This is a genomic window from Anaeromassilibacillus sp. SJQ-1, from assembly GCF_046693725.1.
In the GTDB taxonomy this organism is placed as follows: domain Bacteria; phylum Bacillota; class Clostridia; order Oscillospirales; family Acutalibacteraceae; genus Anaeromassilibacillus.
Genome location: NZ_JBKEIV010000022.1, coordinates 57,672 through 173,014, shown reverse-complemented (window position 1 = coordinate 173,014; position 115,343 = coordinate 57,672). Strand labels below are relative to the sequence as shown.

Sequence of the window (115,343 nt, the reverse complement as noted above, 5' to 3'; positions counted from 1 at the left end):
TGATTCTTCTTGGCGCACCGGGCGCCGGTAAAGGAACCCAGGCAGAGGTCATCTGCCAGCATTTATCCATCCCCGCAATTTCTACGGGGAATATGATCCGCGAAGCGCTGAAGAGCGGCACGGAGATGGGCTTGAAGGCAAAGTCCTTCATGGACGCAGGCAAGCTTGTGCCCGATGAAGTTGTAATCGGCATCGTCAAAGAGCGTTTGGCCCAGGACGATTGCAAGAACGGCTTTGTGTTGGACGGTTTCCCGCGCACCATCCCCCAGGCCGAGGCTCTGGATAAGATGGGCATTGTGATCGACAAGGTCATTGATATTGAAGTTGCCGATGACAAGATTGTGGAGCGCATGTCCGGACGCCGCGTCTGTGAGACTTGCGGTGCTACCTACCACCTGCTGTACAATAAGCCGGAGGAGGAAGGTAAGTGCGGCAAATGCGGAGGCGCCCTCATTCAGCGTAAGGATGACCATCCGGATACAGTGAAAGAACGCCTGCATGTATACCACGAACAGACCGAACCCCTCAAGGATTATTACGAGAAACAGGGGAAGCTCCGTATCGTGGAAGGTCAGGAAGAAGTGGCGGATACCACCAAACTGACGCTGGCGGCATTAGAGGCGTAATCATGATTGTGCTTAAAACCAGCCGCGAGCTCGCGATTATGCGGGAGGCGTGCAGGATCTCTGCAAAAGCACTGAAACTGGCCGGCGAGGCGGTCGAGCCTGGGGTTTCTACCTGGGAGATCGACCGCATTGTCCGTCGGGTAATCGAGGAAGAGGGCGGAAAGCCCAACTTCCTTGGTTACGGCGGATTCCCGGGCAGCGCATGTGTCTCTGTAAACGACGTGGTGATCCACGGCATACCCCATAAGGAGATTATCCTCAAGGAAGGCGACATTGTCAGCATTGACACCGGCGCCTTTTATGACGGATTTAACGGCGACAACGCTTATACCTTCCCCTGTGGGGATGTGAGTGAAGAAGCCAAGCGCCTTATGGATGTCACACGCGAGAGCCTCTTTGAGGGTATCAAGGCCGCTCAGGCCGGAGCCCGCGTTGGGGATATTGGTAGCGCGGTCCAGCGGTATGTCGAGGCGCGCGGCTACTCGGTGGTACGGGATTTTGTCGGCCACGGAGTAGGTGCGAAGCTGCATGAAGACCCGAGTGTTCCCAATTACGGCACGCCAGGCAGAGGCGTGCGCCTGTTACCAGGCATGACCATCGCGATTGAACCAATGATCAACGCCGGTGTGAAGGAAGTAAAGACGCTGGAGGATGGTTGGACGACTGTCACGGCGGACGGCAAACTTTCTGCACACTTTGAGCACACCATCGCCATCACCCCGGATGGACCGGTGATTATGACTTTGCCGGAATAAAGGGGGAGACCATGGACTTTGTGAGAGGACTCGTTGTCCGTGCCCTCGCCGGGCGGGACAAAGGCGGCTTCTTTACGGTGCTAGAGGCGAGCGGCGATATGGCCGTGATTTGTAACGGCAAACGTCGAAGTCTGGAGCATCCAAAGAGAAAGAAGCAAAAACACCTTCTGATAACCAAGACCATCTTGGAAGAGGGTTCATTGCAAACCAACCGTGAAATTCGCCATGCCCTTCGTCCATTTGAAGGGAAGGGCTGTTTTCCGCAAGAGGAGGCTACAGTATGTCGAAACAGGACGTAATTGAAACCGAGGGTATTGTGACGGAAGCACTCCCAAACGCAATGTTTATGGTAGAGCTTCAAAACCACCACCAGGTGTTGGCCCACATTTCCGGTAAGCTCCGGATGAACTTCATTCGTATTTTGCCGGGCGATAAGGTGACGATCGAACTTTCTCCGTACGATCTGACCCGGGGCCGCATTACGTGGCGTTCGAAATAAAGGGATTTCGCAGAGCTGTAAGAACTGCGGGATTTCAACATGAGACTTCACTAAGGGAGGGCGCACAAATGAAAGTCAGACCTTCTGTCAAAAAGATTTGTGAGAAGTGCAAAATCATTAAGCGCAAGGGAAAAGTCATGGTGATCTGTGACAACCCGAAGCATAAGCAGCGCCAGGGTTGAAAGCTGCGCTTTCAGACACGGCCCGCCTAAGACGGCGGGGACCGCGGGGATGGGGCAATGATGCCCCAAAAACCCGTGTTCCGCTTGGGGGCTTGTCCCCATTAATTTGAAAGACTAATTTGGAGGTGCAACAGTATGGCGCGTATAGCAGGTATTGATCTGCCCAGAGACAAGCGCATCGAAATTGCTCTTACCTATATTTATGGCATTGGCCGCAAGACCGCCACGGATATTTGCAAGGCAACGGGTGTGAACCCCGACATCCGCGTAAGAGATCTGACGGAAGACGACGCATCGAAGTTGAGAGAATACATTGATCACAACTGCCGCGTGGAAGGCGACCTTCGCCGCGACGTTGCGTTCGACATCAAGAGACTGATTGAAATCGGTTGCTATCGCGGTCTCCGTCACCGCAAGGGTCTGCCCGTAAGAGGCCAGCGTTCTAAGACCAACGCACGTACGCGGAAGGGTCCGAGAAAGACCATGGCCAACAAGAAGAAATAAGTAGGGAGGGATTTAAAAGATGGCAGCACAGAAGGGCGCTAAGAGAGGTACCACTGTTCGCAGACGCCGTGAACGCAAAAATATTGACCGTGGAGCTGCTCATATCCAGTCCACCTTTAATAACACGATTGTGACCATCACCGATACCCAGGGTAACGCGATTTCTTGGGCAAGTTCCGGTGAGTTGGGCTTTAGAGGTTCTAGAAAGTCCACCCCCTTTGCCGCACAAACCGCAGCAGAAACCGCAGCAAAAGCAGCGATGGAGCACGGCATGAAGACGGTTGAGGTTTACGTTAAGGGTCCGGGTGCAGGACGTGAGGCTGCGATCCGCGCACTGCAGGGTGCAGGTCTCGAAGTCAGCATGATCAAAGATGTCACCCCGATTCCGCACAATGGATGCCGTCCTCCGAAGAGAAGACGTGTATAGTTTTGTAAAAGGAGGAAACGAGCTATGGCGAAAAATATGCAGCCGATTCTGAAAAGATGCAAGGCACTGGGAATCAGCCCCACCGTTATGGGTGTCAATAAAGAGACAAGACGCAATCCGAAGCCGGGCAGAAGAAAGCAGAGCGAATATGCTGTCCAGCTGAATGAGAAGCAGAAAGCAAAGTTCATTTATGGTGTACTTGAGAAGCAGTTCCGTCATTATTATGAGGAAGCAAGTAAAACCAGAGGTGTTACAGGTGAAACACTGCTTCAGCTCCTTGAAAGAAGACTTGACAATGTTGTTTACCGTCTTGGCTTTGCCAACACTAGAAGAGAAGCTAGACAGATGGTCAACCATGGACATATCACGGTAAATGGCAAGCGTGTGGATATTCCGTCCTATCAGGTTAGCCCGGGTGAAGTCATTTCTATTCGGGAAAAGAGCCGTGGTTCTGAGCATGTGAAGCAGATTCTGGAGAAGAATGCAGCTACGATGATCCCGAAGTGGCTGGAGCTGAACAGAGAGACTCTGCAGGGCAAGGTTGTTGCATTGTCTGAGAGAAGCGACATTGATTTCGATATCAATGAGACTTTGATCGTTGAGTTGTACTCCAAGTAATGCAGTTGCCTAACCACATAAAAACCAGGATGGCAGGCAGAATCATCCGCTTTATGTCAAGGAGGGTCGCTAATGATCGAGATTGAGAAGCCAAAAATTGAAACAGAAATCCTAAGCAATGACGGAACCTACGGTAAATTTGTAGTGGAACCGCTGGAACGCGGCTTTGGTACTGACGCTGGGCAACAGCCTGCGGCGGGTACTGCTTTCCTCCCTGCCGGGTGTTGCAGTTACATCGATGAAGATCGACGGTGTTCTGCATGAGTTTTCGACTGTCCCGGGCGTCAAGGAGGATGTCACCGAGATTGTTTTGAACATCAAAGGTTTGACCGCGAAACTCCATTGCGACGGCCCCAAAACAGTGGAGATCTGTGCAGAGGGCCCGTGTGAGGTTACGGCCGACTCTATCAAGTGCGACAGCGAGGTTGAGATCCTGAACCCGGATATGCATATTGCAACACTGGGGGAAGGCGCAAAGCTGTATATGGAACTGACCCTGGACAAAGGCCGCGGATATGTCCCCGCAGAGCGGAATAAGCAGAACATGCCTGCGGGCGTGATCGGCGAACTCCCGGTTGATTCTATCTACACTCCTGTTTATAAAGTGAATTACAACGTAGAACCCACTCGTGTGGGACAGCGCATTGATTTCGATAAGCTCACCTTGGAAGTGTGGACCAATGGGATTATCGGAGCACAAGAAGCAGTTTCTCTGGCCGCAAAAGTTCTGACCGAGCATTTGAATCTCTTTGTCAATTTGTCCGATAAGGGTAGCAGCACAGAGATCATGGTCGAGAAGGACGACAAGGGTAAGGAGAAGGTGCTGGAAATGACGATTGAAGAGCTGGACCTCTCCGTCCGCTCTTTCAATTGCCTCAAGCGCGCTGGAATCAATACAGTGGAGGACCTTATCAACAAATCGGAAGAAGATATGATGAAGGTCCGCAACTTGGGACGCAAGTCCTTGGAGGAGGTCGTTTGGAAGCTGGCCTCCCTCGGCTTTAATCTGCGCAAGGACGACGAATAAGACCTTGCGAACCAAAGGTAAAGGAGTGATATTCGATGCCCGGAACCAGAAAGCTCGGAAGAGCGACCAGCCACAGAACCGCAATGCTGCGTGCGATGGTCACATTCCTTCTTGAGAACGGCAAGATCGAAACCACAGTCACACGTGCTAAGGAGGTCCGCTCCCTGGCAGAAAAGATGATTACGATCGCAAAGACGAACGATCTGCACAGCAAGCGCCTTGTGATGGGATTTGTCACAAAGGAAGCTGTTACAAATAAGCTTTTCACAGAAATTGCGCCGAAGTATGCTGACCGCAATGGCGGGTATACGCGCATTACAAAGCTCGGACCACGCCGCGGCGATGCAGCCGAGATGGCGATCATTGAGCTTATCTAAATTCCATAAGAACAGGCCCCGCACAATTTTGTGCGGGGCTTTTTTGCGGTATCTACGATCATTTGTATGACACTGGTTTTGATCCGAAGTGAAAGAGACAATTAGAATGTACGCAGTAATTTGAAACAAAAAATTTGTCTATATGCGGAGGTAACCCGGCGTGGCAAAATGTGAAGAGACATCCAGATATTGTTAATCGAAATTACACAAGTGTAACCGCCTGTATGCTTGCCAATTTCGTAGCGGTAGAGTATAATAGTACTTACCAAAACCGCCAAATTTGGGCAGCAAAGTTTCGTTCCTATTGCGAAAATGCTGCAATATGATTCAAAAAAGGAGAGGAACGTATGAGAAGAGCAAAAAAGTTGCTGTCACTGGCTTTAGCGGCGGCTATGTTTGTTTCTACTTTTAGCAGCACAGCTTTTGCGTCCGATATGGACGACGCATATGAAGTCGACCGTGTGGATGGAAAATATGCCGTTGTACGGGTGGAGGATGACGGTGAATATTATGATTCAAAGTCCTCGATTACAATTCCGAGTAAAATAAAGAGCAGAACGATCACCCGTATAGGGGACGGCGATTCTTCCATTTTTGCAAGCGGCGGTTCGGAAAAGAATGTTTATTTGCCGGATACGGTTGACATTATCTCAGACGGCGCTTTTGAGGATTCTACCGTCAAACGTGTTTCGATGGAAGAAGGTCCTGTAGAGATCGGTGAGCGTGCTTTTGCCAATTGTGAGAACTTGACTTCTGTTACCTTTGCCGATAGTATCACAAAGATGGGAATTGAAGCGTTTAGTGGATGTACTTCCCTGAGAAGTGCAACTTTGCCGACAAGTCTAACGAAGATACCGGATAATGCTTTTCAGGATTGCACGGATTTGCGTTCTGTCACCATCGGGAGTTATGTGACGAGTATCGGTGACAGTGCTTTTGCTGGATGCGACAGTTTGGAGGAAGTTACCATTCCACCCAATGTCACTCGAATCGGTTATGATGCGTTTGACGACTTTACTCTGATTAAAGGCTATAATGGAACCGCGGCGCAGAAATATGCCGAGGAAAACGATATTGATTTTGAGAATCTTGGTTCCTCTTATGGTGCAGCTGTTCGTTTGAGCACAACCTCTCTGACCGTAGCAGTCAATGGGACCAATACGTTTACAGTGACCAACCCAACCAATGGAGGTTTTAGCGTATCCTCCAATTCCAGCGCAGTGAGTGTAACGCAGAGCGGTTCTACGGTTACGGTGAGAGGTGTTTCTTCTGGAACAGCTACGCTGACTGTATCTGCGACGGGATATGCTTCAGCAACGCTGACCGTGACGGTTTCGACCAATGCAATTGTAAATTCCGGCTCTGCTCTATCTTTGGATACCAGTTCCTATTCGTTCAATGTTGGGAATGTATATTATCCTTTGGCAAGAACCAACGCTGCGACGGTGCCGACTTGTACAAGCAGTAATCCAAATGTGGTTACGGTCAAGTACCAGGCAGACCGTTCCAATCGCGCAGACTTGCGTGGCAATTATTCCCATGCCTATCTGTATCAGATTCAAGGAAAATCCGCTGGCACGGCAACAATTACCATCACGAGCGGCAGTTACAGCGCTTCTTTCCCTGTGACAGTCGGGACTTCTCCGAATGGTTCTGCCTTTTGCAATCCGAGTGTTAACTTCGGTGTGTACAAGGGAAGAAGCTATGACGTTCAAATGACTGTGACGGGTTCCAATAATATGCCGAGCTTCACAGTGGGCAATGGAAATGTATTTAAGACCCAGTATGTAGGAAAGAGCGGAAACGTATATACATTCCGTGTATGGGCGGTTGGAAATCCTGGCGAAAAGACAGGTTTGTATACACAGATGCCCGGTGATTCGAAAGTGGTTCTGCACTGTGAGGGACAAATCGCTTACGGCTGATAAGTAGGCCATGGTAATAGAACGGCTTTTGTCGGGCCCAACACATTTGCAGATTTAGTTATTTTACAATGGACCAGTGTGAATGTATCACGCTGGTCCATTTTTTGTACAGAGAAAACCATTCGTTAGGGGAATGGTTCAAAAGAAGGTTAATGCCAGAGATGACAATCGAAACTCCTTTTGTTGTTTCTTACGGTTTGATAACTGCAAGGAACAACAAAGGAAGGGAACATCCAAAAATGAATGACAAGCAGAGTTAAGCACATACGACTTGGAAATGCAAATAGTATACAGAGCTATTGATAGGAATCGAAACAGATCGGGGCCGTAATTTATCAAAAAGAGAAAATTATGTTTCATATGACCTTTCCCCATCGAGAAATGTGTGATTCGGCTCCATGTGGTATTTGCGCCGAAATATCGGAGAAAGGTATTTTGGCAAGGAGAAGTAGTAAAGATCTTGCAAATGTTATGCGAGTAGAAGAAGATTAAAAATAATAAAAGAAGAGGTGTACTCGGATTATGTACCTATGCTTGTAGAGATTCCATCGAAAGGAAATGTGACCAGTTGTATAGGCTACCAGGATATGAAAAGTATGCGGAATGGAAGTATAAGTACCGGAAGTATAGTAGCGACAGAGATGCCATCCAATTTGTTGGCGATGGTCATTTTAATAGGTCCCTCCTACAAATAAACGAACCGAGATGTTTTAGTACCGCAGATATTATGTGGGTATAGCAGGAAAGAATGTGAAAAAGATAAAAGAATATATTCAAAGACAGTTAGAAGAAGATAAAGGTGGAGAACGTCTGAAGATGGGAAACTTCTAAGAAATCTGTTTAGGGGTAGCAAATAAAAGCTTATGCAGATGTCAGATCGTACCGACATGGCGTGACGCGTGGCTAGTAACATGCGGTTTCATCCGTTAATGAAAAACTACCAGCTCCGCCGGGGAATTTTTTATTAATTTTGCATTCCTGTATAATTAATTTATATCCTTGAGGTGATTTTTTTGAAAGGTCTTAAATAATAAGAGCTGTCGCTTTTTAAAGGTTGTACCGCGAAATGCATCGACTTTACAATGTTTCATCTCTATATAGGATGCAAATCGTATAGATTGTTAATAATACAATGCTTTTTAGAAACTTATATACAAATAGTATTATAATATATAAATATACAATTTATTATTTAAAATATGGCTTATTGGAAAATTTTTTAAGATGAAACGAAACGTGCATAATTGTGTATTCTTTTGATATTTCTTGCCTAGTGAGTTGTAAGAGGAAAAACTTTGGGCTATAATGAAGTTATCAAAATAAAAAAGAGGCTTCTACAGCGGAGGAATATCTGTGGTCCTCTTTGCAAATACATCGACTTTACAACAAGAACTGCGAAGTGATGCTTGTTCCATGGGAAGGAATTTTGCAGAGGGCTAGGGAAGCATACAGCCGCTTTCAGAACGCACTCCCAGATGAGGTGAAAAAATGATTCTGAAGAATGCAAAGATTATGGATGATACGTTTACATTGGTGGATGCCTGCCTATCTACAGATGGCGAAAAAATTGCGGAGATTGCCCCAGAACTCCATGGGGATGAAGAGATTGATCTTTCCGGATGTGTAATAGTCCCTGGTTTCGTAGACATTCACATTCATGCCTGTGTTGGTGCGGATACTTGTGATGCATCTACTGCGGGACTGGCAAAAATGGCCGCCCATTTAGTTACGAAGGGGGTGACCAGCTTCTGTCCTACAACGATGACGGTTTCCCATGAAGAAATTGAAGATGCTTTGGCTAGTGTAAAAGCTTGCATGGATGACCGTCCCTTTGGTGCGGCAATTATGGGAGTCAATATGGAAGGGCCGTATATTTCTATTAATAAAAAAGGCGCACAGAAGGGTGAATATGTCAAAAATCCAGATTGGGAGGAGTTCAAGAGGTTCTACGATGGGTGTGGAGGCATTATCAAACTGGTAGATATTGCGCCAGAGTGTGAGGGAGCCGATGAATTCATCAAAAAAGCGAGCAAACTTTGCACTGTTTCGATTGCCCATACGGATGCCGATTATGATCAAGCAAAGCATGCCTTTAATATCGGCATAACGCATGCCACCCATTTATACAATGCGATGAGTGGTATGACGCATCGTTCTCCGGGGTGTAGTTGGCGCTGTATTTGACGATGAGCGTGTGCGCGCAGAAATCATATGCGATGGGTTCCATATTAATCCAGCAGTGTTGCGGATTACATTCCGCCAGCTTGGGGAGGATCGTACGGTGATTATCAGTGATTCCATGCGTGCGGCGGGTGAACCGGACGGCATTTCCGAGCTAGGAGGGCAAACGGTCTATGTCAAAGATGGTCAGGCGCGCTTAAAGGATGGAACAATTGCTGGATCGACCACCAATATGCACCAGGAAGTGTGCAATTTGGTGCGATTCGGTGTACCGTTTAAACAGGTAATTAAGAGCGCAACCATTAATCCAGCCCGTGAAATCCACGAGGATGCCAATATTGGCAGCATTAAAGTGGGAAAACGTGCCGATCTAGTGGTATTGGACAATGATTTGAATATTAAAATGGTTATTGCACGCGGCAAAATTGCTGTGGACAACCGGTAAGGAATGGAAAGCTAAAAAGGGTGGGACGAATTTCGTCCCACCCTTTTGTTTAGGGAATTCCCCTGTATTTTACTGATGGCATAAGCGGTTTATCATATGATTTAGAACGATTATAAGTGTTCCCAATGGATATTCGAAAAGCGCTCTTTCCCGTTGATTGTAAGAATACTGGAATGGGAAAAAGCCGTTGCACATGGTATACATACAATCGCTATATTTTTAGAAGGAAAATAGAGTTGAAAAATAAAAGTTGGAAAATGATGTTGATGTTTTGAACGATCTAGGGCTGTGAATCAAAAGGGATGGAAGGTATGATTTTGATCGATCGGTAAGGAACAAAAAGAGAACATGACAACGGAAGAACAAAAAATTCCTAAAAATCGAATCGTTCGAATCCAGGAGTCTTGTAAAATGGAATATTCTCTGTATAAGCCCCCGTACCTCACCGGGATAGAGGGTCCGCCTCCTAACATTTGGCGGGTTCTCAACCGCCGGGGTCACAGAAACGAATAAAAATTGTATATGCGCCAATAGCTCAGCTGGACAGAGCACCGCCCTCCTAAGCGCTGTATCAAAAATTCACTTCTAGGATGTAATTATGAATAGTTTTGTTCCGAACTGAAATTGTGAAGATAGAAAAAGATCTCAATAGGGCTTACATATAAAGTATCAAGAGTTCTTGAACTGCAATCCCGTCGAAAAAGTTTTCTTTCATGTATTTGTCCCTTTTTTAAGCCTGGTAGATGGTGATCTTCGTAGAAGCTCTTTTCGTTCGCTTTGATGATGATAGAAAATAACCTCTAAAGGTTTATCCGTCAGAGATTTGACGATCTCATAGAGATTGCCGTCCAAGATCTAGCGCAGTTTATGGAGTGTACTCGTTATATTGGTTAGCCGCGTTTGCCTATCAGATATAGGCAAACGCATGTAATGATTATCTTGATCGTCTGCCTTGCTTGCCTATACCCCGGTATAGGCAAATGCGGCAACCCTGTCTTGATAATCTGCCTTACTTGCCTCTATAGGCAAATTCATCGAACTACCGTAATGGTTTGCTTTGTCCATAGTCAGTAGTTGGTACATGGTTCATTCTGAAGGAACTCCCATGTGTAAGAGTATATGTAGGTATTTTGAAGTACACGTGGTATTTTAGGGCTTATCAATAACATGCATACTTGTTTCCTCATAATAAATGTAATTTGCAGATCGATAGTATGTGGTACAAGGTCGTCCTATATGGGGGATGCAATCCCCATATAGAATACTTTCAGAACACTTTTCGTGAGGAGTATAACGGGTTCATCGTGAAAATAATTTTTGTTTATGAGAGCGATGGTCAATGTATAGAGGTCGATCGCCGTTTATCGTTGTTCTTTTATGAAGAATTTCTTTTTCCAGTAGAACGGGTCCGAGGATATGGATGTGCATGGATCGTTCCATTATGTTGGGGAAAACTTGGCCTGCTATAGAAGTTGGCAATCTTGTCGGTCATAGGGTCTTTCATAAGGAGAAAGCTTGCGGAATGCTCCATTTTATAGAGTGTAAGGACCTCCTTCTTCACTTACAAAAATCCGCCTGTTGTGATGAATTTCACAACAGGCGGACAGTATTTTTTCAGGTGTGAACGAAAAATTTCGTTTTAGATCACACGGACCTTAATGATATCCGGAAATTCTTCAATCTTTGCAGCATTTCCGTTGAGGTCGCCTGTGACATCCAAAAGGGTATAAGCGTAATCCTTACGGGATTTACTCTGCATATTCTCAATATTGATGCCGAACTCCGCAAGCTTACCGGCCAAAAGGCTGATCGTATTCGGGACATTGCGGTGAATGATACAAATACGGGAGAAAGCCGGATCACGCGGCATGGAAACATTTGGAAGGTTTACAGAGTGCAAGATGTTGCCGTTTTCGAGATAATCCTTGAGCTCGTCGGCTGCCATACGCGCACAATTGTCCTCGCTCTCCGGGGTGGATGCGCCCAGATGCGGAACAGCGACAACACCCTCTACACCCAACATCTCATCCGTCGGAAAATCCGTCACATAGGAAGCAACCTTTCCGTCTGCCAATGCTTTTAGGAGGTCAGCAGAATTTACCAGGTCACCGCGTGCAAAGTTTAGAATACGCACATGATCCTGCATCTTAGCAATACTTTCTGCGTTGATCATTTCTTTGGTGTCCGGCGTAAGCGGAACATGAACAGTGATATAATCGCAGTTTGCATAGATTTCATCCAATGTCTGCGCATGCTTGGTGGAGCGGGAAAGGCCCCACGCGGCATCAACACTCAAATACGGATCGTAGCCATAGACTTCCATGCCAAGGCTCTTAGCAGCGTTGGCCACCAGAATACCGATGGCGCCAAGGCCGATAACACCAAGGCGTTTTCCGCTGATTTCCGGTCCAACAAACTGGCTTTTTCCCTTTTCGACCAGTTTACCAACTTCTGCGCCCTTGCCCTTCAAGCTCTTTGCCCATTCAATACCGGAAACAATCTTACGAGAGGCGAGCAGCAACCCCGCGATAACCAGCTCCTTGACAGCGTTGGCATTGGCGCCCGGTGTATTAAAGACGCAGATTCCTGCTTCACTGCATTTGTCCAACGGAATATTGTTGACACCCGCGCCTGCGCGCGCAATTGCCAACAAGTTACTGGGCAGCTCCATCTCATGCATGGAAGCGGAACGAACCAGGATTGCCTCTGGATTTTCGACGTCTTCGCCGCAGGTATAGTTTGCACCAAAACGGTCCAGGCCCACGGAGGAAATTTTATTTAAGCATTTCACATTGTACATGTTTATCACCTGTATCTTTCAAAAATAAAGGATCTTTCTAAATGCCATACTATGTAAGCAACAGGGCTTATGCGTTGGCTTCTTCAAACTTCTTCATAAATTCTACGAGCTTTTCGACGCCTTCCATCGGCATAGCATTGTAAATCGAAGCGCGCATTCCACCGACCGAACGATGGCCCTTTAGATTGACGAAACCAGCTGCCTCGGCCTCTTTGACAAACTTTGCGTTCAGTTCGTCGCTGTCTGTAACGAACGGGACGTTCATCAAAGAGCGGTCTTTCGGAACGACGGTTCCACGGAACATCTTGGAGTTGTCCAGATAATGATACAGAATACCCGCCTTTTTCTCATTGTATTTTTTCATTTCCTCAAGGCCGCCCATGGTGTTCTTGATCCAATCGAGTACGAGCATGCTGATATAGATTGCATAGCATGGCGGTGTATTAAACATAGAACCATTGTCCGCATGGGTCTGATAGTTAAACATGGTGGGAGTGATGTCCATCGCATGGCCGATCAGGTCCTCGCGGATAATGACAACCGTCAAACCGGCCGGTCCCATGTTCTTTTGAGCGCCTGCATACAATACGCCGAACTTGTTCACATCGATCGGTTCACTCAAAATGCAGGAGGAAATATCCGCTACCAGCGGGACCTCTCCCGTCTCCGGCAACTTTGTAAATTTGGTACCGTAGATGGTGTTGTTCATGCAGATGTGGAAATAGTCCGCATCTTTGGTAAAGGTAGAAGGATCGAGCTTCGGTATATAGCAGAAGGTCTGATCCTTAGAAGAAGCCACAACATTCGCTTCACCGTAGCGGGCCGCTTCTTTATATGCCTTTGTAGCCCACTGGCCAGTAATCACAAAGTCGGCCTTGCCGCTTTTGGTCATCAAATTCATGGGAACCATTGCAAACTGGGAGGATGCACCACCCTGTAAGAACAAGACTTTGTAGTTGTCGGGAATATTCATGACTTCACGGAGCAGGCTTTCGGCAGAACCGATGATACCCTCATAGACCTTAGAACGATGGGACATTTCCATAACCGATTGGCCACTGCCCTGATAGTCCAACATTTCGTCCGCAGCGCGGCGAAGAACAGCTTCGGGCAGCATCGAGGGGCCCGCGGAAAAGTTATAAACGCGATTCATAATGGTGCAACCTCCTATAAATTACTGCTTCAGATGAGCAGACTATAATACTATTTATTATACCGATTTAGCGCACTGAAATCAATGGAGCGAAATTCATAAATTTATTGACGAATCAAAGAAAATTTCGTCTGATTTTTGGTGGGATAAAAGGGGCGAATCTGGTGACCTTTTGACAAAAAACTTGGTCAACCGAAAAAATTGATCGGATTGTACAAAATACAAATTTTATCAGAAAAATGTTGGTCAATATTGTTGCACTTTCCATTCTTTTCATGTACAATGAAGATAATTTTGGAATCCATAAGGACCCCAGACATGGGGCCATGCATAACCAAAAAGGAATAGGGGGTGATGAAACCGTATGGCACAGCAGACAATCGACATCGTACGGGAGACGGAACGAAAAGCAGAGCAGACCGAACGGGATGCAGCACAGCAGGCTGAGCAATTGTTACAGCAGGCCCGCAAAGATGCAGAACAGACGGTGGCACATATGGCTGCTGAGGCGGACAAGCAGGCCCGGAATTCCTTGCAGGCGGCGAGCAAGCAGGGAGAATCCCGTGTGGCGAAGGCTGCTCAAGAAGCCGAGCAAGAGATTGCGGCGCTGCGTGCGCATGCACAAAAAAGGAAAAAGAGGCAATCGCCTGTGTGATTGCCGAACTCGTCGGATAGTAGCGAGTAAAAACCAATTCCGAAAGGAGGAATTGCACTTATGGCGGTATTGCAGATGCAGCGCATCAGCATATACGCTCTCAGGAAAAACCGAAAGCCCATTCTGGAATGGATACAGCGGTGTGGCGCGGTGGAGATCAACGACGTGTTGGAGGAAGACAGCGTATTCCGGCGGATCGATATGACCGCACAAAAAACACAGTTTGAAAAGAACATTGCCGCTTCAAAACAGGCATTGGATGTACTCCACCAGTATATGCCCGAGAAAAAGTCTCTGTTTGCTTCGCTGGAAGGACGCAAGGAAATTCCGGCGGTACAGTACGATGCATTCCGAGAAAAAAGCGACAGTGTGCTCCATGTGGTTCATCGTCTGAATGAACTCTCAAAGGATATTGCAGACAGCCAAGGGACGATCCAAAAATTGCAGACGCAAATAGAAGCCCTGAATCCCTGGGTGAATCTCGATGTCTCCATGAGAATCCAGGGGACAAAATGTACGGCTTCTTTTGTTGGGACGCTTCCAACGGCGTATACAGAACCTGTGTTGGAGGAGAACTTGGCTTTATTGGTACCCAAGGTCCCTCTTCATGTGGATGTGATCAGTACCTCTCAGGAGCAGACTTGCATCTTTTTGCTTTGTAACCGGCGGGATGCTCCTGCGGTGGAAGAAGCTTTGCGTACCTTGGGCTTTGCCAAACCTGCTTCGCCTTCAAAAACGCCCCCCGCAGAACGTATGCAAACGTTACAAGGGCGAATTGAGGAGCAGCAAAAAACCATGCAAGAGGCGGAAGAAGAGATCAAAAGTTATGCCCCGCAACGGGATGATCTCAAATTCATGGTGGATTACCTGACCATGCGTCAAGAGAAATATGAGGTGATTGGCCGCCTCATGCAGTCGCGGCGAACCTTTGTGCTCACCGGATATATTCCCCAAAGGGATGCGGGGAAGCTCGCCCAGGAACTGGAGCAGCGGTTTGGCGCGGCGGTGGAACTCGAAAATCCCTCGGAGGACGAGGATGTACCTGTACTCCTGAAGAACAACAAGTTTACAGAGCCAGTGGAGGGGGTTTTGGAATCCTTTAGCCTTCCTGGCAAAGGCGAGGTGGACCCCACCTCGGTCATGGCAGTCTTTTATTATTTTCTATTTGGCATGATGCTCTCCGATGCTGCCTATGGGCTGCTGATGGTGATTGGTTGCGGACTTGTGTTGCTCAAATTCAAGAATATGGAGGATGGGCTTCGCAAGACGCTGCGGATGTTTTTTTTCTGTGGGATTTCCACTACGGTTTGGGGATTCCTGTTTGGAAGTTTCTTTGGAGATGCCTTGGCAGTCGTCTCCCGGACCTTCTTTGGAAACGAAGTGGCGCTCCAGCCACTTTGGTTTGAGCCTCTCAAAGAACCGATGCGCATGCTGATGTTTGCGCTCTTGGTCGGTGTGATCCACTTGTTCACGGGTTTGGCTATGCAGCTTTACCAACTTTGCCGGCAAAAGAAGTACAAGGATGCTCTGTACGACGTGATATTCTGGTATATGCTGGTAGGCGGCGCAGTTGTGTTTATGTTGTCCAATCAGATGTTTGTAGACATCGCGCAACTCAGCTTTATTTTACCCGCTCAAGTGGGGAACGTAGCTGCAATTGTCGCAGGGATCGGTGCAGTTGGTATTATTTTTACATCGGGACGCGAATCTCGCAATCCGATCAAACGGCTGCTCAAGGGCCTTTACGGCCTTTATAACGTCACTGGCTATTTAAGCGATGTCCTGTCGTATTCCCGCCTGCTTGCCTTGGGACTTGCAACCAGCGTCATTGCAACGGTGATTAATCAGATGGGCAGTATGGGCGGCGGTGGAGTCGGTGGAGCGATCATGTTTATCCTGGTGTTTCTCGTTGGCCATACCATCAATCTGGGGATCAATTTATTGGGCGCTTATGTGCATACCAATCGTCTCCAGTTTGTGGAGTTCTTTGGAAAATTTTATGAGGGCGGCGGGCGTAAATTTGCGCCATTCGGCGTCCATACCAAATACTACAAAATCAGGGAGGAAAAATAATTATGGAAAACATGGGTATTGTACTTGCTTTGCTTGGCGCAGTTCTAGCGGCATTGTTGGCAGGCGCTGGTTCCGCAGTAGGCGTTGGCCGTGCGGGCGAGGCTGCCGCAGGCGTTGTAACAGAGGACCCGTCTAAATTCGGTAAGGTTTTGATTTTACAGCTGCTTCCCGGCACACAGGGCATTTACGGCCTGTTGATCGCGTTTATCACGCTTTCCCAGATCGGTATTCTGGGCGGTAATTATGAAATGTCTCTGGCAAAGGGATTTCTGTATTTTCTGGCCTGCCTGCCGATGGCGATTGTTGGCTATTGGTCGGCTCTGAAACAGAGCCGTGCGTCGGTCGCCTGCATCGGTCTGGTTGCGAAGCGCCCCGATCAGCTCGGCAAGGCCATCATCTTCCCCGCCATGGTCGAAACCTACGCCATCCTTGCGCTTCTGGTTTCCATCCTGGCGATTACAGGCATCGGCGGTCTGCCGGTATGATCCGCCCCCGCCAAAATATGATATGGAAAAGGAGCGCTGCGCATGACTGGATTGGAACAAATCATTAAACAGATTGAAGACGACGCGGCGGCCTCCGCGGCCTCTATCCGCAGGGACGCGGAGGAGAAAGCGGCGCAAATTGCACAGGAGGCACGGTCGCGCGGTGAAGCGCGCGCGCAGGAAATTGCAGAACAGGCAAAGGAAAAGGTGAAAGACCTACAAAGCCGGGCAGAGTCCGCGGCAGCTCTGCAAAAACGGCAGAGCATCCTTGCGGCCAAGCAGCAGATTATTCGGGAGTTGATGGACAAAAGCTTGCGGGCGATGGATGCGCTTGCGCCTGCGGATTATTTTGCCAATATACAAAAATTAGTCCATAAGTACGCGCTAGCCCAGAACGGCGAGATCTTTTTCTCACAAAGGGATCTGGATCGCCTGCCCAAAGGGTTTGAACAAGAACTTGCGCAGGCCGTCCCGGCCGGAGGCAGCTTAAAAATATCCCGTGAGCCGCGGAACATGGAAGGCGGCTTTGTGCTGGTGTATGGCGGCGTGGAGCAAAACTGCTCTTTCGCGGCGCTATTCGACGCCGCAAGAGACAGCTTGCAGGATAAACTGCATGCGCTGCTCTTTGCGGGAGGATACTGATATGGCGGAAAAACAATACACCTATGCAGTCGCCCGCATCCGCACGAAAGAGCTCAGCCTTTTGAAAAGTGCTTTCCTGGAACAGTTGCTGGCAGCGAAAAGCTATGCAGAATGCATCCAGCTTTTGTCAGAAAAAGGTTGGGGAGACGGGACGGCAACGGACGCGGAACAAATCCTCAAAGGGGAACAGGAAAAAACCTGGGCCCTGATGGAGGAATTGGTGGACGATGTATCGGTCTTTGACGTGTTCCTCTATGCAAACGACTACCACAATCTAAAGGCCGCGATCAAAATGGTGTATCTGGATACAGAACGGCGCGAGGCATTTTTCTCACATGGGACTGTACAGCCGGAAACCATGCTGAAGGCGCTTCGCGAACAGGATTATTCCCTGTTACCAGAGGCAATGCGGGCCCCTGCAAAAGAGGCGTTTGATCTCTTGTTGCATACACGTGACGGCCAGCTTTGCGACGTCATAGTCGATCGCGCGGCCTTGGATGCAATCTATGCAGCTGGAAAAGCAGCGGATCACCCGATCATTCGGGAATATGCGGAGCTAACCGTAGCCGCTGCAGACATCAAAATTGCGGTTCGCGCACAAAAAACCGGAAAGTCCTTGGATTTTCTCAAGCGCGCGTTGGCCCCTTGCGATTCCCTCGATGTTGAGCAGCTTGCGAAAGCTTCCCTCGAGGGGCAAGATGCGGTCTACAGCTATCTGCAAAGGACGGCCTATGCGGATGCGGTGCCGGTGCTGCAAGAATCGCCTTCTGCGTTTGAGCGCTGGTGTGACAACCTGATTATACGGGATATTCGTCCACAACAGTACAACCCCTTTACCATTGGACCGCTGGCCGCGTATATCCTGGCGAGGGAGAACGAGGTAAAAACAGTGCGCATCATTCTTTCCGGAAAATGGAACCATCTGCGGGAAGAAGCGGTGCGCGATCGTATGCGGGAAATGTACCGCAATGTTTAGGGGGGAGTGCCATGTATAAAATTGCAGTGATGGGAGATCGGGACAGCATCTATGGCTTTGCGGCCTTGGGGCTGGACACCTATCCCGTGACCGACCCAATCGAAGCGGCCCGGAAGCTGCGGGGATTGGCGGAGCAGGAATACGCGGTGGTCTATATCACCGAGGCGCTGGCAGAGACCCTTGAGGCAGAGATTGACCGTTACCGGGAGCAGATGCTGCCCGCAATTATTTTGATTCCGGGAGCGTCTGGCAATACCGGAAAGGGTGTCGCTGCAGTGAAGAAGAGTGTGGAACAGGCGGTCGGCTCCGACATTATCTTTAATAATTAATTTTATGAATCGGATAGATTTCCGGAACTCTGGGAGGGCGCAGCAGTGCTTTCCCGCAGAAAGGAACGATCAGAACAATGAGCAAAGGAACCATAAAAAAGGTTGCCGGCCCGCTGGTCATCGCTGAAGGAATGCGAGACGCGAACATGTTTGACGTGGTGCGCGTCAGCGAACAACGCCTGATCGGCGAGATCATCGAGATTCACGGCGACCAGGCTTCCGTCCAGGTCTACGAGGAGACCTCCGGACTTGGCCCGGGCGAACCGGTGGAATCCACCGGCGCGCCTCTCTCCGTGGAGTTAGGTCCCGGCCTGATCGGAAGCATCTTCGATGGAATCCAGCGTCCGCTGGAGGAGATCATGAAGGTCTCAGGCAACAATCTGCAGCGCGGTGTGGAAATCCCCGCGCTGGATCATCAGAAAAAATGGCATTTTCAGCCGCTGAAAAAGGCGGGCGATTCCGTCACGGGCGGCGATATCATCGGTACAGTCCAGGAGACGCCGATTGTGGTCCACAAAATTCTGGTGCCCAACGGATTGATGGGGACATTGCGCTCGATCAAGGAGGGCGATTATAACATCGACGAGACCGTTGCGGTGGTGGATACGCCAAACGGTTCCAGCCAGAATCTGACCTTGCTGCAAAAATGGCCGGTGCGTGTCGGCAGGCCATACAAGCAGAAGTTGTCCCCGGATATGCCGCTTGTCACAGGGCAGCGTGTCATCGATACGCTGTTTCCCATTGCAAAAGGTGGTGTAGCAGCGGTTCCGGGACCGTTCGGCAGTGGAAAAACCGTCGTACAGCACCAGCTGGCCAAGTGGGCAGAAGCGGATATCGTTGTCTATATTGGTTGCGGCGAACGCGGCAACGAGATGACGGACGTTTTGAACGAATTCCCGGAATTGAAGGACCCAAAGACGGGTTTCTCCCTGATGGAGCGCACTGTCTTAATCGCCAATACCTCCGACATGCCAGTTGCGGCACGTGAAGCGTCCATCTATACGGGGATCACCATCGCGGAGTATTTCCGCGATATGGGCTATTCCGTCGCCCTGATGGCGGACTCGACCTCCCGTTGGGCGGAGGCGTTGCGCGAAATGTCCGGGCGACTGGAAGAGATGCCCGGCGAAGAGGGCTATCCCGCGTACTTGGGCAGCCGTCTGGCGCAGTTCTACGAGCGTGCGGGCCGTGTGGTAACCATTGGCAGCGAAGGGCGTGAAGGCGCGCTGTCTGTCATTGGCGCTGTTTCTCCCCGGGCGGCGATATTTCCGAACCGGTTTCGCAGGCAACCCTACGCATCGTCAAGGTATTTTGGAGCCTGGATTCGGATCTTGCCTACAAACGTCATTTCCCAGCGGTCAACTGGTTGACCAGTTATTCCCTGTATGTCGACACCATGGAGAAATGGTTTAATGAACACGTAAATGCAGATTGGATGAACCTGCGTGCGCGTTTGATGCGTCTCTTGCAGGAGGAAGCAGAATTGAACGAGATTGTTCAGCTGGTCGGTATGGATGCCCTTTCGGCGCCGGACCGCTTGAAACTCGAAGCATCCCGTTCCATTCGTGAGGATTTCTTGCATCAGGATGCTTTCCATGAAGTGGACACCTATACGCCGTTGCAAAAGCAATACACGATGATGCAACTGGTATTGGACTATTACGACAAAGCGGTGGAGGCCCTGGGCAAGGGGGCGTCCATCGATGATTTGGTAAAGCTGCCTGTGCGTGAACGCATCGGCCGTTTCAAGTATATCCAGGAACAGGATATGCGGGCCGAATATGAGGCAATTTTGAAAGCGCTTTCCAAACAGATTGAAGAGCTTTCGCAAAAGGAGGACTTCTAAATGCCAAAGGAATACCGAACCATACAGGAAGTTGCGGGTCCTCTGATGTTGGTGCGCGGCGTGGAAGGCGTGACCTATAACGAGCTGGGGGAGATCGAGCTGTTCAGCGGGGAGAAACGCCGCTGCAAAGTATTGGAGATCGACGGCGGCAACGCATTGGTTCAGCTTTTTGAGAGCTCCACCGGTATCAACCTGAGCAACAGCAAGGTGCGCTTTTTGGGGCGCAGCATGGAGTTGGGCGTCTCAGAGGATATGCTCAGCCGCGTGTTCGACGGTCTTGGCCGTCCGATCGACGGGGGGCCGGAGATCCTCCCGGACAAGCGTATGGACATCAATGGATTGCCGATGAACCCCGCGGCGCGCAATTATCCGCAGGAATTTATCCAAACGGGTATATCTGCAATTGATGGCCTGAACACGTTGGTGCGCGGTCAGAAACTGCCGATCTTTTCCGCCAGCGGCTTACCGCATGCAAATTTGGCGGCGCAGATTGCCCGCCAGGCAAAGGTGCGCGGCACGAATGAACCGTTTGCGGTCGTATTTGCCGCCATGGGTATCACATTCGAGGAATCCAACTTCTTTATTCAGAGTTTTAAAGAGACTGGCGCCATCGACCGTACGGTGATGTTCGTCAACTTAGCGAATGATCCAGCGGTCGAGCGAATTGCAACGCCTCGTATGGCATTGACCGCCGCCGAGTATCTTGCCTTTGAAAAGAACATGCACGTACTGGTCATCTTGACCGACATCACGAACTATGCCGATGCCCTGCGCGAGGTCTCCGCTGCACGCAAAGAGGTGCCCGGACGCCGTGGGTATCCAGGTTATATGTATACGGACCTTGCGTCCCTGTATGAGCGTGCTGGACGGCAAAAGGGCAAAAATGGAAGCATCACAATGATTCCGATTCTGACCATGCCTGAGGACGACAAGACCCACCCGATCCCCGACCTGACAGGCTATATTACAGAAGGGCAGATCATTTTAAGCCGTGAATTGTACCGCAAGGGCGTCACGCCGCCGATTGATGTACTGCCTTCCCTGTCCCGTTTGAAGGATAAGGGAATCGGAGAGGGAAAAACCCGCGCCGACCACGCCAATACGATGAACCAGCTCTTTGCAGCCTATGCGCGCGGTAAGGAAGCCAAGGAATTGATGACGGTTCTCGGCGAGGCAGCTCTGACGGATATGGATAAGCTGTATGCGCAATTTGCAGATGAATTTGAGCGGGAATATGTTTCCCAGGGATACAATGCAAACCGCGATATTGAAGAGACGTTAGAAATCGGTTGGAAACTGCTCTCCATTCTACCGCGCAGTGAATTGAAGCGTATCAAAGATGCCTTCCTGGATGAATATTACGATAAAGCAAAGGCGCAGCGCGAACGGGAAGCGTAATCCACTGCGTTGCCTCACGGAAAGGGGGAGACATCTTTGGCGGCAACCCATGTAAACCCAACGCGAATGGAATTGACGCGCCTGAAGAAAAAACTTGTGACTGCCACACGGGGGCACAAGCTTCTGAAGGATAAGCGCGACGAGCTGATGCGCCAATTTTTGGATTTGGTTCGGGAGAATAAGGCCCTGCGCGAAAAGGTAGAGGCTGGTATCGCGGCAGCCAATCAGAATTTTGTTCTGGCGCGAGCGGGTATGCAGGACCCAGTGCTCGATGTGGCGTTGATGACGCCGAAGCAGGAAGTCTTTTTGGAGTGTAGCGCGCGCAACGTGATGAGTGTGGACATTCCGGTTTTCACCTATAAGACCCGCACTTCGGATGCAAACGATATTTATTCCTACGGCTTTGCATTTACGTCCAGCGATTTGGATGCGGCGGTGAAGTCTTTGGCAGATGTCCTGCCGGACATGCTGCGTCTGGCTGAGATTGAGAAGTCGTGTCAGCTGATGGCGGCTGAGATCGAAAAGACGCGCAGGCGGGTCAACGCACTGGAACATGTGATGATTCCGCAGATGCAGGCGAATATCAAATACATCACCATGAAGCTCGATGAAAACGAGCGCAGCACGCAGATTCGCCTGATGAAGGTTAAGGACATGATGCTGGAAGAGGCGCATCATTACAGCGAGCATATCCCGGAACCAGCTTGATGGAAATGAATCACAGAGAAAAAGAGGATGCAATACGAAGCCGTATTGCATCCTCTTTTGTTGTTGCCATTAGGCTTGCCCCTGGTTCTACAAGGGGTGAAATAAAAAGCCTTGGCCAAAAACCTCCGTATTACAATTGAGATGGTTTGGCAACCGCATCACGAAAGAGCCAGGAGGGTTTTACGCAAGTGAAACATGAAGGGAAGCAGACGGCGCACTCCGGCTACCGGTGCGAACACCGCCCGGTATTTGCACCAAAGTGCCGCCGGAGATGATTTATAAGGCATTACGCGGGGATATTATGAAAATCATCAAAAAGCTGTGTAAGGAGATGAAAGTAGAGATCATCGAGGGCGAGGCGTGCCCGGATCACATTCATCTTCGAGTGAGTATCCGCTATGTGTATAGCACAGTTCGTGGGGACGCTCAAGAGCAAAAGTGCGCTGATGATTTTCGATAGACATGCAAACCTAAAGTACAAATACAAGGGCCGGAATTTCTGGTGCCGAGGACCCTTTGTGGATAGTAAGAAAGGATACGAAGAGGCTCCAGGAGTATATCCAAAACCAATTGGAAGAAGATTTGGCAAGCGGCCAGATGTCTCGCAAGGGATACATGGACCCGTTTACGGATAGCAGGAGAGAGTAAGCAAAAGAAAACAGCCGCTTTTAGCGGCTGCCTGTAGCAGTGATGCAATCACAAACCCTCAGTACCCAGGGGGCAGTACTTGCTGACCCCTCTGGGATCTGAGCATACCGCTCCTTTACGAGCGGTTTTGATTGTCCAAGGCATTAGTACAGAAATGGTTGAAAAAATTCACATATAGCAAAAAATCTGAGAATACATTCGAGTAAACGAAGAATCAGGGGATGATTTCATCCATTAAGCGCTACAAGCATGATTATAGATTTGGAATCCATATGAAAATGTTATACAATATTAAAAGAAATTTTCAATTGATTCTAGTCAGAAATCCGCCCCAAAGTTCCCATCCATGAATCGGAAAATGGTGTGCAAACTTGTATATTGTTTGAATTCTATGGACAATGGGCGGTTTACTGTATAGCTATGTTTTGGATAAGGAGAGGAAAGGAAAATGAAAAAATTTTTTGCCTTACTGCTGTCACTTGTTCTATTACTATCTTTGGCAGCTTGTGGCCAAGACGCATCGAATGGAGATGTTAACAAAAACAATGGCGAAGAAAATTCGACTGGCGTTCAGGTGGATGAGGGATTGTTCAATGTTGATGTAACCTTACCCGCCGCTTTATTTGATAGCATGACAGAAGAAGACATCAAAAAGACAGCCGAAGAAAACGGCTATAGCGGTTGTGTGGTGCATGAGGATGGTTCTGTCACCTATACAATGACGAAAACCAAGCATAAAGAAATGCTCGAGGAACTTAAGAAAGTATGGACGAATCCATTAAGAACTTGACAGAGGGTGAGAATGCAGTAGCCTCCTTTATGTCGATCGACTATACGGACGATTATTCCGAAGTAAATATACAGGTAAATGCTGACGAATATACACAATGGGATAACTTCTATGCATTGGCTTTCTATATGACGGGCGCGTATTATCAGTCTTTTGCAGGAGTAGCGCCCGATAAAATTGATGTTGTAGTTCATTTTATTGATGGTGACACAAAAGAGGTTTTGAGTACCACTTCTTATAGGGACTATGTGAATGAAATGGAATCTTCTGGTGATACGAATCATTCGAACGAAAGCAGCGGTGTTTAAAAGGATGGTGTAAATCCGTTTATGGCAGGGTACATGGCTAGATCCGATGTTTGCGAGTCTTTTCTTGATTATGCGGATATAACTTCCGATGGAGTACGCCTGTGGTTGGACGTTGCTATTCGCAATATGAAGATGAATAGGGAAAAGGACATATTGGCGTTTATATAGGCTATCAAAACTTGTCATTTCAAAACCAAAGTGTTGATGAAGGAATGCATATAACACGACTTTTTGGAAAAATCCATATGTTGGTTGCAATCCTTTCCCGCGAATCGCAGACGGGCCACTGAGCCGCAAGCCAATGGGCACACCATCTGGGAATTCTGGCAAATTGCGGCGATTGTGTTTGCCTGCGTTCCCACTACAACAGGAGTTGTATGCAGCAGAGAAACCGCTGGTTGGCTGATCACTTAGCACAGCTATGGCGGGAGGCCGAATGGTCGAAAGGCCTACACCATCCAGTATGTCGGTCGGAAGAAACTCCCGGTTATAGTGGTTGGATTGGTTTTATACGAAGCCTTTCAGAGGAAGGGGATAATTTCCTTTTCACACAAAAATAGCCTATCTCAATAAGGGTTGTATAAAATCGGCCGCCTCATAAGCTTGGCTCATGAGGCGGCCGATGGTTTTGTAACTTTTAAGAATAGCGGGTGACAATGGGGTCCTGCGAAAGATAGAAGAATGAAAGAGGAAATAGTTCAACCAATAGTAAATGGGACTGCTTGGGGAAAAGGTCTATTCCAGATATTTTCGCGACATTGGGGAAGAAATCTCTGTGGCAGGTACTTCATTGCCTGGAAGAGCGGAATCAAGAAATTCAGTCATGTTTTCCCAATATCGCTTTGGCATATGGGTCATACGGCATTTTGGATTGAAACGCCCTTCGATGCCGATGGTGTGATAAAATCGTTTCCAAAGTGCACGAAATTGTTGTTCTGTCTTATTTGGATGCTCCAAAGTAAAGTTTTCGAGAGGAATAATAGCGTCCTGGCCCGGTTGGTGAACGAGGGCCATATGGTGTGTTTTATCATAAATAAGAAATGTTTCTCCATTGAAACGGCTGCTGAAGTGTTCCAAAATCAGGGGGAGTACCCGGTTTTTCGGAGTAATGATTGCGGCGAGAGTACCGTTTTGTTCAGAAAAACGAAGAAATCCCGTCAGGAGATGAGCTTCATGACTGGCTGCAAAAACTGCTTTATTCAGAGTATTTACCGTGTCGTCGGCAAGCCAATTGGTTACCTGTGCACCATATGAATAACCCATACGGATGAACCGGTAAAGTATGAGTTCCCGTTTCGGTAGACAGGAGAGAAACCCCACTTCAATCCATTCGCGGGCTTGCGGGGAGATTTTGCGGGATAGGGAAACATAAACTCGCTCCGCGTGGCCGGAATCGGTTTCAATCCACTTTTCCGGGTAGAGTGATACTTGTGCTTCTTCATCAGAGAAAATCTGTGCGGGAACTTCACGCTTGGTATAGCTTTCAAAGATACAACATAGAAAACCTTCAAAGCTGCCGTCATAGCGATAGGCTACCATAAATTAAGCCTCCTTTTGAGCGAGTTCCGGAAAGTTGGTCGTGTCACTTGAATTCGGAACAGGGGGCGTGCTAAAAAAGGATAGCTGTTCTGGAATGTCTGAAACAACGAACTTTTGCTTTTCTTCGGAGATCAAAGCGCGTAAAATACTCTCAGGAGTAAAACGCAGGCCTTCCCGTATCTTTCCAGAGCAGGTGATAAAGTACTGCGCACGTTTCAAAACAACGCCAATCTTTTTCAGACCGTCAAAGTCAAGGGAATGACACCGGCGTACAGCACGGATGCGTTGGGCGCAGCGCACACCAATCCCCGGTACTCGCAAAAGCATTTCATAGGGGGCTGTGTTGATTTCGACGGGAAATTGTTCCATATGATTGACTGCCCAGCCGCATTTGGGGTCCACAAGAGGATGAAAGCTGGGGTGGCGTTCATCGAGCAATTCGTCGGCAGCAAATCCATAATAGCGGAGCAACCAGTCCGCTTGATAGAGCCGGTGTTCACGTAAAAGAGGAGGCTTTGTCCCCTTTGGGGGAGCAGCGTATTTTCTGAAACCGGCATATAGGCAGAGTAGAATACCCGGCGTAGGCCATACTTTTTGTAGAGGCCTTCTGTCAAGCGGAGAATGTCCCAATCTGAGTCCGGCGTAGCGCCGATAATCATTTGGGTACTCTGTCCGGCGGAGCGAATTTGGGCGTGTTTCGATACCGGACAAGGTCGTGATGGGCTTCTTGAATTCGATTTGCAATTAGCCCCATTGGTTTTAAAATGGAATGTTTTGTCTTGTCTGGAGCAAGAAGTTTGAGGCTTCGTTCGGATGGAAGCTCGATATTAACGCTCATGCGGTCGGTAAGCATCCCTAAACGTGTCAGCAAATTCTCGTCGGCCCCGGGAATTGCTTTTACATGGATATATCCGCGAAAACCATACTCTGTTCGGAGGATGCGCAATGTCTCGATGAGGAGTTCACAGGTATAGTCCGGACTTTTGATAACGGCAGAACTTAGAAAAAGCCCTTCAATATAGTTGCGTCGGTAAAATCCAATGGTCAAATCGGCAAGTTCGCGTGGGGTGAATGCCGCCCGTGCCGTATCGTTGGAACGGCGGTTTACACAGTATTGACAGTCGTAAATACAGGCATTGGTCATGAGTACTTTTAAAGAGAAATGCATCGGCCATCCGACGCAAAACTGTGGCATATGCCCATTTTAACCGCACTGCCTAGTTGTCCGGTTTTTCCGCGGCGATCGATTCCGCTGGAAGTGCAGGCTACGTCGTATTTAGCAGCATCTGTAAGAATGGTCAATTTTTCCATGGTCGTCATAAGAGTACCTCGAAATAAACAAATGTTCGCATATGATAGTATAGAACGTTTTTTCGAAGAAGTCAAGTGGAAATTGCAACCATTGTGAATTTGCGTTATAATAACCTCACGCCGTAAGCGGAAATCGAAGATTTCCGACGGCTGAGAGAACATTGAAACATCAGCCGGTAGGGAACATTGGCTCATAAGGAAAAGGAAAGCAACGATCTGAGAATGGATGTTATAATAACCTCACGCCGTAAGCGGAAATCGAAGATTTCCGACGGCTGAGAGAACATTGAAACATCAGCCGGTAGGGAACATTGGCTCATAAGGAAAAGGAAAGCAACGATCTGAGAATGGATGTTATAATAACCTCACGCCGTAAGCGGAAATCGAAGATTTCCGACGGCTGAGAGAACATTGAAACATCAGCCGGTAGGGAACATTGGCTCATAAGGAAAAGGAAAGCAACGATCTGAGAATGGATGTTATAATAACCTCACGCCGTAAGCGGAAATCGAAGATTTCCGACGGCTGAGAGAACATTGAAACATCAGCCGGTAGGGAACATTGGCTCATAAGGAAAAGGAAAGCAACGATCTGAGAATGGATGTTATAATAACCTCACGCCGTAAGCGGAAATCGAAGATTTCCGACGGCTGAGAGAACATTGAAACATCAGCCGGTAGGGAACATTGGCTCATAAGGAAAAGGAAAGCAACGATCTGAGAATGGATGTTATAATAACCTCACGCCGTAAGCGGAAATCGAAGATTTCCGACGGCTGAGAGAACATTGAAACATCAGCCGGTAGGGAACATTGGCTCATAAGGAAAAGGAAAGCAACGATCTGAGGATGGATGTTATAATAACCTCACGCCGTAAGCGGAAATCAAAGATTTTCGACGGCTGAGAGAACATTGAAACATCAGCCGATAGGGAACATCGGCTCAAGAGGAAAAGGAAAGCAACGATCTGAGGATGGATGTTATAATAACCTCACGCCGTAAGCGGAAATCGAAGATTTCCGACGGCTGGGAGAAAATTGAAACATCAGCCGGTAGATAAACATTGGCTCATAAGGAAAAGGAAAACAACGATCTGAGGATGGATGTTATAATAACTTCACGCCCTAGATGATAAATGATAAAATTGACTGTTATAAAAGAGTTCGATAAGTTTTGAAGATTTATAAGAAGTAAAAATTGGGGGACTCCCCAAGTCTATAAAGGAGAATGAAAATGAGCGAAAAAGGAGAAAAGGCCAAAGCTCTATTCTTACAGGGATACAATTGCGCACAAGCAGTTGTTGGCGCTTTTGCAGAGGAGCTCGGCTTAGATTTTGATATGGCGGTTCAGCTTGTGTCGGGCTTTGGCGGAGGGATGGGCCGCTTGCGTCAGGTGTGTGGAACGGTTTCTGGGATGGTATTTGTAGCGAGCGCAAAACTCGGTTATTCCGATCCAAAGGCAACCGTGGAGAAGAAGGAACTCTACCAGGAGATTCAACGAATAGCAGAGCAGTTTCGCAAAGAGAACGGGTCTATTGTCTGCGCGGAGCTATTAGCAGGAGTGAAAGACGCGGATAATAGCCCTATTCCAAGCGCGCGTACAAAAGATTACTATCAAAAACGCCCCTGTGCCGAATTAGCAGCTTGTGCGGCGGAAATTTTGGAGGGTTGTACATGGATACGGTAACACTTTATCGGATCAACTGTTACGACGCGCCTTATGAAGAATTGCTGGGTGAAACCTTTTCCCTAGTACCATGGGATGAGCAAGACCCTACGATGAAAGGAGAAGACGACGGAGGAAGGGACTACCAATTGCCAAAGGGATATGTATTGAGTGCACAGGACGGGGTGCCGATGATTTTAAATCCGGATGGAAATCCCTGCGGCTTACAAGGACATAATGGTTGTCCTCTTTTAATCGATGAAGCGAAAAAACTGGCAATTCTAGTAGAACGTGACAAGAAACTAATCCGTCAAAGGGAGCTTGCAAATTTGACTCGTGCAGAATTAGCCGACCGTTTGGAAATTTCGCAGGCGCTGTTGTATCAATGGGAGCATTGTGAGGTAGAGCCGGATGTCCGCACATGGAAGCGCATTGCCGACATATTACAGTGTGACATACTGGACCTGATTTAAGGGTCTGTAAAGACGATATTCCGAAGAGGATGTCCCTAAACTATGAATTGTTCGATTCATAGGAAAGAGGCGTCCTCTTTCTGTTTGGGAAAATATCTGGGTTTCTAAAAAACAAGAGTATCCTTCAGTCGTAGCTTGGCTGAAGGATACTCTCTTCATTATGTCTTTTTAATAAACTCGGTATGGCACACAGGACAAGTGATCTGGATTTTGCCCCTCCCGCGCGGGACTCGTAGGGTACTTTTACAGTTGGGGCATTTGTAGTAGCGATGAGTTTTGGAGTCTTTAAACCGTGCCTGGAACTTCTGAAACTGGCTTTTAATTGGGTTCCACAAAGCCAGAAATTTTAGATTCTCCGCATAACGTTTGGACGTATTGCGAGACAACATTCGAAAGAAACACCACGCTAACAATGCCAGGGCCACCAATCGCAGTAACCAGAATCCGGTAAGCGGAGATAAGAAGATCAGGATCAAATAGATGATCATCAAGGCAAAACCCAGTTGATCCGGACCATATCGTCCCATCATAAATCTTCGTAGCCAATCCAAAAATGAAACATTCCTTTCTGAAAGGGAGTTCTTTAGAATCAGTTTAAGCCTTTCAAAACACGAATTCAACAATAAATTGTAAACAATCGAACAATTGCAGCAAGATTGTATTGATTTAGCACTTTATCACACAGATAAAAGGTTAAAATTATTTTTTTAGGAAAATTTTTACATAAGGTGTTGCTTTCTTTGTAAATAGATTATATAATATAGTTCGTAAGCGTTAGCTGAAATTAGATGATTTATCTAAGGCAAAAGAAACGCTTCTTTTTTGTGACAAAATTTGTGCAAATTACGCACAGATTTTTTATTTTAAAATGGAAAGGAGCCTGATACCTATATGATTTTGAGTGCTTCCGGTTGGTTGTTTCCTGCTCGGATTGCACTTTTGGAGAGAAAAAATGAGTATGTTTTGAGAAGGAGGACCTAATGAAGAAAGAAAGAGGAAAGCAAATCAAACGAACAGCGTCGTTTGTTCTGGCGTTTGCGTTGGTTTGCTCAACATTCAGCGGAATGAGTACCATCGGTTCCGCCGTTCCAGTGAATCCAGAATTCCAAGGGGAAGAGTGGTATGACCAATTACAGACTTATGAAGTCAACCGTAAGCCCGGTCATGCATTGTTTATCCCCTATGAAAGTGCAAGCAAGGCTTTGGAAAATGAAGCATCCGCTTTGGATGAGGACGAGCCTTCTGCATATTACCAGAAACTTTCGGGGAAAGAGTGGGATTTTGCCCTGGTAACTACCCCGGCAGAAGCGAAGGAAAAGGACAAGACTTGGCTGGCAGAGACACTCAGCGCAGAGGATCAGGCAGCGTTCAATAAGGAATACGTTCCGCAGAGCTGGCAGACCTATCGCGATGAGCGCGGAGATTTCAAATATGACTCCCCAATTTACACCAATCAGTCCTATCCGTGGCAGAACTTTGAAAACAGAAACGATTCGGCGAACGGATATGCAGCTACGGTTTATAACCCGGTTGGCTACTATCGTACTACCTTTGAGACGCCGGATAGTTTTGATGGACGCCAGACCTTTATCACCTTTGAAGGTGTGGAGTCTGCATATTATGTCTATGTAAATGGTCACGAAGTGGGCTATTCAGAAGACAGCTATACCGCACACGATTTTAACATCACACCGTATCTCCATACGGATGGAACCCCCAACACTTTGGCGGTGAAAGTTTTCCGTTGGTCCGATGGAAGTTTCCTAGAGAACCAGGACTTTATCCGTTTGAGCGGCATCTTCCGCGATGTTTCCATCTATTCGAAGGCCAATGTTGAGTTGCGCGACTTCTTCGTACATACCACATTGGACGACAAAGAGGATGCAGTCAATTCGGACGCGACGCTGGCTCTGGATGTAGACGTCAGAAGCCTGGACCCGTCCATCTCTGGCGATTATAATGTTACAGCCACCCTTTATGACATGGATGATCAGAAGATTGAATCCATGGAAATTCCGGTGAATGGCGTAGAGGCTGCTCCGGAAGACTTTGAGGAGAGGATCGACACCACCGGCACCCGCGCAACGGGCAGCATGAAGATAGAAAATCCGGACAAGTGGTTTGCCGATACGCCGAACCTCTACAAGCTGCTCATCGAACTGAAGGACAGCGAAGGCAACGTTATTGAAACGGCTTGCCAGCGCGTCGGCTTCCGTGAAGTGGATAAGGTCATTATCAACGATGACAACCAGCAGCAGATGCAGATCAACGGTGAGAAGATTGTTTTCCGTGGCGTTAATCGCCATGAAACCGACCTCATGAAGGGGCGCGCCCTTGAAAAGGACGAGATTGTCACTGATCTGAAGATGATGAAGCAGTTCAACGTCAATGCAATCCGTACGTCCCACTATCCGGAGAACAAACTCACCTATGAGTTGGCAGATGAATTGGGTCTGTATATCTGTGCAGAGGCGAATATCGAATCCCACAGCGACCTTCCGTCTGCAAATCCGGAGTTTAATGGTATCGTGTTATGGACAGAACGCAAACCATGGTTGAGAATTTGAAGAACCATCCGTCCGTCGTCATCTGGTCATTGGGCAATGAGGCAACTTATGCGAGTGCGAATACAGATCGTGAAGATTATTGTTTCCGCATTTCCTCCGATTGGATTTTGGAGCGCGATCCCAGCCGTATCAGAAAGTACGAACGCGATAATAAGGGATATAATATCAATGCAGAAGACCCGATGAATACAGATTATCGTCAGCGGTGCTTGGTAGATATCTATAGTGTGCAATATCCAGCACAGGGTGGTGCGACTGGTTATGCGCAGAATAGTAACAACAAGTTCCCGTATATTTCGTCCGAGTATGCACACTCTATGGGCAACGCATTAGGCAGCTTTGACGAGTATTGGAAAGAAGTACGCTCCAACGAAAATGTGCAGGGCGGATTCATTTGGGACTGGATGGATCAGTCGGTTGCGACTCGCTTCCCAGAGAATACAACTTTCCATCAGGTGAAGGATTCAAAAACAGGTGTACTGAGTAATACAGAGATTTCCGATATGGACGCTGTATTTGCCGAGGGACGCAACGGCACATTGGCTGCCAAGTCTCCAATTTTCATGCCTGCGAAGCAAGAGCTGAATGCAAACAGCACCGAAGGCATCACATTGGAAGCTTGGGTAAAACCAAACTCCATGCCTTCTGCAGACCAAGCGATCATTTCCAAGGGCGATGGAAGCTACAACCTCAAGTATAGCGCTACAAACGGCAGCCATCTGGAATTCTTTGTCAACGGTTGGTCGGCCGGCACTTTGACTGTGCCCCTGCCGGATAATTATGTTGGAGAATGGCACCATCTGGTAGGAACGCTGAATGCAGATGGCGTTTACACCATGTATATTGATGGCAAAGAGGCTGGAAGTAAGACAGTTAACGTTTCGAAGCCGTACGACAACTCTTTGGATTATGGTTTGGCGATTGGCAACGACCCGCAGTATACAAGCAGAGCATTTGACGGCTTGATCGACAGTGCCCGCGTTTACAATCGTGCATTGACTGCAGAAGAAGTTGCAAATGCATATGCAGGAAATGAGATTTCTGTGGCGGATGACAGCGTTGTCTTTGCAACCAATTTTGCAGAGGAAGATATTCCGCTTACCGGCGGCACGGATTATCCGGAGGAAGGATACTTCTGGGGTTACGGCGGCGACTGGATCGATTCCAAAGTCAATGATAACTGGTTCTGCGGCAACGGTGTTGTTTATGCAGACAGAACCCCCAGTGCAAAGCTTTATGAGGTCAAAAAGGTCCATCAGGAAGTCAGCTTCTATGACGATGGCAAGATTGAGGATGGCGAGGTTCGTGTTGTAAATGAATTCCTCAATACCAATCTGGACAATTATGACATTACCTGGGAACTCAAGGAAGATGATCAGGTGATCAACAGCGGCACGTTGGATTTGACACAGCTCCGCAGACAGAGGAAACGGTGCAGATCGATCTCGGGATTGATCCGGATACCATCGAAGAGAATTCCGATTATCTGCTGAATTTCAGCGTCCGGACGAAAGAAGACACCGCATGGGCAGAGGCCGGATTTGAAGTGGCTTACGAGCAGTTCGAACTGGAGTTTGACCCGGCAGTGAAGGCAGAAGCGCTCAACGTCAGCGGCATGAATCCGTTTACTTCTATCGAAGGACTGGAAGATGACGCGGATGTATTGACTGCTTCCGGCATCACCGATCAGGGGCAAGAATTCAGCTTCTCCCTGAACAAGACCACCGGCGTGCTGGAAAACTATACGGTTGATGGAACCACTCTGATTGAAAAGGGTCCGGTTCTGAACCTGTACAGAGCGACCATCGACAATGATGGCAGCATGGGACAAGATCTCAAGAATATCTTTGATACGATGACCGATCCACAGGTAGAGGTTTCGGTTCCGACCGCAAAAGAGACAAAGGATAAGGTCATTTTGGTTTCCCTCAAGGGCGACTTGGGGATCAATGCGGCAAACCAGGTGGACTATAAGTTCTACAGCAATGGCGACATTGTTGTGACAAACAGCCTGTTGCCGAATGCAAACCTCGGCAACCTGCCGAGAGTCGGCATGAAGATGGAAGTCAATTCCGATCTGCAGAACATGGAATACTATGGCCGTGGCCCTGTTGAGAACTACAGTGACCGCAACAGTGGTTCCCTCGTCGATGTATACCAATACCGACGAGAACGGCGAGAATCTGACCGTCGATGGCCAGGAATTCAAGTACTCTCCATCCGCAGGAGTTTCCGCAAACCGTACAGATGTCAGATGGACTTCTTTGACGGACAAAACGGCAATGGTTTGATGATTGCTGCTGAAGACACCATGGAGACCGGCGCAACCCGTTATCAGCCGGAAGCAATGGGCATTGGCAACCGTGGAACCAGTTCGACGTCCGCTGGCAGACACATCTATCAGATTGAACAGAGCGAAAGTATCGTTTGGACCGTGGACTATATGCAGAGAGGCCTCGGCAACAACAGCTGCGGCGGCAGTACAGCTCTTCCTGCATTCCAAGTACCAAGCGATCGGAATGTTACGCATTCGTTCCGTATTATCCCGATCACCAATCAGACGGATAAGATGGAAGAAAGCAAACTAGACTTTGACACTGTGTTTAATGTGATCGACAAGGTCACTATCAACGGCGTTGAGATGGCAAGCTTTGATCCGGGTTAAGACCGACTATGAGATGTCTTATCTGGAAGGTTCCTTTGTTGGCGTTCCGTTGGTCAGAAGTGGAAAAGACTTCGGATGATGCCGGTACAGTTGAGATCCAGCAGGCAGACGGCGTTCCGGGGACTGCAGTCATCACTGCGACCGACAAATATGGCGTAAGCAAGACCTATACCATCAACTTTACAGAGACGACCAGCGCGTATGCAGGCGATATGCAGTGGATGGTCAACGAGTGTGGCTACAGCACCACAAAGATCGACCGCTCTATCGATGGAAATCCGTTGAAGTTGACGGTGGACGGCAAAGAGAAGACCTTTGCAAAGGGCATTGGTACGCACGCGACGTCCCGCATTGTCATTGATATTTCTGGCAAGGGCTATGAGCGCTTCCAGGCAATGGTCGGCGTGGACCGCGAACAGATATGGCAACACGACTGCCAACTTGGAATTCCGCGTTTACTTTGACGATGACAGTGCAAACCTTGCATTCGAAAGTGGCGCAATGCGTCCACCAGCGAGGCACAGGAGGTCGATGTACCAATCCCGGCAGATGCGGAGTACCATCACCTTGTATGTCGACGAACTGGCGGCAATGGCAACGACCATGCAGACTGGGCGGATGCACAGTTTATTTGCTCTACAGCTGCACCGGTTATCGAATCCATTCAGAAGCCGGAGAGCGTTACGGTTGAAACCGGAACCAGCTTTGAAGAACTGACCGCAGAAACTCCCGACGCTTGTGGCAACACTCTTGGATACTGGAAAGCTGGCATACCTGCCTGTTACTTGGGAGCAGGGTGACTACGATGGCGATGTAGCAGGGACTTACACGCTGAATGGCGTCATGGAGGTTCCGGAAGATGTCACCAACAATGCTGGACAGCCCACGATTGAGGTCATCGTTTCGGATGACACGCCGGTTCCGACTCCGTCCGGAGCGACGGTCAACTATAACGGTGGAACTGTGAAGCTGACCATCGACGGCGAAGAGCAAAAGCTGGCTGACCTGATTGGTTCATATCACAGCGATGCAGAAGCCGGTTCCCAGGTGGAGATGGTCTTTAAGCCCGCAGTTGAGGGACGTGTGATCCAGTCCGTAACCATTAATGGCGAAGTGGATGAAACCTTTACCGGCGGCACAGAATATACGTATATCCTGAACGTAGAAGAAGAGAATGAGGAAGTTGATCTCCAATTCACGGTCACCGATCGTACCATTCTGGATAGCATCATTGATTATGCAAAAGGCCTCGTAGAAGACGGCGTCCTGGAAGATGAGGACCGCTTGGAGGAAGTGAAGGAGAAGTTTCCGGGTTCGCTTGGATACAGCTGTTGCCGTACAGGAAGATTATTCCGCAACACAGGAAGAAATCAATCAGGCATGGTCCGACTTGCTCGATATTATCCATGTGATTGACTTCAGCAAGGGCGACAAGACGTACTCTGGATGCTCTGATTAAGAGTGTAGAAAATCTTCAGAAAGACGGCTTTACCAGCAGCACATGGGATGCCTTTGAGAAGGCTCTGACTGCGGCGCAAAAAGTGAACGACGATGTGGATGCAATGCAGGATGAAATCACAGAGGCATATAATGCGCTCGATCAAGCGATTAAGGACTTGCAGTTTGTTTCTGATAAGGACCAGCTGAACCTTGCCTTGACAGAAGCAAAGAAGGTTCTGGATAACCTCGGTGATTACAGCAACAGCCAGGAAGAAAAGGACGCATTACAGCGTGCATATGATGCAGCGCTTAAAGTGTACAATGATGAGGAAGCTTTGCAGGAGGAGGTTGAGGAAGTAACCTCGAATTTGACTTCTGCTCTGGCAGTTATGCGCCTGGTTCCGAACAGAGGTGCTCTGGAAGAACTCGTAAATGAACTCAGCAATAAGAACCTTAACAAGTACACGGCAGCTTCCGCAAATGCGTTCAGAAAGGCGTTGAATGCTGCGAATGACGGTTTGGCTGATCCGAACCTCACAGAAAAGCGTGCAAAGGAATTGATTGAGAATCTCGAACTTGCAGAGAAGAATCTGAAGACGGATTCGAAGGGTTCCAGCTCGTCCGGGTCCGGTTCTTCTTCCAACAGAAAGCCTGTAGGCAATACGTCTGGAGAAGGAACAGCAGTGGCCGTGATGAACGGTGCATCTACAGTGGCAAATGCAGCATCGGTCGTATCGGATACGACGGTGAACTTCACCATGAAGAGAGGCAGCGCATACTGCTTCAAAATGACCGTAGTCAATGGCAACAATCAGGCGCCGAGCTTCACAGTTGGAAATGGCAATGTGCTCAAGACGCAGTTTGTAGCAAAGGTCGGCAATGACTACTACTACAGAGTATATGCAATTGGTACACCGGGTCAGAGTACGGGCGTGTACACGACTCTGTCGGGTCAGAACGCTGTGAAACATTGCACCGTTACGATTGGATAATCGTAACAAATAAAGGAAGAATGGAGTGATTTTCTCTATTCTTCAAAACGGAATTGCAAGGAGGGCCCCCAGTTCGTTAGGACTGGGGGCCTTTTTTATAGAAAAAGTCAAGACTTGGCATTATTTTCTTGTGTTATTGTATTGATTCGCTTAAAAAAACTATCTATAATAAAACGAAGGTAGCAAAAAAGACAAAATATTTTGTTTTTTGTAAAGAATTATTGAAAGATTCGAATGGTGGATTGGGGAGAAAACATGAAGTATTTCTTTGCAGTTTTAAGCGTAGTGTTTGTTTTATTGTTCGCTATGGTGGGATATACCTATTTTTCCGGAGAATACGCTCCGGAAGGTTCCGCGGTCTTGACAGAGCCACGGGCGCATGTGCAGCTGATTACACAGAATTCCAATGAACATTTCTGGTCTACATTTAAACGTGGTGCATTGGATGCGGGAAAGAGGAAAACATCTATGTCGAATTCGCTGACATTTCGGCAAAAGACCCGGAACTGATTGCAGAAACCGCAGAACAGGCCGTGTATTCTGCGGTGGATGGTCTTGCGTTACAGGCAGCGGATGAAGAGAGGACAGCAAATGTTTTGTTGATGGCGGAGAAGGCACAAATTCCTGTTTTAACCTTTGAAAGTGATTTATTTCCAACGACAGATGTCCCTACGGTTGGTTCCAATAGTTATGATGCTGGTTATTCGTTGGGACAGATGGCGATTCAGGCCTGTGGTGGCCGGGCGACTGCAGCCATATTGGTGGAAAGTGTTTTGGAAAATGCGCCCTCCTCTTCACGAAATTTAAAGGTTCAAGGGATTATGGACGCCCTTTCGGATGCACCCCAAATTGAAGTAACCCAGGTATATCCAGTGGACGTAGAACGCTTTGAAGTTGAAAAATGTACGAGCCAAATTTTAGAGGAACGTCCAGAGGTGGACTTGATTCTGTGCACAGGGGAAACAAGTACTCCAGGGGTTGCACAGGTCTTAGTGGATGCCAACCGTGTGGGTGACATCTGTGTGATTGGATATGGAGCGATGCCACAGACCCTGGATTACATTGAACGGGGAGTCATTTATGGCTCCGTTTGTCCGGATGCTTACCAGATTGGATACCAATCGGTCAAGCAACTCTGTAGAATGCTGGATGGAGAAACCGTGAGCAATTCCTCCAACACGGGGATGTATACGGTTACAAAAGAGAATTTAGAGCAATTTCGCAAAGAGACAGCGCAGCAAAACCTCGATTAAGGGAGGCATTACATAAAATGAGGCGTCCAAGAAATTTTCGTTATCAAACAAAGTTGGTTGCCTTTTTGCTGTTGTCCATAGGGATTACAATGTTGGCGGGGTTGTACTCCTATTTGTCCGTCCAAAATTTGATGGATGACAGCGTGGAGATTCTTCAGAAAAATTACCAATTGGCAAACGCCTATAAAGAAGTCGAACTGATGCAAAAGGAGTTTGAGACCTACTTTTCAACAAGCAGTTCCGACAGCTTAGTCGCTTTCTATAACCATTCTGCGGCAGTGAGTAGTAATATTGCGGAACTACGAAAAACCGCCACCTATACAGAACGTGGGGTTCGCATCAAAAATGTGTCCAATATGATGGAGCACTATATACAAAAGGCGGATGATACCATCCGTGCAAAGCGCGGCCGCATTGTGGACAGCTATACACAGGGCTATACCGATACGGTCAAAGAAAACCGGTATATCACCCGTTACATGGAAAAGATGATGAGTACCGATTTGATTGGAAGTGCAGAACGTTATGCGGCGATCAGTCGGGATGTGGGGCAGATCACAGTTTTTAATAACCTGTTGATTGCAGTAATAGCAGCGTTTATGACGATTGCAGTTGTATTTTTTAGCGCAGAGATGACTCGGCCCCTTTCTCAGCTGGCCTCTTATGCACAGGAGATTTCGGCAGGAAATTTTGATGTGCAGATTCCGGAAAACCGAACCAGCCGGGAAGTGAGTGTCCTGTACCGCACCTTTCGGTTAATGGCAGCCAATATCAAAGGACATGTGGAGGAACTTCGGCAAAAGCAGCGAATTGAGAGTGCCTTGAGTGAACAAAAGGTCAACAACTTAAAAATGAAGAATGCTTTGAGGGAATCCGAGCTATTGGCGCTACAGTCCCAGGTAAATCCACATTTTATCTTTAATACGATCAATATCGGCGCACAATTGGCCATGCTACATGGAGACGATGTTACCTGTACGTATTTCCAGAATGCGGCGGATATTTTCCGATATAACCTTCGAGGATTGGACACCAATGCGACTTTGCGCCAAGAACTGGAAAATGTCAACGCTTACATGAACCTTCTTCAAACACGTTTTGGGGATGCCGTGTGTTTTGAGCAGCGAATTGAGGAGGATGCAGATCTCTTGGACTTTGTTTTACCGCGCATGACCCTTCAGCCCCTGGTGGAAAATGCATATATCCATGGGATCAGCGAACGAGAAAATGGTGGCGTTATACGCCTGCTGGCTTGGAAAGAAGAGGAAGAAATTCGCGTTGCTGTATGCGACAACGGAAAAGGGATATCTACGCAGAAGATCGCGGAGCTTTTGCATGCGGATTTAGGAGAGATAGAAACAGCAGGACGTGTCCGAAAGGGGCATGTATCGGGAATTGGTGTGGACAACGTGTTGAAAAGATTGCGCCTGTTCTTTGGTAGAGACAACGTCATGGAGATCACCTGCGAAGAGGGAGAGACCTGCTTCTTATTGAAGCTTCCGAAGGTGGAAACAGGGGACACGACGGGATGAACGGCTGCGGATGGATCTGCGGTCGAGTATTTTAAGATTTAAGAATCAAAGGGAATGGAAGATGGAGAAAAGAAGGGGAGGATGCATGTATGTATCGGGTGTTATTGGTGGATGATGAGCCGATTGCGATTGATTCATTGGAATATATGCTTCGCAAAAATCGAAGGGATATTGAAGTAGTAGGGAAGGCACGGTCGGGGAGAGACGCTGTGGAGAAAGCGTATAATACACGCCCTGATATTGTTTTGATGGACATCAATATGCCAGGCATCAACGGTTTGGAGGCAATTCGGCGGATCAAGGAGACCAATTCTTCTGCGCAGTTTATCATTACAACTGCATTCGACTATTTTGACTATGCGGTTGAAGCGATGGAATTACAGGCGACGGAATACCTTTTGAAACCGATTCGGGAGGCAAAATTACTGGAGGTGATGGAAAAGGTTACTGCGCAGGTAGATGCACAACGCGCACAGCTGCGCAAAGAGTTGGAAATCAAAGAAAAGTTTGAAATGATTGTCCCCATGATGGAAACCGGTTTTATCAATGCTCTGTGTATGTTTGAGGACAGTGAAGAAGAGTTGAAACGCTATCACCGTTTGCTGGGCAGCCCCGGAGAAGGGGGATATGTGATGGTGATTGCGTTTGAAGATAAGGATAGCGGAGGTGGAAATAACCGTGTGGGAGCCGGAGTGAGAGGTCAGGCGCTTCATAGCCGGTACAGGGAAGTTTTAAAAGCGATGTGCAATTGTATGGTCGGTCCAATCATGCTCAACCGGTTGGTGGTATATGTCTGCGAAAATGGTCCAGAAGGGACTTCTTTTGAGCAAAAAGTCGCTGCAATTAAACTGGCAAATGCGCTGTACCAACGTGTAGGAAGCTTGTATCCGGAAATCTCCATTGGAATTGGCCGGGTCTACCGGCGCATTGAGGAAGCGAAAAAAAGCTATAGGGAGGCTTTACAAGCCCTTGGGATGGAGGATGGCCGCTCGAAGGAGATGAGTATCCTACACATTGACGACGCTGTACGGGATATGGAGGACCTTCCTGCGGATGAAGACGAGCGATTGGAACGCTGTGTTCTGCAAAGGACTGCGGACGGAGATGCAGCGGGAGCGCTCATTGCATTTGAACAGTTGTATGCACATCTTTGTAAAAGCCTGATGCCAGATTTTATCCGAGTGAAAAATCGTGCGATTGAACTGGTTGTCGACTTTGGAAAACGATGGGGCAATGTGATAGGGAACTCTTGCCCTGTGCTGTCCAATCTCCTGAATGCTAAGGATGCCGACACACTGTATGAGATCGAAAGCCGGTTTATCCGGGACACTGCCACCCGAATCGATTCTGGGAAACAGAAAAAAATTGGTTCGATTATCGACCGGGCAGACCGCTATATGCAAGAGCATTTCAGCGAAGAAATTGCTTTGGAGGATGTCGCCCGTGCGGTCAATCTCAGCCCTTACTATTTTAGCCGCTTTTATAAGGAAGAAACTGGCGTCAATTTTATCGACCGGTTGACAGCTGTCCGCGTGGAAAAAGCAAAGGAATATCTGGCACGTACAGAATATACGGTAAAGGATGTTGCTCGTGCGGTTGGCTATGCCGATCCAAATTATTTTTCCAAATTGTTCAAAAAGGTGACCAATATGACCGCAACGGAATACAAAGAGTCGTATGGAAAGGGGAGCTACTGATGCGAATGAAAAGATTTTTGCGCAGAGCTGCACCGCTGGCATTGGCCGCTGCACTGCTATTGGCAGGGTGTCAGAATGAAATACCCGCTCCTACCTCCAGTGAGGAGGAACGGCTGCTGGTCGGTTTTTCGATGGCTACGCTCAAAGAGGATCGTTGGCTACGGGACCGCGACATTTTTTCTGCAAAAGCGAAACAGGAAGGAATTGATGTCCTGATAACCAATGCCAATAACGATGCAGACCGCCAATATGAGCAGGTAGCCGATATGGTGGAACAAGGGGTGGATGTGTTGGTGATTGCCCCACACGATTGTGACAATTCTGCGCGGTGCGTAGGGTTGGCCAAACGGGCGGGAATCCCTGTGATCTCCTACGATCGTTTGGTGAAAAATGCAGATGTGGACGTTTACATTTCTTTTGACAATTATAAAGTAGGAGAACTACAAGGAAAGGCGATTTTGGAGGCGGTTCCGGAAGGCGGTTATATTTTGCTGAACGGTTCAGAAGATGACAGCAATAGCCAGATGTACCATCAAGGCTGCATGGATCAGCTACAGCCGGCTATCGATGCCGGACAGATTCAAATTGTGGGGGAAACCTGGGTACAGGATTGGCGACGGGAAACTGCGTTTGCCTTTACCTCGGATGTACTTCGTGATAAAGGCGACCGGGTGAATGCGGTGATAGCGGCTAACGATTCCCTTGCTTGGGCCGCCATCGATGCCCTTTCAGAAGCGCAACGGATGGATCAAGTAAAGGTGGTGGGACACGATGCGGACCTTGCCGCTTGTCAACGGATTGTGGTTGGAACACAGTTGATGACTGTATATAAGCCCATCCCGGATTTGGTGGATAAGACCATCGAGGCTTGCAAACTTTTGGCAGAAGGAAAAGAGATCGATGGAGAAAAGACCATTGACGATGGAACGTATCAAGTTCCCTATTGGATGATCGATGTGATTGCGGTGACAAAAGAAAATATTGATGATACCGTTATTAAGGATGGCTTCCATCTCAAGGAAGACGTTTATCGGCAGGGAGAATAAGTACGAGAGTGATAGGCCCACGGGGGTTTGCCCCTTGGGCCTGTCATTTTTTGTTGCAATAAATTGCAGGTGAATAATAAAATAGAATAATCACATAAAACCGAATGAAAAATCACAAAATTTTTTATTGATTATTGGAGGATAAGTCGGTATGATTAAGACATGGAAAGCCTGTAAAAAGATCAAGTCATGTCTTTTTACAGAGAAAAGCGTCCGAGAAATCGGGAATGAAGAGAAAGGAGCGCTTATGAGAAAGAAGAAAGTACTAAGCCTGTTGTTGGCCATTGTCATGGTTTTTTCCATGATGGCAGTGCCGGGAGTTTCTGCTTTTGGCGCACAGAAGGCAACAACAGAGAACATCGGCGATGTGACAGGAAAATCGGAGGATGGCAATGTTCTCATCTTCCAAGTGGGCGGACAGGAGGTCCGCGTAGAACTCTGCACACCGCGTACAGTTCGTGTACAACTATCCCTGGATGGAGCAGACGGCTACCGCCCAGAGGATCCGCAGTATTACATGGTACAGAAAAATGAGTGGGATCCGGTTGATAAGACGGTGACCGATGAGGGCGATGTAATAAAGATTCGCACTTCTATGATGGAGATCCGTGTACAGAAGAGCCCACTGCGCATCGGCATGTATGACTTGGAGGGCAATTTGCTCAGCAAGGATGCAGACGATCAGGGCATGTATTGGGATGACAGCGGTATCCGTGGCGTTAAAAAGGTGGAGGGAACGCAGAATGCCGGCGGTATTTTCGGTTTCGGCTCTGGCGACCACGGCCGCAGAAGCAACCTCAACCGCTACGACAATGATTTTACTGAATTCACTATGAGCCACGGCCGCGTAATCGCACCGTTCTTCATGAGTACGGTCGGTTACGGTGTGTTCTTAAACACCATTGAAGAGGACGCCAAGTTCTTCAAACATGGCGGTGGTTTCCAGACCAAGGGTTACCTTGACTACTACTTCATGTATGGCCCGGATTTTAAAACCATTCTGAATGAATATGCGGAGATCACCGGCCGCATGGAACTCTATGGAAAATGGGCGCACGGCTTTATGCTTTCCAAGTACGGTAACGACAACGCAACACAGGCGGAATTCCTAGAGTGGCTTCACCGCCTGCGCGACGAAGGATACCCGACGGACTGCTATGTGTTCGACTACGGTTGGCGCGGCGATGTAGCCGACAACGGGAACCCTCAGCACGGTGCTGGTGAAAAATGGGGCAAGCAGATGTGGAGCAATGACAAGACAAAGTTCCCGGATATCGACGCCATGTTTAAAGAGGCGGACGAGCTGGGATTCCGTGTAGGCTTGCATAACAATGCCGGAACTCCGGAGGCATCCGGCGGCAAAGAGCTTTATAAGCCCGAATATGAAGAGAAATGGGTCAAATCCTATATGGACAGCGTCATTACCACTGGCTATGGCGATTGGTTCTGGCCGGATGAGTTTGATGTGCTGGGGTCCAACACTGCCCCGACGTTCTCCTCCAAAGGCGCTTATGAGGCTTGGAAAGAGTATACGGTAGAATCCCGCCCAATGTTCATTACCCGTGGCAGCTATGCTGGCCAGCATTTTGCAACTGCTTGGTCAGGCGACATCAACAACACCAGCGCAGAATTGGACAATCAGATTGGGTTCAGCATTGACACCGGCCTTATTGGATACTGGGCGTCCTCCAACGACCTGGGCGGCTTTATGAAGCGCCCGACCGATGAACTGTACACCCGTTGGGTATCGGAATTCGGCGCTTGGAGCGGCATTATGCGTACGCATGGCCACGATGGACGTGAAGCCTTGGACCTATGATGAGACAGCCCAGGAAACTTTGAAAGAGAACCTGAAGATTCGTTATGCTTTGTATCCTTACATCTACTCTTTGGCATGGCAGGGTTACAGTCAGGGTGTGCCGATCATGCGCGCCATGTTGCTGGAAGATGACAGCCAGTACAATCCAGATGCGTGGGATCTCAATAAGCAGTATTACTATGGGGATTGGTTCCTGGTGGCCCCGGCCTCCGCAACAACGGATACGGTTGTAAGCGTGTGGCTTCCCGCCGCACACCACCTGGTACAACTATTATACTGGCGAGCGCTATGAGGGCGGCGAAATTGGAAAGACCATCCATGTGGCAGCAGCTTTGGATGAAATTCCGGTATTCGTCAAATCCGGTGCGATTGTTCCGATGGGACCGGATGTGAATTATGCGGACGAGAAACCGCTTGATCCACTGACACTGGATATTTATCCGAAGGGAACGACCACCTTTACACTGTATGAGGACGACGGAGAAAGCCGTAGATATATCACGGAAGATGCTTACAGCACGACGACCTTTGAAAGCGTACAGGAAGGAAAGGATATTTCCTTTAAGATTCACGCGCGTGAAGATCATAATCCCGATGTTTACACGCCGGATGAGCGTTCCTATAATCTAAAGTTTAACCATATTGCAGAGATCAATGGTGTGACCATCAATGGAACTCCGATCTCCGCAGCGGAATCCCTCGAGGAATACAACGCAGCAGAGCAGGCCTATTGGCTGGACGCAGAAAATCATATCGTTTATGTTCGTACCCCGGACACAGGCGACGAGATCAATGTAGTCCTTGACTCCAATGGTATTGTAGAGCCTGCGTTGGGCGATGAAGATGAAGGACTCCCTCCACCGGTCATCACAGATGGCGAGCGGTTTGAACTGGAAGACGCTGAGATGCTGCCCACCGCAGAAGGCGAAGTAAAGCCGGACAACGAGTGGAAGGGCTACACCGGAAGTGGCTTTGCAAAGGGCTTCAAGAAGAGGGAGACGCAGTTCAGTTTGAGGTAAACGTAGAGAATGCAGGTACATATGATCTGGTTCTCCGCGTTAACAATGGTAAAAAGAACGATCCAGCTTATGATAGTGCGCCGCGTACGGGTGGCCTGTACATTCAGGACCAAAAGGCGGCTGATCTCAGCTTTGAAATTACCGATGTCTGGGGCAATGTCGTGGACGGCGTCAAGCAAGGCGTGTGGGTTGATTACACATACCGCGTCCAATTAGCAGCTGGTATCAATACCATCAAGATCCGCGCAGAGGGCAATAACCCTGGCAACTACAACCTGGATTCTGTGACCTTTAACCGCGTGGATACGTCAACCAATGCATTTGGCCGGATTGAAGCGGAGAGTTCTTCGCATCTGGAAGGCGGCATTGCGGTTGTTGAAGATGAGGCCGTTTCCAATGGCAGTCTATTGAGAGCTACAGAGAATGGCGCTTGGGCTCAATTTGATGAAGTACGCGGCACCGGTAGAACGGGTGTTGCCATCCGTGTCAGAAGTACAACAGGCGGTAGCATCATCGTTTACGAAAACGGTGTAGGCGACAAGATTCTGACCACCATTACTCTGCCATCCGATGGCGAATGGCATACCTTGAATGTAGAATCCAAGGATACGGACGCAGAAACCAGCAATATTTTCTTGTCCTTTGTTGGCGAGGACGATTTCAACTGCGATGTGGACTGGTTCCACTTTACGACCGACCGTGAAACGGTTGATGCATACAGTCAGATTGAAGCGGAGTCAGCGGATGAGCGGGAAGGTATTGACACAACGACGAAAACGGTCAACGGCGAAAAAATCAAGCTGTTAAACCACATCGAAAATGGCGACTGGGCAAAATTTGCAGATGTCAACTTTGGCAACGGCGGGGTTAGCGGCTTTGAAACCCGTGTAGCAGCCGGATTGCAGGGTGGCACTTTGGAAGTACGCCTTGATTCCGAGAGCGGGATTAAGGTGGCTGAGGTGACGATCGAGAGCACCGGAGACTGGAATACATTGAAGGTATTCTCCGCGACTTGTAAGGACATCAAGGGTATCCATGATGTCTATCTGAAATTTGTCAATACGACGACGGACAATTCCATTTGTGATATGGACTGGATTCGTTTTACACGGGATGTGGCGACTGTCTCTACACAGGTGGAGGGCGGCACAGCGACTGTGACCGTCGATGCGCCGGACCCGGTGGAAGAAGGAAACACTGTGAAGGTGGAGATTTCTAACATCGAAGTCGGCAAGGAATTCGATTCAATCTCAGCAGAAACCCAGGACGGGACACCAGTCAAATTGACCGAAGTAGAAGCAGGGAAAGCATATACCTTTGCTATGCCGAATACCAAATTGGTAACCGTGACGGTAACGCTGAAGCAGGGCGAGAACATTGTGGAGCCTGGTAGTGTATTTGAACTCGAAAATGCGCGTGGCGATACCAGCAGCTCGAAGGGCGACGGTAGCGGTAAGGTACGTGTGGATACCGAATGGGCTGGATATACTGGGACTGGTTATACAGCGGGCTGGAAGGCCGTTGGACATTATGTCGAGTTTGATGTCCATGTACAACAGTCTGGAATCTACGACTTAGTTCTGCATGCTGGAAACGGCAAGAAGAACGAAGCAAAGTACGATAATACCCCAAGAACGGGCGCTTTGTATGTAGACGGCGTAAAAGTAGCAGATTTTGGACTGGAAGTACACGACAGTTGGGGCGATTGGTTTGAACACGCTATTGAAGGAATTGAGCTGACTGAAGGCTCGCATACGATTAAGATCCGCTCGGAAGGTTCGGATAACCCCGGTAACTTTAATCTGGATTCTCTGCGGTTTGACCGTGTAGGAGATTTGAGTCCCGCAGAGCCGCAGCTGTTGACCGTACAGTGGAGCAGCAATGCAGCGGTGGAAGTGGAAGGGAATGCAGATGTGGTGATCTCCACGGATGCAATCTACGGCGCGAAAGTGTTGCCGGGCGAAGATCTGACCTTTACCTTCACCCCGACCGACGGCGCGTTCGCCAGTGCACAGCTCAACGGAGAGGATATCCCGTTTGAACCAAACGGCTTTACGTACACCTACACGATGCCGAATGAGAGTGCGAGCCTGCGCTTTACCTTTACGAAGGTGGACAAGGACATCTTGAAGATTGTCCTGGATGAGGCGAACAAGGTTACACAGGAGGACATCGACCGCCTGGTACCGGAAGTACGGGAACTCTTTGTGAATGCCCGGACCAACGCGCAGGAGGTCTACGACGATCCAGCCGCAACCCAGGAGGAGGTCAACAAGGCTTGGAGCGAGCTGCTGGAAGCGATGCACCTGTTGGAATTCGAGGAAGGCGACAAGGAAGTGTTGCTGCCGTTGATTGAAATCGCAGAGCAGTTGGCGGAGAAACTGGATGCATTCAAGCCGAGCAGCACGGAGGGCTTCGAGGAAGCGCTGAGTGAGGCAAAGGACGTCTATGCGGAAGAGAACCCGCTGAAAGCGGAAGTGGACAAGGCATATGAGAACTTGCAGAAGGCGATTGAAAATCTGAAATACCGTGCAGACCTGTCGGCGCTCCAGACCGTGGTGGATGAAGCGAATAGCCTGGATATGGACAGTTATATCCAGGACGAGGCATTCCAGACCTTTAATGGAGTGCTGGAAGATGCAGAGACGATGCTTGGGAATCCGGAGGCCGGACAGGAAGAAGTGGATGCAATGGCGAAGAAGCTTGCGGAAGCAATGGCAGCCCTGCGGAAGATCCCGAGCAGAGAAGAGTTGCAGAAGCTCATCGAAGAGACAGAAGCGATCGACTTGAACGGTTATACGGACCGTAGTGTGGCAAACCTGGAGGCGGCGCTACAGATAGCAAAGGCAGTCGCCGGGGATGAAACCGCAGACAACCAGACAATCGCAAAGGTATATGTGAACCTGGAAGCAGCTGTAGCAGGTTTGGAGAAGGCGGAAACGCCGAAGCCCAACCCGAAGCCGGACAACAAGGGAGGAAAGGGAAGCAGTTCTGTGAATGCCTCCAACTCCTATGGAGCGGCAGGCGTCGTTTCTGCGGCACAGAACGTCTCGACCCAGAAGGCGCATGTGATGAGTGACACGACAGTGAACTTCACGCTCAAGAGAGGCAGCGCATACTGCTTCAAGATGACGGTGGTAAATGGAAACAACCAGACGCCGAGCTTTACAGTAGGTAATGGCAGCGTTCTCAAGACGCAGTTTGTGGCGAAGGTTGGAAACGATTACTACTACAGAGTCTATGCAACCGGCACACCGGGCCAGAGCACGGGCATCTACACGACCCTGCCGGGTCAGAATGCAGTGAAACACTGCACGGTGACCATTGGTTGAATGTCAGATCAGTTTCAGAAGGAATAAAGATACACCATATCCGGTCAAAACTTGGCGGCTTATGGTAGAAAGCGTTCCTTAGCAATCAATGCGAACAAGCGATTGAATTCATGCAGTAATAAAATGAAGGCACCAGGCACATCATCTTGTGATGTGCCTGGTGCCTTTTTCTTGTTTATCAATGTCCTCTATAATAAAGAAATGAAAAGGCAGACATTTTTAATTCTTATCTGTCGGATGTATTGAAGGGAATGTCGGTAAACACTTACATTCAAAATCTAATCTCTAATCGTACAAAGTATTTATTCAAAATTATTGCAAAAAACTTGCGAGTATGTTAGGATATTTTTGGCAGAACCGACGATCGACGTTCGGGCTGTTTATATTATTGTGGAGCCTATGAAGAGAAGGAGGAAAGAAATGAAAAACAGAAAAGTAACCGCATTATTGCTTACGTTGGCCATGCTTTTGACAGGTACTGGCTTAACACAGGCAGCGGCAGTGGCAGGGACGCCAGTCAATCCGCAATTTGACGGACAATACTGGTATAACGCCACAAAAACAGTGGAGGGGGACGGTCGCTTCTCCAGAACAAAGGTATATGAGGAAAATCGAGAACCTCAACGCAGCTACTTTATTCCGTATGACACAGAAGAAAAAGCCCTTGCGCGAGACCGAGAGGCATCGGACTATTACATGCTTCTGAATGGAGACGATTGGAAGTTCAAAATTGTGGACAAGCCGGCGGATGCAATTATGTACTTCCAGAATGATGATTATGATACGTCCGATTGGGATACCATCATGGTTCCGTGCAGTTGGCAGATGCAGGGGTATGATACACCGATCTATACGAATATCCCTTATCCGTGGACCAACTATGAAGACCGCGGGGATTGGCAAGATGCGCTGGCCCCAACCGTCTATAATCCGGTTGGCCATTACAAAAAGACGTTTATTGTGCCGGACAGCTGGAAAGATCGTGAAGTATTTGCATCATTCCAAGGTGTTGAATCCGCTTTCTATCTGTATATCAACGGGCAATATGTAGGCTATTCGGAAGATAGCTTTACTATGCATGACTTTAATATCACCCCTTATCTCAGAGATGGGGAAAATACCATGTCCCTGCGGGTATACCGTTGGTCCGACGGAAGCTGGTTGGAAGATCAGGATTTCATTCGCTTGTCCGGTATTTTCCGCGATGTGGAATTGTTCTCCAAAGACAAGGTGGAGATGCGCGACTATTATATTCAGACGACCTTTGACGATGACACCTACACAGACATGACTTTAGATCTACGGGTTGACGTACGTACGCATGACAATGCGGACGCATCCGGCTACACGGTGAAGGCCAAGTTGTTGGATGCAGAAGGCGAAGTCGTTTTTGATGACGTTTCTCTTCCGGTCACCGAAATCCCAGACGGTGAGGATGAGGTAGAACTGCATACGGCAATCCCGGTGGAGGCGCCACATCAGTGGTCAGCAGAGGACCCCTACTTATACAACCTGTTGCTTCAGTTGGTGGATCAAAATGGGAATGTTATAGAAAACATTGGCCACCGGGTGGGATTCCGCCAAATTGAAATCAAAAATATTGGTGTCTACAATGGTAAGGACTATGGAAACAAGCAAATGATGACCATTAACGGAAAACGCTTAATGTTGCGAGGATTCAACCGCCATGAAGTGCATCCGGAATATGGCCGTTATCTCCCGCGCGACTTCCAAGAAGAAGACATCAAACTCATGAAAAAGAATAATGTAAATGCCATTCGTACTTCGCACTATCCCAATGATCCGAATTTCTACGATTTGTGCGATGAATATGGTATTTATATTTGTGACGAAGCAAATGTGGAGTCTCATGATGTACGAGGAAATTTCCCATCCAACATTGAAGTTTGGCGTGGACCCTGCCTGGATCGTATGGAAAACATGGTGGAGCGCGACAAAAACTATGCATCCGTAATCATGTGGTCTTTGGGCAATGAGGCCAGCGAGACATGGACGCCCGCGGATGGAAATGCTTTTAAGCTCATGAGCGAATGGACCAAAGAGCGCGACGCCGGACGCCCGATCAAGTATGAGCGCGATAACCGCTGGACAGATGTCATGAGCGTGCAATATCCTGCGTACGGAGATGTCACAAATTACTGCAATGGCTCTTCAACAAAGCCATACATCATGTCTGAGTATGCGCATGCGATGGGTAACAGCACTGGTTATTACAAGAAATATTGGGATATTTTCCGCGAGCAGCCACAGGCACAGGGCGGCTTTATGTGGGACTGGGCGGATCAGACCCCGCTCTGGGACCTCCCAACCGCAGAAGAGGGAACTGGTTTCTTGGATCAGGCATCGGATTTGCGCAATACTTATACGGGTACGGTGGAAAAGACTGGGGATCGCCCCGATGTAAACAATGTTCTGCGCGGTTCAGCGATTTTTGATAATACACCCTATTTAAATTTCTATACAGGAAATACTGAAATGGCTGATGGCGTAGTGGTTGGCAAGACCTTCACGATTGATGTCACCCTCAAGCCAGAAAAACCCGCAGGTTATGATTCTGCGAAAGACCGTGTATTTAACTACATAGTTGGTAAGGGCGATCAACAATATGCGTTACAGCAGATCAAAACGGCTGACGGAGAAGAACTTATCCAGTTCTATTTCGGGAAGAATTGGACAGAGGTTAATGCACCAATGCCGGACGATTGGTTTGGAAAAGAGCATCGTATTGTGGTCTCTTATAATTACGACGAAGGCACAGCAAAGCCGGTGACCATTAAAATCTATATTGATGGAGAACTCAAGACAACCTATAATGATGCGGCTACCATGGACAACAGCGACCAAAAATTCTCCATCGGGATCAACAGTCAATATAAAAACCGCGGTTCCTTTAGCGGTGAGATTGATTCTGTGCGTATTTTTAAAGAAGTACTCTCTCCGCAGGAGATTGACGAAGCTAATATTGATGCTGGGGACCAATACCGCGTATTCTTCTGGGCTGATTTTGATGACGAAGCCGGTGTGACACCGGACCGAGTGGTTGATAAAGGCGGATATGGATACGACGGAACACTGCAATCCGGTAGTACCATCGTTCCAAAGGACGGAGAAAATCCGGATGAAACGCTTGGAGGCGAAGACAAACCTGGGGCGATTTCCGGAGATAAGGCTCTGCGAGGGACGATGACCTTGGAGAGCAACGACGATTTGGATATTACTGGCACAACTCCATTGACCTTGGAAGCTTGGGTAAAACCGGATGCGTTAGAAGGTCATAAGACCATCATGGGTAAGGGCGACAACCAGTATATGATTAAGACCAATGGAACAAATTTGGAATTCTTTATCTATGATGAAACTCGTAAAAATGCCAACTATGACCAGTATGTAAGTGTGACAGCTGCTCTGAACGCAGAAGACTGGGTCGGAAAGTGGCAACATGTAGCGGGCGTTTATGATGGTAAGAGCTTAAAACTCTATTTGAATGGGGAACAGGTGGCAGAAAAAGCCCTGAACGGCGAAACGATCCAGCCCGGTGAATCCCATCCATTTGCCGTTGGTACTTGCACGCAAGAGAGCGGGCGGCAGTTCAGTGGACTGATCGACGATGTCCATGTATACGATAAGGCTTTGACCTTAGAGGAATTCAACGACACCAATCGCCAGCCGACAGCTCCCCATACGCTACTCTGGGTGGATTTCCAGTCCATGCGTGAGGGCGATCCCATTGAGGCCACTGGACCAGTAGCAGCGCCGGGCAAATATTATGCTTATGGCGGCGACTGGGGAGAGACTGTCCACGACGACAACTTCCTGGCCAACGGCGTGGTGTCCTCCGATCGGAAACCGCATCCAGCGCTTGCTCAGGTCAAACAGGTGCAACAGGAGATCAATTTCAAGGATACAGATGTAGAAAATGGCGTAATTCGCATTGTCAATGAGTTCCTGTTCACGACCACAGAAGGCTATGATTTCCATTGGGAATTGATGCAGGATGAAAAGTTGATTGACAGCGGCAACTTTGAAGTGACAGTAGATCCGCTGAGCGAACAGGATTATACCATCGAAGGATTCGCTCTTCCGGACGAACTGGCGCCGGGAGCCGAATATTGGCTCAATCTGCATGCGACGCTCAAAGAAGACACCCGTTGGGCGGAAGCAGGCTATGAGGTTGCAAAACAACAATTTAAGCTGGATGTAAACACACCGAAGCATGCGAACAAGTCGTTGGCCTCTTTGCCAGAACTCACGTATACCGAAGAAGGCGATACAGTTACCATTACAGGCGAGGCGTTCACAGCAGTATTTGATAAGACGCAGGGAACCATTACTTCTTATCAGTACCAGGGGGATGAGTACCTAGTTGACGGCCCTGTTCCAAACTACAATAAGCCTCCAGTTGACAATGACCGTGAGAATGGCTTTGTATCTCGAACAGCAACTTGGAAAAATGCAGGTCAAAACCGCACGGTGACCAATGTACAGATCGCAGATGTGGCCGAAGGAAAAGGTGTCAGCTTCACGGTAGATGCAACACTGCCTACTTCAACGCAGTCTACCTATAAAGGCGTTATTACTGTCTATGGCGATGGACAGATCGTGTTCGATCAAACGCTGCATCCCGGTTCTTCTTCTCTTCCGGAGATTCCTGAGGTTGGCACAATGATGAAAGTCAAAGGAGAATACGATCAGATTACCTATTATGGAAGAGGTCCTGAAGAAAATTATCGTGACCGCCAGGATGCATACGATGTCGGCGTCTATGAGTCCACGGTTATGGATCAGTTTGTCCATTATGTGGAGCCACAGGAGCATGGAAACCGCAGTGATGTTCGCTGGATTGCTCTGACCAATACGGATGGAAAAGGCTTTATGATCAGCGCAGAGAGTGGCGAAGTTATCGAAACCAATGCCTCCTATTTTGAGCAAAATGATCTTGCTTCTAAGAAGCATCCGTATCAGCTCATTCAGGAGGAAGATATTTATCTTAAAATCAACCAGTTGACTTCCGGCCTTGGCGGCCAGCAGAGTTGGGGCGCCAGACCAGAGGAATATGTGACGATCCGTCCTAACCAGGATTATCAGTATACCTTCCGCTTTACTCCAATTGCAGAAAAGGATATCCATGCAATGATGGAAAACAGCAAGACGGGTCTTACCGATAAACTGGTCGAATCTATTTTAGTCGATGGAACGCCAATCGAGAATTTCCAGCAGAATGTTTATGAGTATGAAGTTCCTGTGGTGTCCATTGATTCCGTTCCGAAAGTGACGGTTTCAGTCAACGATGCGGATGCAATGGTAACCGTCGAACAGGCAGATTCTTTGCCCGGAACAGCCGTGGTCAAGGTGGTACCTTCCGGTGCGGATGAAGCGGATGCATGGGTCTATACCATTCAGTTCTCTGTCATGCAGTTCACTTATATGAGTGACTTGGATTGGACGTCCGCCACAACGGGTTACGATTCTTACCAACCCAGCAAAGACTCGCATAACAACAGTGGAAAGTTGACTTTGTTGGACGAGAACAATGAGGAAGTTCAATATGACAAAGGAATTGGCACACATGCAACCTCTGACATTATTTACAATTTGAATGGTGCGTTTGACCTGTTTGAAGGATTTGTTGGAGTCGACCGTTCACAGTCCCATAATAACAATGCAAGTATCACCTTCCAGATATTCTTGGATGGAAATGATACACCGGCATTTGATAGTGGTGTCATGCGTGTAGGTACGGTACAAAAACACTTCTCTGTAGATATTTCTGGAGTAGATGAAGTAAGGCTCCATGCAGACATGGGCGAGACAAACGCGAATGACCATGCCGACTGGGCCGACCTTAAACTCTTTAAGAGTGAGGAAACCAGTACAGTCTATGCAGTCCGTACAGAGGTTGCGGGAGGTACAGCGGTCATCACAACAGAGAAATCCGCCGCGAAGGAGAATGATACTGTTCGAGTAACCATTTCGGATGTGGAAGAAGGAAAACAGTTCAAGTCAATCCAAGTGAGGGATAAGAGCGGTGCTGTTTTGCCCATAACGACAGAGGAAGAAGGAAAAGCTTATACGTTTGTTATGCCAGCATCCGCAGTTCAGGTGATAGTAGAACTGGAACCTGAACAAATTATTCCCGCAGAGCCGCAGCTGTTGACCGTACAGTGGAGCAGCAATGCAGCGGTGGAAGTGGAAGGAAATGCAGATGTGGTGATTTCCACGGATGCAATCTACGGCGCGAAAGTGATGCCGGGCGAAGATCTGACCTTTACCTTCACCCCGACCGACGGCGCGTTCGCCAGTGCACAGCTCAACGGGGAGGACATTCCGTTTGAACCAAACGGCTTTACGTACACCTACACGATGCCGAATGAGAGTGCAAGCCTGCGCTTTACCTTTACGAAGGTGGACAAGGATATCTTGAAGATTGTCCTGGATGAGGCGAACAACGTTACACAGGAGGACATTGACCGCCTGGTGCCGGAAGTGCGGGAACTCTTTGTAAATGCCCGGACCAACGCGCAGGAGGTCTACGACGATCCGACCGCAACCCAGGAGGAGGTCAACAAGGCTTGGAGCGAGCTGCTGGAAGCGATGCACCTGTTGGAATTCGAGGAAGGCGACAAGGAAGTGCTGCTGCCGTTGATTGAAATCGCAGAGCAGTTGGCGGAAAAGTTGGATGTATTCAAGCCGAGCAGCACGGAGGGCTTCGAGGAAGCGCTGAATGAGGCAAAGGACGTCTATGCCGAGGAGAACCCGCTGAAGGCGGAAGTGGACAAGGCATATGAGAACTTGCAGAAGGCGATTGAAAATCTGAAATACCGTGCAGACCTGTCGGCGCTCCAGACCGTGGTGGATGAAGCGAATAGCCTGGATATGGACAGCTATATCCAGGACGAGGCATTCCAGACCTTTAATGGAGTGCTGGAAGATGCAGAGACGATGCTTGGGAATCCGGAGGCCGGACAGGAAGAAGTGGATGCAATGGCGCAGAAGCTTGCGGAAGCAATGGCAGCCCTGCGGAAGATCCCGAGCAGAGAAGAGTTGCAGGAGCTCATCGAAGAGACAGAAGCGATCGACTTGAACGGTTATACGGACCGTAGTGTGGCAAACCTGGGGGCGGCGCTACAGGTAGCAAAGGCAGTCGCCGGGGATGAAACCGCGGACAACCAGACGATCGCAAAGGTATATGTAAACCTGGAAGCAGCTGTAGCAGGTTTGGAGAAGGCGGAGACGCCGAAGCCCAACCCGAAGCCGGGCAACAAGGGAGGAAAGGGAAGCAGTTCTGTGAATGCCTCCAACTCCTATGGGGCGGCAGGCGTCGTTTCTGCGGCACAGAACGTCTCGACCCAGAAGGCGCATGTGGTGAGTGACACGACAGTGAACTTTACGCTCAAGAGAGGCAGCGCATACTGCTTCAAGATGACGGTGGTAAACGGAAACAACCAGACGCCGAGATTTACGGTAGGCAACGGCAGCGTTCTCAAGACGCAGTTTGTGGCAAAGGTTGGAAACGATTACTACTACAGAGTCTATGCAACCGGCACCCCGGGCCAGAGTACGGGCGTTTACACGACCCTGCCGGGACAGAATGCGGTGAAACACTGCACGGTGACCATTGGTTGAATGCCGGATACCAGCGAAGGGCATAAGCCATTCGATCCAGCAACCACTGCTGGAAGAGAGCCTGCGTAGGAACGCCATAAGCGCGAAAGGCGCTGTGCGTCCACCGGGCCAGAGCACGGGCGTTTACACGACCCTGCCGGGGCAGAATGCAGTGAAACACTGCACGGTGACCATTGGTTGGACGCCGGATACCAGCGAATGGCATAAGCCATTCGATCCAGCAACCGCTGGTGGAAGAAAGCCTGTGTAGGAAACTCCCAAGGAGCAAAAGACGTTGTGCGTCCACCGGGCCAGAGCATAGGCGTCTACACGACTCTGCCGGGGCAGAATGCGGTGAAACACTGCACGGTGACCATTGGTTGAATGCCGGATACCAGCGAAGGGCATAAGCCATTCGATCCAGCAACCACTGATGGAAGAGAGCCTGCGTAGAAAACGCCGTAGGCGCGAAAGGCGCTGTGCGTCCACTGGGCTAGGGCATAGGCGTCTACACTACTCTGCCGGGTTCAGAATTCAGAATGCGGTGGAACACTGTACGGTAACCATTGGTTAAAGGTCAGACCAGTTTCGGAAGGCATGAGAGTATTTACCGTTCGATCAGATATCCAAGATGGCCGTATGAAATGTTGTAGGCGCGAAAGACACTGTATGTCCAGCGCGCATTCTCAGGAAGAGTCGTACGGATAGGAAGATCGTATAGGATACAGCCTGATGAATACAGGATAGGAAAGAAGGCCTCCAGTCCGAAAGGTCTGGAGACCTTTTTCTAAAGTAAAATTATATACAATAGCAGCTTTTTCCGAGGAAGAGACCTCTGTTTGAAAAAGGAACCTTGTTCCAAAAATTACCATCTCTGAAAGAGCCGTATGATCCGCAAAGATCATTGAAATCCATGTATAGATATGCTATGATAATTTTGTAACAATTATGGAAAAATGCAGAGCACCGCTGAGTTGGTACAGCGGTTTTGGAAGGATGGAATACAAATGGAAGTCGGAAAACGCATCAGAGCATTGCGTACTGCGAAAGGTCTTACCCAAGAGGAGCTTGGAAAGCTACTTGGGGTAAAGAAGGCTGCTGTACAAAAGTATGAAAACGGAAGCGTGGAGAATTTAAAGCGAGCAACCGTTCTCAAACTAGCAGAAATTTTCGATGTATCTCCTTCATATCTGATGGGATTTGATGAGATTGAAACCGCAAAATCGGAAAAGCTTGAGGGAATTTATCTCAATTTGGCGAGAACTGCACAGGATTTGGCTTTAGACCCTGATGATTTGGAATTGATTATGCAGACCGTTGCACAGCTGAAACGGCGAAATGAGCGGTCGTGAAACAGACATAAAGACATACAGTAACAATTGAAACGCCGCCGGATCGAGTCCAACTCGTCCGGCGGCGTTTGTATATACTTTTTGTCAGGAATGAGAGGGCTTTACCACCTGGAATAGTCCTCTTTACTTATTTTGTAGTTCGGCCAATTTTTTGACGAAATCCAAAGCAAAATCTTGGAATTCCGGCTGTAAGGATTGAAAAATCTTCGACATTTGTTTTAGTTTTGGATTATTTAAGGGACTTTCGTCTGTCTGGTATCCGGTTTCCCAAAGGGTGTCTAGGGATACCCCCAACGCTTTCGCAATGGAAATACTTTGGCGTCCTCTTGGTTCCTTTTTACCCTTTAGATAGTCCGAGATAGCAGCTTCGCTCAATCCAGTTGCTCGTGCCAAATCGACAGCTTTGAGTCCTTTTTGAGAAAGAATTTCCTTTAACTTATTTGCAAAAGCCATATATTCACCTCTTTTTAAATAATCTTAACATATGTTAAGATTATTTGCAATAAGTATTGACATTATTAACTTAAGTGAATATAATATAGAGGAACTTAACAAATGTTAAGGAGGCGATCGAAATGGTATATCCTTTCAAATATCCAATGTTATATGGAGAATTAGCAATGCAGGGAAAGACCAAAAAAGATCTAGCGAAGTTTTTACATATTACTATGGCTGGCTTAAGATATAGACAAAGTATAAAGACAAGGGGAGACTTTCGTGGGGAAGAAATGCGGGCAGCATCAATTTATTTAGGAAAGTCAGTGGATTACTTATTTAGTATTGATAAAGACGATCTGTAAACGGAAATTCATATAACTTTAAGACCAGAGAATTAAATCATTAAATTGTAGAATGGATACGATCTACTATAGAAAGTGGTAATTAATGCCATAGAACATATTTAATTTCACAATATAGAATCAATATTCTAATAAATTTATATATAATATTTAAATATAAAACCAAGAGGGGAATAAAATTATACAAAATTGCAGATGTACGCTGAACGAAACTTTTTTCGTGGGGGTTCTGATAGAAGGAAGGTGAAATAGTAGGGAATAAGACTTAACAGTTGGATCATTGGATTTGGAAGAGGAGTGATTATGTGAAAAGGTTATGTAGAAAAGTAGCAGCTTTGACATTGAGCGCAGTTATGGCGGTATCTATGGGAACGTCCGGTGCAATGGCGCAGACAATGGAGCCGGTTTTAACAACGCTCACAGTTGATACAAGTACCCACGGAGCTTTCCAAGGCGCTTATGGCGGGGATGGTTATATCCTCCCGGCCTACTATGGTGACAATTCATCCGGAATGACGGCCTACGACGCACTTCCCAGCTATGTGGACGACATTACATACAGCTATGAAGCACGCCATGGCACATGGTTGAAATCCGGTGCGCAGGCGGAGGCGATGCTTGCCGTCGGCGAGGACGAGCCCCGTCTTGGCTATATCTTTGATGATGAATGTCTAACCGTACACGTTGATGTCAATGATGATGTGATGCACACCATCAGCCTGTATGCTGCAGAAGGGCAAAACCGCGAGCAAAGCTATCAGTTCTTTGATGCGGAAACAGGCGAGGCAATTTCCGATAAGGTCACCATTTCTGATTTTGCGAGTGGGCAGTATGTATCGGGGGCTTTTAGCGGTGATATTGACGTTGTTATCCAAAATGAAAACATTGTAGAATTGGTGACGAACTCGGTAATCAGCGGTATCTTTTTTGACAATAAGGTTTACGAAGAGGAACCCGTCCGTTGGATCAATGTGAGCGCGCCGGATGGACGCGATACATTTGACCAAGAGGAATTTCCTATCCAGATGACGGCAGAGGTTGCCCCTTCTTATGCGGCAAACAAAGAGGTTTCTTGGAGTGTAGAGCCTTTGGAGGTGGAAGGCGACGGCAAAGCTACCATTACGGAGGACGGGAAACTGACAATTGAAGATGCCGGAATTTATGTGGTAACCGCAGAAGCGAAGGATGGTTCCGAGGTCAAAGGAAGTTGCACCATCAGTATGACACCCGGGGATGCAGAGGCGTGGACTGTGGATGCAGAGACGCGTGGAAATTGGATTGACCAATATGGGGCGGATGGTTATGTGCTGAATGCATGGGGAGATAATGCCACCGACATAGAAAATCTTCCCTATTATGTGGATTCCATCTCCTATGGAACGGAAGACCGCAATGGAAACTATTTGGCAAAGACTGGAACGGCGGATACGCTTCCGGATGGACTCCCGAATCCAGAGGATAGCGAAGATACCCGAAAGATTTCCTATCGCTTTGACGACAAATGTCTGACGGTCAAAATCCGTGTAAATGACAATGATACGCACAAGGTGACCTTCTATGCTTTAGCAGAAAATGAAAACGGTAGAAAGGTGAGTTACCAGGCGTTTAAAGCGGACACGAAAATTCCCGTTTCACAAAAAATCGAAATCGAGAAACTATCTCAAGGGAAATATGTAACGGTAACCTTTGCCGGCTCGATTGACGTTGTGATTAATAATGAAAACTATTCACCGCTAAAGACAAACGCGGTAGTCAATGGTATTTTCTTTGATACTGACTACGGCGATGTAATCCCGGTGAAACGTTTGTCGATTGCCCCCGAGGATGGAGAGACTGTACGTCCAGAAACGGGAACCGTACAGATGATTGCAACAATCTATCCCACAACAGCGATGGATAAAACCATCACTTGGTCAGTGGAACCCGAGGGGACGGACATTGCAGAGATCGATCAGAATGGTTTGCTTACCATTCACAAGAGCGGCAGTTTTAAGGTCTGCGCTGTGGCGAATGGCGGGGAAAATATCCGTGCAGAGGTCAGCTTTGCCAGTCTGGGCGATTTGGTTGTACCGGATCGAACCGAGATCTCTACGATAGGCGAACAATTTGCCATGATTCAAAACAGCAAGGTTCGCGTCATCTATAATATGGAAACCGGCCGGTATTCCGCCTATGAACAGGAGAGCAGTTTGCCATATATCCTGAACGCTTATACGCAAGTCAATGACGATAAGAGCATCGACGGGTATTCGTTCCGAATGGAAGAGGTAGCTGAAGACTCTGAAACAGTAAGAACCATGCGAATCATCGGCGAAAAGGACGGTAAAAACAGCATTGTTTTGGATGTGACCCTGGAAGATGGCCGTGGAGAGATTATTCTGACGGCGGGAATCGTCAATACTTCCGGCGAAAAGGCCAAGCTGATGCAGATGTATCCTTTGGTGGCCAATTATGCGAACGGCGGCGGTATATTTGTAGGCCCCGATCCAGAAGAAGATCACGTTTTGCTGACCGGCGAAGGAAACTGGACCGTTCCGCGTCTGATTGACGGTGTGAATGCAACGTCCAAAAACAATACATTGATTTCTTATCGTGACAATCCAGCTAAAGAAAGCTTTGTGATCGGCGGACTGACTACCTACGAATTCCAAAACACCATCGATACAGCTTATCATACGGGCACGGCCTTGGATAACAATGGCCGTAAAGGGATCGATGCAAAAATTCGCATTTATGACAATACGGGTAAACTGGTGGACGAGGACCAGCTCTATATGGGCGACAAGGCGATGGTGAATTTCACAGAAAAGAACCCCTACACCGCTTTGGAGGCCTATGCGGACAAACAGGCAGATGCCATGCATGTCGATTTGATCGACTTTGACCCATACTATTACGAATGCCTCTGGTATGTCAACTGGCTGACGCCTGGCGCTAACAATGCGGACTTTGCGGTGCAGGAGGTCAAAGACCTGGTGGACCGCGGGGTATCCAATTATGCAATTCCGAACCTGCGTGTGGAACCGGACAGCTATGTCAATCCAAACGAGCAGCTCTGGTGGGATGACGAACATTGGAAAGAGTTTGGACATATGACGGACAATTATCCGACCATCGCAGATTGGAACAAGGCGATGAACGAGGCCGGCGGCGAGGGCGGCTTGTATATGCAGGCCTCCTATCGTTCGGATGATTACTGTGAGCAGTATCCTGGACATATGCTGTACAACGATCCCAATGAGGGGCCGGACTATACCGATCCAGATTTTATTGCTCATATGGAGGATGTTTACACGAACATTAAAAACTCGGGCATTCGTTCTCTATTCTTTGACTATGCAGGCCAGTATCACGGGACAAGTGGCGGATACCTGCTGGATAAGACAGGCGGTTTTGAGGACCCATATGCAACAGCGGTTTCTGCATACCGCAATATCTTCGCCTTGCCGAAGAAATTCGTAGGCCCGGACATCCGCATTACGGAAAATTCCTGGGAATACAGCGGTTCCGATTTGGCCATTGGTTTGATCGACATTCAGCGCACCATTGGCGACAACAACGCATTTACACCGGAAATGACCCGCATGAGTTCCTACCAGTGGTACCGGCATAGAACCACAAAGCTTCTGTATCCGGACGTTAAGGTGTTCAGCGATGCCGATCTGGACTTACGCCGTGCAGAGATTACGGGTACCGCCTTCTTCTTTGGAAAGATGACCATTGGAGAGAGTGTCACCCGCATGGACGATCAGAAAATTCGTGACATTGGTAAGTCCGTTCCATTCCCGATCAACGGTATCACTGCCCGTCCGGTTGGTCTATTCGAATTGGGCAGCAATTTACCAGTAGTTTACGATTATAAGTTCGATTCCGACTACGACGATCATATTCTCCTGTTCTGGAATCAGACAGACCGTGCGCAAACCATCAGCGCTGATCTGGGTGAAGATATTGCGTTTGGCGGTATTGGCCTTGATCCTGAGAAGGAGTATGAAGTGTGGGATTTCTGGAACTGGAATTATATTGGTCGGTATCAGGGAAGCGACATCCTCTCACAGAAGGTTCGCAAGAACGAGATGCGCACGATGGCTGTCCGTGAAGTACGGGAGGACCCATTTGTGCTTTCCACAAACCGTCACCTCCTGCAGGGCGACTTTGATGTGAAGAACGTTCAGTATGATGCAGATTCCAAGACTCTGTCGGGTACGTTTGAAATTGTTGGGAACGATCCTTACAAGGCAATCATTCCGCTGGATGATCATCAGTTGATTGCAAAGGAACTCCAAGTGGACAATGCAGAGGTCGTTTCCAGCTTTGTACAGAGCCCGTTTGGCAATTATGTCGAGTTGAGTATGGATGCGGAAGAAAATCAGACGGTCAACTGGACCCTGACATTTGAAGAAGGGGAACTGGAACCAGACACAGAGGCTCCGACAGATGTAAAAGATCTGCACGCTTCTGCGGACGAGGCCGGCGTGGTGACGTTGGATTGGACTGCATGTACCGACAATAGCGGCTTTGTACAGTACAATGTATATGGCTCCGAAGAGGAAACCTTTGCGTTAAACGATGATACATTGCTCATCAATACAAAAACCAACACCTTTACAGATGATTTTGCGCATGATGGAGATTTCTATTATGTAGTTCAAGCAGTGGATGCCTCTGGAAATGCAAGTGAACCCGCAAAGGTACGTACAAATTCTGTGGTAGAAGCAGTGGATTTGAGCATTCTGACAGCGACAGCAGGAAATAGCAATTCGTCGAGTGAGGATGCCTCAAAAGTACTCGATAATGATACCAGCACGATTTGGCATACCGACTGGGATGGCATATCCAGGGATCAGCAGTGGATTGACATCCACTTTGCAACTCCTACCGAAGTGAACACTTACCGGTATTTACCGCGTTCTGGGGCTGGCAACGGCACGGTGAAGCAATATGAACTTTATGCTAGCATGGACAATGGAGCCACTTATGAAAAGGTCGCCGAGGGGACCTGGGAGGCGGTAGATGGATGGAAAGAGGCCACCTTCCCCACCATGACGGTTACCAATCTCAAGTTGATGTCCATCGATTCGGTTGGAAATTATTCCTCTGCGGCAGAGATTCGCGCCTTAAATATTGCCGGTATTTCAGAGGTAGAAATGCGGGAGGAGAATGTGCAGCTTTCGGTTGGTGATACGTATGCCCTACAGGCAGATGTATACCCGACGAACCACAGCGATGCAGCGTTGACCTGGACTTCCTCGAACCCAGAGGTTGCCACCGTTGATTCGGAGGGCGTTGTGGTTGCTTTGAAAGATGGTACGGCGACCATCACTGCGCAGGTCAATGGGACAGAACTTCTGACAAGGTGTGAGGTTGACGTTGGCACATTGACGCCAGAGAGCCACCTTTTGAGCGTCCTTTACACCAAGAATGCAAACCTATCGGTCAATGATGAAACGCAGCATATTGCAGATTTGCTTGGTAAATACGAAGCAGAGGTTATGGGCGGCGATGAACTCCAACTTGTATTTGTTCCTTCTGTGGAAGGAAGGACGTTTGCGGATGTACAGGTGAACGGAAAGCCTGCCGAATTTGATGTGGATGGTTTTACGTATCTGTTGACCATGCCCAATAAAGACACCACCATTCAAATCCACTTTGCCACCGTATACAAAGGAACCCTCGATCAGACCATTCAATACGCAGAGAGCGAGAATATCAAAGCGCAAGTGGACGAAGCGGTTCCTGTGGTGCAGAAGGCTTTTGACAAAGCGCTAAGTGCCGCAAAAGAAGTCTACGCGGAAAAAACGGCTACCCAGGAAGAGATTGACAAAGCATGGTCGGATTTGATCAATGTATTGCATCTTTTGGAATTTAAACCGGGCGACAAGAGTGCCCTGGAAATGGACGTGGAACTTGCTAAGATGATTGAAGCAGAGTTCTTTACAGAAACCAGCTACCAGGTATTGCAAGATGCCATTGCAGATGCAGAGGCTGTTCTAGCCAATGAAAATGCAATGGAGGATAGCATCTCAGAGGCCCAGGATGCATTGCGCAAGGCAATGGAGGAGCTCCAGTATAAGGCGGACCGGAGCCAACTGGACGTATTGTTGGTAGAAGCACAGGCAATCTTCGATCATGCAGATGCTTATGTCAATCAAGGTTGGGACGACCTTCGTGTAGCATATGAGGCAGCGCTTGCAATTACAGAGGAATCGGAGCAGAATTCTGTTTGACGAGGCGGCGAGCGCATTGGCGCGCGCAATTGCGAATATGCGCTTGAAGGCAGATAAATCGCAGCTGCAGGCAGAAGTCCAGCGCGCGGATCAAATCGATCGTTCCCTCTATACAAAAGAGAGCGTCCGTGTTTTGGAACGCGCATTGGAAAATGCCAATGCTTTGTTGGACAGAGACGACCTTAGTGAGGACGATCAGAAGGTTGTAGATGACGGAACAAAGGCTTTGACTGCCGCGATTGGCGCCCTCGTTGCCATTGAGAAAGACAACGAGAACCATCAAAGCGGGAATAATGGCTCCAGCAGCCACAAGGGGAGTTCTTCCTCTGGAAAGAAGGCCGTGGGCAATACAAGCGGCGCGGGTACTGCGATTGCAGTCCTTTCCAGTGCATCCAATGTAACGCAGAAGGTTTCTGTGGTATCCGATACGACGGTTCCTTTCACAATGAAGCGGGGCAGCGCCTATTGCTTTAAGATGACGGTGGTCAATGGAAGCGACGTAGTTCCGAACTTTACCGTGGGGAATAGCGCTGTTCTTAAGACACAGTTTGTAGCAAAGAAGGGCCAAGACTATTACTTCCGTATTTATGCAGTAGGTGTGCCGGGCAGCAGCACAGGCGTCTATACAACCATGCCCGGTGAGGCAGCACAGAAACATTGTGCAGTGACCATCGCATAAGAACAGGAAACGCAGTCAAAAGGATAACGAGGGAGGAGTTGGTTTTCTTTTCGAGGCTCTTGTACCAGAGAAGAACCCCCTTCCCCTTGTAATCCTGTTACGAGGAGCTTTTTGACGGGATGTCGTAAATAGCAAAAGCAATACAAAATAGACCCCCTGCTATGCAAACCGCATAGCAGGGGGTCTTTCCATAAACCTGTAAAAAGCGCAATCGGGTTACTCCAAAATATGTTTGTATTGAATCTCCTTTAGCCAACCCTCCAGGTTGCTAAGCAAAGATTCATAGAGCGCACTGTCGCTGAGATCGTCGATATCGTCCAGTTTTAAGAAGGCAGCATTTTCAGAACGGCGCCCATCGATTTCTTGTAGGCGCTCCAGAACGCCATATTCCTCGCCGTGTAAGCCTACAAACTGCCAATAGATAGGGAAGCGGGAGGTCTTGATCAGAATTTCTTCGATCTCCCAATCCGAACTGAGACGGCCATCTGTGATGAAGAGGACCATCACCGGCTTTCGAAGAGCGCCATAGATCATCATAATGTCACGCATAGCCTCCGGTTCATTGTTGTATTGGTAGTTGAGCATACTCATCCACCGCTCAAATCCCCCGGCTTCTGCAAAGGTGTAGTCTCGCACATTATCCATCGTGACCGCGCCAAACTGACGGCTTTTTGCTCCAAAAGCCCACAGGTCCATTGAGGCAATATCGGATAGGGTGGTCGCAAAGGCGAAAAATTTGTCGATTACACGCTGCATACGGCCATTTCGATACAGATCAAACATGGAGCCGGAAGCATCCATACACGTGACAACCTGTACTGGAAGATCAGCCACATCCGGATGACGTGCAAAAGAAGCAAACATATTCTTATAGAGACTGGTTAAGTATTCCGTATCCCCGCGGCACTGACGCGCTAAATTGTCCATGCGGGAACAGACATGGTTTGGTAGGGAAGCGACAATGTTTTGTACCAAAGAAGGTCCGGCCGGATTCCGAGGGGAGGGATTCGGCTGTTGTGGGGGCGAGGGAGACGACGGACGATTGATCATGGGAGGTGTGGAGGGAACGGAACCAGCTACTGTCCCCCCAAAGTGTTCCACCAGTGCTTTCAATCCACCGTTAAAACCGCGCCCAACCGCATTGAATCGCCAGTCATCCCCTCGACGGTAGAGCTTACAGATGACAATGGCACGTTCCGCCGAAAACTGGCCGCCCGTGTAGGAATAACGTCCGACCTCTTCCTGGCCGCGAAAAAGACACACGTGGCCCTTTTCCAACTCCTGCATGGTACGTGTTCCGTCGATTGCTGCCGTAAAGGATAGTTTAGCGATGTGGGAGGGCAACTGATCCAGACACAGGTGAAAACGAACAGCGCCGCTGGCCACCCCATCGCGAAGAACGATTTCATTTTTTGGGGAATTCTTTTGATTGTAAAAGACAAAATAGCGCTCATCAGAAAGACGTCCGGCTGCATCCAGCCCAAAACACCCAATATCAATTTCCAAAGGGGCTTTGTGGTAGAGTTCCAAATCCAATTCCAGGCCGCTACAGAGTCTGCGAACGGATTCTTTTTGCCCGCGCAAAAAATCCAGCATAGTACACCTCCTGAATCAGGCGTGTTTTTCGGGGAAGATCAGCTTGCGTATGGTTCCAACCGGGAGAACTATCAGCGAAAGCAAAACTACGACGCCCCATTCTTGAAGGGTCAGTGGAGCCGTCCGAAGGATAGGCCCGCCGATGAAGGTCATAAGAACCTGTACAACAGCGATCAGCGCCATGATATATAGGAACATCTTGTTTTGCATAATATTATCAAAGATATTGAGCTTTTCCGTACGCGCATTAAATCCGTTCAGCATAGCGCTAAGTACATAGAAACAGAAAAACCCGGTCATAAAATAGATGTCGTGTCCTTCGTAAACCATCTCGCCGTCCAGGCGGAACAGACTCTGGAAGAAAGGATGCTGAAGAAAAACCAGGCTGGCGGTGGTCAGATAAATCCCCATGACCAAGAGAGAGGACCACATATTTTTGCTGATGATGGATTCGTCTCTGCGCTTTGGTTTTTCATCCATATAGCGGTCCAGGGCGGGTTCGCCGCCCAGTGCAAGCGCCGCAAGCGTATCCATCACGATATTGACCCACAACATTTGCGTGACAGACAGCGGTGTGCCCATGCCGATAAATGGCCCAATTAGGGCGATCAAAACAGCACTGATGTTGATGGTAAGTTGAAAGACAATGAATTTCCGAATATTGTTGTAGATGGTACGTCCGTACAAAACGGTTTTTACAACGGAATTAAAATTGTCGTCGAGGATGGTGATCGCTGCCGCTTCTTTGGAAACCTCTGTGCCTGAACCCATCGCAAAACCTACGTCGGCTTTTTTCAGGGCGGGCGCATCGTTGACGCCGTCGCCCGTCATACCGACCACCAGGTTCAATTCCTGTGAAACGCGAACCAAACGGCTCTTGTCCGTCGGAAGTGCACGCGCGACTACACGCAGGCGCGGCAATACCTTTTTGAGTTCCTCATCGGACATGGAGGCTAAATCCTCGCTGGTCAGCGCCAAATCGTCTGTAGATTCAATGAGTTTGGCGTCTCGGGCAATGGCTGCGGCGGTCTCTTTCTTATCGCCTGTGACCATGACCACTTGAATTCCGGCGCGTTTTGCAGTTTGAATTGCTTGCACCGCCTCGGGGCGCAATTCGTCCCGGATTCCAACCATGCCGACGAAAGTCATATCCTGTAAAAGATGTTCGCCAATTCGGTTGTCGGAAGTGGCAAAGGCAAGGACACGCATCGCTTTTTCTGAGAGGGCAGCCATGCGCTTTTCGAGTACTGCCCGTACCTCATCCGTGAGGGGATGGACCTGTAGGTCCTCGCCGTAATAGGCGGTACAGTACGCCAGAAGCTTTTCCGGCGCCCCTTTGATGATGGCCCGATTCAGGCGCCCTTTCATCACGCTGGCCGAGTACTTGTTTGCGCTGTTGAACATCAGCGTATCCTCGCACTCCATTTTGTAAGTTTCGTACGTCAACGTCCCGTCAACCCCCACAAATTCGTGGAGCGCCCGTTCTGTGGCATTGCCGCCGGTGACCTGTAAGGTTCCATTGTTGACCAGTGCGATTGCATTGGTATTGCCACAAATATTGATTAGAAGCATCTCGCGCAGCGGATCCGGAATGCTGGCAAAGCTCTGGTAATCTTTTCCCTCGGGAGAAATGAAATCCACCACCTGCAGAGCCCCTTTAGTGATGGTGCCCGTCTTATCAGAAAAGAGAATGTTCAGGCTTCCAGCTGTTTCTGCGCCATCGATTTTACGGATGAGGATGTTGTCTTTCAGAAGTTTTTTCATGTTTAACCCAGACACCAATGCAATCATCATTGGCAGGCCTTCCGGAACGGCTACTACGATGATGACAACCGCCAGCGTGATGGAGGAAACGAGGTCGCGCAAAATCTGCATGATATTCTCCACAGAGAAGTAGGCAGGAGCGCCGGGCAAGAGCGTCGGATTAAAGAAGATGCAGTTGACCATGAAGGCTATGGCGATCAATGTTCCACCGATGTAGCCAAATTTGGAGATAGCATCGGCCACTTTTCCCAGTTTGACCTTCAAAGGCGATTCGCGTTCATCGTCCTCCTTGAGTTCCTGCGCCAAACGGCCGAATTGCGATTGGTCGCCCACACATTTAACCTGCATAATGGCTTCGCCGCTGGTTACTACCGAACCGCGATATACCTTATACGGGTCTAAGAAGTCAATTTTATCTGCATCGTAAACATAGTCAGAATTCGCTGCGGTCTTTTTCGCCTCTTCGCTTTCGCCGTTGAGGCTCGCTTGATTAACTTTTATATCGCCGTCGATGAGGAAGCCGTCCGCACAAACCTTGTCCCCTGCCTGAAGGAGGACAAAATCGCCCGTAACAATATCATCGATTTTCATGTCTGTAATCTGTACCATACCATTGCGTTTGCGGAATACTTTACAGAGAATTTTGGAATATTCATCCTGGAGCTTTTGAAACAGTTGATTGTTGGAATATTCGCTATAGGTTGAAACCGTGGTTGCCAATATAACCGCAATGGCGATGCCGACAGCCTCCAGCCAGTCGCCCACGCCGGCAATCGCAAACACCACCGTGATGATCAAGGCCACCGTTAAAATGCGAATCAGGGCGTCTCCACGGAAAGTTTCCCACAATTCGCGCCAGAAAGAGGTTTGCTCCGGCGGGGTCAACATGTTGCTTCCATACTTTTTTCGGCTTTCTTCCGCTTCCTGTTCAGTAAGCGCGTTTATTTCATGATTTTTAAGCATATGATCGTTCTCCTATACCGGTTAAGATATGGGTTAAAACCTCCTCTGTACCGGCTTGAGCGGGCAGGGAGGAGTATCGAATGGGAAATCCCCAGTCGGTGCCTTCAAGCTCACATCCCTTTAGGGACCAAGCTGTGTCGCAGGTGCGCAGCATCGGCACATCGAACCAGGAATCTCCAAAACCTACTGTCAGGCCGCCGCCTTCCAATTCCCGAACACGTTCGAGGACGGCGCCCTTGTGTAGGGCCTTAGGATAAAGATACAATTTCTTCCTTTGACGGTACAACCCCCAACCAGAGGGATAAAACTCCTTTGCCAAAGAAGTGTATGCAGAATCGTCGAATGTATTTTCTTCCACGAAAAAGACAGCCAGATATTCATATTGCTTGGAAAGGCACTGAATTCCCGGTAAGTGCTTCAGAACCAGTTTCACTCCGTCCGTTAGACCTAGGGGAAGGGAGTAAACGGTGTGTTTTACGTGTTCCATCCATACGCGATCTTCCTTACCGTCGCGGTATAGATATAAGCCGTTTTGCAGAGATAAGTAACGGCAGCTTCCATCGGAGACAAAGGTTACCCGATGGGCTTGTTCCAATCCCCGGAGGGTATTGATGAGGAAAACAGCCCGCTTTTGCAATGCCCGCAGTGCGGAGAGCGCACCAGGGGTCATAAAACCAAAGGGCTCCTCAAAGCGATACTCCACAGGGAGGACTTTCGCATCTCCCTCCAGGCGGCGTTGTGAAAAAAGGAGCGTGCGGTCCAGATCGGCAGAGAAAATCATTCTATTCCTCCCCGCTTGTCCGCGATCAACCCGCAACAGAGATAAGGCATATCCGGATAGATGGTAACTGGAACATGCCGCTCCTTGGCCAATAGCATAATATGGCCGACATCCGGATGCCCGGCTTCCCGCAAAGAACCCGATCCGGCACACGGCGCAAAAGGACGCGTGTGGTTTCGCCGATGCTCGGTTTGATCCGGTTGATGTCGTGGATACCGAAATTCTCACCGATCCGCCGGACCGCTTGCATACCGCTCCAATCGGGCGTACGGTTCAACGCACAGAGATGCGTGAATTGTTCCAAAATTTCATTGCGCCGCGGGGCAAACCATTGGCACACCCCATCCAAATAGCGGGCGGTCTGGTCTTTTTCAGCAAACTCCTTGTAAACCCGAACCCCGTGAAAATCGTTGGGGCCGATTAAGGACGTATTGTGCACAGTGCGGCTGATTAAACCACAAATGGTGCTGTTGAGACAGCAGGATGGATTGATAAAATCCTCCCGTGTGGCAAACAGGGAACATGAGTGGGCCGGGTCGGCCAATACCGCCAATGTGGGCTGTAGGGCGGTCCCGTTGTGTGCGTTGAATTGTTTGCAGGATTCCTCCAATTGGTGGGTAATCATTCCCTTTCCGGTCCAACCGTCCACAAAGACGATTTCCTGATTTGGATGCCGGGACAAGATCAAACGTATGGCATTTTCATCAAATCCCTTACCGCGGATGATGCTTACCCCATAGTGCGGCAAGTCACAACCTAATTCACGCGCGGCATAACGGCGCATTAAGATGCCGCATGGGACCCCTGCACGCACCAAAGAAACCAAAACCGGGTTTGCATACACGGAGAGCACCAGGCGTGTCAAAACACCTGTGTAGAGAGCTACTTCCGGCAGTTGTGTCTCCATTAGATGATCGAAAACCTTCTCATAGGCGGGGCTGGGAACCTGTTCAATGGGAAGGTCCTCGGAATAGTGGCGGCCTGCCTGTATGTCGCGTTCCCGGAGGGCGGTTTCCCGCTCTTCCACCTGTCCGGTCACGTCCTTGAGCAGCAGGACGACGTCATTTGGATCAAAACTCCCCAGATGGGGCGGTAACATTGCATCCCTCTGTTTCATAACGCGATCACCGTCACTTTCTCCATCCCCTTGCCTTTGAGATAAGCGGCAAGCTGGCGCAAGCCCGCAGGGCGCAAAACGCCTTCTTCGACAAAGAGGAGAGCCTCCTGATATACACCATCCGGGACATTGTACAGATACCCCACCGGGCTGTAACAATCCGGCGGGTCAAAACAAACTCCGGACACAATGGCGGAACCAGACATGGGAAATACGGGGCTTTGCGTAGTGGAATGGAACTTGCATCCGCCGCAGAAACCAGCGATCAAGGCAGGCGCAAAGATAAATTCCCCGGTGCCCAAGCAAAGTGTATGTTTCCCCTGAGGGGGAAGAGAGAGCTGTGCGGAAATGGATTGACAGCGGGATCGTTGACGTTCCAAGGCATCCGACGTTTGGAGGGTCCGGTCTGCGAGGGGCTCTCCGGGCAGCGAGCGAATGTCAAAGGGTTCACCGGGGGTATTGCGGAAGTCCGTCAGGGAAAGGGGAGGAAGAGCTCCCGTCTGGATGCCGCAAATGTGTCCGTGCAGAAGGGATACCACTCGGATTTCAATCCCAAGTTCCTGCTCGATAGCACGGCGGTTGCCACCGTCGCTGTTGTCCACCAGAGCCATCAATGTAAAGCGCCGAATGCCATAGGCCTTATGAAGCTGACGGATTAAGCGCAGCGCCGTGTTCCCAGTAGTGAGCTCGTCGTCCACCAAAACCACCTGTTGACAGGCGGCCATAAACGGATCTTGCGGGTCCAAGTACAACCGATGGGTTCGGGCATGGGAATGGGATTCATCGAAGACTAGAGGGGAGGTTCCCACGGATTCCAACCGGGTGGTACTGATATACGCCATTTCTCCTGTGAAACAATCGGCAACTGCCCGGGCTAACCCCGTTGCCGTTTCGGCAAAGCCGAGAAACAATGTCCGGTCTTTCAAGCCCAAACGTTCACGGGAATGCTCTAAGTCATTCCACAGCGAAAGAAAGGGAGGAGCAGAATGCCCTTTGAGGATTTCCGCCCAACCGTGGCGGTCCGGCTGTCCTATCCACGCAAGAGCCAGAAGTTTCCCCGCAGCCAAAAGTGAAGAGGGAGAAATGGGAAGATGCTTGCCTAACACCTTGCTGACAAACAGAAAGGCGCGCTGTGGATTTTGACGAACAGCCAATTGAAAGAGATCCTCCGCGCACAATCCAAAGCGCGCTTCTTCCACCTCTAATTCAAGAGTAAGCGCGGGTTCCAGAGAAAAAACCGTTTTGCTCATAGATGGTACACCTCGTTGTAGACCGCCCGAAGCAGGCCTTTTGCATCGGTATTCTCCTGATAAACCCCAAAAAGTTCCGCTTGACGCAGCGTTTTTTTCGCCCAAAGGGCGTGGGGCTTCAGCTCATTCATTTTGTTGTGACGGATACTGGGCATAACCCCCAAATGTCCAGGGTCTTCTCCCAATATGGCGGCGGCATCGTGATACCGCTCATACGGTATAGCATAGCTGGCCTGGACGGGGAGCAACTGTGTAGGATGGACACAGGTTTTTCCGCAGAGGCCGTTTTGCAGATCGAAATAGACCTCTTTCATGAGTCCTTCCACTTCTGCCCAACTTCGAAGTGCCCGTGCCCGCGCAATGGTGCTGTAGTACTCCCATACAGGGCCGCTGATGGTATAGCGATCCCCTAGACCGAATACCCGAACGATGTCCGCGATGCAGGAGGCCACCATGGGGATGCTATAGATCGTCGTATCGACACACCGCCGGATGCCGTACAATCCACACAAGTCGGTAGCGCCCACACGAATATTTAGGATACGATCAAAGAACGGGTCTGCGATGGCAGCCAACTCTCGAAGCATTTCTATGCGGTCATTGCAGAGCATCAGTTCCACGGATTCCAAAATGGGCATGATATAGAAAGGAGCTTCTGCCTGCCGGTCGATGTCGGATACAATGGGAAGAGCCCGACGAAGGCTTTGGCTGGTTGCCTTGGGGAGAATGACACCGGTGAGAATGGAGTTGTTTGCCAGAAAAAGTTCCGCTAGGTTTTCCAGCATATCCACATCCTTGACACGTACAAAGAGAAGCGGGAGTCTATCCCGGGATAGACTCCCCTCGAACAATGCCTGCTTTATACTTGCGAGCTGTCGGCCTACGTTTGCTACAGCGGCGTCACGCTCCTGATCGCCGACAGCGTCTTCCAGGCAAATGGCCATGGAGGAGAGCCCTTGTACCTTTCCCTCCTGAACGATCTGGGCAATGGATGGATTTCCCCCCGGAATATAGAGCAATCCGCCGAGTGCGCCGCGCAGAGTCTCCCGTTCGGTTGCTTTATCGAACGGTACGGGATCACGGAAAAACAAGCTTTTCCGGTCGCCGTCGGATAAATAGTTAAAATATTGCATGTTATCGGATCCTTGTGTTTTTTAGAACCCCTGTGCGGTAGCTCTTTGCAACCGCACAGGGGTGTAAATCATTTCTATTTAGACGCTGAGGCCATACTGACGGCACAGGGCCTCCAGGCCGCCGTTAAAGCCAGAACCCACGGCAGAGAACTTCCATTCGCCGTTGTGGCGGTAAATCTCGGCAAATACGATGGCTGTCTCCGTGGAATAGTCCTCCCCAAGGTCGTAACGAAGGAGTTCCACGCCGGTCTGTTTGTCCACCAGGCGGACAAACGCATTTGCCACCTGTCCAAAGTTTTGACCGCGAGCCTGTGCATCGTAGATGGTCACTGTCACGACAATCTTTTCAACATAGCTGGGAACCTGGTCAAATTCGATGGTAATGGCTTCATCATCACCCTCGCCCTCGCCGGTGCGGTTGTCTCCGGAATGGGTCACGCCGCCGGCAGACAGGTTGTTGTAGAAGATAAAATCCGAATCATGGGCGCATTTTCCTGTTCCATCCAATAGGAAGATCGAAGCGTCCAGATCGTAGTCTGCGCCGCTGTCGTATTGCTTAATGTCCCATCCCAGGCCAACAAGGGCTACTTTTAGATTTGGCGCTTCCTTACTCAGATTGATTTTTTGACCTTTGGTCAGATTAATGGGCATACGTATTCCTTCCTTTCCTAAAATGATTTTATCAGCAGTAGCGGTTTACCAAGTCGGCAATTCCGGGATCATAGCCGGGCTGGCCGATGGCATTGAACTTCCAACTATCGCCGCGCCGGTAAATTTCACCGACGACCATAGAAGTTTTTCCCGAGTAGTCCTCGGTCAGGTTGTAGTATGCGATGGTTTCATTGGAACCTTTGTCCACAATGCGGATATAGGCGTTTTCGACCATCCCAAAGTGCTGCTTCCGCTGAACGCAATTATAAATATTTACAACAAAGACAATACGATCCACAATCTGCGGAACACGGGTCAAATCCACCAATATTTGCTCCGAATCTTCCATACCGCCCATCGTTCCACCGACCAGGTTATCGCCGCAGTGATGGACACAACCAGTCGGATGGTCTTTATGATTGAAGAAGATAATCTCTTCTTTGGATGGAATTTTTCCATTCGCGTTCAGCATGATGACGGAAGCATCGATGTCCACGTCCTCTTTCTGTTTAAACAAACCCAGAAGGCCGCCCTTCTGCTGAACTTCTTTCCAGCCCAGACCGACCATGAGGTTGGTGAGCTGAGAACCGTCCTTTTTATGGAGATCAATTTTTTGTCCTTTTTGAAGGGAAATCGCCATAGGATTTACACCTGCTTTCTTAAAATATATTTGAAAGAAAATGGGTTACACATTCAGCCCAAAATTGCGGCACAATGCAGCAAGGCCTCCCTGGAATCCAGACCCTACAGCAGCAAATTTCCACTCGCCATTGTGACGATAGAGTTCTGCAACTACGATAGCCGTTTCAATGGAATAATCCTCGCCTAAATCGTAGCGCAACAATTCTTCGTTCTTTGCGGTATCGACGATGCGGATGTATGCATTGGATACCTGGCCGAAATTCTGCCCTCTTGCATCCGCCTCATGAATGGTAACGGTAAACGAGATCTTCTGCACATTGGCGGGCACCTTGCTTAACGTCACTTTGACGGACTCATCGTCACCCTCACCTTCGCCGGTGCGGTTATCACCGGAGTAGATGACACTGCCCGCTCCATCCTGTGGATTGTTGTAGAAAACAAAATTGGTTTCGTTTTCTACCTTTCCGTTATCTCCGGTCATAAAAACGGAAACATCCAGATCAAATTCATGACCGCCGTCGTACTTGTTCGTGTCCCAGCCGAGGCCGACCAGAATCGAGTCGAGACCTGCATTTCCTTTGGTCAGATCTACTTTTTGTCCTTTAGAAAGATTGATAGGCATACAACAACACTCCTTTTATGAAATATCATACATCCTCAATGGATTTCCATTCCACTGGATGGAAACGATTACATATGAACTCTCGCCTGGAAGTCCTGCTTCAGAGCATCCAACTTGGCTGCATCTGCGGTACGCTTGGCGCTGGCGTCCTCTTGTATACGGCGCGTTTCCTCAATACCGCTTACGATGGTCTGCCAGGTCTTTTCCAGAGTTTCCACCTTGATGGAACTGGAAGAGGCCAACTGGGCCGTCAATTTTGCCTGATCGGCAGTGTTCCGAGCGTTCTTTAGCAACATTTCGTTGGTTCGGTCATCCAATGCTTGCATGGCCTGCGCCTGAATTTTTTGACGCTTGAGAAGCACCGCCTGCGTCAGAGCCTGTTTAAAGACGGGCAGGGTGATGATGAAAGCAGAGTTGATCTTGCGGATCAGATTCAGATTACTGAACTGCATGGATTGAATCATGGGAATGGACTGCATCGCCACATTTTCTGCAATACGGAGATCTTGGACGCGCTGTTCAAGGATGGTACGCGCTTGTTGCATGGCATTGTAGTCCAACTGCAACATGGCGTCGTCGGGACGAGCGCCGAGATCTGCCTGCATTTGTGTCAAATAAGCATCCATCTCTTGGAGTCCCTGCTCGCCCGCAAGAATATATTTGACCAAATCCTGATAGAATCCCACATTGGCGTCAAAGATCGTTTGCAGCTTTTTGTTGGATTCCCCGATCTCTACTTCGTATTTCTTGAGCTGGATATAGATTTTATCCACCTCTTCACCCATGGTGTGGTATTTAGCCAAAATTTGCTCCAATTGTTTCTGCATATTTCCAAATAATTTTGAAAAGAAGCCCTTCTTTTCATCTGCGGCAATTTCCTCAATATCGAATTTGTCCATGATGTTGCCCAAAGCATTGAGCATCTCACCGGAATCGTTGATTTGGCTCATATTGATACTATTGAGGATGGTATCAGAACATTTGGCAATCTCGTTTGCGACTTCGCCGCCGAAGGAAACAATCGTCTGAGGATCGTTGACGACAATCTGACTGACAAGATCGTCAACCTCCTTGGACCCCACCAGAGTTTGGTTCATCTCCTTCCTCTGTAGGGCAACATCGTAGGGCTTGGGCTCTTCTACCACAGGAGCCGGTACCGGCGCTTGCTGGGTATCCTCGTTCCTGGGGGTATACTGTAGGGCCATTTGAATTCCTCCTTACTACAAAACAAGTCTGGCAGAATCAACCATTCAATGATACGTGCCTCCAAACAGACGGCCAAACCACCCACTCGAGCTGTTGGTCCGTTTGATACGTAGATCGGGAATGGAGAGGTCAAACACGAACTCACCGACAACCAGCGTGTCAAAGCTATCTGGACGCAAATATTTTTCTAAATTTCGATATCCCGTAGGGGTAAAAATGGCGATGTCAAATCCGACCAGGTTGAGAAACGCCAAAAGAATGCATTCCTCCAAAGTAAACATGTTCTCGGTTACATCCACCACCAGAAATTTCGGGATACTTTTGGTAAAATCGAAGTTTTGTAAAAGCCGTAACAACTCTTTGTCCAGGTTCATAAGGACCGACAGCATGGAGGCCGCCAAATCAGGGCCGCCGTTGACGATGAGATCATAGTCGATAAGCGCTTGTATCTTCTCCAGAATATAATCTTGTGTATCGTCCGGCAGATAGTCATAACGATAGAACCGGGAACTTTTTAAAGCTTTGGGGTCCAAGCGCCCATCGTGCAAGAACGATTGGGCCTGTGGAGCGCTCAGAGAAGGACCGTTTACCTGAAGAAACGGGACGGATGTGACGACATAAGTATCTTCGGTCACCATTTCCCGGATCCGATCCCAATAGAGCTTTAAATCCCCTTTGTCTACACCGCTGACTTTGGAAAAGAGATTAGGCACATAAACAACCCCGTCTTCTGTGCGGAAGGAGGGACGGTATTGCGCCTCTTCCCGCCAAAGCTGCCCAACCTCATCATAGGTGGTTTTGAGAGTTACCGGTTGGGAACGGGCAAACTGACGGTCGCGGAACATCCCCGTATCGCTGTACAGGAGTTGATCCAGTTCCCTAGATGCATTATAAGCAGTCGTGCTTGCACGCATCCGTTCTTCCCGTTGTGGAAAAGGCTCCATTGGCAGGTCGTTTTTCCATACAATTGTCTTCCAATCATGGGGCACAAAGTGCTTTTCAAACGCATTTTGCCCGGAAAGAGCAGGACAAAAATAGAGAATATCCACACCGGTATGGGCCAGCGCCCACAAAAGAGAGATTTCTGCTTCTGTGGCTGGTCCATAGTAGAGCAATGCGGGCTGTTGGTCGGAACGGTACTGCGCAAATAGAAGCTCCATGTATCGCTTTAACCAACAGGCTAACCGTACTCCATGGTTTAAAAACCGTACTGCATCTTGTTCTGGACACTGTTCCATCACAAGTGAAAATGCCCGTTGTGCCAGAAGAGCGGGCACTTTTCCGCAGGTGAGAATCAACTTTTCCGCCAGAGCGCGTATCAATTGCGGACGGGGGGATGTTTTGTCCAATGTTCGGAAAAGAGCCGTTTCTGTATTGGTTGGGGCAGGAAACTTGTCCTGTATCAAAATCCAATTTTTGGAAGACCCCTCCAAAGCCCGTTTCAGGTGATAGAGATGATTGCGGTATTCTGTACGTTCTTCTGCACCAAAGCAAACCGAAAAGACCGCACACAGTTTACCGGGCCTTCGCTGTGCACAGGAAAGCAAACAAGCGTCCCATAGGGAGACATCGCCGGTCCAGTCGTTCAGCAGAACGACTTCTTCCATGCCCTGCCAAGGGGGCGGAGGCAAAGGAGACGCCTGTTGGGCGGAAGGGGCAGAACGCCTTTCGGAAACGGGTGGGGAGGACGGGATAGGAACTCCAGGTTTAGGAACGCTGTCCGCTTGCGAGAGAGGCGTTGGGGGAGGGGTACGGACCTCGCCATAGATGGGATGGCCATAGGTTCCGCCCCTTGCTGCTTTGGTGTAACTGTCCTCCGAACAAAAATCGACATACACTACGTCGCAGCCCGCTCGGTACAAAAGTTGTAAAAACAACAGTTCATACCGGCTGATGGCCCCCTCATAGAGTACCTTTGGTGGGACATCCTGTCCGATTCCTTTGAGAATGCCACCAAGAGGGCCGCGAAGCCAACACATATATTTTATATAGGCATTTCGCCGAATATTGTCATTTGCACCCTGGCCTTTTAATATATCTAAGATTTCCGCAATGGCGTTGTCGAGAATCGTCCGCTGCGTGGGACGGAGTTGTCCCAGCCATACGGTCAGATGCCGGGAAACAAGCGCGCGGGTCAATGTGAATGATTCCCCTACCTCGCGGAAAAAACGCTGAATTTCTGGTTCTGTGGGGTTCGATAGGCCGTTTTGTAAATCAATCCCCCCACGATTGGTCAATGCGTATATTTGTTTTAATTCGGTGAGAATGGTTTCCTGCCGGTCATAACCGATCACACGATAGAACCGGGTAACGGACGGTGTCCGGCGGCTCAACGGCAGGAGACAATCCTCTAAAAGAGAGGCATTGCCGGTCATAGCTCTGTGCTCCAATCGCTGAATTGATAAGGCTTTCTATAAGAGAAGCATAAGTCGCCCTTTGGATATTAGCGGCTATTGCTGGTGTTCATATTCATTGCCTTGGTACTGGTATTACCCAAAGCACGGGCAGCATTGATTGTATTGTAGATTTTGATGGTAGGCGCCAGCCAGACGCTTCCTGTTCCTCGATACACGTTTACCAGACCTTCTCCACTGATGGCGGAACCGATAAGCGATTTTGCAGAACGTTCCACTGTAAATTGCAGCGAAGCAGAACGGAGAACAGCAAAGTTCCCATCGACCCGTAACGTGTCGTTTTGCAGCTCAATGATGTCGATTTCACAGGACGGGACAGGACATTCCAAGACTACCAAACCCGTACCGGAGAGGGAAATCTGGAAGAGGCCCTCCCCACCTCCAAGGGCGGAGGAAATACTCCGCTGCATAACCGGTTTAACCGTTACGCTTCCCTGTGCACAGTAAAACATCCCTTTATCCACAATGATTTCTTCTTTGTCCAGTTGAAGAATCAAAAAATGATTGAAAGAAGGCTCCAGGACCAACATACCACTGCCGCGGTATTCCGGCTGTGCGGCTGCTTCTCCGGTGACTGCACCGGAGAACAGGCGTCCCAACGCATTGCCGGCGGTGACACCGGAAACCATTTCCAAGGGCCCCCGGAAATAACTCATAGCGCCTGGCTCTACGGTCACCATATCATTGGAGAGGTATACAGCTACTTGTCGGGCTCGAATGTTTTGTTTCTCCATGAAATAGAGATCCATCGCGGCGCTAGTTCCTGTGGAACCAAACAAATGCTGGTACTCCATAACCTCAATTTTGACGCCGCCATATTCCGCTGAATCAATAATTTTTATATTTTCACGTGTTCCTACCGCACTGTACATGCAAATATTTCACCTTCCTAATCCAAAAATAAATTGAATTACTTATGGCCGGCAACCCATCGAAATCCAAAATGATAATAATCGTCCACCTGGCGATGTCCAGAAAAGAAACGATCCTCCCGTTTGACTTCCAAATGACCACTTGATCCGGACAAACTGGCCAAAACGCAAAAACGCTCCTGACTGTTTGGGTTATCAATGCGAATTTCGATGTCCGGGGCTCCCTGTTGCTGCAAAAGCACAGCGGCGTCTGTCGAACGCCAATTGGGAACGCCATCGTAGATATAGGCGAATACAACTGCAAATTCGATCTGTTCTGGCCGCTTAAAATACATGTTTTCTCCGCCGACACTGTTGCCCGAACGATCATCTTGATCCAATAGGATGAACGGCTCAGAGGTCGCACTTCCAAAGGCGTTTCCAAGGGCTTGTATGACGCCCTTTTTGCCATTTTTCAGCCGGTACATACAGGCCAAATCCAAATCAATTGCACCACCGCGAAATAGGCCGCGCTTCCCGGCATTCCAATTCAGATTGACATGGATTTCTCCACTGTTTTTATGAAGATCAATTTTATGAGAATCTCCGCTCTTTTTAAGGCTGATTTTGCTCAGATTGACTTTAGGAACCACCGGCGGTGGAACAGGGACGGGCGCAGGATTTTGTGGCTGAGCAACTTCCCCGCCAAAATAGGCAAGAAGAGCATCTAAACCACCGTTAAAGCCACTGGAGACAACGGAATAGCGCCAGATATGATCTTTTTTGTAAAGCTCGCAAAGAATTAATGCTCGTTCTTGGTTGAACTGGTCTCCGGAAAAAGTATAGTCGGCGGAGAGAGCGCCCCCTGTCAATGAGATGATTCCGCTGGCAATATCGCGCATCAAACAACCGTCCGCGGCAACCGTGATAACTAGTTTCTGTATGGTGTCTGGAAGGTTGTCCAAGTCCATGGAAAAAGTTGTCCCATCGTTTCCGCTTTCCATAACAATTGCACCCTCTGGAGAGCGCAACTGGTTGTAAAAAATAAAATAACGGTCATCCGACAATTTCCCTTCTGCATCGACCCCGAAACAGGTGGTGTCTGCTTCCCCGTCACGCATCTGTACTGCTACGTGGACCGTTACCTTACCGGATGGGGAGAGCTCCGAAAGCTTTAACTTTTGTCCCTTTTGAAGATCCATTTTGACGAGCCCCTTTGCCACGGTCAATGGTGATTGACCGCAAAAATTCTTACAAAAATCCAACAAATTCAACAATGAATTTGCAAAAAATATACGATTTCTATTATACTATGTCGAGGGTAGGAATTCAACAAATTTGTTGTTAAAATTCACATTTAAGAAATTTGTAAAATAATGGAAAACTGTATGATTTGTAAATAAATGTTCTGCTGTTTACGACCTAGAATGGGTTTCAGAGGATTCAATCTAAAAAATCCCTGGCCCGTCTCCAACATTTGGAAAAGGTCAGGGATTTATAAGTATAGATGTTATTTTTGGGTACAACGGATGTGTCTGACGAAAATAGAAACTTTAACGATAGGGCTTATCGAACTGTCTCTTTAAAAGTTGCAAGGCTTTTTTTTCAATACGCGATACATAGGAGCGGGAAATCTTTAGACGTGCAGCGACTTCTCTCTGCGTGAGGGGGTGATCGTTATTGAGGCCGTAACGAAGTTCAATGATAACACGTTCCCGAGGGGTAAGGACCTGAGCAATGTAACGTTTGAGTTGTTCGGATTTGACCTTCCAGTCCAGATTCTCGACAATGTTGTCCTCTGTGGCCATTACATCCATAAGAGTCAATGCATTGCCGTCTTTGTCGGTGTCAATTGGTTCATTCATGGATACGTCCTGCGCGCTTTTTTTGGCAGCGCGAAAATACATGAGTACCTCATTTTCAATGCAACGCGCTGCATAACTAGAAAGACGAATCCCTTTGGAGTGGTCAAAGGTGTTGACTGCTTTGATAAGTCCAATCGTACCGATGGATATTAAGTCGTCCTGGTCATTTGTATTCGAGTAGTATTTCTTTACGATATGGGCGACCAGACGTAGGTTATGTTCGATCAATTCATTACGCGCGCTGGAATCTCCGTTTTTGAGGCGTTCCAAGCAATTACGCTCTTCCTCCGCAGTTAACGGCCTTGGGAAAGAGCCAGCGCCGGTGACATGTAGGATGAAAAAAATTAGGCCGGAAAGTGCGCAGGAAAGCAGAGCTGTCAGCATAGAATCGCCCCAATCCAAATTAAATTCGGACGGTCGCATACCGTCCGTGTCTCCTAACTATCTTATGGGAAAGGTGCTTGTTTGTTGCAAGTCCCCCTGTATATGCAAAGGAGAAAAGGCTACTATCTCAACGCTTTGGACAGGGAAGAAGAACCATCTTGTAAGACTGCACAGTTTTTGTATAGGCATAGGAACAAAGTCTGGTGGGTACATTTTCAGAATATTTATCCCCTGCAATTAATCCAGGATAAATTTTCTTTATACTATATATTGGTGCTGAGAGGGTACAGCTGGTTTGGAGAACAGACCATTGTTACCCAATAGAATCCTTGTTTGGTATTCCGGCTCACTAGGCCTCCTCCATAGCAAAGCTGGAAAGGGAAGCAGAGAAATAAGTGAATGAATAAAGCCTACAGAATAGGCTCTTTTCATACCCGACAGGATAAGGCAGAAAATCAAATGGTTGCAATGCTATTTCCGCTGTAACAGAGATACCACAATATGCGGAGCATGACGCTTTTTTGGATTTATAAACTTCATCTTTAAGGAGGATCAGCGTATGGGAATCCGACTGATTGCGCTGGATATGGACGGAACAGTTTTGTTGGACGACCACCTCACTGTCACGCCAGCCGTTCAACTTGCCATGCAGAAAGCTGTGAAACGGGGCGTGTTGGTTGTGCCGGCGACAGGACGGGTGGCGGCTATGTTGCCAAGGGTTTTCTTGGAGATGGAAGGAATTCGTTATGTCATCAATTCCAATGGGGCTTCCGTGTGGGATCGTGTAGAAAATCGGGTGATCTACACCAACCCAATGCCGGCAGAAGTGGTGCAGCGGATACTGAAAATTTTAGAACCTTATGGCCTTCTGACACAGATTTATTGTGGAGGAAAGATCTATGCGGAAAAACGTTCTTTAAAGAGAGTGAACGATCTGCCCTTTACAGCGGCCTTTATTGAAAATATCCGAAAGACACAGATTGAGCTGGAAAGCTTTCAAGCGTTATTACAGGGACATCCGGAAGGGGTAGAAAAACTAAATCTGGCCCATGTAGAACCCGAGCTTCGTAAAAAGTTATGGAGGCAGTTTGAGGAGATACCCGAGATCTCTGTGGTATCCTCGGCAGGGAGCAATATTGAACTGAATTGTGCGGGTGCAAGTAAGGGGGATGCCCTGTGCCATCTATGTGAAAGTCTGGGGATTGTTCCAGGTGAAGTGATGGCAATAGGGGACAGTGGAAACGATGTGGAAATGCTGCAATATGCAGATTACTCGGTTGCTATGGATAACGGTACAGCGGAAGCGAAGGCGGCTGCGAAGTATTGCACCGCCTCCAATGCGGAGGATGGGGTGGCCCGTGCGATCGAACGATTCGTCCAACTGTAACGTCAAAGCCGTAGCCCCCAGTCCAATCGAGGCTTGTGGAAGCCCGTGAGGCCATCACGCAGGTTAAGATTCTTAAAAGGCGCGAATCTTCCACTTGCATCGATTGTTCATAGGACCTGTAAATGGGTGTTACACGTACGAACAGAAGCCTGCTATGAATGCTCGGACTTTCTTGCAAGCGGAATCGTTTGATTCTCTCCGGTAGAGTTGTGATCTCATTTTGCCAAAGAAGACATACAAAAAGTGCCTACATTCCTTTTGCTTAAGGAATGTAGGCACTTTTTAATTAGGCATATACGGAAACAATCGTACCTTGAGAAACTTGTCCGCTTTTACATACGATTCATAGATTCCAAGTATTCATCGTATGTGCCGAGACGGTCAATGATTCCATCCTCTGTGATCTCAATGATTCGGTTGGCAACCGTCTGGATAAATTGATGGTCGTGCGAAGCAAAAAGCACAATGCCTTTGAATGCGATCAAACCATTGTTTACGGCCGTAATGGATTCCAGATCCAAGTGATTGGTGGGCTGATCGACGACCAGGACATTGGAACCGAACATCATCATACGGGACAGCATGCAGCGAACTTTTTCCCCACCGGAGAGAACGTTTACCGGCTTTTGTACATCATCGCCGGAGAAAAGCATCTTGCCGAGAAAGCTGCGCAGATAGGTTTCGGTGGTATCCTGTGCATATTGTTCCAACCATTTGATGATGCTCATATCGCACCCGTTGAAATAGGCGGAATTGTCCTGCGGAAAGTAGGATTGGGTGGTAGAAACTCCCCATTTGAAACGCCCTTCATCGGGCTCTAACTCTTCCATCAGAATCTTGAATAGCGCAGTGGTAACCAGATCATTTTTGGCAAGGAAAGCAATTTTATCCCCTTTGTTGACACGGAAGCTGATGTTATTGAGGACTTTTACGCCGTCAACCGTTTTTGAAAGATTTTCAACTTCTAAAATTTCTTTTCCAGGTTCCCGATCCATTGTAAAACCGACAAACGGATACCGGCGGCTAGAAGCAGGCATCTCTTCCACCGTGATTTTTTCCAGAAGTTTTTTACGGGATGTCGCCTGTTTCGATTTGCTTTTGTTGGCAGAGAAACGTTGAATAAAAGCTTGTAATTCCTTGATCTTTTCTTCTGCCTTCTTATTTTGGTCGCGCATAACGCGTTGCATCAATTGGCTCGACTCATACCAGAAATCGTAATTTCCCACATAGAGCTTGATCTTATTGTAATCAATGTCTACAATATGGGTACAGACGTTGTTCAGAAAATGGCGGTCATGCGATACGACAATTACAGTTCCCTCATAATCGGCGAGGAAGTCTTCCAGCCAAGAGATCGACCGCACATCCAGGTCGTTCGTCGGTTCGTCCAAAAGGATGATGTCCGGCTGGCCAAACAGCGATTGCGCAAGAAGCACTTTTACTTTCTCATTGCCGGGAAGCGTGTCCATCTGCGAGTATAGCAGCATGTTGTCCAAGCCCAGCCCTTGCAGCAGTTTCCCAGCCTCTGTTTCCGCTTCCCAACCGTTGAGTTCGGCAAATTCTGCCTCTAATTCCGCAGCAAGATCGCCATCTGCGTCGGAAAATCTTCTTTCGCGTACAGCGCATCTTTTTGCTTAAGGACCTCATACAGGCGGGGGTTCCCCATGAGGATCGTCTCAAAGACCGTGTATGCGTCATAGGCGTGGTGATCCTGTTTCAGAACGGACATGCGCAGCTTTGGATCGATGACGACCTCTCCCTTTGTGGGTTCCAGCTCGCCGGAGAGGATTTTTAAAAAAGTAGACTTTCCCGCGCCATTTGCCCCTATCACGCCATAGCAGTTGCCGGCCGTGAACAATAGGTTGACGTGGGAAAGAGGTTCTGGCCGCTGAAACTTAGGCCCAGATCAGAAACGGTAATCATTTGGCTTCGCTCCTTATTTGAATTACTTTATAACTAACGGTATTTATTATCACTATTTATACTGATTGAAAAGGAATCAATGTTTTTACTGAAACAGACGCTTTCTATTTTATCATAAAAGCGGATTTGATACATATGGTGAAAACCATAAAGGAATCCAGATTTCCTTGTCATTTTTAAGGAAAACTGCTATAATTAAAAGAATACAAATCCACATTAGCACAGGAGGAGTTCTATGAAGATTCAAGAATCCGGAGAAAATTATTTGGAGACGATTCTGATATTAAAAAATCGAAATGGTTATGTGCGCTCTGTGGATGTTGCCAATGAGCTCTCCTTTACCAAAGCGAGCGTCAGCCGTGCCATGAGTATTCTTCGCAAGGCGGGGCTGATTGTCATGGAAAAGAATGGGAACATTGTCCTGACGGAGAGCGGTTTTGCGAAAGCCAGCGCCGTCTATGAGCGCCACACTGTCCTGACAGAGTTTTTTCGCAAGGCCCTGGACGTCAATCCGGAAACCGCGGCACAGGATGCCTGCCGGATTGAACACATCATCAGCCAGGAGAGCTTTGAAAAAATTAAAGAATATGTAAAAAGCCACGAATAATCTAAGGGTGGTTTTGTTCATAAAGAGGTGTTAGCAAATGCAATTTATTTCAGCTCAATGCCCTCACTGCGGAAAAGAACTTCAGTTGCCAGATGATGCGCAACAAGTGGTCTGTATGTATTGCGCCAAGCCTATTGATGTTCAAGCGGTGTTGTGCTCCCAGGGGGATTCAGAATCGTATCCGTCGTTGTTGCGCACAGCGAAGGAGCAATTAAAAAACGACTTGGTCGCTTATCGGGCAAATATCCAGGCGGTGAATAATCATGGGTATCCGGAGGCGTTTCGGTCCTATGCAGAGAGGTGGGCGCCGGTATTGCAGGCTTATTGTGCTGCAGCGGAGGCTGGCTCAATAGAACGTGCGGCGGAAGAATACAGCGTTTTTTTGATGGAGCGCTTTTTGGAACTGTTTCAGCAGATGGAACTGAAGGAGAGCGACACGCGTTTTTTTGATTATCGCTACACGGTTGTCGCGTTTCTGATCCCCGCAATCCTAAAGCAAGAGCATGAGGCAGCGGAGGCATTGGCAGACCATTTTCTTGAAAAGTGGAATAAACAGTACCCCAAAAAGCCGCTGGGAAAAGCACGCTATGAAGAGATCAGCAGAGGTTTCCGTCAAAGGTTGTGTTTTATTACTACGGCGGTGTGTGAGTTTCAGGGAAAAAGCGATGATTGTTATGAGTTGACAGCCTTCCGCCGTTTCCGGGACGACTGGCTAACACAGACGCCGGGAGGGAGACGGAAAATTCAAGAGTACTATCTTTTTGCACCGATTTTGGTGCAAAAGATTGACCACCGTGCGGACCGTGCATCCATCTATCAGGGAATTTGGCAAAACTATTTGCAGCCGTGTCTGGTGGAGCTTGAAGCTGGCAATCCAGAGAATTGTGCCCGAACATATGAGGACATGGTGTCAAGGTTGGAACAGGAGTTCCTTCCAGCGTAGGGAAAGCGAGGAAAACAGATGGACAACACCCGACTGGAACAGCAGCTGCGCTTTCTAATCGAGGTAGACAAGATGAAAAGCGTCTATCGCAGAACCATTTTGATCGATAAAACGCGGCGTGAATCGGATGCAGAGCATTCTTGGCATTTTGCTTTGATGGCAATGCTTTTAGCGGAATATACCGATCCGGAAAAGGTTAATTGCGAACGTGTAATTCGAATGGCTTTGGTGCATGATTTGATCGAGATTTATGCGGGCGATACCTTCGCATATGACATACAGGGAAATCAGGACAAGCAGCAACGGGAAGCCGAGGCTGCAGACCGGCTTTTTGCAATGTTACCGGAAGATCAAGGAACGGAACTCCGCGCATTGTGGGAAGAATTTGATGCGATGGAGACGGCGGATGCGCAGTATGCAGCGGCGATCGACCGTTTACAGCCATTTTTAAACAATTATTTGACTCAGGGGCATACCTGGGGACTCGGCGGTGTGAAGAGCAGCACAAGTTTACGAGCGGATGGCTTCCATCCGTGTGGCGCTTCCGGAAGTTTGGACGGTTGTGGACAAGATGGTTCAGGAGAGCATTGAAAAAGGCTACTTGGAAGAGTGATGACAAAGATAAAAAACGGCGCTATCTGAGCATTCGGATAGCGCCGCTTTTTAATTACTGCTTTTAGGGTCGAACGAAACAAAATAGGAAACCACCTACATAGCGGGGAGTAGAAGAGTTACACGAAAAATCATCGAACCAAGTGCAAGGAAGAGATGTAGGACTATATAAGAAAGAAGATTTTAATGACAAAACAAGCGAATCGTTTTTCAAAAATTTTGATATTAAAAAACAACGGTCTAAAAAATATAAGCATGGAGAATGATTGATCCACGAAAAAGGAACAATTTTTCCACGAATGAACTACGATGGAATGGACCTTGCTATGACATAAAAAAGAGTAAGTGAGATTGCACATGAATCTTGTATATCTCTTATCTCATGGGGGATAGCCTATTTGTTTTTTGATCATTTTTCGAAGGGAAGTTGCCCAATGCATATTGCAGATTTGAAGCGCTGGGAGATGAAAAGAAATATGGTTTTCCAGAGCGGCTTTATGAAGGCCTGCAAAGAAAGGTCTCGAGAGGCGATGGCTCAAAACACATCTACACGCCTACATTCCTGATCGATCTGAATAGCAACAAGTTCTCACCCTATAAAATGGGGCCTTTAGAGCCTTCTGGGTTTATTGGGGACATGTGCTCCATTGCATAGTCAATACATTGATAGATAAAAGCGCTGCGGCTCAGGTTGAATTCCGCAGATAGACGATCGATTTGCTCGATTTTGTCGGAACTCATCCGAAATCGTAATGGGCTCTTTTTTATATGGCTTTGGAATGAATTTAGAACATTTCACCTCACCTCTCAAAAAATTGTATTCTATATCCTATAGTAAATAGAATTGAAAAACGACTATATAAACGAATACAAATCTGGAGGAAGATTATGAAAAGCTGTTGTTTTACCGGCCATAGAGACTTCACCAAGGAAACTGCAATTGCTCTTGCGGAATCATTCATCCCAAAAATGGAAGTGCTTGTTACAGAGGGGTTCGTTCCTTTTTATGCAGGAGGAGCGTGGGGGGATTTTTTGGCGGAACAAGCAGTCTGAAACGTACGTGAACGTAATCCATGGATTCGATTGATTTTGGTCTTACCATATAAAGGGCATGACCAAATGTGGAAGGCAGAAATCCGATCCGATTATCAACGCCTGGTTGAAAAGAATGCCGACGATATTCTCTATATTTCGGATCACTCCTTTCGCGGTTGTATGCAAAAGGGGAATCGCTATATGGTTGGCCACAGCGATGTTTGTCTTCCCTACCTGGTTTGCCCAAAAGGTGGAACAAAATATACAGTGATGTATTGCCGAAAAAAGGTATTCCCGTTATGAATCGGACACAATTGATCCTTTAGAGTTTCTTCTTTCGCCACGTTTCCCAAGTTTCCCTTTATATTTTGTGCAAAAAAGCAATTGCCTTTCGTCTGCCTTTTTGGTAGAATAGCGATAATTTATCAAGTCAAAGCATCGAAGGTTTAAATCGAAGAAGCGATCGAGGGGGAAATGGTATGAACAAAGAGACGACGATTTGGATTGTCATCGCGATCTATGCCATCTTTATGTTGGCAGTCGGTGTGATTCATTCCAAAAATAGCAGCGGTGGAATGGCCAGTTTCACCGTCGGAGGGCGTAATGCGGGCGCTTGGATCTCTGCACTGTCCTATGGAACTGCATATTTTTCCGCAGTTATGTTCATCGGATATTCCGGTGGTTCCGGTTGGAATTATGGCCTGTATGCTACTTTAGTCGGTATTGGAAATGCAGTATTTGGGTCTCTGTTGGCTTGGAAGGTGTTGGCGGGGCGAACCAGGGAGGTTACCCGGCGCTTAAAGATTAAATCAATGCCTCAGCTTTTTGAAATGCGGTATCAGAGCAATGGCATGAAGATCTTTTCCTGTGTGGTGATCTTTATTTTCCTGTTGCCTTATTCGGCGTCTGTTTATAAAGGGTTGACCAGTGTGTGTTCCATCCTGCTCAACATCGACGAGAAGGTCTGCATGATTATGATTGCAGTTGCATCCGCGGTGGTATTGGTGTTGGGGGGCTATATGGCGACCTTAAAGGCCGACTTTGTACAGGGTATTGTGATGATGTTTGGCGTGACAGCGCTTTTGGCTATGGTTGTGATTTGCCCGCAGGTAGGAGGGTTGTCCGAGGGGTTCCAGCGGATGACCGATTATATGAACGAAAGCGGGATGACGCCCATGTCGTCGCAGACCGTTTTGTCCTTGGTGGCGACGATTCTCATGACCAGCTTTGGAACATGGGGATTACCGCAGATGGTGCACAAATACTATGGAATCCGCGATGACAAAGAAGTTCGGCGCGGTACAGTAATTTCCACTTTCTTTGCTCTGTTGGTGGCGGGTGGCGGCTATTTTATTGGCTCCTTTTCCCACCTGTTCTTTGGGGATACCATGCCGGAGGGAGGTAAGGATTATATCATCCCGAATATGCTGAATATGGCGGGGTTGCCGAATATCTTGATTGGAATTGTGTTGGTCCTTTTGATTTCTGCATCGGTTTCGACGCTTTCCAGTATCACATTGACCGCTTGCTCCACGGTTTCAATGGATCTAATCAAAGGGAAATGGAAGCCCAAAATGAGCGATGCAAATGTAGCTATGCTGACGCGTGTGTTGTGTTTAATATTCGTGATTGGTTCCTACATAGTGGCGAATTATCCCACACCGATCTTAGAGATGATGTCCTATTCCTGGGGGATTATCTCCGGCGCATTCCTTGCCCCCTATGCGATTGCATTGTATTGGAAGGGAATCAACCGTGCGGAAGCTTGGGCCGGCATGTTGGGAGGTTTTCTCACCGCATTTGTACCAGTGGCTCTTTCCGGTTTTACAACGCCGGATGGACCGATCTATGCTTGTGCCGCCATGGTGATCTCTCCGATCCTCTGTGTTGTAGTCAGCAAGATAGCTACCCGAATGGGATGGAAAAGCGGCGAGACAAACGACTTCTTCTACAGCGGTACAGCGGAGGAGTGGCGTGCAGCACACGGTTATGTAAAATAAACATTTACATGCGAATAAAAGCGAAAAAGAATCAGCCAAAAACCCGCATTCCAAAGATTTGGGACGCGGGTTTTTGATGCATAGCGGCCTGAACTTTTGGATATATTGAGAAATAGAGAGAATGGCGGAAAAGGAATCCTTGAAATATGGATACAAATGGTATATAATAAATATAAACACAGTTAGCAAAAGCTAACCAAAGACAAGGAGTGACGGAATTGAGTCAAAATAGAAAATTAGTACTGATTCGCCATGGCGAAAGCGAATGGAACAAATTGAATTTGTTCACCGGCTGGACGGATGTAGACCTTTCTGAGACTGGTCGCCAGGAGGCGGCACAGGCGGGAAAGACGCTCAAAGAGGCCGGATATGATTTTGATATTTGTTATACTTCTTATTTAAAGCGTGCCATCCATACATTAAATTTGACTTTGGAACAGATGGACCGCGAATGGTTGCCGGTGGTAAAGAGCTGGAAGCTTAACGAACGCCACTATGGCGCGCTGCAAGGGCTTAATAAATCCGAAACGGCACAGAAATATGGCGAAGATCAGGTGAAGATTTGGCGCCGTTCCTTTGATATTCAGCCCCCTGCATTGGAAGAGAGTGACGAGCGCAATCCACGTGGCCATGCACAGTACCGCGGCATTGATCCACAACTTTTGCCGCTAACGGAAAGCCTGAAGGACACAATCGCACGCGTGATTCCGTATTTTGAGCAGGAAATCCGTCCGCGTATCGAGGCGGGGGAACGTGTTGTGATCGCTGCACACGGCAATTCGCTGCGGGCATTGGTTAAGTATTTTGAGGATCTCTCCGAGGAAGAGATCGTAGGGGTGAATATTCCGACAGCCGTACCGCTTGTGTATGAGTTTGGACCAGATTTCCGCGTTGTTCATAAAGAGTATTTGGGCGATCCGGATGCGATTGCTGCTAAAATGCAGAGCGTGGCAAACCAGGGAAAGGCCAATAAATAAATCAATAAGAGCGTTTGCGCTTTATATTCCATTCCCCAGCTCCAGCCGTGTGCGTCATTCGTGCACGGCTGGAGCTATTTTAGGGTTCAATTGCAACCTGCACAGTTTTTGCCTGCATTCAAAAGGGATTCTTTTATTGTCATTCCTAGGCAAAAATAGTATAATATACAAATATTGGCGGGGCAGCGTATGGGAACGCAGCTTGGGGCCATAATGAGAAAGAGAAAAACAGCCTGTGCATAGCATGGGCGTTTGCAGAATAACATCGAAGAAAAGAGGAATTTCATGGGCCAGTTGGATTTTCTGCCGGTATTGCTTGGCAGCGATGTGAATGTGTATGGAATGGCGCGTTCCTTTCATGAGGCGTACGGAATCAAAAGTGTAGCGGTAGGAAAAGGCCGCTTGAATGCCACCTCAAACAGTTCGATTGTGTCGGTGGAATGCGTAGAGCCCAATTTGGAAGACGATGCTGTGTTTTGCAAAACTCTGATTGACTTTGCAGGGCGCTACCCTAACAAAACGCTGCTGTTGGTACCCTGTGGCGACAATTATATAAAGCTTTTGGTTCGAAATCAGGAACAATTGCGTCCTTATTATCGCTTTGAATGTATTGATGAGCCTCTCCTGATGCGTCTCAGCATCAAGGAGAGTTTTTACCAGGTTTGTGAAGAACACGGATTTGCCTTCCCGAAAACCACGACTTGTTCTTATGAGACCTATAAAGGTGTAAAACTGCCGTTTGATTTTCCAGTGATCATCAAGCCGAGCAATTCGGTGGCATACTGGAATTGTCATTTTCAATATAAGAAAAAGGTCTTTGTAGCGAACAATCGGGAAGAATTTGACGCCATTTTGGATGCAATCTATGGTTCTTCTTATAAAGACCATTTGATTTTGCAGGAATATATTCCAGGGGACGACAGCAATATGCGTGTGATGAACTGTTACTGTGGCCGGGATAAAAAGGTAAAGCTGATTGCCCTGGGACATGCATTGTTGGAAGAGCACTCTCCCGAAGGAATCGGAAGCTATGCGGCCATCATTAGCACGCATGACGATGCTTTGTCCGAGCAAATGCGCGCATTTTTAGAGGGGATTGGCTATATTGGATTTGCCAATTTTGACATGAAATTTGATCCACGCGATGGACGCTACAAGCTTTTTGAGATGAACTTAAGGCAGGGGAGAAGCAGCTTTTATGTAACGGCCGCAGGATATAATATGGCCAAGTGGTTGGTGGAAGACGTTTTGGAACATAAAGAGCAGCCTTTGACCATTGCGACCAATGAAGTACTTTGGAGTATCATTCCAAAGGATGTTATTTTTAAATATGTGCGCGATGAGGCTCTCAAAGCAAAAGCGCGCACACTGATTCAGGAGGGAAAATATTGCCAGTCGATGCAATATAAACCGGATCGAAACTTTAAGCATGAGCTAGCCTTTTTCCTCAATCAGATGAACTACCGGAAAAAATATAAAAAATGCTTTGGCAATAAGGGGCTGCACGAATGAAAACGCTGGGTGTCATCGGAGGGCTTGGGCCAATGGCCACTTCCTACTTTCTTCGTCGTATTGTAGAGTTGACGGATGCACAAACGGATCAGGAGCATTTGGATGTCATTGTATTTAACCGGCCATCCATTCCAGATCGAACCGCCTATATTTTGGATTCTACAAACCCCTCTCCATTGCCGCCGATTGTAGACGCCGCCCGAAAGTTGGAACAGCTGGGGGCCAGTTGTATTGCCATCCCCTGCATTACCTCGCATGCGCTGTTCTCCGCGTTTTCTGCTGCGGTTCGGATTCCGTTTATCCATATCCTGCGGGAAACCGCCAGTTACTTGAAGGAAAATGGGGTACGCACAGCGGGAATCTTGGCGACCACTGGGACAATACGTGCCTCTTTGTTCCAGAGTGCATTGGCGGAGAAGGGAATTGGTTGTGTTTTGCCGGATGGTTTGAATCAGGAGCGGGTGATGAGTCTGATTTATGACGACTATAAAGCAGGCCGTCCGCTGGAGTGGGAAAAATTCCAATCCGCAGCGGCTTCGGTGCGCAAACAGGGCGCGGAATGCATTGTTTTGGGCTGTACAGAGCTTTCGCTCATCAAGCGAGATAGGCCCGTTGGCCCCGGTGTATTGGATGCCCTGGACGTATTGGCACAGGCGAGCATCAAACGATGTGGAAAGCCTCTGCGCCCAGCTTGTAAACAGCTGATTACACAGTCATGAAAAATTTCGTTGGATCGATGGATAGAAAAGGAGGCTTTGTCCATGTGCGGCTTCGTAGGATTTTTTACAAATGGCTACGGCGGAGATCGCGATGCAGTGATTAAGGCGATGGCAGACCGCATTGCACATCGTGGCCCGGATCAGGACGATTATTATGTGGATGCGAACATGGCACTGGGATTCCGTAGGTTGAGTATCATTGACTTAGAGGGTGGTTCCCAGCCAATTCGAAATGAAGATGGGACTAAGGTCCTGGTATTTAACGGAGAGATCTACAATTTCCAGGAATTGCGAAAGGATTTGCTAGCAAAGGGACACGTCTTTAAGACGTCCACAGATTCGGAAGTATTGTTACACGGGTACGAGGAATACGGCTCGGAATTGCTGCAAAAACTGCGTGGGATGTATGCCTTTGTGATTTGGGATAACAAGGCCCAAAAGCTCTTTGGCGCACGGGACATCTTTGGGATTAAACCATTCTACTATTACCAAAAAGACGGTGATTTTCTGTTTGGCTCAGAGGTAAAAAGTTTTTTGGAGCATCCGTCGTTTTGCTTGGAGCTAAATGAGGAGCGGCTTCCCGAATATATGTGTTATTCGTATATTCCGGACGAAGAAACGATGTTTCGAAATGTTTATAAGCTCCTGGGAGGCCACTATTTTGAGTATCAGAATGGAACCCTCCGCATCCATAAATACTACGACATTCAATACCGAATCGATGAATCGAAATCCTTAGAAGACTGGGAATCCCGCATCACGGAGGAATTTACCAAAAGTGTAGAAGCCCACCAGATCAGCGACGTGGAGGTTGGATGTTTTCTATCCAGCGGTGTAGATTCCAGCTATGTAGTGCGCGAAGTTTCAAAGGTTGCTAAAGATGTAAAAACCTTTTCGGTTGGTTACGAGGAAGAAAAGTATAGCGAGCTGCCGTATGCACAGGATTTTTCCCGCGTGATCGGTGTGCAGAACATCAGTAACAAGGTAAGCGCTGATGAATTCTTTGAAGCAAATCAGATCATCCAATACTATATGGATGAACCGCTTCCCAATCCCTCGGAGGTTCCTCTTTACTTTTTGGCACAGAATGCGCGGAAGTATGTGAAGGTCGTTCTTTCTGGAGAAGGAGCGGATGAACTTTTTGGCGGGTACCCAATGTATCTTGCTGGAATGCATTTTGAAAAATATCGCAAAATTCCAAAGGGATTGCGCCGTACGGTCGCCTCAGCAGCAAAGAAGTTCCCAAATTTTAAAGGAAAGAATTTCCTTGTGCGCGGCGGCTTGGAGCCGTATCAACGATTCATGCGGAGTAATTTTGTATTTACTTATGGCGATGTGAATCGTTATTTGAAAAAGGATTACCATCAGAAAGACCCGGTGGATTATGCGAGGCCGTATTTTGATAAGGTACAGGACTTGGATGAACCGACACAATTGCAATATGTGGATATTCATACATGGATGTTGTTCGACATCCTGCAAAAGGCGGATCGCATGAGCATGGCGAATTCCTTAGAGTTGCGCGTACCGTTTCTCGACAAAAAAATGTTAGAGCTAGCTATGCAGATCCCTTCACGCTATCGTGTACATGGGGATGTGACCAAAGTAGCTCTGCGCGGGGCAGCGCTCAAGCAATTGCCAGAGCGTACGGCCAATAAGAAAAAGTTAGGTTTTCCGGTGCCTTTGAATGACTGGCTGCGGCAGGACAAATATTACAATATGGTCAGAGAAAAGTTTGAAGGGCCAGTTGCGGCGCAATTTTTTAACCAGCAAGCGATTATGAAGCTCTTGAACGATCATAAGGAAGGAAAAGCGGCCAACATGCAGCGAATCTGGTCGGTATATTCGTTTATCCTCTGGTATGAACAGTTTTTTCTGCAAGAAAAAGAAAGTTCGCATGAAGTGTTTGAAAGCAAGTAATAATGTTTTCAAAAGTTCTGGAATCAAAGGGTCTTTCGAAAAATGGGGCTCGATAAGACTTTTTCTCTGAAAATTGTTGAGAAAGATTTAGGTTTTTACCCATTGGACAGAGATTATTCCGTATTTAATCCATACAGGTTATTATGGCCAATAAAAGAGCCACCGCCCTGCAAAATGTCCTGCCCCAAACTATACGGACAGCGCAAAAAAAGCCCCTTGGTAGGAAAAATTAAGTTTTAAGCGGAGTGGCGCAGCGTGAGCGGCGCCACTCCAGCTTTTAAATGGATACGATCCGTGATTGTAAAGATAAATGTAGCTGTCAATGCCTTCCCTGGCCTCGGCAAATGTCGTTGGCTTGAGGCGGGAGATGCACTCTGTTTTTAGAATGGAGAAGAAATTTTCTGCCATAGCATTGTCATAACAGTTTCCATGTCTTGACATGAACGGCGTTATACCATAGGATTGAGTCAGGTGAAAATACTCTCGGGAAGTGTATTGAAACCCTTGGTCGCTGTGGAGCTACAACGTTGCAGCGACTCTCTTTCTCCTTCATCATAGCCAGGTGGATGGTATCCAGAACGAGATTCACCGTCTGCTGTGTACCGATCTTATAGGCAACAATGCTGTTATCATACAAATCACGAATCATGGATAGGTACAACACTCCCTCTTTGGTGTGGATGTAGAAGATATCGGTCACCCATTTGCTGTTGGGCCTGTCTGCTTGAAATGGACGATTCAAAAGATTTTCATATTTGTGCAGTTGTTGGCCCACCTGAACCCATTTTCTCCGGCGGCGAATTTCTGCCAAAAGGCCGTATTTCTTCATGATTCGCAGAACTATCTTGGGATTGCGACGCGTACCTTGTTTCTCCAGCCACAGCCACATCCGTCGATATCCATATATCTTGAAGCAGCGCCCTCGCTGAACGTGGATAGCTTCCACCAAATCTGCACCTTCTCCTTGCATTCCAAACGGTGGACAAAGTCATCATATCCACTCCGGGATACCTCAAAAAACCGGCACATGACAGAGATAGGATAACGCTCTCGGTTCCTATAGATAACATGATATTTTACTTTTGGCCTCACTTCCTTTCTGTGAATTGCAGAAAATCCTGCAACCGCTTGTTTTCCATGCGAAGCCGTTCCAGTTCGCTCTTTTCGTTCTGCCGAGGTGGTTGCCCGTCTTTGCGCGGACGCCCCTTTGGGCGTGGCGCAATTCCGAATGACGTACGTTTTACCTCTTTGTTGTATCGATGAACCCCGTTCTTAATTTGAACTTTATCAAGGCCGAAATAGTCCGCTATTTCTTGTCTGGATTTCCCTGCTTCGCGCATTGTGTTGATCTCTGCCCCGAGAATTTTGATGTTTGTCCATTTCTTTTTTGACATGATAATACCCCCTGATGTAGTATTTCATTTTCCTACATCAGGGGGCTTTTTGTCTATTCTCCGTTTTTACGGGACCTGTTCAAAAGCTGGACGGGGGTTCTTTTTATTTTGCTGATGTGATGAATTATATAGAACACTTACAAGAGATTTCGAACCACATGAATCACTGAACACTTGGTTGAACGCGAAAACTTGCATACCTTCCGAAACTTCCCGGCATTCAACCAATGGTCACCGTGCAGTGTTTCACTGCATTCTGACCCGGTAGTGTCGTGTAAACACCTGTACATTGGCCCGGTGGGCGCACAGCGCCTTTCGCGCCTAGGGTATTGCCTACGAAACTCTTTACTATTGGTTGCTGGATTGAATGGCTTATGCCCTTCGCTGGTATCCGGCATTCAACCAATGGTCACCGTGCAGTGTTTCACTGCATTCTGCCCTGGTAGGGTCGTGTAGACGCCCGTGCTCTGGCCCGGTGGACGCACAGCGTCTTTTGCGCCTATGGCGTTTCCTACGCTGGCTGTTCTTCCATCAGCGGTTGCTGGATCGAATGCCTTATGCCCTTCGCAGGTATCCGTGCATTCAACCAATGGTTACTGCGTAGTGTTTCGGTGGCTTTTCTGCCCCGGCAGGGTCGTGTAAAGCCCCCCTACCCTAGCCCGGTAGACGCACAGCGCCTTTCGCGCCTATGGCGTTCCTACGCAGGCTCTCTTCCAGCAGTGGTTGCTTGATCGAATCACTTATGTCTTTCACAAGTATCCGACATCAACCAATGGTCACCGTGCAGTGTTTCACTGCATTCTGACCCGGCAGGGCCGTGTAGATGCCCGTACTCTGGCCCGGTGTGCCGGTTGCATAGATTCTGTAGTAGTAATCGTTCCCAACCTTCGCCACAAACTGCGTCTTGAGAACGCTGCCGTTGCCTACCGTAAAGCCCGGCGTCTGGTTGTTTCCATTTACCACCGTCATCTTGAAACAGTATGCGCTGCCTCTCTTGAGCGTGAAGTTCACTGTCGTGTCACTCATCACATGCGCCTTCTGGGTCGAGACGTTCTGTGCCGCAGAAACGACGCCTGCCGCTCCATAGGAGTTGGAGGCATTCACAGAACTGCTTCCCTTTCCTCCCTTGTTGTCCGGCTTCGGGTTGGGCTTCGGCGTCTCCGTCTTCTCCAAACCTGCTACAGCTGCTTCCAGGTTTACATATACCTTTGCGATTGTCTGGTTGTCCACGGTTTCATCCCCGGCGACTGCCTTTGCTACCTGTAGCGCTGCCTCCAGGTTTGCCACACTGCGGTCCGTATAGCCGTTCAAGTCGATCGCTTCTGTCTCTTCGATGAGCTTCTGCAATTCTTCTCTGCTCGGGATCTTCCGCAGGGATGCCATTGCTTCCGCAAGCTTCTTCGCCATTGCATCCACTTCTTCCTGTCCAGCTTCCGGATTCCCAAGCATCGTCTCTGCATCTTCCAGCACTCCATTAAAGGTCTGGAATGCCTCGTCCTGGATATAGCTGTCCATATCCAGACTCCTTGCTTCATCGACCACGGTCTGGAGCACCGACAGGTCTGCACGGTATTTCAGATTTTCAATCGCCTTCTGCAAGTTCTCATATGCCTTGTCCACTTCCGCCTTCAGCGGGTTCTCTTCCGCATAGACGTTCTTTGCCTCTTTCAGCGCTTCCTCGAAGCCCTCCGTGCTGCTCGGCTTGAATGCATCCAACTTCTCCGCCAACTGCTCTGCGATTTCAATCAACGGCAGCAGCACTTCCTTGTCGCCTTCCTCGAACTCCAACAGGTGCATCGCTTTTAGCAGCTCGTCCCAGGCCTTGTTGACCTCTTCCTGGGTTGCAGTCGGATCGTCGTAGACCTCCTGTGCGTTGGTCCGGGCATTCACAAAGAGTTCCCGCACTTCCGGTACCAGGCGGTCGATGTCCTCCTGCGTTACGTTGTTCGCCTCATCTAGGACAATCTTCAAGATGTCCTTGTCCACCTTCGTAAAGGTAAAGCGCAGTCTTGCATTCTCATTCGGCATCGTGTAGGTGTACGTAAAGCCGTTTGGTTCAAACGGGATGTCCTCTCCGTTGAGCTGTGCACTGGCGAACGCGCCGTCCGTCGGGGTGAAGGTAAAGGTCAGCTCTTCGCCCGGCATCACTTTCGCGCCGTAGATTGCATCCGTGGAGATCACCACATCTGCATTTCCTTCCACTTCCACCGCTGCATTGCTGCTCCACTGTACGGTCAACAACTGCGGCTCTGCGGCCGTCAAACATACGTGTATGTTTACTGCGCAGGGGGCATGGTGAAGATGTATGTATTATCTGACTGCTGGCTAACCTCTACCTCAAAACCATCTTCGTCAACAACGGTTACGGAGTCAATTTGTTTACCCGCTTCCAGATCGGAGATAGAGATGGATACCGTTTCATTTTCTTTCGCCTCTGATTTATCAACGGACACAGTTGCTGTCCCACCCAATACATCATCAATCGAAACCGCGTATTTAGGAGCAAGGACAAGTTCTCCCCAAGCATCAAAACTGTAGAGGGAGTACCCAAATGAGGTTCCGCGTTTAACTCCCTGCATTCGAAGGTATCGTCCCGTTCCTTCTACTGCAAAAGTTTGTTCCCCTTCGCCAGACGCAGTATCAGAATAGATGGTTGTATAGGTAATATTATCGTCTGAGGTTTGAATGAGGTATTCCTTTCCATATGCCGCTTCCCAAGCGAGGCGGACTTTATTGATGTGATAGGATTCTCCGAGATCGATTGTAATCCAAGCGTTGTCTAGTTCTTCCGCAGAGGACCCTTCGATATAGGAACTCCAACGGGTGGTGCTGTTGCCGTCGGTTACATTTTTAGCCGGATAATCCTCTTCTTCAAGGTTGGCAAAGGCATTCTTGCCTTCAGCGATACTCATGGGTGTGTTATCTACGGCCCAAGTACGGTTGCTAGAGACGGTCTCGCCATTGCGAGAGTAGGAAGCGACGATCGAATATTCCCCAGAGGTAGAGCGCGGGACATGGACGGTAAAGGTTTGTACCTGCCGGTCATTTCCATCCACATCGCCTGCTGCTTTTACATCATAGGATTTGGTTTCGTGGAAGATCTCTTTGCCATCCTTTGTGACTGTAAGAGTGACTTCCAGGGACTGCAAATCCTCATTGAGATCATTGATGATCGTAACAGGGACCTCCTTGACGGCGCCAGGCCGTACCGTTTCTGACCAGTCCTTAATAATAATACCGACCGGAGCGAATGCATTTCGGAAGGCTTCTTTGATGCAGGGGCGGACAGTAGGAATGGTAAGGTCCGGCATAAGAATGTCGCTTGTTGCACCACCAGCATTCGGTTTGGAATAATTAAGACCCGTGAACTGCATGATTCCCATATAATGCCGGCCTTCACGCCAAAATTCTGTTGTCTGTGCCAGGGCCTTTGCATAGAACGCCAATCGTTCTTCACGTGTGGCATTGGGCATCCATTTTTCGTAATATCCTCCAGTCAAAGAGGTAGGGTCGCCGTAGCGGTCCAGCCACAGCCAGCCGTATTCATTTAAAATCTTGGGGTTCTCATTACCCCAGGAATCCTGATTACTGCTCTTCATTTCCGTATTGGGGAAAGTATTCAGATCGGAGAGTGTAAAAGAATTGTTCAAAAACAGGTACGGATGGCATTCACAAGTATCTGTATCGCTTTGCGGGTCCGACCAACCGTTATCCCAGGGACGGTTTTGAATGTCATAATCGCGTACGGACTGAATGGTTTCACCAAAGAGCGAATTGTTTGTAACCTCGTTCTGAATATCCCAAATAATCAAAGAAGGGTTGTTACAACGCTCATCCATCCAGGCGTACATTTCCGGTTTAAGGGTTTCCACAGTACAGCCGTCGGAGCAGCCGCCAAAGACGGCAAATTCGTCCATAATCATGAGGCCCTCTTCATCGGCAATATCATACCAGATGTCTGGAGCAAAGCCGTTGTGGAAGCGGAATGAGTCCCAATGCATGTCCTTAAACTCCCGATAAATCGCACGTGCCCACTCAGGGTCAAATGGATGATCTGCACGAAGCGGGTCTTCATAGAAGCGGTTCATAGCGATATTTGTACCATTCAGATAGTGGACCTCACCGTTGAGCATGGGGAGTTTCGTATCTGGATCAAAGAAGAAGGTGCGCATACCAAAACGATCCGAATATGTGTCTCCAGATGTCTGAACTTCAATTTTGTATAGATATGGATTGTTCGGTGCCCAGTATTTCTCTTCTGTGCAATCCTCAATATAAATAGCATCGACATCCAATTTTATACGGCTGTTTGCTGGTACTGTGACATCTGGTTCTACATAAGATGCAACGAGTCGTTGGTCTTGGGTGGGCGTTCCATTTTGGAAGATACCCAATTCGTAAATTCGGAAGGTGACATCTGTTGTAACATCCATATCAGACTTGTTTTCTAGAGTAGTGCGGGTTTGAATCGAACCTGTTTCCAGATTGGGCGCTGTTTGCAAAGCTGTCACAACCGGATCGGCATTTAAGATGAGGGAGACACCGTCGATCATACCAGAATAGAACGAATTGCGCTCGCCATCGGTGCCAACATGTGCAGGGCAGTCGGGATCATTTTTTTGTTGGTTATAGTTTCCCAACATGATAACAATCTCGTTTTCTCCGGCATGTAGGTAGGATGTGATGTCCGTGTTGGACGACGTAAAGTTATAGGGATAGTCCCCCGCATATTGTCCATTGACGAACACATAACGCCCATAGTAGGCTTTTCCGATGTGTAGGATCGCGTTGTCTGCCGGCTTCTCTGGCAAAGTGAGGGTTGTGCGGTACCACAATGCAGATGTGACATAGTTGGGCATGGCAATGCTGGCCTGATCCCAGAACCCCGGCACAGGAATGGAGTTGTCGAATTTTTCAGGAATTGCCTGCGGCACGGGATCGCCAGCACTGAAAGTAGAACTAGTACATTCCCAGATCCCGTTCATAGGGACCTCTATACGTTCGCCAGCAGATGGTAAATGATCTACAACAAAGCGATCGATCGGTTCAGCATAGCGAAACGATATGCTGTCCAAATACAATTCGTTGTTCTCCGCAAGGGCGACTGTAATGGTTTCTCCAGATTGAATGGGAATCTCCTTTTCTCCAAAACTTTCATAGTAATGAGGACGCGTTGCAGGGAGAACGACCGTCTGTGCAGGAGAATCTCCAACGGTTAGCAAGATAGAGGTATCTGCCTCTGCACGATACTTCAAATTGTACACATTGATTTCGCCAATGTCCTCTGGTACTGTGAAGGAGACGGATTGTCCCGAATGATCCAATTTTACCGCTGTACCAGCGGTGGACATGATATCCTTAGTGGGGGAAGCACCGCTGAGGTACGCATTTTTCGCAAGTACGGTGTCTTTCCCAACGCTTTCCTCCGGATAAAGCTGTCCATACGATAATGTAAAGTAATCAAGATTGACATCTACCTGCGGAACCAGTTTTATGGTGGACCCCTCGGGGATATACAGGGCGTCGGAACTTGCAATCTTCAGGGAATCCATATACCAGCCTTGCGTCGTCAGAAAGTTGATGGCTCCAATATTGACATAGGAGTCATCTTCTTGAAGCAAGTATACAAGGATCGTACCGGTATTTGGAGAGGCGTAGGCGACAGAAATACGGTTCGCCATGACAGTGCTTTCCAAGATGAATCCCTTTCCGCCCGTACTTCCCATGTAGGCACCGCCACTGGCTGCTTCATCCTGAACAATCGTGCCAGAGATTGTCTCGTCATTGCCGTCGACAACCTTTGCATCCTCTGCTTCGAAATGTGCGGAGGGAATACGGGAGTATGTGGGAATGATTTCCAAGTCTTCATCGGCCTGGCAGATCAAGGTTCCATCTGGTTGCACCTGGCTTTGCATGTCTTCCCCATTTACTAAAACAGATTGCAATGTACAGTTATCGAGCGGCATAAAGCGGATTTGGGTTTTACCGCCTTTTGGAGCCCAAGTACCGGTCGAACAGATACTCCAGCCATTGTCCGAACCTGCAATGTGGATATGTACAGTGTCGGTTGTGACTGGTTGATCGGATGTAGGTGTACCATATACTTCAAACTCATAAAGAGAGGTGCCGTAGTCTGCACGGAATACAGAGTTTGCATACATTCGAATGTACCGTCCCGAGCCAGAAACCTCAATGGACTGAACAGAGGCCTTATCTGCAGAGCCGCTGTAGATGGTGGTAAATGTGGTATAATCGTTGGAAACCTGAATGTCATAGCTTGTGGCATAGGCAGCTTCCCAGTTCAGCACCACACGTGAAAGATCATAAACAACGCCGAGATCCACACAGATCCAGTTTTCGTCCGTGGGGCCGTGCCGTTCTGGAAGATAAGCTCCCGTTGCCCATCGTGTAGAAGGGTCGCCATCGACGGCCATCGCCGGGGTCATGTCGGCATTGTAACGGTCTGCACGGCTGGTAGTTGCCGGCTTATTTTGTGCAATGTTTTCTCCTGCTGAGAAGGCAGAGGCAGGCACGAGTCCAAAGCCAGTCAGCACCATAGATAATGCCAGGAAAAGTGCTGTGATTTTCTTTTTCATACTTGTACAACTTCCTCCTTTTCCAATAGATGATCGTGTCTAACCCGATGCTATACACCCCTCCTTTCGCCTGATATAGATTTCGTTTGTATTCCTCCACATGATTAAAGTGATGGAAATAATACGCGATCTTTTATGTATAATATAATCACAAAATAATGTGATTTTCAATGAGGCTTTTAGAACGATTCTCTAAAAATTTTCCATTATATTGACTGATTTTATTGCTAAAAGTTTTCGTTGCGGGGAACTGCCTTGGGTGATACAATGGAAAAGAAAGAAGGGATATTGTGGAAGGCTCCGACTACTTTTTGGATTCGCAGGGATTGGATTTAAAAAAAGAAATTTGGAATATCTTTGAAACCATCCAGGTTCCACGGACGTATGCCAAGGGAGAGATGGTCTACTTACAGGGAGAGAGGGCCGATTGTCTGTATTACCTGAAAGAAGGACGGGTAAAGATTTTCTTGACCTCTGAAAATGGGATGGAAAAGACGTTGACGATTTTAGAAGGAGGAAAGCTCTTTGGAGAGGCTGCCTTTTTGGATCGCCTTCCGCGGATGTCGTCCGCGCGAACTCTAACTCGTTCGGAGATTATCGCGGTTGACCGTCCAAATTTGATGAAATATTTTCAAGAGAAACCGGTTTTGGCGATGGATCTGCTCGAATACCTTGCGCGTACGGTGCGGATGCTTTCCGCACAAGTGGACCATATGACCTTTCTGCAGGCCGATCAGCGGATTGCCCAGTTGCTTTTGAATTTGGCGGCGATGCAGGAGCGGCGTGCGGTACACTGTACTCACGAAGAACTGGCTGGTTTAGCAGGGGCGTCCCGGGTGACGGTAAGCAAAACTTTGGGAGATTTTGTAAGGCGAGGCTGGATTGCCACACGTTACCGTGAAATTGGTATCTTGGATAGGGAAGCATTAAAAAGGTTTGCTTTTGCTTCCCGAGATAAATAAAAATGCAGCATGGTCAATGATCCATGCTGCATTTTTGTTTCCCAATATTGCATATGAAGTGGTAGATTATCGTTCCTCCAATGGAATGTAATTGCGATGTGCAGAGATGCTCATATATGCAGGACGAATGATCTTACCAACATTGATCTGTTCTTCCAAGAGGTGTGCGCTCCAACCTGCGATACGTGCCATTGCAAAAACAGGCGTGAACAGCTCAGAAGGCAACCCCAACATATGATAAACAAAACCGCTATAGAAGTCGATGTTAGCGCTTACACCCTTGTAAGTTTTGCGCTCTTCTCCAATAACGATTGGTGCAAGGCGCTCTACGCGGGAATACAGTCCATACTCATCCGAGAGCCCCTTTTCTTCAGAAAGCTTTTTGACAAACTTCTTAAATATATTAGCACGTGGATCAGAGATCGAATATACCGCATGACCCATACCATAGATCAATCCAGCTTTGTCGAATACCTGCTTATTGAGCAAAGCATGCAGATAGCTGCGAATCTCATCTTCATCGGTCCAGTCTTTGATATTTTTCTTCATATCTTCGAACATCTTTACAACCTTAATGTTTGCACCACCGTGCTTTGGCCCCTTTAAAGAGCCTAAGGCTGCCGCAATCACCGAATAAGTATCCGTGCCAGAGGAAGCGACCACATGTGTTGTAAAGCTAGAGTTATTGCCACCGCCGTGCTCCGCGTGTAACACCAGCGCCAGGTCGAGAATCCGGGCTTCCAAATCGGAATACTTGTGATCCAATCGCAACATATACAGGATATTTTCTGCGATGGAAAGCTCTGGCTGAGGAGCGTGAATAAAGAAACTGTTAGAAGGATGCAACTCCCGGTAGTATGCCTGATAGCCATATACGGCCAACTGTGGGAACAGGGCAATCAGTTCAATACACTGGCGCAATACATTTGGCAGGGACGTATCGTTGCCCTTTTCATCATAAGCATATAAAGTTAGTACGCTGCGGGCCAGTGTGTTCATCATGTCGGATGTAGGCGCTTTCATAATGATGTCACGCACGAAATTGGTCGGCAATGTACGGTATTTATTCATAATCTGCTTAAATTCGTCCAACTGCTGTACATTGGGCAGTTCTCCGAACAGAAGCAAGTAGATGGTTTCCCCAAAACCAAAGCGGTTTTCGCGAAGGAATCCAGCCACCAGTTCTTCAACATCGATTCCCCGATAGTAGAGCTTGCCCTCGCAGGGAACCGTTTTGCCATCCACCACTTTTGAGGAAATAATGTCAGAGATCTCGGTCAGACCGGTCAACACACCTTTGCCGTTGATGTCGCGAAGACCGCGCTTTACATCGTATTTGGCATAAAGACTGGTGTCGATGGTACTATGCGCTTTACAGAGATCGGTCAACTCCAAAATCTCCGGTGTAATCTCAAAAAATTCATGATTCGCGTTTTTTGCCATTCTGATTCCCCTTTTCCAAGTATGATGATAGGAGGAAGTATCACACGAAATTCCCCCGGGGCCGATACCGGCAGTTGCTCATTCCCATCCCACCGGGTCCCTTTTCTGCCCAAAACAGTTAACTAATATAATTAAGTATATAACATTTCGCATATTTTAGCAAGAATCCTTGTGTTAACGAACTGTGAACTCTGTGCGAAATCACATAAAATCGCCGAAAGTTGTCGGGCGAATCAAGATAAATCGATGCAATAAATGCCTAGTTTCCTGAAAACTTATGAATAAAAATGCAGTGATATACAAAAATTTCTCAGGGGAAACCCTTGTATCAAATGTTCAGCTGGATTACAATAAAAAGAAAACCCCCTGTGGGCAAAGAAACGAGGGATTCCTTTGCTGAAGGATTTGCTAAAACAAAATCGAAGTTACCGTGGATTCGACGAAAGCTGTCAAATATCCCGTGAGGAGCTGGAGGATTTGGTGGACTGTACACGTTACACACCCTCCAGTGTAAACATGCAACCATTTAAGTATTATTTAGCCTGCGATCCGGAGACAGTTGCAAAGATTCAACCACTCACCAAATGGGCCCGCGCGCTTCCCCACATGCAGTTGCCGCATCCAGGCCATTGCCCAACCGCCTTCCTTGTGATCTGTCAGGATACACAATTGCATCCGGCAATCCAACGGTTTCAAAAAGATGTGGGGATTGTGGCGCAGACGATTCTGTTGGCAGCTGTAGAGAAAGGTCTGGGAGGGTGTATGATTGGCAATTTCAATCCGGACGAGATTCAACAAGCGCTAGATTTGGCAGACCGCTTCATTCCGGTATTGCTCATCGCCTTAGGAAAACCGGACGAGCAAATCGTTCTTACAGAAGTGGGTGAGGACGGCGTTACTGACTATTATCGCGATGAAAATGACATTCATTACGTACCCAAACGTAGCTTACAAGACATTTTGCTTTGAGGGGGGCGGCCATTTTGGATAAAGCGCCCTTGGTAATTGGCGTAGCGGGTGGAACGGGATCGGGAAAGACCACGTTGGCTAACAAGTTGAAGGAGGCTATGCAAGGAAATGCGCTGATTCTATCCCATGATTTTTATTATCGTTCCGATGCGAACACTCCATTTGAAGAGCGTGTTAAATGGAACTATGACCATCCAGCAACCTTTGACACGGACCGGATGATCGAGGATGTTGAGAAACTCAAAAGGAAACAAGCGATCGATCACCCGGTATATTCTTTTGTCACCTATTCCCGGGAGGAGCAAACCGTCCATATGGAACCTGCGCCAGTAATTATTTTGGAAGGGATTTTGATTTTTGAAAATCAGCGGCTACGGGATTTAATGGATATAAAGGTCTTTGTGGATGCCGATGCCGACATCCGGCTGATTCGCCGGCTTCTGCGGGATGTCAAAGAGCGGGGGCGCAGTTTGGATTCGGTCATCGATCAATACATGCTTACCGTTAAACCTATGCATGAACAATTTGTCGAACCCAGTAAACGATATGCGGACATTATTATTCCGGAGGGCGGGAAAAACCGTGTGGCCCTACATATGCTGGTCGACCGTATTAATGCCTTATTGCACACTACTACACGATCAGGATCAAGTATGTAGCCATAGTGCTCATAAAAAGCTGAAAAGCCGTGGATTGCAGAATCCCTGCATTCCACGGCTTTTTGTAAGCACTCTGTAATTCCCCGATGGATTGGTTATGAAAAGGATGACTTTTTCTCCCAGGTATGGCCTTCTGGTGAATATGCTTGACCAAAAGAGCGAGTGTCCCCTGCAATCCTTCTAATTCCCAATAAGCCCCATATCAGGGCGAAGGTATATGGCAATCCACATTAGCAGTTCAAAAGCATAGCATTATCTAAGTTCATATAAGAATATTTTTAAAAAGGGAAACGTTCTATCCATAAAAATGTACCAAATTTCTTTATGTTCGGAATGGGAGGTTACTCATATGCATAAAGATAGTGGCTTTTATAAAAAGCTACTTTTTCTTTTCTCGCTTCATTCAATAGTACATCCATTATAACGGATAATACGAGCTATTTATATGTTTTCCAACATATGATTCAGCCCATTTGCTATGTTAATTTTGAATTTTTCATGTGTTTAATTTTTTTATGGTCAAACTCGTGGGAGCTAAACGTCTATATACTCAAGAAAGATCTTGAGCAAATAGATTGAAACATAAATACTTCCGTCTCTTTCATTTCAAAGATTGTTGATGTAGAAAAGACATTGAAATTAGAAACATATATGAACCAAAATATGTTGAGTAGATTCTTGTTTTACCAGAATTCAGTCAGGTACACCAATATCGTATTAAATTCTACAATACTAAAACAAAAATCAGAAAAACAAGGAGAAAAACTGAGCGTTTATATACGCCCTGTCTACGGATGGGACCAGCCCTGTATTTGTGGCCCCCACCACACAATTCCCCCCTCGCCCTCTTGCCGTGAAAACGTCCTTGTCCTCCCTGGAGGTAACGGTATTTCACAACAACACCGGCAGAGTGTAAAACACATTACACTTTGCATTGCAAAGTCCGTGTGCCATATGGGATGTTGTCCGCCTTAAATCCTCCATAACAAAAAGCGATATGCTACCCCTCAATGGGATGCATACCGCTTTTTCTTGTTATCGGCCCTTCGATTGTATTGGTTGAGCAAAAGCCAGCGTGGGAACGGGATTGTATCTTTCACTTTGGAAAACTCCCATTTTGAGATAGACTACCCAGATACGTCCAATATCTCTTCCAATTGTCTCTGCGGTAGCCCGGTCGTTTTCTCGATACCCAAATCCATTCTCCAAAATATTGTTTTGTACGCCCTCTCATCCGGTTGGTTCACTTCATTGGTACACCGAATCTATAGAAAAGTCCACTCTTTTTCCTTGAAGTTTGTCAACGTTCGATTGCATACGCAGTAAAAGAACAAATAAATGCGAAATGGGAAAATATAATCTCAATTGCCGGTGCCATAGGAGGGAGTGTTCGAAAGAAGGAGCTTAACAGAAAGAGACTTTTTCATGACATAGGCTGATTTTGTCCTTCGTAATGTCGGATAATGTTGCACAACCGGTCATCTTCATGGCGTCGCGTAGCTCGGAGAGAATTTTCTGTGTATAGATGGTGACACCTTCTGCGCCACCACCGCAGGCAGCCACAACATAAGGACGGCCAATCAAAACGGCGTCGGCACCCAGTGCAAGCGCCTTGAATACATCCGTACCTGTGCGGATGGCACCGTCTACGAATAGTTTGACCTGTGTTCCTACAGCGGCCCGAATCGCAGGTAGAACCTCTGCCGGTGCCGGGGTATGGTCAAGAACACGTCCGCCATGATTGGATACCACGATGCCATACGCACCGGTTTGTACGGCCTTTTGGGCGCTTTCCGGTGTCATAATCCCCTTGAGAAGAAATGGGAGTTTCGTGGACTGTATGATCTCTTTAAGCTCATCCACGTCTTTTGAACAAACCGGCTTTCCTGCAGCAGCTAGAAGGGGGAGTCCAGCAGAGTCGATATCCATGCATAGGGCCATAGCGCCGGCTTGCTCAGCAAGCCGGATCTTTTCCAGTACCTTGTCCTTGTCCCAAGGTTTGATGGTGGGAATTGCCACGCCATCCGCAGCTGCAACAGCAGAAAGAGGGTCGGTGAAAAAGAAATCTGCGGCGCCATCTCCGGTGAAAGCTGCACATCCGGCCGCTTTGGTTCCGGGGACCAGCGCTTCGGCATAGGTCTTTTCGCTCAGATAACCATTGTAATTATTGGATAATCCGCTGATAGGTGCGGCGAATACTGGGCCCGCAAAAGTTTGGCCAAAGAAAGAGCAGGAGGTGTCCTGTCCTCGATTGGCGTAGATCAGATCCATATGAATTTTAATACCTGCGAGATATTCGAAACTGTGTATAAATGCTCTGCCCGTTCCCTTTCCACCAGTGCCTGGAATTTCTCCCCGGCAGGCAACGCCATTACACTCACGGCATACGCGGCAGTTGGGGGCCATTATTTTTCGGGCATTTTCTAAAATTTCACGATACTCCATAATGCATTCCGCCTTTCTTAGAAAAAGTATACCATAATTTGGACAAGGATTCCAATGCGGAATGCAGATAGGTGCTGATACTGCAAAAGGGCGTGGCAACCTTGCCACGCCCTTTTGAGACCATCATAATTCTAAAGCCCTTCACAGGGTTGCGTAGTAAAATCGGTAATAACTTCTTTTTCGCTGCCCTCAGGCGAATAGACGAAGCGTTCCATATGGTCGCCTTCGAAGAAGTATTTCGGCGGTGTAGGGCGGTAATGATAATCAAAGGTATCGATAATGACAAGCTTTACTTTCATCCGTGCGGGAAGAATGCTCTTTATGTAAACGCTTGCCTGCTGCCCTGGGATGACGTCTTCGCGGCTTTCTGCCAGTCCCGCCAAATTTGGTGAGAGTTCCACAAAAATCCCGTATGGTTCGACAGAACGTACAATTCCTGCAACTGTTTCCCCAGCAGAAAACATCGCAACATTTTCTTCCCAGGTACCAAGTAACTCCTTGTGGCTTAATGTAATGCGCCCGTTCTCAATGGATTTTACCAGTGCTCGGATGTTCATGCCGACGGTAAAGCGCTCCCGTGGATGGTCAATGCGGGATACAGAGATTGCATCGATTGGAAGAAGGGAGACAATACCACAACCGATGTCCGCAAAAGCGCCGAAATTTTCAAGATGGGTGATTTGAGCGTTGATAATGTCCCCCGGAACCAAACGGCGGATGAATGCTTCCCGGCATTTTTCCTGTGCAGCTCTGCGGGAGAGCAAAACCGTGGTGTGGCCATCCCCATCTTTCTGGAATCCGGTCACAATAAAGCAAACGGGACGATTCACACGGGAAATGATGGCGATGTCGCGTACAGTACCTTCACGAATCCCAAGGGCCCCCTCATCGCGCGGGATAATTCCCTTCGCGCACCCCAAATCGACGAGCAGATTGTGTGCACTGTCACAAACGAGCGCACGTCCTTCCAAAATTTGACCCGTACGGCAAGCTTCAATTAGTGCAGCGGTACTTTGCAGAGCAGCACGGTTTTCAGCCGTATCGATCAGCCAGCCCTCGGGATAATATTCAACCATTTTGAACCCTCCTTATCTCTTACATGGTTATCTATATGCGTTTTTTGCCGGTGGCATGCGTTCATATGGAAGGTTCCTGAGTGGTTTTCTTTGTGCATTTCAGCGGTGTGCTTACTGTAAAAGTGATTTTTTTGTGAATTTCTGCCGGTCTGTCTTGCATATTTACCGATAATATACTATGATGGACATATTGTCCCAGCGATACGGGAAAATTTGATTGCGAAGAAAGAGAGAGTTTCGAACATGAAAAAGAACAGACGTAGAATCATCAGTGCACTGTTGGCGTGCACTTTGCTTGTAGCCTTGACAGCATGCGGCGGGGATACCACCACTTCCTCGGAGGAAACCAGCAGCGCTTCTCAGACCGAATCCAACGCGTCTTCGGAGGCAGCCACAGTGGGGGATGTTGAAATTCCTGCAGACGCGGAAGATCATGTGCGTCCGGACGATGGCAAGCCTGTTGGCTATCAGTTGGAGAAGCCTGCAGATGGTGAAGAGATAGCTGTTTTGCACACCTCGATGGGAGACATTCGGATTCGTCTGTTCCCAGAAGCAGCACCGAAAGCAGTGGAGAATTTCAAGGGACTGATTCAGGATGGTTATTACAATGGAATTGTGTTCCATCGTGTAATTGATAATTTCATGATTCAGGGCGGCGATCCGACAGCGACCGGTACAGGCGGCGAGAGCATTTGGGGTGAACCCTTCGAGGATGAATTCAACACCAATTTAATCAATCTGCGCGGTGCCCTTTCCATGGCCAATTCCGGCGTCGATACAAATGGCAGCCAGTTCTTCATTGTACAATGCAAAGACACGGTAACCGATGATACAGCGGAAACAATGATGTCTACAATGTATATGAATCGTGAAACATGCAAGGCAACGCTTATGATGAATGACAAGATGGCATCCGGCGCAAGCCAGGAGGAGATGAATTCCTATGTGGATGCCCTCAATAACGCATTGAACGAGATCTATACAAATGGGATTCCAGAAGATCAGAAAGCCGTTTTGCAGAAGGCAATTGATCTGTATAAAGAAGTTGGCGGTACGCCGCACCTCGACTATAAGCATACCGTGTTCGGCCAGGTGTTCGAAGAGGATATGGCCATTGTTGACCAGATTGCTGCGGTAGAGACCGATGAAAATGATAAGCCGACTACGGATGTGACCATCGAAAGTGCGGAGATTACGACTTACCACGCGGAATAATGCGGCTTCCCATGACTAAGGAGAGAAACAAACAATGAGCGAAAACAATCAGCAAAATCCTCAGGAAGAACGCGAAGAACAGCGCGTTCCGCCGCAACCACCGTATCAACCGCCCTATGGTGCGCAACCGCCTTATGCCAATCAGACCCCTCCACCGTATCCTCCCTATGGCCAACCACCCTATCAGCCCTATGGGGGAATTCCACCGGAGAAACCGCCAAAAACGCATGCGCCGTCCAATCCGGAGACGGTCAAGTTATTCAACATTTTATCCTACTTTAGCTTCCTCTGGTTGGTAGGATTGATTGCAGACGGCCGTAATCCAAAAGTACGGTATCATGTGAATCAGGGAATACTGCTTTCTATTTTTGAGGTTGTATTCGGTTTGGTGGTGAGTTTGCTTAGCAGTTTATTCACTTCGCTGTTTTCTTTGGCGTTGGGTGGAATTATGGTCTTTTCCCAATTAGGGGCTACATTGGTCGGACTATTGCAGTTGGCACAATTTGGGGCTGTGGCAGCTCTGATTATTGTTGGTGTTATGCATGCAGTGCAAGACCGTGAAGAACCTCTTCCATTGATCGGTTCTTTGTTCACGATTCTGAAATAACGGCTTGTTTTTTGAACAAAAAACTGGATTATCGTTCCGAATATTTTTATGCGTAAATATCGCCCTTTGCATTGACAAAACTATGCAGTGGGCGATATAATTTTTTGTGTTTTTGCAGGAATACGTGAGAATAGTTGCATAAAATAGGAGAAAATTCTATAAAACGACCTTGTTTTGAAAGTTTTATGATCAGATATCGCATATAAGGGGGAAAGGACATGTCAGTAAAGTACATTTTCGTTACGGGAGGCGTGGTCTCTGGGCTTGGAAAGGGAATCACAGCAGCTTCTTTGGGACGCCTTTTAAAAGCACGCGGTCTGCGAGTTACCATGCAGAAGTTTGATCCGTATCTCAACGTGGACCCGGGAACAATGAATCCGTTTCAGCATGGTGAAGTGTTTGTAACCGACGATGGCGCTGAGACAGATTTGGACTTGGGACATTATGAGCGTTTTATTGATGAAAACCTGTCACAGAATAGCAATGTCACCTCTGGGCGGGTGTACTGGAATGTCATTCAGAAGGAGCGCAATGGAGACTACGGTGGCAGTACAGTACAAGTGATCCCCCATATTACCAATGAAATTAAAACGCGAATTTCTTCTGGAAAAGAAAATGTTGATGTCGCCCTGATTGAGGTTGGCGGTACAGTAGGAGATATCGAAAGTTTGCCTTTTCTGGAGGCTATCCGTCAGTTTGCGGCGGAAGTCGGCCGCGCCAATTGTCTGTTTATTCATGTAACATTGGTTCCTTATATCGCCTGTTCCAACGAACAAAAGACAAAACCAACCCAACATAGCGTCAAAGAACTTTTGGGTCTCGGGATTCAACCAGATGTCATTGTTCTGCGTTCAGAACAGCCGGTGGGCGAGGAACAGAAAAAGAAGATCGCCTTATTCTGCAATGTGCGGGAAGACTGTGTGATTGAAAATTTAGATCTACCTCTTTTATATGCGGTGCCTCTGGCCTTGCGGGAGGAAAGGTTGGATGATATTGTATGCCGCCATTTCGGTTTGGATACCAATGGCCCGGATCTGGGGGAATGGATTTCCATGGTGGATACGGCCATGAACTTAAAATCAGAAGTAACGGTTGCTCTAGTTGGAAAATACGTAGAATTGCACGATGCCTATCTCAGCGTGGCAGAAGCACTGACACACGGTGGAATTGGCAATCGCGTCAAGGTGCGAATCCAGTGGATTGATTCTGAGACGATTTCGCCTGAAAATGTAGCGGAGATTTTAAAAGATGTTCATGGAATTCTGGTTCCGGGAGGCTTTGGTCAACGTGGGGTGGAAGGGAAGATCGAGGCGATCCGCTTTGCACGTGAACAAAGGATTCCTTTTTTGGGGATTTGTCTGGGAATGCAGTTGGCGGTAGTGGAATATGCACGCCATGTTCTGGGATATGCAGATGCCAATTCTGCGGAATTCGACCCACAGACCGAACATCCGGTGATCGATTTAATGCCCGAACAAAAAGATATTATCCAGTTGGGGGGAACGATGCGCCTTGGAAAATATCCATGTAAGTTGGAAGAAGGTTCAAAAGCAGCGTTCTTATACGGGAAACCTCTTATTGAGGAGCGCCATCGCCACCGCTTTGAGGTAAATAATGAATTCCGGGAGACTTTTCAAAAGGCAGGGGTGCGGTTCTCTGGAAAATCTCCGGATGGACGTATCGTAGAGATGATGGA

86 protein-coding genes and 9 pseudogenes (2 of these 95 cut by a window edge) are annotated in these 115,343 nt (G+C 48.1%); 66 read left to right on the top strand and 29 right to left on the bottom strand.

Features of this window, described 5'->3' with window-relative positions; genetic code table 11:
• The 13 genes and pseudogenes from ACGCCZ_RS06610 to ACGCCZ_RS06550 form a co-directional block, all read left to right on the top strand.
• Window positions 1–626 carry the 3' portion of an adenylate kinase gene (locus ACGCCZ_RS06610; protein ID WP_054324036.1) on the top strand. Its footprint begins 7 nt before the window's first position, so only the last 626 of its 633 coding nucleotides appear in the window; its start codon lies off the left edge, out of view; its stop codon occupies window positions 624–626.
• Between the two features lie 2 nt (window positions 627–628).
• A complete protein-coding gene (map, locus tag ACGCCZ_RS06605) occupies window positions 629–1,381 on the top strand; it encodes a type I methionyl aminopeptidase (RefSeq protein ID WP_054324037.1) in 753 nt (250 codons plus the stop codon).
• Window positions 1,382–1,392: 11 nt separating this feature from the next.
• Complete coding sequence (locus ACGCCZ_RS06600) at window positions 1,393–1,680, top strand: hypothetical protein (protein WP_411655606.1); 288 nt, start codon at window positions 1,393–1,395, stop codon at window positions 1,678–1,680.
• A complete protein-coding gene (infA, locus tag ACGCCZ_RS06595; RefSeq protein WP_054324038.1) occupies window positions 1,662–1,880 on the top strand; it encodes a translation initiation factor IF-1 in 219 nt (72 codons plus the stop codon). The genes ACGCCZ_RS06600 and infA overlap by 19 nt, the downstream gene beginning before the upstream one ends.
• Window positions 1,881–1,948: 68 nt before the next feature.
• The gene (gene rpmJ, locus ACGCCZ_RS06590; protein ID WP_054324039.1) at window positions 1,949–2,062 is read left to right on the top strand and encodes a 50S ribosomal protein L36; all 114 of its coding nucleotides are present in this window, start codon (window positions 1,949–1,951) and stop codon (window positions 2,060–2,062) included.
• 135 nt (window positions 2,063–2,197) lie between these two features.
• Window positions 2,198–2,566, top strand: a complete 369-nt coding sequence (gene rpsM / locus ACGCCZ_RS06585; RefSeq protein WP_054324040.1) for a 30S ribosomal protein S13 — start codon at window positions 2,198–2,200, stop codon at window positions 2,564–2,566.
• A gap of 19 nt (window positions 2,567–2,585) precedes the next feature.
• Entirely contained in the window at window positions 2,586–2,993 is a 408-nt protein-coding gene (gene rpsK / locus ACGCCZ_RS06580; protein WP_054324041.1) for a 30S ribosomal protein S11, read from the top strand.
• A 24-nt stretch (window positions 2,994–3,017) separates the two neighbouring features.
• Window positions 3,018–3,611 (top strand): 30S ribosomal protein S4, encoded by a 594-nt coding sequence (rpsD, locus tag ACGCCZ_RS06575; protein ID WP_054324042.1) that lies wholly within the window; start codon window positions 3,018–3,020, stop codon window positions 3,609–3,611.
• Between the two features lie 72 nt (window positions 3,612–3,683).
• Window positions 3,684–4,638 (top strand): annotated as a pseudogene (locus tag ACGCCZ_RS06570) (DNA-directed RNA polymerase subunit alpha).
• A 35-nt stretch (window positions 4,639–4,673) separates the two neighbouring features.
• A complete protein-coding gene (rplQ, locus tag ACGCCZ_RS06565; RefSeq protein ID WP_054324043.1) occupies window positions 4,674–5,015 on the top strand; it encodes a 50S ribosomal protein L17 in 342 nt (113 codons plus the stop codon).
• A gap of 347 nt (window positions 5,016–5,362) precedes the next feature.
• Window positions 5,363–6,940, top strand: a complete 1,578-nt coding sequence (locus ACGCCZ_RS06560; RefSeq protein ID WP_054324044.1) for a leucine-rich repeat protein — start codon at window positions 5,363–5,365, stop codon at window positions 6,938–6,940.
• A 1,488-nt stretch (window positions 6,941–8,428) separates the two neighbouring features.
• The gene (locus ACGCCZ_RS06555) at window positions 8,429–9,124 is read left to right on the top strand and encodes an N-acetylglucosamine-6-phosphate deacetylase (RefSeq protein WP_411655605.1); all 696 of its coding nucleotides are present in this window, start codon (window positions 8,429–8,431) and stop codon (window positions 9,122–9,124) included.
• A 97-nt stretch (window positions 9,125–9,221) separates the two neighbouring features.
• A complete protein-coding gene (locus ACGCCZ_RS06550; RefSeq protein ID WP_411655604.1) occupies window positions 9,222–9,566 on the top strand; it encodes an amidohydrolase family protein in 345 nt (114 codons plus the stop codon).
• A 1,639-nt stretch (window positions 9,567–11,205) separates the two neighbouring features.
• Here ACGCCZ_RS06550 and ACGCCZ_RS06545 read toward each other — a convergent pair.
• Both ACGCCZ_RS06545 and serC read right to left on the bottom strand, forming a co-directional pair.
• Entirely contained in the window at window positions 11,206–12,366 is a 1,161-nt protein-coding gene (locus ACGCCZ_RS06545) for a 3-phosphoglycerate dehydrogenase family protein (protein WP_054324046.1), read from the bottom strand.
• Window positions 12,367–12,433: 67 nt separating this feature from the next.
• Entirely contained in the window at window positions 12,434–13,519 is a 1,086-nt protein-coding gene (gene serC / locus ACGCCZ_RS06540) for a 3-phosphoserine/phosphohydroxythreonine transaminase (RefSeq protein WP_054324047.1), read from the bottom strand.
• A gap of 364 nt (window positions 13,520–13,883) precedes the next feature.
• Here serC and ACGCCZ_RS06535 point away from each other — a divergent pair, with 364 nt between their 5' ends.
• From ACGCCZ_RS06535 to ACGCCZ_RS06480, 12 genes and pseudogenes are all read left to right on the top strand, one after another.
• The gene (locus ACGCCZ_RS06535; protein WP_054324048.1) at window positions 13,884–14,174 is read left to right on the top strand and encodes a hypothetical protein; all 291 of its coding nucleotides are present in this window, start codon (window positions 13,884–13,886) and stop codon (window positions 14,172–14,174) included.
• 60 nt (window positions 14,175–14,234) lie between these two features.
• Window positions 14,235–16,247, top strand: coding sequence for a V-type ATP synthase subunit I (locus tag ACGCCZ_RS06530; protein WP_411655603.1), 2,013 nt, complete (start codon window positions 14,235–14,237; stop codon window positions 16,245–16,247).
• Between the two features lie 2 nt (window positions 16,248–16,249).
• Entirely contained in the window at window positions 16,250–16,732 is a 483-nt protein-coding gene (locus tag ACGCCZ_RS06525) for a V-type ATP synthase subunit K (protein WP_054324049.1), read from the top strand.
• 42 nt (window positions 16,733–16,774) lie between these two features.
• Entirely contained in the window at window positions 16,775–17,374 is a 600-nt protein-coding gene (locus ACGCCZ_RS06520) for a V-type ATP synthase subunit E (protein WP_054324050.1), read from the top strand.
• 1 nt (window position 17,375) lies between these two features.
• Window positions 17,376–18,350, top strand: a complete 975-nt coding sequence (locus tag ACGCCZ_RS06515) for a V0D/AC39 family V-type ATPase subunit (protein WP_411655602.1) — start codon at window positions 17,376–17,378, stop codon at window positions 18,348–18,350.
• An 11-nt stretch (window positions 18,351–18,361) separates the two neighbouring features.
• A complete protein-coding gene (locus ACGCCZ_RS06510; protein WP_054324051.1) occupies window positions 18,362–18,679 on the top strand; it encodes a V-type ATP synthase subunit F in 318 nt (105 codons plus the stop codon).
• Window positions 18,680–18,756: 77 nt separating this feature from the next.
• Window positions 18,757–20,525, top strand: a pseudogene (locus ACGCCZ_RS06505) (V-type ATP synthase subunit A).
• Window positions 20,526–21,923, top strand: coding sequence for a V-type ATP synthase subunit B (locus ACGCCZ_RS06500; RefSeq protein WP_085533457.1), 1,398 nt, complete (start codon window positions 20,526–20,528; stop codon window positions 21,921–21,923).
• Between the two features lie 36 nt (window positions 21,924–21,959).
• Complete coding sequence (locus ACGCCZ_RS06495; protein WP_054324052.1) at window positions 21,960–22,631, top strand: V-type ATP synthase subunit D; 672 nt, start codon at window positions 21,960–21,962, stop codon at window positions 22,629–22,631.
• A 188-nt stretch (window positions 22,632–22,819) separates the two neighbouring features.
• Window positions 22,820–23,279: pseudogene (gene tnpA / locus ACGCCZ_RS06490) on the top strand (IS200/IS605 family transposase).
• A gap of 448 nt (window positions 23,280–23,727) precedes the next feature.
• Entirely contained in the window at window positions 23,728–24,069 is a 342-nt protein-coding gene (locus ACGCCZ_RS06485; RefSeq protein ID WP_411655601.1) for a hypothetical protein, read from the top strand.
• Window positions 24,045–24,377, top strand: a complete 333-nt coding sequence (locus ACGCCZ_RS06480) for a hypothetical protein (protein ID WP_411655600.1) — start codon at window positions 24,045–24,047, stop codon at window positions 24,375–24,377. The genes ACGCCZ_RS06485 and ACGCCZ_RS06480 overlap by 25 nt, the downstream gene beginning before the upstream one ends.
• Before the next feature lie 735 nt (window positions 24,378–25,112).
• Here the strand turns inward: ACGCCZ_RS06480 and ACGCCZ_RS06475 are convergent.
• The gene (locus ACGCCZ_RS06475; RefSeq protein ID WP_411655599.1) at window positions 25,113–25,916 is read right to left on the bottom strand and encodes a TIGR03915 family putative DNA repair protein; all 804 of its coding nucleotides are present in this window, start codon (window positions 25,914–25,916) and stop codon (window positions 25,113–25,115) included.
• A 3-nt stretch (window positions 25,917–25,919) separates the two neighbouring features.
• Window positions 25,920–27,236: pseudogene (locus ACGCCZ_RS06470) on the bottom strand (putative DNA modification/repair radical SAM protein).
• Between the two features lie 1,223 nt (window positions 27,237–28,459).
• Here ACGCCZ_RS06470 and ACGCCZ_RS06465 point away from each other — a divergent pair.
• From ACGCCZ_RS06465 to ACGCCZ_RS06365, 21 genes and pseudogenes are all read left to right on the top strand, one after another.
• A complete protein-coding gene (locus tag ACGCCZ_RS06465) occupies window positions 28,460–28,912 on the top strand; it encodes a C-GCAxxG-C-C family protein (protein ID WP_085533444.1) in 453 nt (150 codons plus the stop codon).
• Complete coding sequence (locus tag ACGCCZ_RS06460; protein ID WP_054324882.1) at window positions 28,900–29,364, top strand: helix-turn-helix domain-containing protein; 465 nt, start codon at window positions 28,900–28,902, stop codon at window positions 29,362–29,364. The genes ACGCCZ_RS06465 and ACGCCZ_RS06460 overlap by 13 nt, the downstream gene beginning before the upstream one ends.
• Window positions 29,365–30,344: 980 nt before the next feature.
• On the top strand, window positions 30,345–31,931 hold the full coding sequence (locus ACGCCZ_RS06455; protein WP_411655598.1) for a sugar-binding domain-containing protein: 1,587 nt from the start codon (window positions 30,345–30,347) through the stop codon (window positions 31,929–31,931).
• Window positions 31,898–33,441: pseudogene (locus ACGCCZ_RS06450) on the top strand (glycoside hydrolase family 2 TIM barrel-domain containing protein); the annotation flags it as partial. The gene ACGCCZ_RS06455 and the pseudogene ACGCCZ_RS06450, both read left to right, overlap by 34 nt.
• Before the next feature lie 105 nt (window positions 33,442–33,546).
• Complete coding sequence (locus ACGCCZ_RS06445; RefSeq protein ID WP_411655612.1) at window positions 33,547–34,596, top strand: hypothetical protein; 1,050 nt, start codon at window positions 33,547–33,549, stop codon at window positions 34,594–34,596.
• Window positions 34,597–34,604: 8 nt separating this feature from the next.
• On the top strand, window positions 34,605–35,060 hold the full coding sequence (locus ACGCCZ_RS06440) for an NPCBM/NEW2 domain-containing protein (RefSeq protein WP_411655597.1): 456 nt from the start codon (window positions 34,605–34,607) through the stop codon (window positions 35,058–35,060).
• On the top strand, window positions 35,038–35,313 hold the full coding sequence (locus tag ACGCCZ_RS06435) for a hypothetical protein (RefSeq protein WP_411655596.1): 276 nt from the start codon (window positions 35,038–35,040) through the stop codon (window positions 35,311–35,313). The genes ACGCCZ_RS06440 and ACGCCZ_RS06435 overlap by 23 nt, the downstream gene beginning before the upstream one ends.
• A gap of 21 nt (window positions 35,314–35,334) precedes the next feature.
• Window positions 35,335–36,012: a hypothetical protein gene (locus ACGCCZ_RS06430; RefSeq protein ID WP_411655595.1), complete on the top strand. Its 678-nt coding sequence runs from the start codon at window positions 35,335–35,337 to the stop codon at window positions 36,010–36,012.
• Window positions 36,009–37,028 carry a hypothetical protein gene (locus tag ACGCCZ_RS06425; RefSeq protein ID WP_411655594.1) on the top strand — a complete coding sequence of 340 codons (1,020 nt, stop codon included), beginning with the start codon at window positions 36,009–36,011 and terminating at the stop codon, window positions 37,026–37,028. Before ACGCCZ_RS06430 ends, ACGCCZ_RS06425 begins: the two co-directional genes overlap by 4 nt.
• Window positions 37,029–37,313: 285 nt before the next feature.
• Window positions 37,314–37,538, top strand: a complete 225-nt coding sequence (locus ACGCCZ_RS06420; protein WP_411655593.1) for a hypothetical protein — start codon at window positions 37,314–37,316, stop codon at window positions 37,536–37,538.
• A gap of 35 nt (window positions 37,539–37,573) precedes the next feature.
• Complete coding sequence (locus ACGCCZ_RS06415; RefSeq protein ID WP_411655592.1) at window positions 37,574–38,281, top strand: sugar ABC transporter substrate-binding protein; 708 nt, start codon at window positions 37,574–37,576, stop codon at window positions 38,279–38,281.
• 17 nt (window positions 38,282–38,298) lie between these two features.
• On the top strand, window positions 38,299–39,813 hold the full coding sequence (locus tag ACGCCZ_RS06410) for a sensor histidine kinase (RefSeq protein ID WP_054324886.1): 1,515 nt from the start codon (window positions 38,299–38,301) through the stop codon (window positions 39,811–39,813).
• A gap of 89 nt (window positions 39,814–39,902) precedes the next feature.
• Complete coding sequence (locus ACGCCZ_RS06405) at window positions 39,903–41,510, top strand: response regulator (RefSeq protein WP_054324887.1); 1,608 nt, start codon at window positions 39,903–39,905, stop codon at window positions 41,508–41,510.
• Between the two features lie 5 nt (window positions 41,511–41,515).
• The gene (locus ACGCCZ_RS06400; protein WP_158089014.1) at window positions 41,516–42,556 is read left to right on the top strand and encodes a sugar ABC transporter substrate-binding protein; all 1,041 of its coding nucleotides are present in this window, start codon (window positions 41,516–41,518) and stop codon (window positions 42,554–42,556) included.
• Window positions 42,557–42,707: 151 nt separating this feature from the next.
• Window positions 42,708–44,388: pseudogene (locus ACGCCZ_RS06395) on the top strand (TIM-barrel domain-containing protein); the annotation flags it as partial.
• 93 nt (window positions 44,389–44,481) lie between these two features.
• Window positions 44,482–44,667 carry a hypothetical protein gene (locus ACGCCZ_RS06390; RefSeq protein ID WP_411655611.1) on the top strand — a complete coding sequence of 62 codons (186 nt, stop codon included), beginning with the start codon at window positions 44,482–44,484 and terminating at the stop codon, window positions 44,665–44,667.
• A gap of 10 nt (window positions 44,668–44,677) precedes the next feature.
• Complete coding sequence (locus ACGCCZ_RS06385) at window positions 44,678–45,394, top strand: DUF5110 domain-containing protein (protein ID WP_411655610.1); 717 nt, start codon at window positions 44,678–44,680, stop codon at window positions 45,392–45,394.
• Window positions 45,322–48,726 carry a carbohydrate-binding protein gene (locus ACGCCZ_RS06380; RefSeq protein WP_411655591.1) on the top strand — a complete coding sequence of 1,135 codons (3,405 nt, stop codon included), beginning with the start codon at window positions 45,322–45,324 and terminating at the stop codon, window positions 48,724–48,726. Before ACGCCZ_RS06385 ends, ACGCCZ_RS06380 begins: the two co-directional genes overlap by 73 nt.
• Before the next feature lie 420 nt (window positions 48,727–49,146).
• The gene (locus tag ACGCCZ_RS06375) at window positions 49,147–56,370 is read left to right on the top strand and encodes a glycoside hydrolase family 2 TIM barrel-domain containing protein (protein ID WP_411655590.1); all 7,224 of its coding nucleotides are present in this window, start codon (window positions 49,147–49,149) and stop codon (window positions 56,368–56,370) included.
• Window positions 56,363–56,620, top strand: coding sequence for a hypothetical protein (locus ACGCCZ_RS06370; protein ID WP_411655589.1), 258 nt, complete (start codon window positions 56,363–56,365; stop codon window positions 56,618–56,620). Before ACGCCZ_RS06375 ends, ACGCCZ_RS06370 begins: the two co-directional genes overlap by 8 nt.
• A 736-nt stretch (window positions 56,621–57,356) precedes the next feature.
• On the top strand, window positions 57,357–57,701 hold the full coding sequence (locus ACGCCZ_RS06365) for a helix-turn-helix domain-containing protein (protein WP_054324718.1): 345 nt from the start codon (window positions 57,357–57,359) through the stop codon (window positions 57,699–57,701).
• Between the two features lie 123 nt (window positions 57,702–57,824).
• On the opposite strand, the gene ACGCCZ_RS06360 is transcribed toward ACGCCZ_RS06365, so the two are convergent.
• On the bottom strand, window positions 57,825–58,154 hold the full coding sequence (locus tag ACGCCZ_RS06360; RefSeq protein ID WP_054324719.1) for a helix-turn-helix domain-containing protein: 330 nt from the start codon (window positions 58,152–58,154) through the stop codon (window positions 57,825–57,827).
• A gap of 122 nt (window positions 58,155–58,276) precedes the next feature.
• Here ACGCCZ_RS06360 and ACGCCZ_RS06355 point away from each other — a divergent pair, with 122 nt between their 5' ends.
• The 3 genes from ACGCCZ_RS06355 to ACGCCZ_RS06345 all read left to right on the top strand — a co-directional run bounded on the left by ACGCCZ_RS06355 (window position 58,277) and on the right by ACGCCZ_RS06345 (window position 65,407).
• A complete protein-coding gene (locus ACGCCZ_RS06355; protein ID WP_054324720.1) occupies window positions 58,277–58,501 on the top strand; it encodes a hypothetical protein in 225 nt (74 codons plus the stop codon).
• 305 nt (window positions 58,502–58,806) lie between these two features.
• Window positions 58,807–64,728 carry an Ig-like domain-containing protein gene (locus ACGCCZ_RS06350; protein WP_411655588.1) on the top strand — a complete coding sequence of 1,974 codons (5,922 nt, stop codon included), beginning with the start codon at window positions 58,807–58,809 and terminating at the stop codon, window positions 64,726–64,728.
• Window positions 64,691–65,407 (top strand): FIVAR domain-containing protein, encoded by a 717-nt coding sequence (locus ACGCCZ_RS06345; RefSeq protein WP_411655587.1) that lies wholly within the window; start codon window positions 64,691–64,693, stop codon window positions 65,405–65,407. The genes ACGCCZ_RS06350 and ACGCCZ_RS06345 overlap by 38 nt, the downstream gene beginning before the upstream one ends.
• A 216-nt stretch (window positions 65,408–65,623) precedes the next feature.
• Here the strand turns inward: ACGCCZ_RS06345 and ACGCCZ_RS06340 are convergent, their stop codons facing one another.
• The 14 genes and pseudogenes from ACGCCZ_RS06340 to sigK form a co-directional block, all read right to left on the bottom strand.
• The gene (locus tag ACGCCZ_RS06340; RefSeq protein WP_411655586.1) at window positions 65,624–67,003 is read right to left on the bottom strand and encodes a VWA domain-containing protein; all 1,380 of its coding nucleotides are present in this window, start codon (window positions 67,001–67,003) and stop codon (window positions 65,624–65,626) included.
• Between the two features lie 15 nt (window positions 67,004–67,018).
• Entirely contained in the window at window positions 67,019–69,730 is a 2,712-nt protein-coding gene (locus ACGCCZ_RS06335; protein ID WP_411655585.1) for a calcium-translocating P-type ATPase, PMCA-type, read from the bottom strand.
• On the bottom strand, window positions 69,723–70,511 hold the full coding sequence (locus ACGCCZ_RS06330; RefSeq protein WP_054324724.1) for a hypothetical protein: 789 nt from the start codon (window positions 70,509–70,511) through the stop codon (window positions 69,723–69,725). Before ACGCCZ_RS06330 ends, ACGCCZ_RS06335 begins: the two co-directional genes overlap by 8 nt.
• Window positions 70,508–71,610, bottom strand: a pseudogene (locus tag ACGCCZ_RS06325) (cysteine protease StiP family protein). The gene ACGCCZ_RS06330 and the pseudogene ACGCCZ_RS06325 overlap by 4 nt, the downstream one beginning before the upstream one ends.
• Window positions 71,611–71,624: 14 nt before the next feature.
• A complete protein-coding gene (locus tag ACGCCZ_RS06320; protein WP_411655584.1) occupies window positions 71,625–72,878 on the bottom strand; it encodes a phosphoribosyltransferase domain-containing protein in 1,254 nt (417 codons plus the stop codon).
• On the bottom strand, window positions 72,875–74,011 hold the full coding sequence (locus ACGCCZ_RS06315; RefSeq protein WP_411655583.1) for an HpcH/HpaI aldolase/citrate lyase family protein: 1,137 nt from the start codon (window positions 74,009–74,011) through the stop codon (window positions 72,875–72,877). The genes ACGCCZ_RS06320 and ACGCCZ_RS06315 overlap by 4 nt, the downstream gene beginning before the upstream one ends.
• A gap of 78 nt (window positions 74,012–74,089) precedes the next feature.
• Window positions 74,090–74,662, bottom strand: coding sequence for a TerD family protein (locus ACGCCZ_RS06310; RefSeq protein ID WP_054324727.1), 573 nt, complete (start codon window positions 74,660–74,662; stop codon window positions 74,090–74,092).
• Between the two features lie 31 nt (window positions 74,663–74,693).
• On the bottom strand, window positions 74,694–75,302 hold the full coding sequence (locus tag ACGCCZ_RS06305) for a TerD family protein (protein WP_054324728.1): 609 nt from the start codon (window positions 75,300–75,302) through the stop codon (window positions 74,694–74,696).
• A 45-nt stretch (window positions 75,303–75,347) separates the two neighbouring features.
• Entirely contained in the window at window positions 75,348–75,926 is a 579-nt protein-coding gene (locus tag ACGCCZ_RS06300) for a TerD family protein (protein WP_054324729.1), read from the bottom strand.
• A gap of 68 nt (window positions 75,927–75,994) precedes the next feature.
• Window positions 75,995–77,131, bottom strand: coding sequence for a toxic anion resistance protein (locus ACGCCZ_RS06295; RefSeq protein ID WP_054324730.1), 1,137 nt, complete (start codon window positions 77,129–77,131; stop codon window positions 75,995–75,997).
• Window positions 77,132–77,176: 45 nt separating this feature from the next.
• Window positions 77,177–79,507: a YceG family protein gene (locus ACGCCZ_RS06290; RefSeq protein ID WP_411655582.1), complete on the bottom strand. Its 2,331-nt coding sequence runs from the start codon at window positions 79,505–79,507 to the stop codon at window positions 77,177–77,179.
• A gap of 68 nt (window positions 79,508–79,575) precedes the next feature.
• Entirely contained in the window at window positions 79,576–80,418 is an 843-nt protein-coding gene (locus ACGCCZ_RS06285) for an AIM24 family protein (protein WP_085533411.1), read from the bottom strand.
• A 38-nt stretch (window positions 80,419–80,456) separates the two neighbouring features.
• Entirely contained in the window at window positions 80,457–81,599 is a 1,143-nt protein-coding gene (locus ACGCCZ_RS06280; protein WP_054324734.1) for a TerD family protein, read from the bottom strand.
• 351 nt (window positions 81,600–81,950) lie between these two features.
• Window positions 81,951–82,646 (bottom strand): RNA polymerase sporulation sigma factor SigK, encoded by a 696-nt coding sequence (gene sigK, locus ACGCCZ_RS06275; RefSeq protein WP_054324747.1) that lies wholly within the window; start codon window positions 82,644–82,646, stop codon window positions 81,951–81,953.
• A 559-nt stretch (window positions 82,647–83,205) separates the two neighbouring features.
• Here sigK and ACGCCZ_RS06270 point away from each other — a divergent pair.
• Window positions 83,206–84,033 carry a Cof-type HAD-IIB family hydrolase gene (locus ACGCCZ_RS06270; protein WP_085533407.1) on the top strand — a complete coding sequence of 276 codons (828 nt, stop codon included), beginning with the start codon at window positions 83,206–83,208 and terminating at the stop codon, window positions 84,031–84,033.
• Window positions 84,034–84,365: 332 nt separating this feature from the next.
• Here ACGCCZ_RS06270 and ACGCCZ_RS06265 read toward each other — a convergent pair.
• Window positions 84,366–85,956, bottom strand: a pseudogene (locus ACGCCZ_RS06265) (ABC-F family ATP-binding cassette domain-containing protein).
• 235 nt (window positions 85,957–86,191) lie between these two features.
• Between ACGCCZ_RS06265 and ACGCCZ_RS06260 the strand changes: the two are divergent.
• The 10 genes and pseudogenes from ACGCCZ_RS06260 to asnB all read left to right on the top strand — a co-directional run bounded on the left by ACGCCZ_RS06260 (window position 86,192) and on the right by asnB (window position 96,281).
• A complete protein-coding gene (locus ACGCCZ_RS06260; protein WP_054324737.1) occupies window positions 86,192–86,563 on the top strand; it encodes a metal-dependent transcriptional regulator in 372 nt (123 codons plus the stop codon).
• Between the two features lie 37 nt (window positions 86,564–86,600).
• The gene (locus tag ACGCCZ_RS06255; RefSeq protein ID WP_411655581.1) at window positions 86,601–87,506 is read left to right on the top strand and encodes a CFI-box-CTERM domain-containing protein; all 906 of its coding nucleotides are present in this window, start codon (window positions 86,601–86,603) and stop codon (window positions 87,504–87,506) included.
• A gap of 18 nt (window positions 87,507–87,524) precedes the next feature.
• Entirely contained in the window at window positions 87,525–88,097 is a 573-nt protein-coding gene (locus ACGCCZ_RS06250; protein ID WP_411655580.1) for an HD domain-containing protein, read from the top strand.
• Window positions 88,098–89,006: 909 nt separating this feature from the next.
• The gene (locus ACGCCZ_RS06245) at window positions 89,007–89,171 is read left to right on the top strand and encodes a hypothetical protein (RefSeq protein WP_411655579.1); all 165 of its coding nucleotides are present in this window, start codon (window positions 89,007–89,009) and stop codon (window positions 89,169–89,171) included.
• Between the two features lie 18 nt (window positions 89,172–89,189).
• A pseudogene (locus ACGCCZ_RS06240) lies at window positions 89,190–89,456 on the top strand (SLOG family protein); the annotation flags it as partial.
• A gap of 176 nt (window positions 89,457–89,632) precedes the next feature.
• A complete protein-coding gene (locus ACGCCZ_RS06235) occupies window positions 89,633–91,153 on the top strand; it encodes a sodium:solute symporter family protein (RefSeq protein WP_411655578.1) in 1,521 nt (506 codons plus the stop codon).
• A 218-nt stretch (window positions 91,154–91,371) separates the two neighbouring features.
• Window positions 91,372–92,130 (top strand): 2,3-diphosphoglycerate-dependent phosphoglycerate mutase, encoded by a 759-nt coding sequence (gene gpmA, locus ACGCCZ_RS06230; protein WP_054324744.1) that lies wholly within the window; start codon window positions 91,372–91,374, stop codon window positions 92,128–92,130.
• Between the two features lie 285 nt (window positions 92,131–92,415).
• Complete coding sequence (locus ACGCCZ_RS06225; protein WP_411655577.1) at window positions 92,416–93,642, top strand: ATP-grasp domain-containing protein; 1,227 nt, start codon at window positions 92,416–92,418, stop codon at window positions 93,640–93,642.
• Entirely contained in the window at window positions 93,639–94,361 is a 723-nt protein-coding gene (locus ACGCCZ_RS06220; RefSeq protein ID WP_054324745.1) for an aspartate/glutamate racemase family protein, read from the top strand. The genes ACGCCZ_RS06225 and ACGCCZ_RS06220 overlap by 4 nt, the downstream gene beginning before the upstream one ends.
• Before the next feature lie 42 nt (window positions 94,362–94,403).
• Window positions 94,404–96,281 carry an asparagine synthase (glutamine-hydrolyzing) gene (gene asnB, locus ACGCCZ_RS06215; RefSeq protein ID WP_411655576.1) on the top strand — a complete coding sequence of 626 codons (1,878 nt, stop codon included), beginning with the start codon at window positions 94,404–94,406 and terminating at the stop codon, window positions 96,279–96,281.
• Between the two features lie 189 nt (window positions 96,282–96,470).
• On the opposite strand, the gene ACGCCZ_RS06210 is transcribed toward asnB, so the two are convergent.
• The 6 genes from ACGCCZ_RS06210 to ACGCCZ_RS06185 all read right to left on the bottom strand — a co-directional run bounded on the left by ACGCCZ_RS06210 (window position 96,471) and on the right by ACGCCZ_RS06185 (window position 104,271).
• Window positions 96,471–96,689: an IS3 family transposase gene (locus tag ACGCCZ_RS06210; protein ID WP_411655575.1), complete on the bottom strand. Its 219-nt coding sequence runs from the start codon at window positions 96,687–96,689 to the stop codon at window positions 96,471–96,473.
• Window positions 96,690–96,696: 7 nt separating this feature from the next.
• On the bottom strand, window positions 96,697–97,251 hold the full coding sequence (locus ACGCCZ_RS06205) for an IS3 family transposase (RefSeq protein WP_411655574.1): 555 nt from the start codon (window positions 97,249–97,251) through the stop codon (window positions 96,697–96,699).
• A 118-nt stretch (window positions 97,252–97,369) separates the two neighbouring features.
• Window positions 97,370–97,675, bottom strand: a complete 306-nt coding sequence (locus ACGCCZ_RS06200) for an imidazolonepropionase (RefSeq protein WP_411655573.1) — start codon at window positions 97,673–97,675, stop codon at window positions 97,370–97,372.
• A gap of 398 nt (window positions 97,676–98,073) precedes the next feature.
• The gene (locus ACGCCZ_RS06195) at window positions 98,074–98,265 is read right to left on the bottom strand and encodes a hypothetical protein (RefSeq protein WP_411655572.1); all 192 of its coding nucleotides are present in this window, start codon (window positions 98,263–98,265) and stop codon (window positions 98,074–98,076) included.
• A gap of 175 nt (window positions 98,266–98,440) precedes the next feature.
• Window positions 98,441–99,937 carry a hypothetical protein gene (locus ACGCCZ_RS06190; RefSeq protein ID WP_411655571.1) on the bottom strand — a complete coding sequence of 499 codons (1,497 nt, stop codon included), beginning with the start codon at window positions 99,935–99,937 and terminating at the stop codon, window positions 98,441–98,443.
• Window positions 99,938–99,951: 14 nt separating this feature from the next.
• A complete protein-coding gene (locus tag ACGCCZ_RS06185; RefSeq protein ID WP_411655570.1) occupies window positions 99,952–104,271 on the bottom strand; it encodes a discoidin domain-containing protein in 4,320 nt (1,439 codons plus the stop codon).
• Between the two features lie 290 nt (window positions 104,272–104,561).
• Between ACGCCZ_RS06185 and ACGCCZ_RS06180 the strand changes: the two genes are divergently transcribed.
• Window positions 104,562–105,233: a Crp/Fnr family transcriptional regulator gene (locus ACGCCZ_RS06180; protein WP_242967294.1), complete on the top strand. Its 672-nt coding sequence runs from the start codon at window positions 104,562–104,564 to the stop codon at window positions 105,231–105,233.
• 66 nt (window positions 105,234–105,299) lie between these two features.
• On the opposite strand, the gene ACGCCZ_RS06175 is transcribed toward ACGCCZ_RS06180, so the two are convergent.
• Window positions 105,300–106,676, bottom strand: coding sequence for a citrate/2-methylcitrate synthase (locus ACGCCZ_RS06175; RefSeq protein ID WP_054324749.1), 1,377 nt, complete (start codon window positions 106,674–106,676; stop codon window positions 105,300–105,302).
• A gap of 393 nt (window positions 106,677–107,069) precedes the next feature.
• Here ACGCCZ_RS06175 and ACGCCZ_RS06170 point away from each other — a divergent pair, with 393 nt between their 5' ends.
• Together ACGCCZ_RS06170 and udk are read left to right on the top strand one after the other, a co-directional pair.
• Window positions 107,070–107,645, top strand: a complete 576-nt coding sequence (locus ACGCCZ_RS06170) for a nitroreductase family protein (protein ID WP_054324750.1) — start codon at window positions 107,070–107,072, stop codon at window positions 107,643–107,645.
• A 14-nt stretch (window positions 107,646–107,659) separates the two neighbouring features.
• Window positions 107,660–108,304, top strand: a complete 645-nt coding sequence (gene udk, locus ACGCCZ_RS06165) for a uridine kinase (RefSeq protein WP_411655569.1) — start codon at window positions 107,660–107,662, stop codon at window positions 108,302–108,304.
• A gap of 1,404 nt (window positions 108,305–109,708) precedes the next feature.
• On the opposite strand, the gene ACGCCZ_RS06160 is transcribed toward udk, so the two are convergent.
• Window positions 109,709–110,749, bottom strand: coding sequence for an alpha-hydroxy-acid oxidizing protein (locus ACGCCZ_RS06160; RefSeq protein WP_054324751.1), 1,041 nt, complete (start codon window positions 110,747–110,749; stop codon window positions 109,709–109,711).
• A gap of 131 nt (window positions 110,750–110,880) precedes the next feature.
• Window positions 110,881–111,825 (bottom strand): S1 RNA-binding domain-containing protein, encoded by a 945-nt coding sequence (locus tag ACGCCZ_RS06155; protein WP_054324752.1) that lies wholly within the window; start codon window positions 111,823–111,825, stop codon window positions 110,881–110,883.
• A 243-nt stretch (window positions 111,826–112,068) separates the two neighbouring features.
• Between ACGCCZ_RS06155 and ACGCCZ_RS06150 the strand changes: the two genes are divergently transcribed.
• The 3 genes from ACGCCZ_RS06150 to ACGCCZ_RS06140 all read left to right on the top strand — a co-directional run.
• Window positions 112,069–113,040, top strand: a complete 972-nt coding sequence (locus ACGCCZ_RS06150) for a peptidylprolyl isomerase (protein ID WP_085533375.1) — start codon at window positions 112,069–112,071, stop codon at window positions 113,038–113,040.
• Window positions 113,041–113,074: 34 nt separating this feature from the next.
• Window positions 113,075–113,647 carry a hypothetical protein gene (locus ACGCCZ_RS06145; RefSeq protein ID WP_085533373.1) on the top strand — a complete coding sequence of 191 codons (573 nt, stop codon included), beginning with the start codon at window positions 113,075–113,077 and terminating at the stop codon, window positions 113,645–113,647.
• A gap of 218 nt (window positions 113,648–113,865) precedes the next feature.
• Window positions 113,866–115,343, top strand: partial view of a CTP synthase gene (locus ACGCCZ_RS06140; protein ID WP_054324755.1) — the 5' portion only. 136 nt of this gene lie beyond the right edge of the window; only the first 1,478 of its 1,614 coding nucleotides appear in the window; it begins with the start codon at window positions 113,866–113,868; its stop codon lies off the right edge, out of view.

What these genes read in the sequence shown, in the direction of transcription:
- ACGCCZ_RS06375 (WP_411655590.1), top strand. Translation starts at nt 49,147, where the DNA reads ATGAAAAACAGAAAAGTAACCGCATTATTGCTTACGTTGGCCATGCTT.
- ACGCCZ_RS06320 (WP_411655584.1), bottom strand. Translation starts at nt 72,878, where the DNA reads ATGAGCAAAACGGTTTTTTCTCTGGAACCCGCGCTTACTCTTGAATTA.
- serC (WP_054324047.1), bottom strand. Translation starts at nt 13,519, where the DNA reads ATGAATCGCGTTTATAACTTTTCCGCGGGCCCCTCGATGCTGCCCGAA.
- ACGCCZ_RS06285 (WP_085533411.1), bottom strand. Translation starts at nt 80,418, where the DNA reads ATGTACAGTGCGGTAGGAACACGTGAAAATATAAAAATTATTGATTCA.
- ACGCCZ_RS06255 (WP_411655581.1), top strand. Translation starts at nt 86,601, where the DNA reads ATGCAATTTATTTCAGCTCAATGCCCTCACTGCGGAAAAGAACTTCAG.
- ACGCCZ_RS06185 (WP_411655570.1), bottom strand. Translation starts at nt 104,271, where the DNA reads ATGAAAAAGAAAATCACAGCACTTTTCCTGGCATTATCTATGGTGCTG.
- ACGCCZ_RS06520 (WP_054324050.1), top strand. Translation starts at nt 16,775, where the DNA reads ATGACTGGATTGGAACAAATCATTAAACAGATTGAAGACGACGCGGCG.
- ACGCCZ_RS06335 (WP_411655585.1), bottom strand. Translation starts at nt 69,730, where the DNA reads ATGCTTAAAAATCATGAAATAAACGCGCTTACTGAACAGGAAGCGGAA.
- asnB (WP_411655576.1), top strand. Translation starts at nt 94,404, where the DNA reads ATGTGCGGCTTCGTAGGATTTTTTACAAATGGCTACGGCGGAGATCGC.
- ACGCCZ_RS06225 (WP_411655577.1), top strand. Translation starts at nt 92,416, where the DNA reads ATGGGCCAGTTGGATTTTCTGCCGGTATTGCTTGGCAGCGATGTGAAT.
- ACGCCZ_RS06460 (WP_054324882.1), top strand. Translation starts at nt 28,900, where the DNA reads ATGGATACGGTAACACTTTATCGGATCAACTGTTACGACGCGCCTTAT.
- ACGCCZ_RS06260 (WP_054324737.1), top strand. Translation starts at nt 86,192, where the DNA reads ATGAAGATTCAAGAATCCGGAGAAAATTATTTGGAGACGATTCTGATA.
- ACGCCZ_RS06445 (WP_411655612.1), top strand. Translation starts at nt 33,547, where the DNA reads ATGAATCCGTTTACTTCTATCGAAGGACTGGAAGATGACGCGGATGTA.
- ACGCCZ_RS06400 (WP_158089014.1), top strand. Translation starts at nt 41,516, where the DNA reads ATGAAAAGATTTTTGCGCAGAGCTGCACCGCTGGCATTGGCCGCTGCA.
- ACGCCZ_RS06525 (WP_054324049.1), top strand. Translation starts at nt 16,250, where the DNA reads ATGGAAAACATGGGTATTGTACTTGCTTTGCTTGGCGCAGTTCTAGCG.
- ACGCCZ_RS06210 (WP_411655575.1), bottom strand. Translation starts at nt 96,689, where the DNA reads ATGGCAGAAAATTTCTTCTCCATTCTAAAAACAGAGTGCATCTCCCGC.
- ACGCCZ_RS06600 (WP_411655606.1), top strand. Translation starts at nt 1,393, where the DNA reads ATGGACTTTGTGAGAGGACTCGTTGTCCGTGCCCTCGCCGGGCGGGAC.
- ACGCCZ_RS06200 (WP_411655573.1), bottom strand. Translation starts at nt 97,675, where the DNA reads ATGTCAAAAAAGAAATGGACAAACATCAAAATTCTCGGGGCAGAGATC.
- ACGCCZ_RS06440 (WP_411655597.1), top strand. Translation starts at nt 34,605, where the DNA reads ATGAGATGTCTTATCTGGAAGGTTCCTTTGTTGGCGTTCCGTTGGTCA.
- ACGCCZ_RS06365 (WP_054324718.1), top strand. Translation starts at nt 57,357, where the DNA reads ATGGAAGTCGGAAAACGCATCAGAGCATTGCGTACTGCGAAAGGTCTT.
- sigK (WP_054324747.1), bottom strand. Translation starts at nt 82,646, where the DNA reads ATGCTGACAGCTCTGCTTTCCTGCGCACTTTCCGGCCTAATTTTTTTC.
- ACGCCZ_RS06330 (WP_054324724.1), bottom strand. Translation starts at nt 70,511, where the DNA reads ATGATTTTCTCTGCCGATCTGGACCGCACGCTCCTTTTTTCACAACGC.
- rpsM (WP_054324040.1), top strand. Translation starts at nt 2,198, where the DNA reads ATGGCGCGTATAGCAGGTATTGATCTGCCCAGAGACAAGCGCATCGAA.
- ACGCCZ_RS06305 (WP_054324728.1), bottom strand. Translation starts at nt 75,302, where the DNA reads ATGGCGATTTCCCTTCAAAAAGGACAAAAAATTGATCTCCATAAAAAG.
- ACGCCZ_RS06290 (WP_411655582.1), bottom strand. Translation starts at nt 79,507, where the DNA reads ATGACCGGCAATGCCTCTCTTTTAGAGGATTGTCTCCTGCCGTTGAGC.
- map (WP_054324037.1), top strand. Translation starts at nt 629, where the DNA reads ATGATTGTGCTTAAAACCAGCCGCGAGCTCGCGATTATGCGGGAGGCG.
- ACGCCZ_RS06455 (WP_411655598.1), top strand. Translation starts at nt 30,345, where the DNA reads ATGAAGAAAGAAAGAGGAAAGCAAATCAAACGAACAGCGTCGTTTGTT.
- ACGCCZ_RS06250 (WP_411655580.1), top strand. Translation starts at nt 87,525, where the DNA reads ATGGACAACACCCGACTGGAACAGCAGCTGCGCTTTCTAATCGAGGTA.
- ACGCCZ_RS06355 (WP_054324720.1), top strand. Translation starts at nt 58,277, where the DNA reads ATGGTATATCCTTTCAAATATCCAATGTTATATGGAGAATTAGCAATG.
- ACGCCZ_RS06300 (WP_054324729.1), bottom strand. Translation starts at nt 75,926, where the DNA reads ATGCCTATCAATCTTTCTAAAGGACAAAAAGTAGATCTGACCAAAGGA.
- ACGCCZ_RS06245 (WP_411655579.1), top strand. Translation starts at nt 89,007, where the DNA reads ATGAAAAGCTGTTGTTTTACCGGCCATAGAGACTTCACCAAGGAAACT.
- ACGCCZ_RS06510 (WP_054324051.1), top strand. Translation starts at nt 18,362, where the DNA reads ATGTATAAAATTGCAGTGATGGGAGATCGGGACAGCATCTATGGCTTT.
- ACGCCZ_RS06405 (WP_054324887.1), top strand. Translation starts at nt 39,903, where the DNA reads ATGTATCGGGTGTTATTGGTGGATGATGAGCCGATTGCGATTGATTCA.
- rpsK (WP_054324041.1), top strand. Translation starts at nt 2,586, where the DNA reads ATGGCAGCACAGAAGGGCGCTAAGAGAGGTACCACTGTTCGCAGACGC.
- ACGCCZ_RS06315 (WP_411655583.1), bottom strand. Translation starts at nt 74,011, where the DNA reads ATGCAATATTTTAACTATTTATCCGACGGCGACCGGAAAAGCTTGTTT.
- ACGCCZ_RS06175 (WP_054324749.1), bottom strand. Translation starts at nt 106,676, where the DNA reads ATGGCAAAAAACGCGAATCATGAATTTTTTGAGATTACACCGGAGATT.
- ACGCCZ_RS06475 (WP_411655599.1), bottom strand. Translation starts at nt 25,916, where the DNA reads ATGGTAGCCTATCGCTATGACGGCAGCTTTGAAGGTTTTCTATGTTGT.
- ACGCCZ_RS06480 (WP_411655600.1), top strand. Translation starts at nt 24,045, where the DNA reads ATGGACGAATCCATTAAGAACTTGACAGAGGGTGAGAATGCAGTAGCC.
- ACGCCZ_RS06220 (WP_054324745.1), top strand. Translation starts at nt 93,639, where the DNA reads ATGAAAACGCTGGGTGTCATCGGAGGGCTTGGGCCAATGGCCACTTCC.
- ACGCCZ_RS06145 (WP_085533373.1), top strand. Translation starts at nt 113,075, where the DNA reads ATGAGCGAAAACAATCAGCAAAATCCTCAGGAAGAACGCGAAGAACAG.
- ACGCCZ_RS06340 (WP_411655586.1), bottom strand. Translation starts at nt 67,003, where the DNA reads ATGCTGGATTTTTTGCGCGGGCAAAAAGAATCCGTTCGCAGACTCTGT.
- ACGCCZ_RS06360 (WP_054324719.1), bottom strand. Translation starts at nt 58,154, where the DNA reads ATGGCTTTTGCAAATAAGTTAAAGGAAATTCTTTCTCAAAAAGGACTC.
- ACGCCZ_RS06310 (WP_054324727.1), bottom strand. Translation starts at nt 74,662, where the DNA reads ATGCCCATTAATCTGACCAAAGGTCAAAAAATCAATCTGAGTAAGGAA.
- ACGCCZ_RS06390 (WP_411655611.1), top strand. Translation starts at nt 44,482, where the DNA reads ATGCGCGCCATGTTGCTGGAAGATGACAGCCAGTACAATCCAGATGCG.
- ACGCCZ_RS06270 (WP_085533407.1), top strand. Translation starts at nt 83,206, where the DNA reads ATGGGAATCCGACTGATTGCGCTGGATATGGACGGAACAGTTTTGTTG.
- infA (WP_054324038.1), top strand. Translation starts at nt 1,662, where the DNA reads ATGTCGAAACAGGACGTAATTGAAACCGAGGGTATTGTGACGGAAGCA.
- ACGCCZ_RS06155 (WP_054324752.1), bottom strand. Translation starts at nt 111,825, where the DNA reads ATGGTTGAATATTATCCCGAGGGCTGGCTGATCGATACGGCTGAAAAC.
- rpmJ (WP_054324039.1), top strand. Translation starts at nt 1,949, where the DNA reads ATGAAAGTCAGACCTTCTGTCAAAAAGATTTGTGAGAAGTGCAAAATC.
- ACGCCZ_RS06485 (WP_411655601.1), top strand. Translation starts at nt 23,728, where the DNA reads ATGAAAAAATTTTTTGCCTTACTGCTGTCACTTGTTCTATTACTATCT.
- ACGCCZ_RS06530 (WP_411655603.1), top strand. Translation starts at nt 14,235, where the DNA reads ATGGCGGTATTGCAGATGCAGCGCATCAGCATATACGCTCTCAGGAAA.
- ACGCCZ_RS06295 (WP_054324730.1), bottom strand. Translation starts at nt 77,131, where the DNA reads ATGGCCCTACAGTATACCCCCAGGAACGAGGATACCCAGCAAGCGCCG.
- ACGCCZ_RS06560 (WP_054324044.1), top strand. Translation starts at nt 5,363, where the DNA reads ATGAGAAGAGCAAAAAAGTTGCTGTCACTGGCTTTAGCGGCGGCTATG.
- ACGCCZ_RS06280 (WP_054324734.1), bottom strand. Translation starts at nt 81,599, where the DNA reads ATGGATCTTCAAAAGGGACAAAAGTTAAAGCTTTCGGAGCTCTCCCCA.
- ACGCCZ_RS06150 (WP_085533375.1), top strand. Translation starts at nt 112,069, where the DNA reads ATGAAAAAGAACAGACGTAGAATCATCAGTGCACTGTTGGCGTGCACT.
- ACGCCZ_RS06545 (WP_054324046.1), bottom strand. Translation starts at nt 12,366, where the DNA reads ATGTACAATGTGAAATGCTTAAATAAAATTTCCTCCGTGGGCCTGGAC.
- ACGCCZ_RS06535 (WP_054324048.1), top strand. Translation starts at nt 13,884, where the DNA reads ATGGCACAGCAGACAATCGACATCGTACGGGAGACGGAACGAAAAGCA.
- ACGCCZ_RS06235 (WP_411655578.1), top strand. Translation starts at nt 89,633, where the DNA reads ATGAACAAAGAGACGACGATTTGGATTGTCATCGCGATCTATGCCATC.
- ACGCCZ_RS06555 (WP_411655605.1), top strand. Translation starts at nt 8,429, where the DNA reads ATGATTCTGAAGAATGCAAAGATTATGGATGATACGTTTACATTGGTG.
- ACGCCZ_RS06160 (WP_054324751.1), bottom strand. Translation starts at nt 110,749, where the DNA reads ATGGAGTATCGTGAAATTTTAGAAAATGCCCGAAAAATAATGGCCCCC.
- ACGCCZ_RS06465 (WP_085533444.1), top strand. Translation starts at nt 28,460, where the DNA reads ATGAGCGAAAAAGGAGAAAAGGCCAAAGCTCTATTCTTACAGGGATAC.
- ACGCCZ_RS06205 (WP_411655574.1), bottom strand. Translation starts at nt 97,251, where the DNA reads ATGCAAGGAGAAGGTGCAGATTTGGTGGAAGCTATCCACGTTCAGCGA.
- ACGCCZ_RS06410 (WP_054324886.1), top strand. Translation starts at nt 38,299, where the DNA reads ATGAGGCGTCCAAGAAATTTTCGTTATCAAACAAAGTTGGTTGCCTTT.
- ACGCCZ_RS06515 (WP_411655602.1), top strand. Translation starts at nt 17,376, where the DNA reads ATGGCGGAAAAACAATACACCTATGCAGTCGCCCGCATCCGCACGAAA.
- rplQ (WP_054324043.1), top strand. Translation starts at nt 4,674, where the DNA reads ATGCCCGGAACCAGAAAGCTCGGAAGAGCGACCAGCCACAGAACCGCA.
- ACGCCZ_RS06500 (WP_085533457.1), top strand. Translation starts at nt 20,526, where the DNA reads ATGCCAAAGGAATACCGAACCATACAGGAAGTTGCGGGTCCTCTGATG.
- rpsD (WP_054324042.1), top strand. Translation starts at nt 3,018, where the DNA reads ATGGCGAAAAATATGCAGCCGATTCTGAAAAGATGCAAGGCACTGGGA.